We start from the raw sequence: 112,358 nt of genomic DNA on the forward strand, positions 1-112,358 counted from the left end.
TTGATCAAACGTCTGCAAGATGGACAATCATCCTTCCTGCAGGCGCCTTCACAAGATACCTGCGCATACTTTCAAAGATCCGGGGAAGTGGCCTCAGCGCCGTTCCCGTGTGCTGCGAAGTTTCCTTCGTAGCGAGCCGCCCATTATGCCAGACTTTTTCAGTCCGTCAACACCTTCGTTCGATCATCTCGTTCGGCGGTGGTGGGCGCCCTGTTGTCGCTGAAGCCCCTTGGTGGCGACCCCTGCGACGGGGGAGGAGAAGTATGTCCCCATTCGCATCATTTGTGAAGGGGGTGTGGCGATTTTTTTCACCGGATGTTGCATCCGTTCATCCGGCGCGCTGCGGTAGGTTCCCGCGAAGAGCAGCCAAGCGTGGGCTTGGCTCTACAAGAGCATAAGGAAGGGCCGGCTAGCGCCGGCCCTTTCTTTGTCTCAGGCAGCAACCAGGCGCACGCGGGCAAACGTACGCTTGCCGACCTGCAACAGGCCTTCGAAGCCCGGCTGCAGCACCTGCTGGCCATCTTCCACTACTTCGCCGTCCACCTTCACCGCGCGCTCCTTGAGCTTGCGGTTGGCTTCGGAGTTGCTCGGGGTCAGGCCGGCCGCGGTCAGCAGCGCAGCGATACGCAGGCCTTCGACCGGGATCGCCACGTCCTGCAGCGGCAGCTGGGTGATGTCGCCCTGCCCGGTCACCGCCGCTTCCCAGCCGGCGATCGCCTGCTCGGCCGCTGCGGCGTCGTGGAAGCGGGTCGCCAGTTCACGCGCCAGGCGCAGCTTGACCACGCGCGGGTTCAGGCCGCCATTGGCCACCTGCTCGCGCAGCTGCACGGCTTCGGCCTGGCTGATGTCGAAGGACAGCAGCTCGATCCAGCGCCACATCAGGGTGTCGTCCACCTTCATGGTCTTGGTGACGATGTCGATGGCCGGTTCGCTGATGCCAATGTAGTTGCCCAGCGACTTGGACATCTTGTTGACGCCGTCCAGGCCCTCCAGCAGCGGCATGGTCAGCACCACCTGCGGCTTCTGGCCGTGGTGCTCCTGCAGGCCACGGCCCATCAGCAGGTTGAACTTCTGGTCTGTACCACCCAGCTCCACGTCGGCCTCCAGGGCCACCGAGTCGTAGCCCTGCACCAGCGGGTACAGGAACTCATGGATGGCGATGGACTGCTGGGCGGCGTAGCGCTTGGCGAAGTCGTCGCGCTCGAGCATGCGTGCCACGGTGTGCTGGCCGGCCAGGCGGATCATGTCGGCCGCGCCCATCTTGCCGAACCACTCCGAGTTGAAGCGGACTTCGGTACGGCTGCGGTCCAGCACCTTGAACACCTGCTCCTCATAGGTACGGGCGTTGGCCAGCACGTCCTCGCGGCTGAGCGGCTTGCGGGTGAGGCTCTTGCCGGACGGGTCGCCGATCATGCCGGTGAAGTCGCCGATCAGGAAAATGACCTGGTGGCCGAGGTCCTGGAACTGGCGCATCTTGTTCAGCAGCACCGTGTGGCCCAGGTGCAGGTCGGGCGCGGTGGGGTCGAAGCCGGCCTTGATCCGCAGCGGGCGGCCCTCCTGCAGGCGCGCACGCAGATCCTCGAGCTTGAGGATCTCGTCGGCACCACGGCCGATCTGGGCAAGGGCTTCTTCAATCGAGGACACGTGACTACTCCCGGCAACGCCGATTCTTGTGTGGGGTGTTAAAGCAAAGTTAACCCGATTGGCTTCACAAAAGCCAATGGGCACAAGGGTTTGACGCGGTTTTCTCAGGTGTCTATGGTAACCGGCGATCAGGCCCCCGCTCCCGGGCCACCAGGAAAAAACCGCCGATGCACAATTCCGAACAAGGGCGCGCACGCAAGCAGCGCTTCCAGGAACGCCTCCACGTCCTGCACGACAACGCCCTGCATCGGAAGCTCAGGCAACATCTTCCCGCCGCCTTCAACGAGCGCTGGACCCGGCGCCATTGGATGCATGCCAGCCTGTTCGCGACCATCGGCGCCCTGGTGGCGACGATCGTGCCGGGCTTCTCGCACACCATCGACGCCCCCTTTGCCGACAGCCATACCAGCCTGGCACTGCCGTTGCCGCCGCTGGCCATGGCCCGCCAGCAGCAGGTGCCCGGTGACAGCTGGCAGGTGCTGCGCGTGGAACGCGGCCAGACCCTGAGCGATCTGTTCGACAAGGCCGGTATCCCGGCGACCACCCTGCACCGGGTACTGGACCACCCGGGGGCGCGCGAGGCGCTGACCAAGCTTCGCCCGGGCGCCGAGATCGCCTTCGACATGCCCCTGTCCGGCGACCTGCGCAGCATCCGCTTCGACCGCGATGCCGACAACCGGGTGGAGCTGAGCCTGGCCGGTGACGACATCAAGGAGAAGGTGACCAAGCGCGAGACCTCCACGCGCACGGTGGTCACCAGTGGCGAGATCACCAGCTCGCTGTATGCCGCGGCCCGCCGCGCCGGGCTGTCGCCGTCGGCGATCGCGACGATGACCGACGACATCTTCAAGTACGACATCGACTTCTCGAAGGACCTGCAGCCGGGCGACCGCTTCAGCGTGGTGATGGATGAAACCTGGCGCGAAGGCGAGAAGGTGGACACCAGCAAGATTCTGGCGGCGACTTTCACCACCGGTGGCAAGACCTATTCCGGCTTCCGCTTCGACCGCAACGGCAAGTCCGAGTACTACGACATCAACGGCCGTTCGCTGAAGAAGAGCTTCATCCGCATGCCGATCCCGTTCGCGCGGCTGAGCTCGACCTTCGGTGCGCGCAAGCACCCCGTGCTGGGCAAGATGCGCATGCACAAGGGCGTGGACTACGCCGCGCGCACCGGCACCCCGATCATGGCCGCCGGCGACGCCCGCGTGCAGTTCGCCGGCGTGCAGCGCGGTTACGGCAACGTGGTGATCCTCGACCACGGCCGTGGCCACACCACCCTGTATGGGCACATGTCGCGCTTTGCGAACATCAAGACCGGCCAGCGGGTGGCCCAGGGCACGGTGATCGGTTATGTCGGCTCGACCGGCCTGGCCACCGGCCCGCACCTGCACTACGAATTCCGCGTCAACGGCGAGCACCGCAACCCGCTGACCGTGACCATGCCGCCGCCGGAGCCGCTGAAGGGCGCCGAGCTGGTCGCCTTCCGCGCGCAGACCGCGCCGGCGATGGCCCGCATCCAGGGCATGGAGAAGCTGATCTACGCCGATGCCAGCCCGGCACCGACCAGCCGCGACGAGGCCGCCCCCGAGGTGGCCAGCGCCAAGGACAAGAGCAGCACCGGCCGCAAGCGCGGCTGAGCCCCTGCGTTGACGAAGAAGGACGCGGCAGCACAAGCTTGCCGCGTCCTTTTTTTATGCCCGCCATGAACACGACTGCCGACACTGACGCCCCCCTGTACCTTGGCCTGATGTCGGGCACCAGTGCCGACGGCATCGATGCCGCGCTGGTGCAGTTTCCTGCCGGCGGAGGCTGCCGCTTCGTGCACGGCCTGACCGCCCGCTGGGAGCCGGTGCTGCGTGCACGGCTGGTGGCGCTGGGCGAAGGTGGTCCACTGGATTCGCTGGAGGAGCTGGGCGAGCTGGACGCCCGGATCGCGATCAGCTTCGCCGAGGCCGCCAACCAGCTGCTGGCCGAGGCTGGCGTGGACCGCAGCCAGGTGCGTGCGATCGGCTCGCATGGGCAGACCGTGCGTCACCGGCCGCTGGCCGACCCCGCCTTCACCGTGCAGCTGGGCGACGGCAACCGCATCGCAGAGTTGACCGGGATCACCACGGTCTCCGACTTCCGCCGCCGCGACGTGGCGGCCGGGGGCCATGGTGCGCCACTGATGCCGGCCTTCCACCTGGCCATGCTGGGCACGACCGACGAAGACCGCGCCGTGCTCAATCTGGGCGGTATCGCCAACCTGACCCTGATTCCGCGCGAAGGGGCGGTACGTGGCTTCGATACCGGCCCGGCCAATGCGCTGATGGATGCCTGGTGCCAGCGCCACACCGGCCGCACCTTTGATGCCGACGGCGCGTACGCCGCCAGCGGCGCGGTGGACGAGGGCCTGCTGGCGGGCTGGCGCTCGGACCCGTGGTTCGCGCTGCCGCCGCCGAAGAGCACCGGCCGTGAGCAGTTCCACCTGGCCTGGGCCGAGGCGCACATGGCCGAGGGCCAGTACGCGGCGGCCGACGTGCAGGCGACCCTGCTGGAGCTGACTGTGGCAACGGTGGCCGACGCGCTGCTGGCGCAGCAGCCGCAGACCCGCCGCCTGCTGGTCTGTGGCGGCGGGGTACGCAACCGGCAGCTGATGAAGCGCCTGGCGGCGCGGCTGCCGGACGTGCAGGTGGAATCCAGCGCCGTGCACGGGCTGGACCCGGAGTACGTGGAGGCAATGGGCTTCGCATGGCTGGCGCAGCGGACGATGGACGGGCTGGCCGGCAACCTGCCAAGCGTGACCGGAGCTAAGGGCCCGCGGATCCTGGGTGCGATCCACCTGGCGTGAGGTGGCGCCGTCCACGCGTGGCGTGGATCTACCGGGCAGCCGGACGTGGGCTCGTCTCTACAGCATTGCGGCGCGGCCGCTAATCGAAGCCCTGCCCTGCGGGCAAGGCCTGCAGGGCGGCAATGGCATCGGACAGGGCATCCACTTCCGGATCGCCGAAGCCGGAGCGGACTTCCAGTTCACTGCTGAACAGGCCCTGCTCCAGCAAGGCGGCACAGGTCTGTTCGTGGGTCCAGCCGCGGGCGACCGCGACGCGTTTGATACGTTCCAGCAGCAGCGGGTCCAGGTCCCGCAGCACAACGTCGGCCATGCTCACTTCCCCGTTCGCAAGGCACCGCCCCCTCGGCGCGTCGGGGCGATGATCCCGCAGACCGGGCGGGCAGGGAATCAGGTCGAGCCGGCGGCCTGGCGACGGCGCTGCTGCAGGATCAGCAGGGCGCAAAGGATCACTACCGGGATCGCCACCAGCGCGGTACCGACGAAGAACAGCGCGTAGCCTTCCAGCAACGTCCGGCCCTGTGCGAGCGTCTGTACCGACCACCCCGAGAGCCCCTTGAGTGCCTTGCCGGGCATCGCGTAGAACGAACTCAGCAGTGCGTACTGGGTTGCGGTGTACCCGATGCTGGTCAGGCTCGACATGTAGGCGATCAGCGCCGTACCGGCGAAGCCGCTGGCGAAGTTGTCGATTGCCATGGCCACGGCGAAATGGGTTGTGTCCGGGCCGGAATAGGCCAGCCAGGCAAACGCCAGGTTGGAGGCCGGCCCCAGCACGGCGCCTACCATCAGCGCCGCCAGCACCCCCCAGCGGACCGAGACCAGGCCCGCTGCGGCAATACCGACGAAGGTCGCGACCAGCCCGACCGAGCCACGCACCGCGCCCACGGTGTCCTCGTCCAGGCCGAGATCGACGTAGAACGGGTTGGCCATCGGTCCCATGACGAAGTCGGCCATGCGATAGACGCTGATGGCCACCAGGATCAGGATCGCGCCGCTGCGATGCTCGCGGACGAAGGCGATGAACGGTCCCGCTACGGCGTCGAACAATCCGCGCGGTGTCCACAGCGAGGTCGCCTGTGCCTGCACGGCAGCCACTTCCCGCGCGGGTTCGCGGGCCATGACCACGGCCACCACGCCAAGCGCCATCAGCACGGCCATGATCTCGTAGGAAACCTGCCAGCCGACACGGGCCGCGATGATCAGGATCAGCGCATCGGTGACCAGCAACGCAGTGCGGTAGCCCAGTGCCGAGGATGAGGTCAGCAGTCCAAGCTGCTCGCTGTTGTCAGCACTTTCAATGCGCCAGGCATCGATGACGATGTCCTGGGTGGCCGAAGCAAACGCCACGATCACGGCCATCACGCCGAACACGACGATGTGCTGCCAGGCGATACCCAGGAGCTGGATCTGGCCCCCCTTGGGCTGGACCAGCGCCATGCCGACCAGGCCCACCACCACAACCAGCTGCGACAGCAGCATCCAGCCACGGCGGCGGCCAAAGCGGCCGAACAGAGGCACGTCGGTCTTGTCGACGATCGGTGCCCACAGGAACTTCATGGTGTAGGCCAGCCCGACCCATGACAGGAAGCCGATCGTACTCAGCTCGATGCCTTCCTTGCGCATCCAGAAGCCGAGCGTGTTGCCCACCAGGTAGATCGGCAGGCCGGAACTGAAGCCGAGCAGCAGCATCGCCAGCACCTTGCGCTGGCTCAGGTTGGACAACACCTGCTGCCACGGTCGGCGCGGCTTGGCAGCCTCGGTCACAGGTCGTAGTCCACGGTGAACGGGGCGTGGTCGGAGAAGCGCTCGTCGCGGTAGATCGAGCAGCTTCGCAGGCGGTCACGCAGGCCCGGGGTGATGAACTGGTAGTCGATGCGCCAACCGACATTGTTGGCACGGGCGGCGCCGCGGTTGCTCCACCAGGTGTAGTCCTCTCCGGTGGGGTTGAGCAGGCGGTAGGCATCGGCCCAGCCGCGACCGGCGGCGACATCGGTGGCCTGGCCGTGGTCGGCGCAGAGGGCGTTGAGCCAGTCGCGTTCCTCCGGCAGGCAGCCGGAATTCTTCTGGTTGGACTTCCAGTTCTTGATGTCCAGCGCCGAACGCACGATGTTCCAGTCGCCGCACAGCACGTAGTCGCGGCCGCTGCGCGCCCACTCCTCCAGGATCGGCCGCAGCCATTCCATCACTTCGAACTTGAAGCCCTGGCGCAGGTCGCCCGAGCTGCCGGACGGGATATAGAAGGAGACCACGCTGAGGTTGCCGTAGCGTGCCTCGATGTAGCGGCCTTCGTCGTCGAACGGGGCCCAGCCCAGCGACGTGATGACCTGGTCCGGCTCGCGCTTGCTGTAGATCGCCACACCGCTGTAGCCCTTCTTGGTAATGGCGTCGCGGTAGAAGCAGTGGTGGCCGTCCGGGCGGAACATCGGGTCGCTCAGCTGGTCTTCCTGGGCCTTGGTTTCCTGGATGCACAGGACATCGGCATCCTGGGCACGGAACCAGTCGAGGAAGCCCTTGGTCGCGGCGGAACGGATGCCATTGGCGTTGAAACTGATGATGCGCATGCGGAAGACCTACGGCGGGAAACCGGGCAAGCATACCGGTTGACTGCAGGGCTGCGCAGTCCGCCGGGTGGGCCCGCCAGCGCCTTCACACGGGGCCGGACGAGCGCGAAACGCCCAGCTGGATTAGGATTTGTGCTCCAAATGAAGATGAATCGAGTTTTGATGAGCGACCACCGCCACCGTTTCCTGCAGTTGGCCCTGACCGCCGACGCCCTTCGCTTCGGCCAGTTCACCCTCAAGTCCGGCCGGCTGAGCCCCTATTTCTTCAACGCCGGGCGCTTCGACTCCGGCTCGCTGCTGTCCCAGCTCGGCGCGTGCTATGCCGATGCCATCGATGCCAGCGGGATCAAGTACGACGTGGTGTTCGGCCCGGCCTACAAGGGCATCCCGCTGGCCACCGCGATGGCCTGTGAGCTGGCCCAGCGTGGCCGCGACCTGCCGCTGTCGTTCAACCGCAAGGAAGCCAAGGACCATGGCGAGGGTGGCCAGCTGATCGGCGCCGACATGCAGGGCAAGCGCGTGCTGATCGTCGACGACGTGATCACCGCGGGTACCGCGATCCGCGAAGCGCTGGGCATCATCCGCGCCGCCGGTGGCACCCCGGCCGGCATCGTGGTGGCGCTGGACCGCCAGGAGATCGCTTCGGAGACCGACCGCCGTTCTGCCGCGCAGTCGGTGGCCGAAGAAGCCGGTATCCCGGTGATCGCCGTGGCATCGCTGGCCGATCTGCTTGATTTCGCCTCCGGCAACCCGGAACTTGTGGGTTACCGGCAGCCGCTGGAAGCCTACCGGGCCCAGTACGGCGTTCGTTCGATCCGCTGACCGACCCAGGGGAAAGGTCATGTCCCGAGTTCCTGCTGTCCTCTTCGCCGGCCTGCTGCTGGTCGTGCCGTTCACCGTACCGGCGCAGTCGCGCGACAGCGGCAAGGCGGAAAAGAAGCTGTACTGCTGGAACGAGGGCAAGGAGCGGATCTGCAGTGATTCGCTGCCGGCCGACGCGGTCAACCATGCCCGCGAGGAATTCAATGCGAGCACGGGCCTGCGCAATGCGCAGGTCCAGCGCGCGTTGACCGACGAGGAGCGTGCCGCTGCCAGCACCGCTGCGCAGCAGCAACAGCTGGACCTGATGGCCGAGCAGACCCGCCAGCGCACCGAGCAGGCCATGTTGTCCACCTACGGCAGCGAGGCCGACCTGCGCCGGGTGTTTGCCGAGCGCCAGGAAGTGCTGGACAACAACCTGAAGACAGCCGAGTACAACGTCACCAGCCTGCGTGAGTCGCTGGTGGCGCTGCTGTCGGCGGCGGGAGACCGCGAGCTGGCCGGCGCCAAGGTGGCCGACAAGCAGGCCGAGGCGATCCGCAAGCGGCATGCGCAGCTGCAGGTGCAGCAGCGCCTGCAGGCCGGGCTGGTGCAGCAGCAGCAGGCGTTGAAGGCCGAGATCGACAGCACCCTGCAGCGCTATCGCGAGCTGAAGGGGCTGGTGCCGGCGGACGCTCCGGCGGGCTGACGGCGCTGCCTCCGCCGGGCATGGCCCGGCGCTACCCCGGGCCTGGTTACGGGTTGGCCCACGGAATTTATGCACTCTTTACGCGTCGGCCCGGTCCGGCGCGTAGTGCGTTTATGGGGGGTAGGACGACGATGGCGGCCTGAGGTGGAGGGGTTCCACCAGGACGCTATTGCAATGTCCCCCTGGCTGTCGTTGTTGTGTGGCGTGCTGGTGCTGGTTGCCGCCGCCTATCTCCTTTATGTCGTGCTGCGGCCCGAGTCGTTCTGAGCGGAGCCGGCCATGACTGAGATGCTTGTGATTATTGCCGCCAGCCTGCTGCTGGCGTGGCCGCTGGGCCTGTACCTGGCGCGCGTGATGCGCGGCACGCCGATGAAGGTCGACGTGCTGTTCCACTGGATCGAGAAGCCGCTGTACAAGGTGCTTGGCGTCGATCCATCGCGCGCCATGTCCTGGCGCGGCTATGTGCTGGCCTTCGTGCTGAGCAACGTGGTGGTCGCGGTGCTGACCCAGGCGGTGTTCATGACCCAGGCCTGGTTGCCGTTGAACCCGGACCAGATCCCGAACATGCGCTGGGACACCGCGCTGCACACGATGATCTCGTTCCTGACCAACACCAACCAGCAGCACTATTCGGGCCAGGCGCAGCTGTCCTACTTCTCGCAGATGACCGGCATCACCGGCCTGCAGGTGGTGACGCCGATGATGGGCCTGGCGCTGGCGGTGGCGACGCTGCGCGCGTTGTTCTCGCGTGCGCCGCAGGCTGCGGCGACCACCGGGGCCGGCGATGACCGCCAGGTGGCGGTGGGCAACTACTACGTGGACGTGGTGCGCCTGTGCGTGCGCTTCCTGCTGCCGCTGTGCCTGGTGTGGACGCTGGTGCTGACCAGCCAGGGCGTGCCGTCGACGATGGCCGGTGGCCCACAGGCCACGCCGATCGATGCCAGCGCCGGCATGGCCGAACAGAAGCTGCCGTTGGGCCCGGTAGCGGCAATGGTCGCGGCCAAGCAGCTGGGCGCCAACGGTGGCGGCTGGTACGGCCCGAACAGCAGTTTCCCGCTGGAGAACCCGACCCCGCTGTCGAACGCGCTGGAGATCGTCGGCATCCTGCTTGTGCCGATGGCGGTGATCTTCATGATCGGTGCGTTCACCGGCCGGCGCCGCTTCGGCGCGCTGGTGTTCAGCTGCATGCTGGGCATGTCGCTGCTGTCCACCGGCGCGATGATGTGGAGCGAAGGGCATAGCGCCAGCGCCGCCACCCCGCTGCTGATGGAAGGCAAGGAAGTGCGCTTCGGCGCCGACGGCACTGCGCTGTGGGCGGCGGTGACCACCCAGGTCTCCAACGGCTCGGTCAACGGCATGCACGATTCGCTGGCGCCGCTCAGTGGCGGCATCGCGATGGTCAACATGCTGGTCAGCGCGATCTGGGGCGGCATCGGCTGCGGCCTGCAGCAGTTCATCGTGTACCTCCTGCTGGGCGTGTTCCTGGCCGGTTTGATGACCGGGCGTACGCCGGAACTGTTCGGCCGCAAGCTGGAGACGCCACAGGTACGCCTGCTGGCCCTGCTGGTGCTGCTGCAGCCGATCACCCTGCTGGTGTTCACCGCGATCACCCTGGCCGTACCCGGCCTGGCGGGCACCTCCAATCCCGGCTTCCATGGCATCAGCCAGGTGTTCTACGAGTACGTCTCGGCCTATGCCAACAACGGTTCGGGCTTCGAAGGGCTGGGTGACGCGACGCTGTGGTGGAACCTGAGCTGCTCGCTGGTGCTGCTGCTGGGCCGCTTCCCGCTGCTGATCATCCCGCTGGTGGTGGCCGCACAGCTGGCTGCCAAGCGCCAGGCGCCGGAGTCTGCCGGCAGCCTGCAGATCGAAACGCCGACCTTCGCCCTGACCCTGGTCTCGGTGATCGTCATCCTGACCGTGCTGCAGTTCATGCCGGCGCTGGTACTCGGCCCGATCGCCGACCACCTGAGCCTGGGACTGCACTGAGGACACCGCAATGAGTACCCACGCAAGTTCAACCCGTAGTTCCCTTGCACCGCGCCCTGCCCTGCTGGATGGCGCAGGCCTGCGCCGCGCACTGGTCGAGGCAGTGCGCAAGCTGTCGCCGATGCATCTGGTGCGCAGCCCGGTGATGGCGGTGGTGATGGCCGGCACGATCGTGGCCGCGATCGTCACTCTGACCGGCAATGCGCCGCTGGGCTTTGGCCTGGCGGTGACCGCGATCCTGCTGGTGACCGTGCTGTTCGGCAATTTCGCCGAAGCCGTGGCCGAAGCACGTGGCCGTGGCCAGGCCGCATCGCTGCGCCGCGCCCGCCAGGACCTGGTGGCGCGCCGCCTGGCCGCACCGCAGCCGGATGCCGCGGAAACCCAGCTGCCAGCCGCCGAGCTGCGCCCGGGCGACCATGTGATCGTCAGTGCGGGTGAGCTGGTACCGGCCGATGGCGAGATCGTGCAGGGCCTGGCCACCATCAACGAAGCAGCGGTGACCGGCGAATCGGCACCGGTGCTGCGCGAGGCCGGTACCGACCGTTCCGGTGTGATCGGCGGGACCAAAGTGCTGTCCGACCAGATCATCGTGCGGGTGACCGCCGAGCCGGGCCACAGCTTCCTGGACCGGATGATCGCGCTGGTGGAAGGCGCCAACCGGCAGAAGACGCCGAACGAGATCGCACTGACCCTGCTGCTGGCGGCGATGACGCTGACCTTCCTGGTGGTGGTGGCGACGCTGCCGGCCATTGGCGCAGCGGTAGGCGTGCAGGTTGACCCGCTGCTGCTGATCGCGCTTCTGGTCTGCCTGATCCCGACCACCATCGGCGGCCTGCTGCCGGCCATCGGCATCGCCGGCATGAACCGCGCGTTGGCCGCCAACGTGCTGGCCAAGTCGGGCAAGGCGGTGGAAGTCGCGGGAGACGTGGACGTGCTGCTGCTGGACAAGACCGGCACCATCACCTACGGCGACCGCCAGGCCAGCCACTTCCATCCGCTGGCCGGCATCGACGCCAGCCAGCTGCGCGAGGCGGCACTGCTGTCCTCGCTGGCCGACCCGACCCCGGAAGGCAAGTCGATCGTGCGCCTGGCGCGCGAACAGGGCTGCGCCACCGCCGAGCCGGACCATGCCGACTACCTGGCCTTCAGTGCGCAGACCCGCATGTCCGGCGTCGATCTGGAACATGGGCGGCAGATCCGTAAGGGTGCCGCCGATGCGATCCGTGCCCACGTGCAGGCACTGGGTGGCAGTGTGCCGGCTGAACTGGCCGGGCGTGTCGAGCAGGTCGCACGCAACGGTGCCACCCCTCTGGTGGTGGCCGAGGGCCGCCACGTGCTGGGCGTGATCGAACTGTCGGACGTGGTCAAGCACGGCATGCGCGAGAAGTTCGCGCAGCTGCGGGCGATGGGCATCCGCACGGTGATGATCACCGGCGACAATCCGCTGACCGCCGCTGCGATCGCTGCCGAAGCCGGTGTCGACGACTACATCGCCGAGGCGCGACCGGAAGACAAGCTGGCGCGCATCCGCCAGGAGCAGGCCGGTGGCCGTCTGGTGGCGATGGTCGGTGACGGTACCAACGACGCCCCGGCACTGGCCCAGGCCGACATCGGCCTGGCGATGAACTCCGGTACGCAGGCGGCGAAAGAGGCCGGCAACATGGTCGACCTCGATTCGGACCCGGCCAAGCTGCTGGCGGTGGTGGAGGTGGGCAAGCAGCAGCTGATCACCCGCGGCGCGCTGACCACCTTCTCGCTGGCCAACGACGTCTCCAAGTACTTCGCGATCCTGCCGGCGCTGTTCGCCGCGGCCGTTCCGACCATGGCCGCCTTGAACGTGATGCAGCTGTCGAGCCCGCGCAATGCGGTGCTGGCGGCGCTGATCTTCAACGCCCTGGTGATTCCCGCCCTGATCCCGCTCGCCCTGCGTGGCGTGCGCTTCCGCCCGGCCACCGCAACGGCGCTGCTGCGCCGGAACATGCTGGTGTACGGCCTCGGCGGCGTGCTGCTGCCGTTCGCAGCGATCAAGGCGATCGACCTCCTTCTTGTCCTGGTATTCGGCGCATGAACCGTTCTGCTTCCACCTCCACTTCCCTGTCCCGCGAACCGAAGGCCGAGGCCCGGGTGGCCAGCCTGCAGGACGGCGCCAGCTGGCGCCCGGCGATCGGCCTGGGCCTGGCCACCCTGCTGCTGGCCGGTGCGGTCTACGCGGGTATCGCCACCGGTTTCGCCGGCCTGGCCTACCCGACCCAGGCCGAGGGCAGCCTGCTGCGCGATGGCAGCGGCCAAGTGCGCGGCTCGGCGTGGCTGTCGCAGCCGTTCGCCGGTGACGGCTACTTCCAGGCACGTCCGTCGGCGGCCAACTACGACCCGATGGCGGCAGCCGGTTCCAACATGGCGCGCAGCAACCCGGCGCTGGCCGAGCGTGTTGCCGCCAGCACCGCGGCGGTGGCCGCACGCGAAGGCGTCGCCCCGGCGCAGGTGCCGGCGGACCTGGTCACCCAGTCCGCCGGCGGCCTGGATCCGCAGCTGTCGCCGGCGGCGGCGCAGCTGCAGGTAGCCCGCGTGGCGCGTGCCCGTGGCCTGCCGGTGGAACGCGTGCAGGCACTGGTGCAGGCGCACACCGAAGGTCGCCAGTGGGGCCTGTTCGGCCAGCCGCGGGTGAACGTGGTGACGCTGAACTTCGCGCTGGACCACGCGGCCAAGGCGCCGTGATGCCGGCCGGCACCGGCTGCGCGCACAATGGCACCCATGACTGATGCGCGTACCCGCCAGGCCGATGCCCTGGTCGAAGGCCTGCAACGCGAAGCCGGCGGCAAGCTGACCGTGTTCCTCGGCGCGGCGCCGGGCGTGGGCAAGACCTACGCCATGCTGACCCGCGCGCAGGAACAGCTGCGTCGCGGCGTCGACCTGGTGGTCGGGCTGGTGGAAACCCATGGCCGTGCCGATACCCAGGCGCTGCTGGAGGGGCTGCCACAGCTGCCGCTGAAGGACGTGGCCTACCACGGCCATGCCCTGCAGGAGATGGACCTGGATGCCGTGCTCGCACGGCATCCGGCGCTGGTGCTGGTGGACGAACTGGCCCATCGCAATGCACCCGGCAGCCGCCACGAGCGGCGCTGGCAGGATGTGATGGAGCTGCTGGACGCCGGCATCGACGTCTGGACCACGGTCAACATCCAGCATCTGGAAAGCCTCAATGACGTGGTGATGCGCATCACCGGCGTACGCGTGAGCGAGACCGTGCCGGATGGCGTGCTCGACCGCCTGCATGACATCGTGCTGGTCGACCTGCCGCCGCGCGAGCTGATCGCGCGCCTGCAGCAGGGCAAGGTCTATGTGCCCGAACAGGCCGCGCAGGCGCTGCAGGCGTTCTTCTCGCCGGCCAACCTCACCGCACTGCGCGAGCTGGCCATGCAGGAGGCCGCCGACCGCGTCGACAGCAGCCTGCGTGAAGCGCGCGCCGCGCGCGGCGAGAGCAACCTGCCACTGCGTCGTGGCGTGCTGGTGGCCATTGATGGCGGCGGTCAGAGCGAGTACCTGGTGCGGGTGGCGCGGCGCATCGCCGAACGCCGCGATGCGCCGTGGACGGTGGTGACCGTGCAGGGCCGACGCCAGGACGAGGCGACCCGGCGCGAGATCGATGCGGCCTTCGCATTGGCACGGCGCCTCGGCGGCGACGCCGAACTGCTGCATGGATCGAGCATCGCCGATGCCCTGCTCGACCATGCCGCGCACAACGGCGTGTCGACCCTGGTGCTCGGCCGGACCCGCGAACGTCCACTGGCGCGGATGTTCAACCGCACCCTGACCCAGCAGCTGATCCAGCGCGGCGCGCATTACGAGATCACCATCATCAGCACCCCGCAGGCACGTGCGCGTTCGCGCCGCGAGGGCCTGCTGCCGCCGATGCGCGGCATCAGCTACGAACCGGTGCAGGCGCTGATCGCCACCGCGCTGGCCTGCGCGGTGGCATGGCTGGCCGAACGCTGGGTCGGCATGGCCGACCTGTCGATGGTGTTCATCGTGGCGGTGGTGCTGGTGGCCGCACGCACGCGCGCCAGCGTGGCGGTGATGGCGGCGATCCTGTGCTTCCTCGCCTACAACTTCCTGTTCATCGCGCCGCGCTTCACCTTCGCCATCGGCGCGCGCCAGGGCGTGATCACCGTGTTCCTGTTCCTGGCCGCCGCGCTGGTGGCCGGACGCCTGGCCTCGCGCCTGCGCATGCAGGTGATCGCGCTGCGTGCGGCGAATCGACATGCGCGTGCGCGCCAGCAGCTGGGACGGCAGCTGGCCAGCGCGGCCGGCAACGGCGAGGTGGCGCAGGCGGGTCGGCATGCACTGGAACAGGCCATGGACGTTCCAGCGTGGCTACGGATCGGCGCCGATACCGCAACCGGTGGCCGCAGCCAGCCGGGCGATACCGACTTGGCCGCCGCCGATTGGGCACTGCGCCACGGCCAGCCGAGCGGGCGCTTCACCGACACCCTGGCCGGTGCGCAATGGTGGTTCCTGCCGCTGCTGGATGGCGAAGACCGCGCCATCGGCGTGGCGGGCCTTTACCTGCCCGGCGCACAGGCGCGCCTGCTGCCCGAGCAGCGGCAGCTGGCCGAGGCGATGGTCGACGACATCGCCCAGGCCGCGCTGCGCACGCGGCTGGTGGCCGAACTGGAGCAGGCCCACGTCAGCAACGAGACCGAGCGGCTGCGCTCGGCCCTGCTCTCTTCGGTGTCACACGACCTGCGCTCGCCGCTGGCGGCGATGATCGGTTCGGCCGACAGCCTGGCCAGCTACGGTGCGGCGATGGATACGGCTGATCGCCGTGCCCTGCTGGACACCATCCTGGTCGAAGGCGAGCGGCTGGACCGCTACATCCAGAACCTGCTGGACATGACCCGGCTCGGCCACGAAGGGTTGAAGATCAACCGCGACTGGATCGGCGTGGACGAGCTGATCGGCTCGGCGGCGCGACGCCTGCAGCGCTACCAGCCCAAGGTGCGGCTGGAGCTGGATATTCCGGCCACGCTCGCGCCGATCTGGGTACACCCGGCGCTGGTTGAACAGGCGGTGTTCAACGTGATGGAAAACGCGGCCAAGTTCTCGCCACCCGATGCCGCCGTGCAGGTGCAGGCGCGCGAACTGGACGGACAGCTGCGCATCGATGTGATCGATGCCGGCCCCGGCATTCCCGATGACGAGCGCGCGCGCATCTTCGACATGTTCTACAGCGTCGAGCGCGGCGACCGTGGCCGCCACGGCACCGGCCTGGGCCTGACCATCTGCCAGGGCATGGTCGGTGCGCATGGCGGCAGCGTGCAGGCGCTGCCCGGACGCGACGGTCGCGGTACCCTGATCCGCATCACCCTGCCCCTGCTCAAGCCAGCCTCCCACGATGAGCCCGACTCCGATTGACGCCAGCGCGCCGGCCCCGCGCGTGCTGGTGATCGATGATGAAACCCAGATCCGCCGGTTCCTGGACATCAGCCTGCGCGCGCAGGGCTACCAGGTGCGGCAGGCGGCCACCGGCCAGGAAGGCCTGCAGCTGGCGGCCAGCGAGGACATGGACCTGGTGATCCTGGACATCGGCCTGCCGGACATGGAAGGCCATGAGGTGCTGGAGCAACTGCGGCAGTGGAGCCAGGTGCCGGTGATCATGCTGACCGTGCGTGCGGGTGAAGCCGAGAAGGTGCGCGCACTGGATACCGGCGCCAATGACTACGTGACCAAGCCGTTCGGCACCCAGGAGCTGATGGCGCGGGTGCGGGCGCTGCTGCGCACACGCAGCGTGCCCAGCGACGGCACGCCACCGGTGTTCGACGATGGCCATCTGCATGTGGATCTCGTACGCCGCGAAGTGGCACTGGATGGCGAGCCGGTGGCGCTGACCCGCAAGGAGTACGCGCTGCTGTCGCTGCTGCTGCGCAATGCCGGGCGGGTGGTGACCCAGCCGCAGATCCTGCAGGAAATCTGGGGCCCGACCCACCAGCACGACACCCATTACCTGCGCATCCTGGTCGGCAAGCTGCGGCACAAGCTGGGCGATTCAGCGCTGGATTCACGCTACCTGTTCACCGAGCCGGGCGTGGGCTTGCGTTTCAAGGGGTAGTGCCGGCCGCTGGCCGGCAACTGCAGGGTGTGTGAGGTTGATGGGCTTGCCGGCCAGCGGCCGGCACTACCCATTCTGCTGCAGCTTCCAAAGGGGTCAGAACCCCAGCGGGGTGTCGCCCAGCACCGGCTGCAGCTGGCTGCGGAACAACGCCTGGATGCGTTCCAGTGCCGCCTCGTCGTTGCCCTCGAAGCGCAGCACCAGCACCGGCGTGGTATTGGAAGCACGCACCAGCCCCCAGCCATCGGGGAAGTCCACGCGCAGGCCGTCGATGGTCGACAGGCGGCCGCCCACATAGGGGTTGTCCGGCGACTGTGCCGCCGCCACCAGCATCGCCACCAGCGCATGCGGCGTGCCTTCGGCCACCGGTACCTTCAGTTCCGGCGTGGCCACCATCTCCGGCAGCTCGGCCAGCACCTCGTCCGGGGCTTCCTCGCGCTGCGCCAGGATCTCCAGCAGTCGCGCGGCGGCATACAGGCCATCGTCGAAACCGAACCAGCGCTCCTTGAAGAAGAAGTGGCCGCTCATCTCGCCGGCCAGCTCGGCATCGGTCTCGCGCATCTTCGCCTTCATCAGCGAGTGCCCGGTCTTCCACATCAACGGGCTGCCACCATTGCGCAGCACGTGATCGGACAGCTTGCCGGTGCACTTCACGTCGTAGATCACCATCGCGCCGGGGTTGCGCATCAGCACGTCGGCGGCGAACAGCATCAGCAGGCGGTCGGCATAGATGATCCTGCCTTCGCCGGTGACCACGCCCAACCGGTCTCCGTCGCCATCGAAGGCGACGCCGAGGTCGGCGCCGAAGCGCTTGACCGTCTGCACCAGGTCTTCCAGGTTGGCCGGCTCGCTCGGGTCGGGATGATGGTTGGGGAAGGTACCGTCGACATCGCAGTACAGCGGGATGACTTCGGCGCCGATGGCTTCCAGCAGCTGTGGTGCAAGCGCACCGGCGACGCCGTTGCCGGCATCGGCCACGACCTTCAACGGGCGGTCCAGCTGCACGTCGTCGGCGATGCGCTGGATGTAGTCGGCACTGACATCGCGCTGCTGGTAATCGCCCGGCTCGGCCGCCTGCGCCAGGCGCCCCTCGACGATGCGCTGGTAGAGATCGGTGATGGCATCGCCTGACAGCGTCTCGCCGCCGATGACCACCTTGAAGCCGTTGTACTCGGGCGGGTTATGACTGCCGGTGACCGCCACGCAGGTGCCGGTACGCAGGTGGAAGGCGGCGTAATAGACGACCGGCGTCGGTGCCAGGCCGATGTCGATCACCGCGCAACCGGTGCGACGCAGGCCCTCGGCCAATCCCGCAGCCAGTTCCGGGCCGGACAGGCGGCCATCACGGCCGATCACCACCTCGCGCCGGCCCTGTTCCAGCGCCACGGTACCGATGGCCTGGCCGATCAGCGCGGCGGTCTTCGGCGTCAGTTCGCTGCCGACCACGCCACGGATGTCGTAGGCGCGGAAGATGCCGGCGGCCAGTTCCCCGGCAGGGACCGGTGGTGGCGGCGGCGCAGTGTCCACGGCGCTGGCGGCGGCCACCGGTGGCGGCGCCATCTGCAGGCTCTCGCTCAGGGTCGGGCCATGATCCGCTTCCGCCACGGCCGCACGGCGCGGCAAAGGCAGCGACTTCGGCAGCCGGCCGCGACCCACCACCAGCAGCACGGCGATGAACGCCAGCAGCAGCGCGACGATGGCACTGGCCAGCGAACCCAGGCCCAGTGGACCCGCTTCGACATTCGGTACGGCGGCCACCAGCCGCAACGGCGTGCCCGGAACCGGGCGCGCCAGCGCTTCGGCGCTCTCGGCCAGGCCGGCGTCGCCCTGGGCAACGAGGTCATGCGTGCCTTGGCGCAGGCCGAGGAAACCGGTGGACGGGGCGCTCACCTGGTCCAGCGGCGAGGTCAGCCGCAGCAATGGCTGGCGCACGTATAGCACTGCCGAGCCAAGGCTGCCCAGCTGCACCGGAGCCGCCAGACCCAGGCGATTGCCGCCTGCATCGCGCACCACGCGCAGGCCAGGCTTGCCCTCGGCCAGCGCTTGTTCCAGCAGGGCCAGGCGTGCGTAGCCGAAGGTGGCCGGGTCGGCATAGGCCGTGGCCAGATCGGCGGTCAGCACGTCAGCCTGCTCCACGCCGGTCCAGCTCTCGCGCACGGCCAGCGCCGCTGCCGCGGCGTCGCCGGCCTGCAGTGCCTGCTGCACGCGTTCGTTCTTCAACTGCTGCTGCAGCTGCTTCAGCTGGCCGGCTGCCGCCTCCTGCAAGCCCTGCACGGCCTGGTCACGCGCTTCTTCCAGCGCCTGGCCATTGGCCTCCTGCCGCCATTGCTGCACCGCGCTCCATCCGAACCAGCCGGCCAGCAGGACCAGCAGCACCCCCAGTAGTGGCGCACTGCGTCCCAACGACCGTTCCCGCTGCCCTTCCCCGATGCCGCTCATCGATGTCCCCCGTCAACGCACCCCGGTATGGCCGAATCCACCCGTTCCCCGCACGCTGTCGGTGAAAGTATCCACCACCTGCAGGCTGACGCGGGCAATCGGCACGACCACCAGCTGCGCGATGCGATCGCCCGGCTCGATGGTGAAGGCCTCGCGGCCACGGTTCCAGACGCTGATCAGCAACGGGCCCTGGTAATCGGCGTCGATCAGGCCGGTGCCGTTGCCGAGCACGATGCCGTGGCGGTGGCCCAGCCCGGAACGCGGCAGGATCACCGCGCACAGGTGCGGATCAGCGATATGGATGGCCAGGCCGCTGGGCACCAGCGCGGTGTCGCCCGGCTGCAGGGTCAGCGCGGTATCCAGCGCCGCGCGCAGGTCCATGCCGGCGCTGGCTTCGGTGGCGTAGGCGGGCAGCGGCCAGCTGTCGCCGAAACGCGGATCAAGCAGCTTGACCTGCAGCGGTTGGGAAGTGGAAGCCTGGGTCATGCCTGGAGTCTCCGCGCGATCAGCGCCAGCAGTTGTTCGGCCAGCTCGCGCTTGGAGGTGGCCGGGAATACCTGTTCACCGTCCTGCCAGAAGGCCGTGGCGGCATTGTTGTCGCTCTCGAAACCGCCGCCACTGATGCCGACCTGGTTGGCGATCACCAGGTCCAGGCGCTTGTCGACCAGCTTGCCACGCGCATATTTCTCCACGTCGTGGGTCTCGGCGGCGAAGCCGACCACCAGCTTCAGCGACTGCGTCTGTGCAGCGACTTCGGCGAGGATGTCCGGCGTGCGCACCAGCTCGATCACCAGCGACTGGCTGTCGGCGGTCTTCTTCAGCTTCTGCGGCGCGACCTGGCGTGGCGTGTAGTCGGACACTGCGGCAGCACCGATATAGATGTCGGCCGGCAACGACTTCAGCACGGCATCGCGCATCTGCGCGGCCGAGCGCACGTCCACGCGCTGCACGCCGGCTGGTGTCGGCAGCTGTACCGGGCCGCTGACCAGCACCACCTGGGCGCCCATCGTCGCGGCGGCCGCGGCCAGGGCAAAGCCCATCTTGCCGCTGCTGCGGTTGCCGACGTAGCGCACCGGATCGATGTCTTCATAGGTCGGGCCGGCGCTGATCAGCAGCCGAAGGCCCTGCAGCGCGCGGGTTTCCGGTGCGACAACCGCCGCTGCAGCACTGCCATTGGCAGCCAGCGCGGCAACGATGTCGCCCGGTTCGGCCAGACGGCCGGGACCGGATTCGCCTTCGGCCAGCGGACCGTCGACCGGGCCGACCACCTGAGCGCCGCGCTGGCGCAGCAGGGCGATGTTGGCCTGGGTGGCCGGATGCAGCCACATGCGGTGGTTCATCGCCGGGCAGATCGTCAGCGGCGCGGTACTGGCCAGGCACAGGGTGCTGACCAGATCATCGGCGTGGCCCTGGGCCAGCCGGGCCAGCAGATCGGCGGTACCCGGGGCGACCACGATGCGGTCGGCCCAGCGGGCCAGCTCGATGTGGCCCATGGCCTGTTCGGCGGCGCTGTCCCACAGCGTGGTGCGGGTGGGCTGCCCGGACAGGGCCTGGAAACTGAGCGGAGTGACGAACTGCTGTGCTCCGGCGGTCATCGCCACCTGCACCTGGGCACCGGCGTCGCGCAGGCGCCGCACCAGTTCCAGGGCCTTGTAGGCCGCGATCCCGCCTCCGACGCACAACAGCAGTTTCTGACCTTCCAGCGCGCGGGCCGGCGCTGGGGAAGCGTTGGGGGAGTCAGCCACCTGGAATTCCTGTGCAAACGAGGGCGCTAGCTTACCCGATGGTCGGTAATGTCCCGGTGCAGGGCGCACATAGCGGGCGGCTATCAGCAGATGGAGTCCGTCTCCGTTGACCCGGGATTCACCCGGTACCAGTTTCGGACCTTTCCTATACCTCTACGGGTCTGCGCTTTTGCAGAATCAGGCATTGGCTGCCGCCCGCCGTGGCCTGTTCGACCTTCGAGGAGCAGCGTGCATCCGCGCATCATCATCGCCGACGACCATCCCGTGGTCCTGCATGGCATCCGTATCGTGCTGCAGACCTACCTGATGGACATCGTCGGCAGTGCGCGCGACGGCGCCCAGCTGCTGGAGCTGGTGGATCACCACGACTGCGATGCGGTGCTGACCGACCTGTCGATGCCGGGTGCCGGTCCGGACGGTCCGGAGCTGATCGACGCGCTGCGCATGCGCCGCCCTGGCCTGCCGGTGGTGGTGCTGACCGGCGCCCGCCATCCCGGCCTGCTGGACGGCCTGCTGCGGGAGGGTATCAGTGGCCTGGTCGACAAGTGCGCCGATTTCGCCGAACTGCCCCACGCGCTGAACGCCGCGCTGGCCGGGCAGGTATTCGTCTCCCAACAGCTGCGCCACCACCTGCAGGCGCGCGACCTGCTGTTTCCGCGTCAGCCGGCGCCGTTGTCGGCACGCGAACAGCAAGTGCTGGAGCTGCTGGCAGCCGGCCTCAGCGTGAACGAAGTCGCCGAGCGCTGCGGGCGCAGCCCGAAGACCATCAGCCGGCAGAAGGCCGAAGCCAAGCGCAAGCTGGGCCTGCAGAACAACCAGGAACTGTTCGACTACCTGCAGACCCGGCGCGGCTGAGGCAACCTCCGACCCCAGTCCGCGGCATGCCCCGATGGGAGCCACCGCAAGGTCTGGCGATGATGGGCCATGCCCATCCATGACTGGCCCGAACAGGAACGCCCCCGCGAGAAGCTGATCGCGCGCGGGCCCACGGCACTTTCCGACGCCGAACTGCTGGCCCTGTTTCTCGGCTCCGGGTTCGGTGGCCGCGATGCCGTGCAGACCGCGCGCGACCTGCTGCAGGCGCACGGCCCGTTGAGGGTACTGCTCGACCGCCCCGCCGCCGAGCTCGCCCGCCTGCCCGGGCTCGGCCCGGCACGCAGTTGCACGCTTGCTGCCGGGCTGGAACTGGCCCATCGCTACCTGGCGGCCGAGCTGGAGCACGGCGAGGCGGTTGGCAACAATCCGGCGGCGGTCGGCCGCTACCTGCAGCACCGGCTGCGTGGCCAGGCCCGCGAGGTCTTCATGGCCCTGTTCCTGGACAACCGCCACCGCCTGATCGCCTGTGAAGAGCTGTTCCACGGCACCATCAACGCCGCACCGGTCTACCCCCGCGAAGTGGTGCGGCGCGCCCTGCTGCACAACGCGGCGGCGGTGATCCTCAGCCACAACCACCCTTCCGGCGACCCGGAACCCTCCAGCGCCGATACCCGCATCACCGACGAACTGCAGCAGGCGCTGGCGATGGTGGACGTGCGCCTGCTGGACCACTTCGTGGTCGGCGAGGGCCGTCCCGTTTCATTTGCTGAACGGGGCCTGCTATCCCCGCCCCAGCCGCGGCTGTTCGGCTGAGCGCGGCCCTTCAGGCGCCATCGGTCGCCCCCACAGGCATGTTCTGGTCAGCGTGGGCGCGGGTATCTGCGCTAAAATGGGCGATTCCGCCGCTCATTCTCACAGCAGGCCTCGTGAAAAATCTCCTCCGCGCCCTGATCAGCCAAGGCATCGAAGCCTTGCGCGCCAATGGCACCCTGCCCGCCGACTCCCTGCCGCCGGACTTCGTGGTCGAGCGCCCGAAGACCCGCGACCACGGCGACTTCGCCACCAACGCCGCGATGCTGCTGGCCAAGGCCGCGCGCAGCAATCCGCGCGCACTGGCGCAGGCGCTGGTCGAGGCGCTGCCGCGCAGCGAGGACGTGAGCAAGGTCGAGATCGCCGGCCCCGGCTTCATCAACTTCCACCTGGCCCCGGCCGCGTACCAGCGCGAAGCCGCGTCGGTCATCAAGGAAGCCCACGACTACGGCCGCAACCTGTCCGGCAATGGCCGCACGGTGGGCGTGGAGTACGTGTCGGCCAACCCGACCGGCCCGCTGCATGTCGGCCATGGCCGCGCGGCGGCGATCGGCGACTGCGTGGCGCGCGTGCTCGATGCCAACGGCTGGAACGCCAAGCGTGAGTTCTACTACAACGACGCCGGCGTGCAGATCGAGAACCTGGCGCTGTCCACCCAGGCACGGATCAAGGGCATCGCGCCGGACCAGGACGGCTGGCCGGAAGGTGGCTACCGCGGTGAGTACATCGCCGACGTCGCACGCGCCTACATGGCCGGCGCCAGCGTCGACCTGGAAGGCAGCACCGTGGTCGGCGCCAAGGACCCGGACGACATGCAGGCGATCCGCCGCTTCGCCGTGGCCTACCTGCGCAACGAGCAGAACCTGGACCTGGCCGCGTTCGGCGTCGACTTCGACATCTATTTCCTGGAAAGCTCGCTGTACGCCGACGGCAAGGTAGCCGAAGCGGTGGCCAAGCTGCAGGCGTCGGGTCATACCTATGAAGAAGGTGGCGCGCTCTGGCTGCGCAGCACCGACTTCGGTGACGACAAGGACCGCGTGATGCGCAAGTCCGACGGCACCTTCACCTACTTCGTGCCCGACGTGGCCTACCACCTGTCCAAGTGGCAGCGCGGCTACGAGCGCGCGATCACCGAGCTGGGCGCCGACCACCACGGCTCGCTGGCCCGCGTGCGCGCCGGCCTGCAGGCGATGGAAGTGGGCATCCCGCAGGGGTGGCCGGAATACGTGCTGCACCAGATGGTCACCGTCATGCGTGGCGGCGAGGAAGTGAAGCTGTCCAAGCGTGCCGGCAGCTACTTCACCCTGCGCGACCTGATCGAGGAAGCCGGCCGCGATGCCACCCGCTGGTTCCTGATCGCGCGCAAGCCCGATTCGCAGCTGACCTTCGACATCGACCTGGCCCGCCAGCAGAGCAACGACAACCCGGTGTTCTACGTGCAGTACGCGCATGCCCGCGTCTGCAGCCTGCTGCGCCAGGCGCAGGAGAAGGGCCTGGTGTACGACCAGGGCAACGGCCTGGCCAACCTCGGCCGCCTGGCCGACGACGCCTCGCTGCTGCTGATGAACGAGATCTCGCGCTATCCGGAAGTGGTGGAAGCGGCCGGCGTGGCGCTGGAACCGCATCTGGTGGCGCAGTACCTGCGTGAATTGGCGCATGCGTTCCACACGTGGTATCACGGGACGCCGGTGCTGGTGGAAGATGCCGCCGATCGCAACGCCAAACTGACCCTGGCCTGTGCGGCGCGCCAGGTACTGGCCAATGGCCTCGAACTCCTGGGCGTCAGCGCCCCGGAAAAAATGTAAGCATCAGGAGACGCAGTACACATGGCAGCACGACGCGGCAAAAGCCAGGCACGACGCAACAGCGGCAGCCAGGGCACCCCCGGATGGGTGTGGCTGGTGGCCGGTGTAGCGATCGCGGCCGTGGTGTTCCTGGCGGCGCCGAACCTGTTCAAGGGCGAGGGCGATGGCTTCCTGCGCGCCGGTCCGCAGCCGAACCCGAACGCGCAGCCGGCCCCGGTCGCCGATGCCGACAGCGATGTCGGTACCCAGCCGGCCGCGCAGCCGGCTTCGCCGAAGCAGGCCGAACCGGAAAAGCCGGCCGCCACCCAGTACGATTTCTACACCCTGCTGCCGGGCAAGGAAGTCGAGATGTCCGACGCCGAACTGGCCGCCAGCGCGCGTGCCGAAGACCAGCGCCGGGCCAAGGCCGAAGCGCAGCGCGCGCAGGCGGCACTGGAAGGCAAGCCGGTTCCGCCGGCGACCACGACCGCACAGGCACCGGCGGCCACCGCCAGCGTGTCCAGCACCGCGCAGGTGACCGCCACCAGCCGTCCGCTGCCGGCACCGCTGAGTGAACGTCCGGCTGCGGCAACGCCGCCGGCCAGCACGGCCTCGACCAGCACCGCCGCCGCCACGCCGGCAGCGCGCGCGGAAACCGCAACGGCAACGGCGGGTACCCCGGCCACTGCCGCACCGGCGGCCGCCGACAACGCCCGCTATATCCTGCAGGCAGGCGCCTTCGGCGCCTCCGGCGATGCCGAAGCAACCAAGGCCAAGCTGGCGATGATGGGACTTGCGGCGCGCGTGGAGTCAGCACAGATCAACGGCAAGACCGTGTACCGCGTGCGCATGGGGCCGTATGGCAGCGCCGGTGAACTGTCCGAAGCCAAGCAGAAGCTGGATGGCACCGGCCTGCAGGCGATGGCGATCAAGGCGCAGTGAACCATCGGGTCTGAATGGAAAAAAGCCGGGCAATGCCCGGCTTTTTTGTTTCTGTAGAGCCGAGCCATGCTCAGCTGAATCCAGACGAAGCCGAGCGTGGGCTCGGCTCTACAGGACGCACGGCACTGGTCAGCCTTCGCGGGCGACCTGGAAACCGGCGAAGGACTGGCTGACCGGCATCAGTTCCAGGCGATTGATGTTCAGGTGCGGCGGCAGGCTGGCCACCCAGAAGATCTGTTCGGCGATGTCTTCGGCGGTCATCGGGTTGGCGCCGTTGTAGAGCTTGTCCGACGCCGCCTGGTCGCCGTGGGTACGCACCACGGTGAACTCGGTTTCGGCCATGCCTGGCTCGATCGTGGTCACGCGCACGCCGGTGCCGTGCAGGTCCGAACGCAGGCCCAGCGAGAACTGGCTGACGAAAGCCTTGGTGCCACCGTAGGCGTTGCCACCCGGGTACGGGTAGACGCCGGCCACCGACGAGATGTTGATGATCGCGCCCTTGCGCTCCACCAGCTGCGGCAGCAGGCGGTGGGTCAGGGTCACCAGCGCGGTGATGTTGGTGTCGATCATCGTGGTCCAGTCCGACAACTTGGCGGTCTGTGCCGGCGCGGTGCCCTGCGCCAGACCGGCGTTGTTGACCAGCAGATCGATCTCGCCAAAGGCGGGCGGCAGTGCCAGCAGCGCCGCTTCCATCGCAACCGGATCGCGGATGTCGAAGGCGGCGGCATGCACCACGTCCTTGCCGTAGCGATCGACCAGCGGCTGCAGGCGTTCGCCGCGGCGGCCGGTGGCGATCACTTTCCAGCCGGCCTGGGCGAAGCGGTGGACGGCGGCGGCGCCGAAGCCGGACGTGGCGCCGGTAATCAGGACAGTGCGGGTCATCAGGCAACTCCAGGGGGAAAAACCGGACGCCCATTCTGGCACCGTCGGCCCGCCCTTGCGTTGTCGATGCCGGCTGACCACGCCCGAGGCGTGCGCGGCTCAGCGCACGCGGAATACCCGGGCCTTGGGCAGGTCTTCGTCGACCTGCAGGAACCAGCGCCCGGCAATTCCTGGAACAACGGCGATCTGCGGCGACTGCAGCACCTTGCGCAGCTTCATCTGCCCCTTCATCACCTGCCATTGCTGGCCGTTATCAAGGGTGAACAGCGTGCCGGGCTGCCAGCCTGCGACCTCTCCGACCACGCGTGCATTGACCGGTCCTTCTTCCAGGCCCAGATGCATTGCTGCCGGTGCCGGCACATTGGCAGGCAGCGGCGCAGCGGCGGGGGCCACCGCTGCCGTCGGCCCGGTGGCCGCGCGCTCTGCCTCGCGCAGTACCCGGTTCAGCGCCTGCAACTGCGCTGGACTGAGCCCGACCTCGGCCAGTTGGGATGCACTCAGGCGCCGCTCGACGGGTACGAAACGGTCCTGGGCGAAGGCAGCGAAGCTGCTGGCGAGCAGCAGTGCGGAAAACAGATACCGGCGCATGCAAGGGTCTCAGCGAACGAGTGCCCACGATGCTGCAGTTCGATGACACTCCGGTGACACACCAGGGGCCGGTACAATGGGCCATGATCAACAACGATGTCCTGCGCAGCGTGCGCTATTCCCTGGACCTGGGCGACCACCACGTGGTGACCCTGTGCCAGATGGCCGACCCGGCCTTCGCCGTGGATCCCGAACAGGTGAAGGCCTGGCTGCGCCGCGAGGACGAAGCCGGCTTCGAAGCGATGAGCGACAGCGCGCTGGCGCACTTCCTCGATGGCCTGATCGTGCACCTGCGCGGTCGCGACGAGAGCCAGCCGCAGCGCGCGGTGGAAACCCGCATCGACAACAACCTGGTGCTGAAGAAGCTGCGCGTGGCGTTCCAGCTGCGCGACGTCGATCTGATGGAGATCTTCGCCAGCGCCGGTTTCAACGTCTCCAAGTCGGAAGTCGGTGCGCTGTTCCGCCAGCCCGGGCACACCAACTACCGGCGTTGCCTGGACCAGATGCTGCGCAACTTCCTCAAGGGCCTGAGCCTGCGCCTGCGCGGCTGAGCACGGCCTCGACGAACGCCCGCGCCGCCGGTGTCGGCAGCCGCTGCCAGACCAGGTGCACGCGGCGGGTCGGGGTTGGCTGCAGCGGAATCCGCACCACGCCCTGGAAGCCTTCGGCGATCAGCGCCGGCACGATGCCAACCGCCAGACCATGGCGGACGAAGCGCTCCACCAGTTCCATCAGGTTGACCTCGAAACGCACCGTGTGCGGCAGGCCAGCGGCGACGAAAGCATCGTCGGTCTGACGCCGCGCACCGGTGCCGCGCGGGAAGTCGACCAGCGCCTCGTCCTGCAATTCGGTCAATGGCAGCCGCTTGCGCCTAGCCAGCCGATGCGAGGGGGCCAGCACCGCCACCAGGTCTTCTTCCTGCAGCATCTGGTGGCAGACCCCGTCCAGGCCGGCCGAGGGCGCCAACCCCACAAGTGCAACATCCAGGTCACGCGACTGCACCTGCGCGATCAGGTCCTCGCTCTTGTCCACCCGCAACTGGAATTCCACCTGCGGGTGCGCCTGCTGGAACGCGGCCAGCATCGCCACCACATCGATATCGGTCAGCGAGGAGATCTGCCCGATCGCCAGCAGCCCGCGCACCTCGCCACTGACCGCGGCCACGTCGGCGCGCAGGTGGCGCAGGCTGACCAGCACCTGGCGTGCGTGCACCAGCAGCGCCTCACCCGCTGCCGTCGCCCGCACCTGCCGCGGCAGGCGCTCGAACAGCGGCGTGCCCAGTTCCTGCTCCAGGTAGGCAATCTGGTGGCTCAACGCGGACTGCACCACATGGCAGCGTTCGGCTGCGCGGGTGAAATTGCCCTCCTCGGCCAGGGCAACGGCAAATTCGAGCTGCTTGAGATTCATCCGACTATCTCGTTTACAGATGGCAAGGATGATGATGATTCATTTCCATCATGGCCGCAGCAGGTGGACACTGTGCCCCCCGCTTCCTGGAACACCGCGTGAGCCCGTCCCTCCCCCCTTTGCACCGCTGGCAGGTGCTGCTGATGTCGGTGGCTACCGGCGTGGCCGTGGCCAGCAACTACTATGCGCAGCCACTGCTGCACACCATCGCCGACGCCTTCGGTGTGCCGTTCGGCCAGGTCGGCATGGTCGTTACCGCCGCGCAGCTGAGCTATGCCGCCGGCTTGATCCTGCTGGTGCCGCTGGGTGACCTGTTCGAACGCCGCCGCCTGATCGTGGTGATGAGCCTGCTGTCGGCCGGCGGACTGGTGATCAGTGCCTGCGCACCGTCACTGACCTGGTTGCTGGTGGGCACCGCCATCACCGGCCTGTTCTCGGTGGTCGCCCAGGTGCTGGTGCCGTTCGCCGCTACGCTGGCCGCGCCGGAACATCGCGGTCGCGTGGTCGGCACGCTGATGAGTGGCCTGCTGCTGGGCATCCTGCTGGCGCGCACCGTGGCCGGCCTGCTTTCCAGCCTGGGCGACTGGCGCCTGGTGTATGCGATCGCCGCTGCCACCCTGGTGCTGACCGCACTGGCATTGCAGCGCGGTCTGCCGCGATTCCACCACAGCGCCGGCTTGGGCTATTTCGCATTGCTGCGCTCGATCGGCGTGCTGTTCGTGCAGGAACCGGTGCTGCGCCAGCGCACGCTGCTGGGCGCCTGCAGCTTCGCCATGTTCGCGATCTTCTGGACCCCGCTCGCGTTCCTGCTGGCACAGCCGCCGTATGCCTACAGCGACGCCACCATCGGCCTGTTCGGGCTGGTCGGCGCAGCCGGCACGCTGGCGGCCGGCCTGGCTGGCCGCATGTCCGACCGTGGCCAGACCGGGCGTGCCACCGCCATTGCACTGCTGCTGTTGCTGCTGTCGTGGCTGCCGTTGGGGCTGTCGGCACACTCGCTGCTGGCGCTGCTGGTGGGCGTGGTGGTGCTGGACCTGGCCGCACAGCTGTTGCACGTCAGTAACCAGAACCTGATCTACGCACTGCAACCGGCGGCACGCAACCGCCTCAATGCCGGCTACATGACCGGCTATTTCATCGGCGGTTCGCTGGGTTCGCTGCTGTCTGCGCAGGTCTACCAGCGCTTCGGCTGGACGGGCGTCTGCGTGGCCGGCGCTGCCGTGGCTGCGCTGGCCCTGCTGCTGTGGCTGCCCGGCGCGCTGCGCGCGCGCCAGGCGTCGCTGGCCGACTAGAAGCTGCCCTGCAGCGCCAGCTCCCATCGCCCACCGGCGTTGCCGGGGAACAGGCGCTTGGCTGCGTTGTCCGTGTCATGCACGGTGGCGCGCAGTTCCCATGCCGGGGTCAGCGAGGCGATGGCACTGAGCTGCCCATGCAGGTAGTCCGGGCCCTGGGCGGTGGCCAGCCAGTACTGGCCCACCGCTGCTTCCAGGCGGAGGCGTTCGTGCAACGGCACACGCACACCCAGCTGGGCATAGGTACCGCGATGGCCACCGGCCAACGCATCGTTGGAATGGGCGACCTGCAGCCAGGCGCGCTGCTTCCAGGTCACCGTGGTGTTGAGCTCGGTCCAGTCCAGCGCGCGGCCGGTGCCCGGGTACACGTAACGGGTCAGGTTGGCATCCAGGCTCCAGTCCGGTGCCAGTGCGCCGGACCAGCCCGCCACCAGGTCGAACTCGCTGCGCGCGCCATTGTCCGGCTTGAACGAAACGTTGGACCCCCACACGCTGGCGTACCAGCCCGCTGGGATCGAGACCTTCGCGCCGGCCTGCACCGCCGGGTCGCCGTCGCTCTGCGAGCTGCCGCGCCATACGTAGTCACTGGTCAACGCCGCACTGCCACTGACCTGCACCTGTGCCTGCGCGCTGCCGATCCCGAGCAGCCCTGCCAGGGCGGCCACCAGCGCCGCCATCATCCCCTTGCTGTTCACTGCACTGTGTTCCTCGTCGAAGGCGGTCACGCCGCCGGGAACGCAGTGTCGAGGCGAGGGCCGTAACGGATCGAGGGTGCTGCCGGGCCCGTGGCGCAAATTCGGCGTAAATCCCGTGGACTGCGGCCAATGCCAGCAGCGCGGTATCATGGCGCCCTGTTTCCAGGAACCAACCGCGTGGACGCCATCCTGACTCCGGTATCGATCGGCGAGCTGATCGACAAGATCACCATTCTCGAGATCAAGGCCGAGCGCATCGACGATGCCGCCAAGCTGGCCAACGTCCGCACCGAGCTGGACGGCCTGCTGCCGTTGCTGCAGCAGCTGCTGCACGCACAACCGGCACTGGCCGCGCTGAAGCAGCAGCTGAAAGTGATCAACGAGCGCATGTGGGACATCCAGGACCAGCTGCGCGACAAGGAAGCGGCCCAGGTGTTCGACGATGCCTTCATCCAGCTGGCACGCGGTGTCTATGGCACCAATGGCGAGCGCGTGCAGGTGAAGAACGAGATCAACCGCGTGGCCGGTTCGGCCCTGGTCGAAGAAAAGCAGTACCAGGGCGAGTAAGCCCGCTCATCCGCATTCGAGCAGGTGCCGGATGCGGAACAGCTCACCATCGCTGTGGATGCCCAGCTTCTCGTAGGCGGTCCGCTTCTGCGTGCTGACCGTACTGGCCGTGCGCCCGAAGCGCCGCGCCACCTCCCCGGTGGTGCAGCCCTGCAGGACCAGCCGCAGCACCTCGCGCTCGCGTCGGCTCAAGGGCGTGAGCACCGGCGCCGGTGTGCGCCGCATGCGCGATCGGCTCAACTGCGTGCGCAACTCCGGGGGCACGAAGCGACCGCCACGCGCCAGTACGTCAACTGCGCGCCGCAGCATCTCCGGCGTGGTCCCCTTGGACAGAAAGCCGCGCGCGCCGGCCTGCATCGCCATGGTCACCGTGCTGGCATTGCAGTGCGCAGACAGCACCAGCACCGGCAGCAGCGGCCAGCGCCGCGACAACAGCCGCAACAGGGCCAGGCCCTGTTCGGGTCCGCACGGCGCCAACAGGTCGATCAGCAACAGGTCGATGCCATCCGGCTGGCGCTGCAGCAGATCGAGCAGATCATCTTCGCGGGTGAAGCTGCCACAGACCTGCACGCCACCGTGCTGGCAAAGCACCACCTCCACCCCCAGGCGCAGCACGGGATGCGGCGCCAGCATTGCCAGGCGGCGGGGCCGATCGAGGGGCAGAGCGGGAACGGCAGGCGGCATCACATGGATCCGACGATACGAAGTGCCCACCGTAGGGCCGCCCCGGGAGCAGCGGAATCCAATTTATTGCAACGCAGCAGCGGCCCCGGAACATGCTCAGCTGCGGTTTCGGGTCGTCACAACGCAACAGGCCCGGCATGAGCCGGGCCTGTCGAGGCATCTTCAGCGCGCAGGCGCGCCGAGGAAGCTATTACCAGCTGAAACGCGGGCCGACGGTGTATTCCTTGTCGCCGTGGCGGTTCATCTTCAGCTCGCCATTCAGGCCCCAGTTCTGGTTCAGCTTGACCTGACCACCCAGGCGGCCGTACCACTGGCCGTCGATGTCGACGCCGTGCTTCTTGGCGTAGTCTTCGTAGCCGACCATGCCGTAGACCTCGGCGTGGGCACCGAAGGCGGTGCGGATACCGGCTTCAGCGCTGTAGCCGTTGAAGTCCAGGCCGTGCTTGCGATCGAACTTCTGGTAGGCAACGCGGGCAACGAAGTCGGTCGACGGGGCGATTTCGACGTTGTAGCCGGCACCGACCTTCCACTGGTCAACCTTGATGTTGGTGTGGTCGACTTCCTGACGGCTGTATTCACCGAACGCGTGGAAGTTCGGCAGGAAGCCGTAGGAACCCTTGACGCCCCAGCCGTCAGCCTTGATGCCATCGACGTCGGTCTTGGCGTAGTCGGCTTCAGCGTAGTTGTACGACAGGTTCTCAGCAGCCGAAGCGGTGAACGGCAGGGCAGCGGCCAGGGCCAGAGCAATCAGCGAATTCTTCATGGGGGTACACCTTTACTTTCTTATGGTGTGCAGCAGCGCCAGGGCGCCATCGCATCGGGAATGTAAATTCTCCGTTATTCGCCACAACGCTCCCTGAAAACGATGGTCTTCGCATTGCTGAATTTTTGGGCTTGATTCAGGCTCCGTCTGGCATACGCGCGCGGCGCGCGTGCATCTGTAATCCTTCGACGATTGCAACAGGAGGTTGCCTTGCTCGTTTCCGATCCGCTGCGGACGTGTGTCCGCGCCGCTGTCTTTGCCTGCATTGCCCTCTTGTCGCCACACACCGCACATGCGCTGCAGGCGGCCGACTACCAGCGCGCCGAACGCGTGCATGACAGTCATCTGCGCGGCGCGCTGCGCAATGCTTCGGTCCTGCCCCACTGGCTGGCCGATGGACGATTCTGGTATGAGCGCGAAGACACTCAGGGCCGGCGCCAGGCGGTACTGGTCGATCCCGTCCAGGCGACACGCCAGACCCTGTTCGAACCCACTGCGCTGGACGCTGCGGTTGCACCGCTCGGTGCCAGCGGGCCACGCCTGCGCCTGGCCAGCGTGCAGCAGGCGGACGATGGCCTGCGCCTGCGGTTCAGCGGAGAAGTGCCCGTCGATTGCCAATGGCCACGCCTGCAGTGCACGGCCGCACAACAGGCGTTGCCGCCGGCTGATGCACTGCCGTCGCCCGGCGGTGATGCCTGGCTGCAGGTACGCGACCACAACCTGTGGCTGCAGCGCTCTGGAGCGGCGCCGCAGCGACTGACCCGGGGCGGTGAAGCTGGGCATGGCTATGGCGTACTGCCGGACTTCACCCTGCGCGGCATTCCACGCCGTCAGGGCCGGATGCCGGCACGACCGTTTGCGGTGAGCTGGTCACCCGATGGCCGTTACGCAGCCGGCATCCGCTACGACGAGCGCGCGCTGCAGGACTATCCCTATCTGGAAAGCAGCCCGACCCACAGCGCGCGGCCGCGCGTGCATACCGTGAAGCTGGGAGTACTGGGCGATGCACAGCAGGTATGCGACAGCCTGTATGTGATCGATATCCCCAGCGGCAGGCAGCATGACATCGCGCTGCCCGAGGGCTGGAACACGCTCAGTGAGGCCGGCATCCTGGCTTGGGACGGCGATCGGTTGTATGCCGTGATCGCGCACTTCGGCACACCGCGCAGGCTGCGCCTGGTGGAGATCGATGCCAACAGCGGTGCACTGCGCACGGTTCTGGAAGAAGCCAGCGACACTCGCCTGCAGCTCAACGTGTATTCCTACAACCGGCCAGCGGTGGCCATCCTGCCCGGGCAGGACACCGCCGTGTGGTTCTCGCAGCGCGATGGTTGGGGCCATCTGTACCGGGTGCGCCTGTCCGATGGCAAAGTGCTGCGCCAGCTCACCCGCGGCCACTGGGCGGTGCGCGACCTGCTGGGTGTGGACGCTGTCGGTGGCTGGGCGTACTTCAGCGCCGGTGGCGTCGACGATGGCGACCCCTACGTGCGCGGCCTGTACCGGGTATCGCTGCAGGGAGGGCCGATCCAACGCTTGGCCGCCGATGGCTACGACCACATGGCCGATGCCGGTACCGGCGCGCTGTTCGGCGGGCGCGCACCCCAGGCGCTGTCGCCCAGCGGTGGCTATCTGGTGGACACCATTTCCCGTCTCGACCAGCCACCACGCACCGTGCTGCGGGCCAGCGATGACGGTCGCGAGCTGCTGGTGCTGGAAGCGGCGGACAACCGGGCAGTGCTTGCTGCGGGGTGGCGCCCACCGCGGCGCGAACGTCTGCTGGCCGCCGACGGGCGCACGCCGATCTTCGCCACCGTCTACCTGCCCCGCGACTATCGCGATGACGGCAGCTTCCCGGTGATCGATGCGATGTACGGCGGCGCCTTCATCAGCAATGCCCCGGTGACCTACGCCGAGGCGGTGTCCGCGCTGAATCCGGTGTCACGCGCCAGCCTGGCCGAGCTTGGCTTCGTGGTGGTCAGCATCGATGCGCGCGGCACCGGCGGCCGCGACAAGGCCTTCCATGACAGCAGCTTCCTGCACGGCGCCGATGTGCAGCTGGATGACCATGTGGCCGCGCTGCGCCAGCTGGGCGAACGCTACCCGGGCATCGACCTGCAGCGGGTCGGCATCTACGGGCATTCGTTCGGCGGTTACAGCGCGGCGCGGGCATTGCTGCGCTACCCGGCGTTCTACAAGGTTGGCGTGGCCTCGGCCGGCAGTCACAATTTCCAGGGCATGTACGGCGGCGCCCTGCACGGCATGGACCGGCTGTTCGGTGGCGTGCTGCCAGCCACGGCCATGACCGATGGCGTGCCGGCGCCCTTTGCCGGGCTCGACAACGCAGCGCTGGCCGACAACCTGCGCGGGCATCTGATGCTGGTCTATGGCGAGCTGGACGAAAACGCACCGCCGGCGCTGACCCTGCAGCTGGCCGCCGCCCTGAACAAGGCCCAGCGCAGCTACGACCTGCTGTACCTGGCCCGGCAGGACCACGAGCTGTTCCGCAACGACGCCACCTACACGCACCGCATGTGGGACTACTTCGTGCGCCACCTGGCCGGCCAGCAGCCACCGGATACGGTGCTGGCACCGCTGCCCGGTGGCCCGGGCTGAACGGGCGCCCAGAGGATGTCGATCCCCGACGCCCTGGTTCGTCGTGTACTTGAAGGCCGTGCATGCGGCACGGTCCATCCGGAGGCAGGCAATGAGCTACATCGATGGTTTCGTCCTGGCGGTGCCCACCGCCAACAAAGAGAAGTTCCTCGCCCATGCACGCACAGGGGATCCCGTTTTCATCGAGTACGGCGCGCTGCGCGTGGTCGAGTGCTGGGGTGACGACGTACCGCACGGCAAGACCACCGACTTTTTCGGCGCGGTGAAAGCCACGCCGGACGAGACGGTGGTGTTTTCCTGGATCGAATGGCCGGACAAGCCGACCCGCGACGCCGGCATGAAGAAGATGATGGAAGACCCAAGGTTTGATCCGGCGACGAATCCGATGCCGTTCGACGGCGCGCGGATGATCTACGGTGGCTTCGTGCCGATCTACGAACTGACCCGCTGAACCGGGCGGACGTGCTCAGCGCGCGTCCGTTCCATCGCTGGCGGAGGCATGGCCGGCGCCCAGTGCGGCGCCGGCGCCGAGGCCCACACCGCCCATGCCGGCCCCCATTCCGCCACCGCCGCCACCGCCGCCTCCACCCGCACGGCCGCCCTTGGCGTCGCCGTCGTTGCGGCCCTTGCCACTGGCACTGCCCGGCCGGGTCGGCCCCTGCGGCGGTATCTGCAGGTCGGCCGGAATCGGCGCCAGGTCCAGCGCTTCGCGCACGAAGTCGCGCAGCGAGACCACCAGTTCGTGGGTATGCACCGGTCGCCCCTGTGCAAGATCGTTGGCAGCGCGCGCAGCCAACCGCACCTGTTCGTCGGTGCCCAGCAGCAGGATGTCCGACAGCGCCGCTTCAACGGCATCGCGGATGCGGCGCGCGCGATCCGAGCGGGGTTCGGCGATGCCTTCGGCATCTTCGCGCTGGCGCAGGTCGCGGCGATGGCTGGGATCCACGCCCAGTTCGCCGGTGAACGAACCGCCCAGGGTCTTGTAGGCCGCCATCAGCGTGCGCAGCCGTTCGTTGATCTGCCGGTTCTCGCGCTCGCGGCGCTGTTGCAGGGTCTGCATCACCAGCAGGCGGATGCCCACGCCCAGCAGGGTGATCAGGACCAGGCCGGCCAAGGTGGACAGCACGCCCTGCCAGGAACTGAAGTCGATACCGCGCATGCCCGGGGCTCCAGCGGAAAGAACCTGCATCTTGCCCCGGACAGTGTCCCGGAAACGCGAAAGGCCCCACCACCCGGTGGGTGGCAGGGCCTTTGGTCACGGCGCGATTACTTGCGCTTGGCGGCCTTGCGCACGGCCTTCTTGGCCGGAGCCTTCTTGGCGGCGACCTTCTTCAGCGGGGCAGCCTTCTTGGCAACCGTCTTGCGGGTAGCGGCAACCTTCTTGCCAACTGCCTTCTTGGCAACGGCGGTCTTCTTGCCGACAACCTTCCTGGCAGCAGCGGTCTTCTTGCCGACGGCCTTCTTGGCGACGGCAGCCTTCTTGCCGACAACCTTCTTGGCGGCGGCGGTCTTCTTGGTGGCGACCTTCCTGGTGGCGGCAACCTTCTTGCCGACAACCTTCTTCGCAGCCACGGCCTTCTTGCCAGCGACCTTCTTGGCGGCGACGGTCTTCTTGGCCACAGCCTTCTTGGCCGTGGCGACCTTCTTGCCGACCACCTTCTTGGTGGCTGCGGTCTTCTTGGCAACGGTCTTCTTGGCGACGGCGGCCTTCTTGGTGGCAGCCTTCTTCACGGTGGCGACCTTCTTGCCGGCAGCCTTGGTGGCGGCCTTGGTGGTCTTCTTGGCAGCGGCGGCCTTCTTGGTCACAGCCTTGCCTGCAGCGGCCTTCTTCTTGGCCACTTCCTTCTTCAGGGCAGCGGCTTCGGCCTTGGCGTTCTTCTTGGCCGCTTCCAGCTTCTTCTTGGCGTTGGCAACAGTCTTGCCGACCGACTTGGCAGCCTTTTCGGCCTTCTTGGCAACGGTCTTCTCGACCTTGGCCACGGCCTTCTTGGCCTTGGCAACGCGGGTACCGGCAGCCTTGGTGGCGCGCTTGACGGTCTTCTTGACCGACTTCACTGCGTCTTCGGCAGCGTGGGCGATGGTCTCGCCAACGTTGGTGGCGGTTTCTTTGACGTTCTCGACAGCGTCGGTCACGACCGACACACCATTACCGTTGCTCATGTTGCCCTCCTGGGGGCCTTAAGTATCAAAACGGGGCGATGCTATACCGACATTGACGATCGTGGAACGGGGCATGCGCCACCAATCGCATCTGCTGCGACGGCGATGGTGTAGTCGACCATCCCTGCAGGCACACCGTGTTTACAGGAAACCCCTTTTTTTCAGTGCTGCGCCGCATGATCCGCGTCGTGACAGGCATTGGTTGTGTGCACCCGCCCGGATGCCGCGGAAGGCATGCAATATGGCGCGTCGCGGCACCGGGATGCGCAGAACTGCGCAAGTATCGTCCTGTATCCGCACGACCTGCGGCTGACGTCCGTACACTGCCGCGCGCCGCCGCCGCTGTCGTCACCGGCCCAGCGCCGGTCGTCGCGATCCGCGTTCCCGGCGCGCGGTTTTCATGGCGCATTTATCCAGATCGCGACACACTCATTCAGCTTGTTTTACCGTAGAGCCGAACCGCCCCCATTCCCGCCAGCGAACCGACTCCCATGCGACCGCTACCTACCCTGCTCACGCTCGCAATCGCCGCCGCCTTCGGTGGCTTCGTTGCCACCGGCATCAACGCCCACCTGGACAACCGTGCCGATGCCGCTCCGCTTCCAGCGGTGGTGCCGACCATGGCGGCACTGCCAGCCGCAGTGGCCGGGCAGCAGGTTCCGTCACTGGCACCGATGCTGGAGAAGGCGATGCCGGCCGTGGTCAGCGTCAACACCAAGCAGGTGGTGCGCGTACGCAATCCCTTCTTCAACGACCCGTTCTTCCGCCGCCTGTTCCCGGACATCCCGCAGGAACGCATCAACGAATCGCTGGGCTCGGGCGTGATCATCGACGCCAGGGAGGGCCTGGTGCTGACCAACCACCATGTCATCGACAACGCCGATGACGTACAGGTGACACTGGCCGACGGGCGCACGGTCAAGGCCGAATTCCTCGGCTCGGACCGCGATACCGACATCGCGCTGATCCGCATTCCGGCGCAGAACCTGACCGACATCAAGCTCGGCAACAGCGACCAGCTGCGGGTGGGCGACTTCGTGGTAGCCATCGGCAATCCGTTCGGCTTCAGCCAGACGGTCACTTCGGGCATCGTCTCGGCGGTGGGCCGCAGCGGCATCCGCGGGCTGGGCTACCAGAACTTCATCCAGACCGACGCGTCGATCAACCCGGGCAACTCGGGTGGCGCGCTGGTCGACCTGCAGGGCCAGCTGGTCGGCATCAACACTGCCAGCTTCAACCCGCAGGGCAGCATGGCCGGCAACATCGGCCTGGGCCTGGCGATTCCCTCGAACCTGGCGCGCAGCGTGGTCGACCAGCTGGTCAAGCACGGCGTGGTGGTGCGCGGCACGCTGGGCGTGGAAAGCCAGAACCTGACCGCGCAGATCGCGCAGGGCCTGGGCCTGGGCGAAACCCGCGGTGCGCTGATCACCCGCGTGCTGGCCGGTTCGGCGGCCGCCGCCGCCGGCCTGAAGCCGGGCGACGTGGTGGTGTCGGCCAATGGCCAGCGCGTGGACAGCGCCGAAGCCCTGCACAACGTGGAAGGCCTGGCGGCGGTCGGCAGCCCGATGACGCTGGACGTACGCCGCGAAGGCAAGCCGCTGCAGATCAAGGCGACGCTGAAGGAACAGGCACGCGCGGTCACCGGCGACAGCCTGGACCCGCGCCTGGGCGGGGCCACCTTCGTCGACCTGCCCGAGTCGCTGCGCCAGTCGGGCGCCAGCGGCGTGCTGGTCAGCGAGGTCAAGCGCGGCAGCCGCGCCGCCAGCAACGGCCTGCAGCAGGGCGACATCATCACCGATGCCACCGTCGGTGAATTCGCCGACCTGGCCAGCTGGCGCGCCAACTTCCAGCAGCGCCCGCCGACGCTGGTGCTGCGCGTGCTGCGCAACAATGGCCAGCAGCAGGGCCAGCTCGTGATGCGCTGATCGCCCTGCCGTAACACCCCCTATACCCCGGCAATGCTATTGCTGTCAGTCCAGGTCGGCACCGCCGACTCCCGTTCCCCCATCGCAACAGGAGTGATTCGATGAGCCCCACCAATACCGAGAACCTGAAGGAACACCTGGGTGAAGCCGGTTCCCACCTGAAGCAGGCCGCTACGGCCGCCGGCGGTGCGATCAAGGGTGCAACCGGTGCAGCGACCGACGAGCTTCGCATCGGCAAGGCCAACGTCAAGGCTGAATTGTCCGACAGTGCACTGTCCGGCCTGGCCGCCGCCGAGTTCGGCGGTGCCGCCGCCAAGGAACAGGTCGATGCGCTGATGGACAAGGGCAAGGACCTGATCGACAGCGCCGCCGAACTGATCCGCGAACGTCCGCTGGCCTCGTTCGGCGTCGCCTTCGCAGCCGGCTGGATCATCGCCAAGCTGGCCCGCGGCAGCAGCGACAAGTAAGCCGCAGCGTGAGCGAAGACAACACGCAAGCGCCTGATCCGGCGGCCACCCCGCCGCTGGATGAGAGCATCCGCCAGGTCGGCGCGGCCGGTCGTGCCGCTGCCGATTCGGCCAAGCACACGCTGCGTTCACTGCGCCGGCTGGCCTCGGCCGACTTCGCGCTGGCGCGCAGCGCATTCGGTCGTGCACTGGCCTGGGCCGGCGTGGCGATCGTGTTTGGTGCATCGGCGTGGCTGCTGATGGCCGCCACCCTCATCGCGCTGCTGCAGAGCTGGGGCCTGAGTTGGCTGCAGGCCCTGCTGATCACCTCGCTGCTGAGCCTGGCCGTCACCGGCTATGCGATCTGGCGGGTGTCCTACTTCTTCCACCACACCGGCATGCACGCCACCCGGCGTCAGCTGTCACGCCTGGGCCTGTTTGACGAACCCAGCGAAGACGACCCTGATGCTGGCGTACAGCTGCCCGAGGGCAAGCCATGAAGTTCGGCGCGCTGCAGCGGCGGGTAAAGCGCTGCGAACAGGTGGTAACCGTGCGCCTGGGCGAGACCCAGGACCACTGGTCCACCCTCGGCCAGGTATGGCGACAGGGCTGGTCGCCGTTGCGCATCGTGGTGGTCGGCCTGGCCGGTGGCTTCATCGCCGGCAAGCTGGAGGTGCCGGGCAAGGTCAACGGTGCCCGCTGGCTGCAGATGGTCGGTTCGGTCTCGAACCTGTTCGCCAGTGCGCAGGCGGCGTTCGCCACGGCGATGGCGGCGCAGGCTGCGGCCACCGCCGACGATGCGGCCGAAGAAGCCGACGATGCCAGCGAGCAGGCACAGGCAGCGGCCTCCGCTGCGGGAGCACGGCCTGCACCGGCACCACGCTCCGTGCCGGAGCCAGAACCGGACCTGCGCGGACCGCGTCCGGCCGAAGCGGCCACCGAGCTGTCCGAACGTTGATCCATGGAATCCGCCGCGCCGATCGCGGCCGGCGGATAATGCGCTCCCCTTTCCGGTTGATGCGTCGATGAGCGAGTCCCTCCTGTCCCCGCCACCGGCCGGCCCCGACGAGCCAGAGGCCGCGCTGCCACCACCGTCGCGCCCGCGCGGGCCCATGTCGCTGGTGGTGCTGGCGACCCTGGCGGTGGGCTACACGCTGTGGGCCGCGCAGGACATCATCCTGCCGGTGCTGCTGGCGATGTTCTTCGCCCTGGTCGGCAACCCGATCCTGCGCCTGCTGCAGAAGCTGTGGATTCCGCGCGCGCTGGGCGCACTGTTGATCCTCGGTGCGGGCCTGGGCGTGACCGGTTCGCTGGCCGTGCAGCTGATCGGCCCGGCGATGGAATGGGCGCAGGAAGCCCCACAGCAGCTGCGCAAGGTCGCCCGCCAGGTGCAGGACCTGACCAAGCCGGTGCAGCAGGCCAACCAGGCGGCGGAAAACTTCGCCCGCGTGGCCGGTGGTGACAGCAACCACAAGGTGCAGGTGATCCGCACCCAGCTGGACGACCCCTACCGCATGCTGACCCGTGCGCCGCGGCTGGCTGCCTCGGTGTTGGCCGTGGTGCTGCTGACGCTGTTCTTCATGATCTACGGGCAGAGCCTGCAGCGCGCGGCGATCGCCCTGTTCCCCAACCGCCAGCAGCAGCGCTTCACCACGGACATCCTGCGTTCGATCGAACGCGAGGTCTCGCGTTACGTGCTGACCATCAGCGTCATCAACACTCTGGTCGGGCTGGTGTTCGCCGGCGTGCTGATGCTGCTCGGTATCGGCCTGCAGGAAGCGCTGCTGTGGGGCACGGTGGCCGCGCTGCTGAATTTTGCGCCGTATGTGGGTCCGTTGATCGGCGTGGCGCTGATGCTGTTGATGGGCTTCGTCGAGTTCCGCGAACCGCTGCAGGCCCTGCTGCCAGCGGCCGCCTACCTGGGCCTGCACACACTGGAAGGGCAGATGGTGACCCCGATCGTGCTGGGCCGTCGGATGAAGCTGTCGCCGCTGGTGCTGATCCTGGCGCTGATGGTGTTCGGCTGGGCCTGGGGCATGATCGGGCTGCTGCTGGCGGTGCCGCTGCTGGTGTGCATCAAGCTGGTGCTGGCACGCCTGGATGGCATGCAGGGCTGGGCACGCCTGCTGGAGTGACGGCATCAACAACGGATGGACGCAGGTGGTGGAACCAGAAACAGGGACGAAGTGGCAGACTATGACGCCCTACCCGGATGGATCCGCTCGGATGAACTCTCTCGCCACGCGTTGCCTTGCCTTGGCCTGCATTGCCGCTCCCGCGTTCGCCGCGACACCGCCGACTGCCGATCAGGCGCGCACCCAGCTTGCTGAGGCGGTTACCTGCAAGCGGCACCTCACGCCCATCCAGTTCGACGCCATGGCCCGGATGCTGACACCGGCCCCGGCAAGGGTGCAGGACGGCGAATCCAGCGGCGAGTTCCGGCTGACCACGCCCTTGATGGTGCTGGGCCAGCCCGTGAACCGGCTGCAGTCCTATGACGGCGACAGCGGCGAGGATGGCATCGACAGTTTCACCGCGTACTTCAGCTCGGCCAGTGTGGAACAGGTCGCGGCACTGGCGAAGATGTCCGACCCGGTAGCAGGCACCTACACGAAGGAAGTTGGGCGGCACAACCTGGACGTGCAGCAGTTCGACGGCCAGACCACCATCGCCTGCTCGTACAACCTGCGCTGACCCGGCCCAGCCACAGTGCCCACCCGCCCGCCGCGTCGCATGAAAGCCCGCGCGGGCAGGGGTAGAATGGCGGGGTGAATTTCCCCGTCCAAGCCATCACCCTCGACCTTGACGACACGCTGTGGCCGTTCGCTCCGATCGGCGCCCGCATCGAACAGGTCCTGCACGCCTGGATGTGCGAACACAGCCCCGCTACCGCCGCGATGTATCCGGTGGAGGCGATGCGCGAACTGCGCGAGCGGCTGTACCACGCCCATCCGCACCTCCACCACGACCTGAGTGCGCTGCGCCGGCTGACCCTGCACGAAGCACTGCACACCAGCGGTGCCAGCCTCGATCTGCTGGAGCCTGCGTATGAAGTGTTCTACGCCGCGCGCAACCAGGTGGAGTGCTATCCCGATGCGATCGACGCGCTGGCGCGCATTGCCGCACGGGTACCGGTGGCGGCGCTGAGCAACGGCAACGCCGACCTGGAGCGGATCGGCCTGGCCCATCATTTCGCCTTCCAGCTGGGTTCGCGCGAACACGGCGCGGCCAAGCCCGAAGCCAGCATTTTCCATGCCGCGTGCACCCGCCTGGGTGCGGCACCGGCACAGGTGCTACACGTCGGCGATCATGTCGACATGGACGTGGCCGGGGCGATTGCCGCCGGCCTGCGCGGCTGCTGGATCAACCGCGACGCAGCCACCTGGACCCATCCGCAGCTGCAGCCGGACCTGCAGTTCGACACCCTTACCGGCCTGGCCGACTGGTTGGATGCCAACCTCGACGCCGCCGCACCCCGGAGTACCTGACGCATGAGCGAGATCACTGGTTTCACCGCCGACACCGCTGCGGCGCTGCCGTTGTACGTGCTGGACCGCGAGCAGTTCGCCGCCTGGAAGGACAGCCAGCCGGCTGCCACGCAGGCGTGGCTGGCATCGCAGGGCTTCAACGCCGGCGCCCACAGCGTGGCACTGCTGCCGGGCGCCGACGGCCTGGCCGGTGCCGTGATGGGCGTGGGTGATCGTGCCGATGCCTACAGCTATGCGCATGCGCCGCACGCGCTGCCGGAAGGCAGCGTCTGGCAGCTGGCCAATGAACTGCCGGCCGCCGAACTGGCGCTGCTGCAGCTGGGCTGGGGCCTGGGCAGCTACCGCTTTGACCGCTATCGCAAGCGCAACCGCGCACCGGCGCAGCTGGTGGCCTCGCCGACCGGCGAAGTGGCCGACCTGATCGCCGCCAGCCTGCGCGTGCGCGACTGGGTCAACACCCCGACCGAAGACATGGGCCCGCAGCAGCTGGAAGACGCCGCGCGCGCGCTGGCCGATGCACATGGTGCGCAGGTCGAGGCGATTACCGGCGACGAACTGCTGAAGCAGAATTTCCCGGCCATCCACGCCGTGGGCCGCGCTTCGCATCGTGCGCCGCGCCTGGTCGTGCTGCGCTGGGGCAGGGAGACCGACCCGGCACTGGTGCTGGTGGGCAAGGGCGTGTGCTTCGATACCGGCGGGCTGGACATCAAGCCGGCCGACGGCATGCGCAACATGAAGAAGGACATGGGCGGCGCCGCGCACGCACTGGCCCTGGCCGGCCTGGTGATGGCGCGCGGGCTGCCGGTGCGCCTGACCCTGCTGGTGCCCGCTGTGGAAAACGCGATCGGCCCCGATGCGTTCCGTCCGGGCGAGGTCATCGCCACCCGCAAGGGCCTGAGCGTGGAGATCGACAACACCGACGCCGAGGGCCGCGTGATCCTGTGCGACGCATTGACCTTCGCCGGTGAGCAGAAACCGGACCTGGTGCTGGACTTCGCCACCCTCACCGGTGCCGCGCGCATCGCCCTGGGCCCGGACCTGCCGGCACTGTTCAGCAACGACGACACGGTGGCCCAGCAGTGGCTGCAGGCCGGTGACGCGACCCGCGACCCGGTCTGGCGTATGCCGCTGTGGCGCCCCTACCTGCGCTACCTGAGCAGCGGCATCGCCGACCTGGCCAACGCCGGTTCGCGCATGGCCGGCTCGGTTACCGCCGCGCTGTACCTGGAACGCTTCCTGGAAGACGGCCAGCGCTGGGCGCACCTGGACGTGTATGCCTGGAACGACGGCGAGCGCCCGGGCCGTCCGGCCGGTGGCGAAGCGCTGGCGCTGCGCTCGGCGTGGACGATGCTGAAGCAGCGCTACAGCTGATCGGTTGGGTGCCGACCGTTGGTCGGCACGCCGTCCCCGGAAATTCTGACGAAAAATTGAATTTCGGCCCCGGCCGGGTTCTGCGAGGATGTGTGGGTCGACCACCCACACGCTCCGTGAAGGCAGGACTCCGACCATGTCGCTCTTCCGCTACACCCGCGCTGGCCAGACGCCGGGCGCGCCACGCAAGCATTCCCCCCTGCTCTGGATCGCACTGATCGCACTCATTCTGGGTGCCGTCGCGCTGGCCTTCGCCTGGCTGGCCGGCTGGATTGGCGACCGCCTGACCGCGCAGCGCTTCACCGACACCATCGAAGCCACCGGCCCGGCACATCCCGGGTTCCGCCGGGCGCACAGCAAGGGCATCTGCGTGAGCGGCTGGTTCGAACCCAGTGCACAGGCCCCTACCCTGTCCAGTGCACGGGTTTTCTCGCAGCGCCGCGTGCCGGTGATGGGCCGCCTGTCGATCGGCGGCGGTGATCCCTACGGCGCCGACAACACCGCGCGCGTACGCAGCCTGGCGGTGCAGATGGTCGGCGATGACGGCCAGGAATGGCGGATGGCAATGAACAGCTTCCCGTTCTTCGCGGTGCCCGATGCCGAGGCGTTCTACGAGCAGACGCGCGCCTCCATTCCCGACCCGGCCACCGGCAAGCCCGACCCGCAGAAGATGGCCGCGGTGCTGGCGAAATACCCCAGTGCACAGGCGTTCCAGCAGTGGGCCAGGACGGCACCGTGGACCAGCAGCTGGGCCGACACCACCTTCAACAGCGTCAACAGCTTCTGGTTCACCAACGCGCAGGGCCAGAAGCGCGCGGTGCGCTGGCGCTGGCAGCCGCAGGCGCCGGTGGTGGAGATGGATGCGGAAACGCGCAAGCAGGCCAGCGTCGATTTCCTCAGCCAGGAACTGCAACAACGCCTGGCCAGCGGCCCGGTGCGCTGGAACCTGGTCGTGACCACCGCCGAGCCTCGCGATGCCATCGATGATCCGTCGGTACCGTGGCCCGAATCGCGTGATCAGGTGGTGGCCGGCGTACTCAGCCTGGACCGCATGCAGTCGCAGGAGGAAGGCGCCTGCGGCCAGATCAACTTCGATCCGCTGATCCTGCCCAGTGGCGTGCGCGGCAGTGATGATCCGATCCTGGCCGCACGCTCTGCGGTGTACTCGCAATCCTTCAACCGCCGCGAGCGCGAGCGCGCCAGCGGCAACGTCGAGCAACCGAAGGAGGCCGCACGATGAGCACCGGCAACGGCCACTTCAACCTGCTGGCGCGGGTGCTGCACTGGACCATGGCGCTGATGATCATCGCCATGCTGTTCATCGGCGTGACCATGGTCGCCTCGCTGCACCTGCGGCCGATGCTGATCGACCTGCACCGACCACTGGGCATCGCGATCCTGCTGCTGGTGCTGCTGCGCCTGTACAACCGCCTGCGCCACCGCCCGCCGCCGCTGCCGGCGGATCTTCCGGTATGGCAGGTGATGGCGGCCAAGGCCTCGCACTGGATGCTGTATGCGCTGATGCTGGCGATGCCGTTGATCGGCTGGGCGATGCTGTCGGCCGGCGGTTACCCGATCGTGCTGTGGGGTGGCCTGCACCTGCCGCCGATCGTGCCGCACACCCCGGCGTTGTATGCCGCGCTGCGCAATGCGCACAGCTTGTTGGCGTATGTGTTGTTCGCCACGGTGCTGATGCATGTGGGGGCGGCGCTGTTCCATTTGTGGGTGCGGCGGGATGGCGTGTTCCAGGCGATGGCGCGCGGGAAGGATTGATGGGGTTCGCCGGGTGTTCCCGGCGGATTGTTTTCCGCGACCGCGGGGGGGTGTCACTTTTCTTTTCGCGCGAAAAGAAAAGTAACCAAAAGAAACGCGCCGCCAGAGCGCGAGCCGGTGCTGCGCACCGGTACCCTGTGCTTCTCGGTGAATCAGGGGACGGCGCCGAACTCGCTACGCTCAAACACCGGCGCCTCTTCGCCCCTGATTCCCCTGCGATGCTCGGCTCGCTCAAGGCGGACCCAACATCAAGAGCGACAGCTGCGCCCAGTAGATCCACGCCATGCGTGGATGCTGTTGCCGTTGATCTTGACCTTCCAGTCCGCCTTGAGCGAGCCGAGCACCGCAGGTCCGGCGAGGGCGAAGAGGTGCGGGTGTCTGAGCGCAGCGAGTTCCCGCGCCGTCCCTCGACGGACCGAGGAGCGCAGGGCACCGGCGTGCGAAGCACGCCGGCTCGCGGCCGGCGGAGCGTTTCTTTGGTTACTTTCTTGATGGCGCACATCCATGTGCGCCACCCTACGGGCCGGCTACGCCGTTCCACGCTGCTCCTGCAGCGTGGTGCACGCGCAAAGAAAGTGACACCCCCTCCGCGGTCGCGGAAACAATCCGCCGGGCAGCGCCCGGCGCTACCAGTGCGTCGGCGCACGCCCCTACAACCATCCCTTCTGCCGCGCCAGCCGGTACGCCTCGATCCGGTTGGCCACCCCCAGCTTGCCGATGCACTCGGACAGGTAATTGCGCACCGTGCCATGCGACAACCCCAGCTGCTCGGCAATCTCGCTGGCGGTACGGCCCTCGCCCGCCAGCCGCAGCACGCGGCGCTCGCGATCGGTCAGCGGGTCGGCCTGCGACCACGCATCCAGTGCCAGCTGCGGGTCGATCGCGCGGATGCCCTGCTTCACCTTGCGCAGGGCATCGGCCAGGTTCTCGGCCGGTGCGTCCTTCAGCAGGTAGCCCAGCACGCCCGCTTCCAGCGCGCGGCGCAGGAAACCGGCACGGGCGAAGGTGGTCACGATCACGACCTTGATCGGCAACTCGTGGCGGGCGATGCGCTGGGCCAGTTCCAGCCCGGACAGGCCAGGCATTTCGATGTCAGTGACCAGAATGTCCGGCTGCAGCTGCTGCAGCATGCGCCACGCCGCCTCGCCGTCAGCAGCGCTGCCCAGCACCTCGATGTCCGGCTCCAGGCCCAGCAGCGCCGACAATGCACCGCGCACCATCGCCTGGTCTTCGGCAAGCAGGATGCGGATCATGCGGAACCATCCCGTGCCAATGATGCTGACGACAGCGGCGTGGTCGCGGCCACCAGTGGCACGCGCACGGTCACTAGGGTGCCTTCGCCGCGCGGCGACTGCAGTGACAACTGGCCGCCCAGCGCCATCGCCCGTTCGCGCATGCCACACAATCCGTTGCCCTCGGCCTGTACGCCACCGCGGCCGTCATCGCGTATCTGCATCACCAACTGTCGTTCCTCAAGCATGAAATCCACCTGCACCCGGGTCGCCTGTGCGTGGCGCACGATGTTGGTCGCAGCCTCGCGCAGCACCAGCGCCAGCCCACGTTCCACTTCGACCGGCATCGGCGGCGGCGGTGTGTACTGCAGGTGTACCTGCTGGCATTCCAGCAGCAGGCGCGCCGAGGCCAGCTCGCCAGCCAGGTCGCTGGCGCGGATGCCGGTCACCGCACTGCGCACCTGGGCCAGCGCCTCGCGGGCGATCGCCTCGGCTTCGCCGATCTCCTGCCGCGCGCGCGCGTCATCACGGTCGTACAGCTTGCGCGCCAGTTCCAGCTTCAGCGTGATCAGCGACAGCGTGTGGCCCAGCAGGTCATGCAGATCGCGGCCGATACGCTCGCGCTCGGCGGTGGTGGCCAGCCGCCGCACCTCGTCCTGGGACAGCTGCAGGGCAACGTCCCGTTGATGGCTCAAGGCCTCCACGTTCACCACCAGGCCGACGATGAACGACACGGCCGGCATCCACACCATGGCTTGCCACGGATAACCGACGTAGAGTGCAGCGCCGCAGAACAACAGGTTCAGGCCGGTGAGCTGCAACAGGTACACCCACCAGCCGCCACGGCTGCTCATGCGGATCATCACGCAACCGAACACGAAGTAGCTCAGTCCCGACGGATACCACGGCAGCAGCACCAGGGCCATCAGGATCATGCCCAGCGCATAGCGCCATGCGTGGTGCCGTGGCGCCAGCATCACCTTCGCATAGAGCAGCAGGAACAGCGGATAGCTGGCCACGGTCAGCAGCAGCCAGCGCACCGTGAAGCCATTGCCGAGCACCGGGGTGAGGAAGATCCAGACCGACCACAGCAGGTGGATCGCACCGCTCCAGGGCGACTTGCCACGCCGCAGCAGGTCGGCCACCGCCGAGTCCGGCGCGGGGCGCAGCAGGGACGCAAGCCAGCTCGACGACACGGAAGAATCCAGGCGGGAATGATCGCTGCCGATCATGCCAGTTCAGCCGATCCGGCGCAGGCGGCGGCGCGCCAGCAGCAGCGCCACCACCGTGACCGCCAGCAGCACCAGCAGGTGGCCAGCCATGCTGCCCACCGACGGCAGCCCGACCACCGGCAGCGCCAGCTGCGCCAGATGCCAGGTTGGCCACAGCGGTGCCATCATCGAGAACATCTTGGGCAGCGCCGACAACGGCAGCCACAGGCCCGACAGCAGGGCCAGCGGCAGGTAGACCAGGTTGACCATCGCCGGCGCCGCGCTGGCACTGACATGACTGCCGATCAGCAGGCCGATCGCCCCCAGCGGCAGCGCTGCCAGGCCCGCCACCGCCAGCAGCTGCAGCATCTGCACTGCCTGCAGCTGCACGCCACCCAGCGCGCGCGCCACCCCGATCAACAGGGCGGCTACCAGCAACGCGAACATCACGGCCATCGCCAGTCGCGCCAGCAACGGTGCCGCCGCCGGCATCGGCAGCGCTCGCTTGAGGGTCAGCAGGCCGCTTTCTCGGTCCAGCGCCAGCTGCACGCCGAAGCCGAACAGGGCCGGGGCCATCGCACCGAACACGCAGTAGGTGGCCAGCAGGTAGAGCGGTGCATGGCCGCGGCCCAACAGCACGCCGAACAACAGGTAGAACAGCACCGGGAACAGCAGCGAAGGCACCGCGAAGGCGGGTGTACGCCAGGCGCGGCGCAGCTCGGCCACCAGTTCAGCGCCGTACGGGCGCAAGGCCTGGCGCCACGCCGATACCGGCGCGGGTGTAGTGCCGGTACGGGTCATCGTGTTCATGCGGCCTCCCGGGTCATGTCGAGGAAAGCGTCGGCCAGTGCCGCGCCCTGTACTTCCAGCTCACGCAGCTGTGCATCGGCGGCCAGCAGGCGCGCCACCACCGGCTCGGCCGGGCTCGCCAGCAACTGCAGGTGCTCGCCATCACGCTGCACCTGCTGCACGCCCGGCCACTGCTGTACCTCTTCAACAGTCAACACGCTGCGGCAGCGGATGCGGCGCGGCCGATCGGCCAGGCGCAGCTCGCTCAACGGTGCATCGGCCAGCACCCTGCCCTGCTCCAGCACCAGCACCTGCTGCGCCAGCGCTTCGGCCTCTTCCAGATAGTGGGTGGTCAGCAGCACGCCGCAGCCTTCGGCCACCAGCTGCCGGATCGCCTGCCACATCGCCTGCCGCGCCTGGATGTCCAGACCGGTGGTGGGCTCGTCCAGGAACAGCACGCGCGGGCGACCACACAGCGCGATGGCGAACTGCACCGCGCGCTGCTGGCCACCGGACAGCTGACCGTAGCGACGGCCTGCCAGTGCCTGCAGGCCTGCGCGCTGCAGCACCTCCTGCAGCGGCATCGGGTCCGGATAGCAGGCGCTGGCCTGCGCCACCAGTTCGTCCACCTGCAGCATCGGCGGCAGGCTGGTGCTCTGCAGCATCACGCCCAGACCGAGGCGGCTGCTGCGCTGCTGCGGGTCGCCACCGAGCAGCTCGACCTGGCCGGCATCGGCGCGGCGCAGGCCCAACAGCACGCTGATCGCGGTACTCTTGCCGGCACCGTTGCGGCCCAGCAATGCCAGCACCTGGCCAGCGCGGACCTGCAGGTCGATGCCCTGCAGGGCGGTATGGTCGCGGTAGCGCACCTGCACCTGCTGCAGGCGGGACAGCGACGGGGCGATCGGATCCATGGGCGGTACCGGTAGCGGGGACGTTGCCATCCTGTGCCGCCGTGGTCACATTTCGCAGTTGCCGCCGTCAGTGTCATCGGATGACAGCTGTCACTGCCGTCATCGCTGTGCCTGCCTTCATGCTGTGCCGCACGCTCCACCGCCGGAACCGCCGCCGTCCGCGCTTCCGGCCATACCCGCCCGAACGCCTGTGATGGAACGAATGAACGCTTCTGCCGAGCTGTTGAAGGAACTCCGTATCGACCGCAAGTCGCCGCCGCCCGCCTCCGGTGGTGGCAGCAATGGCGGTAGCCGTCGTTGGCTGTGGATCGCGATCATCGTGGTCGTGCTGCTGATCGCCGCTGCCGTGGCCTTCCTGTTCGGCCGCGCGCCGGCCGTGGAAGTGGAAACCGCGCCCGCAGTGGCCATCCAGCAGGGCAGCGCCAGCAGTTCGGTGCTCGATGCCAGTGGCTACGTGGTCGCCCGGCGCATGGCCACGGTCTCGGCCAAGATCACCGGCAAGGTGCGCGAGGTGATGATCGAGGAAGGCATGCGGGTCGAAGCCGGCCAGGTGATGGCCACCCTGGATCCGATCGATGCCGATGCGCAGCGCAGCCTGTATGCCTCGCAGTTGCAGGCCGCGCGCAGCCAGGTGGCCGGGCTGGAGGCACAGCAGAAGCAGGCCGCCGCCGAAGCCAGCCGCCTGCAGGCGCTGGTCGGCCAGCAACTGGTGTCACGTTCGCAGTACGACCAGGCCGTGGCCCAGCGTGACAGCCTGCGTGCGCAGCTGGAAACGGCCCAGCGCAACGTCAAGGTCGCCAACGACCAGCTGGCCATTGCCGATCTGGGCGTGGACAACAACATCGTGCGCGCGCCGTTCTCCGGCGTGGTCACCGCCAAGGCCGCGCAGCCGGGCGAAATCGTTTCGCCGCTGTCGGCGGGCGGTGGTTTCACCCGTACCGGCATCGGCACCATCGTCGACATGGACTCGCTGGAGATCGAAGTCGAGGTCGGCGAGGCCTTCATCGGCCGCGTGCAACCGAAGATGCCGGTGGAAGCCACGCTCAACGCTTATCCGGAGTGGAAGATTCCGGGCGAGGTCATCGCCATCATCCCCACTGCCGACCGCGGCAAGGCCACGGTGAAGGTGCGCGTGGCGCTGAAGGTGAAGGACCCGCGCATCGTGCCGGAGATGGGCGTGCGGGTCAGCTTCCTGGAGCAGGCGCAGCCGCAGGCGGCCGCCAAACCGCAGGGCGTGCGCGTGCCGGCTGGCGCGGTGGTCCAGCGCGAGGGCGCCTCGGTGACCTTCGTACTGGGCGACCAGAGCCGCGTGCAGCAGCGCACGGTCGAGGCCGGCCAGGCGATGGGCAAGGACCGCCAGATCCTCAAGGGCGTCAGCGCGGGTGAGTCGGTGGTGGTGAACCCGCCGGACACCCTGCGCGATGGCGCCAAGGTGCAACAGAAACAAGCGCAGTAACGGCCTGGCGCCCATGGGCGCCGCCGGCAACACCGCTCGACGCACGCCTGCGGCCACCGCAGGTGCGCTTCCCCGCTTCCCGCCTTCCGTGGAGAACCACCCATGTCGACCCTGGTTTCACTGCGCAACATCACCAAGACCTACCAGCGTGGCCCCGAGAAAGTGCAGGTGCTGCACGGCATCGACCTGGACATCGCCAGCGGCGACTTCGTCGCGCTGATGGGCCCGTCCGGCTCGGGCAAGACCACCCTGCTCAACCTGATCGGCGGCCTGGACAACCCCAGCGGCGGCGAGATCAGCATCGAAGGCGAGCGCATCGACCAGATGAGCGGCGGCCAGCTGTCGACCTGGCGCAGCCACCACGTCGGCTTCGTGTTCCAGTTCTACAACCTGATGCCGATGTTGACCGCGCAGAAGAACGTGGAGCTGCCGCTGCTGCTGACCCATCTCAATGCCGCGCAGCGCCGCCGCAATGCCGAGATCGCGCTGACCCTGGTCGGCCTGGCCGACCGCCGCAGCCATCGCCCCAATGAACTGTCCGGCGGCCAGCAGCAGCGCGTGGCGATCGCGCGGGCGATCGTCTCCGACCCGACCTTCCTGATCTGCGACGAACCCACCGGCGACCTCGACCGCCAGTCCGCCGAGGAGATCCTCGGCCTGCTGCAGCAGCTCAACCGCGAACACGGCAAGACCATCATCATGGTCACCCATGACCCGAAGGCCGCCGAGTACGCCACGCACACGGTGCACCTGGACAAGGGCGAGCTGGCTGACGCGCCGCTGGCCCACTGACGGAGGCCACGGCGATGAAATACTTCTCGTTGGTGTGGGCGCAGCTGTTCCGCAGCCGCACGCGCACCCTGTTGACCCTGCTGTCGGTGGTGGCCGCGTTCCTGCTGTTCGGCATGCTCGACTCGGTGCGCGTGGCGTTCTCGTCCGGCGGCAGCGTGGAAGGCGCCAACCGCCTGGTGGTGGCCTCGCGGCTGTCGATCACCCAGTCGCTGCCGATCCGCCTGGAAACCCAGATCCGCCAGGTGGCCGGCGTGCGCGACGTGGCCTACGGCATGTGGTTCGGCGGCATCTACCAGGATCCAAAGAACTTCTTCCCGAACTTCTCGGTGTCGCCCAACTACTTCGATGTCTACCGCGAACTGCAGATCGATCCGGCCCAGCTGGAGGACTGGAAGCAGACCCGCACCGGCGCCATCGTCGGCGAATCGCTGGCCAAGCAGTTCGGCTGGAAGATCGGCGACACCATCCCGTTGCAGGCCACGATCTTCCCGCGCGGCGGCAGCAACGACTGGCCGCTGGAACTGAAGGGCATCTACCGTTCCAAGGACCGAGCGCTGGCGGCCAACGAAGAACGCCAGTTGATGATGAACTGGAAGTACTTCGATGAGTCCAACGACTACATCAAGAACCAGGTGAGCTGGTACACGGTGACGCTGGACAACCCGGATCACTCCTCGCGGGTAGCGCAGGCCATTGATGCAATCTCGGCCAACTCCGACCACGAGACCAAGACCCAGACCGAGTCGGCGTTCCAGCAGGCCTTCGTCAAGCAGTTCGCCGACATCGGCATGATCGTCACTTCAATCATGGGCGCGGTGTTCTTCACCCTGCTGCTGCTGACCGGCAACACCATGGCGCAGGCGGTGCGCGAGCGCGTGCCGGAGCTGGCCACGCTGAAGACGCTGGGCTTCAAGGACAGCACCGTGCTGACCCTGGTGATGGTGGAGTCGGTGCTGCTGATCGGCCTGGGCGGCCTGATCGGCATGGGCCTGGCCGCACTGATCCTGCCGGCGATCGGCCCGAAGAGCATGGGCATGCTGCCGCCGCACGTGCCGACGCCGACCTGGCTGATGGGGCTGGGCCTGATCGTGGTGATCGGCATCATCGTCGGCCTGTTGCCGGCGCTGCGTGCCAAGCGCCTGAAGATCGTCGACGCACTGGCCGGCCGCTGAGGAGGACACCGACATGTTCAAGAGCAAACTCAAGAAATGGCTGGGCAACGGCCTGACGGTGCTGCTGCTGGTGATCGGCCTGGTGCTGTGGATCAGCCTGCCGTGGTTTGGCGTGCTGGCCGTGGCCGTGCTGGTGGCACTTTGGCTGCTGCTGACCCGTGGCGGACGGTTGGCGCTGGCCGCCACCCGCATCGGCGTGGCCAGCCTGCCGCAGCGCTGGGGCGCGTCCTCGGTGATCGTGGTCGGCATCGCCGGCGTGGTCGGCGTGCTGGTGGCGATGCTGGCGATGGGCGAAGGCTTCCAGGCCACGCTCAACAACACCGGCGACGACACCACCGCCATCGTGCTGCGCGGCGGCTCGCAGGCCGAGACCAACTCGGTGATCACCCGCGAGCAGGTGCCGACGTTGTCCACCCTGCCCGGCATCAGCCGCGATGGCGAAGGCCGGCCGCTGCTGTCGCCGGAGCTGTCGCAGGTGGTCAACCTGGTGTCGAAGTCCGACGGCACCGACGTCAACGCGCAGTTCCGCGGCGTTGGTCCGCAGGCCTGGGCCGTGCATGACAAGGTCAAGATCATCGAAGGCCGCAAGTTCGCAGCCGGCCTGCGCGAGATCGTGGTCGGCCAGGGTGCCAAGGGCCAGTTCCGCGACATGGACGTGGGCAGGACGCTGACCCTGGGCAACCAGACCTGGACCGTGGTCGGCGTGTTCGCCACCGGCGATGCGCACGATTCGGAGCTGTGGACCGACGCTGATACGCTGGCCACCACCTACCAGCGCAGCGCCTGGCAGTCGATCAGCGTGCGTACCGATGGCAAGGCCGGCTTCGAACAGTTCAAGGCAGCGGTCGCCGCCGACCCGCGCCTGAAACTGGACGTGGAAACCACCCGCGTCTACTACAGCAAGCAGGGCGGCGGGCTGACCAAGCTGATCGACATCCTCGGCAAGGTGATCGGCACGATCATGGCGGTGGGTGCAGTGTTCGGCGCACTCAACACCATGTATGCGGCCGTGGCCACCCGTGCGCGCGAGATCGCCACCATGCGCGCGATCGGCTTCCGCGGCCTGCCGGTGGTGACGGCGGTGATGCTGGAGACCATGCTGCTGGCGTTGCTGGGTGGCCTTCTGGGGTGTGCGGTGGCGTGGCTGCTGTTCAATGGCTACAGCGTGTCCACCATAGGCAGCAACTTCAGCGCGGTGGTGTTCAAGTTCCATGTGTCGCCGGAACTGCTGTGGACCGGACTGAAATGGGCGCTGGGCATCGGCCTGGTCGGCGGCCTGTTCCCGGCGCTGCGCGCGGCCCGTTTGCCGATCACCACGGCGTTGCGCGAAACCTGAGCATCACGCAGCGGTGGACTGCGCATCACGCAGGGGACGGAGCGAAGGCTCCGTCCCTTTTATTTTGCGCGTCATCCACGCTTGGTGGTGAGCCAGGACGTCCAGTAGATCCACGCCATGCGTGGATGGATGCCGGCGCACGCGCACGGCTACAGATTGCGGGAAATACGCCGCTATCGATGCCTCTGCCCATCGAAAGCGCAACGCGCGTGACGTTGCGCACATCCCATCTGTGGATTGTTGGTTGCGATTCATTTTCGCGCACATCCGCGGCGCAGAGGCAAACAGTTACGAATGGAAACATTCTAGAATCGCCCCCCCACGTTGGTTTGCAGCACCCCACGCGTCCATAGAACGGGCGCTTGTTTTTCCTGAAACACGAGATTTCACGGATGTCCCTGAAAACCAATCCGCTGCGCAACGCGATCGTCATCGCGCTGGCCGCCAGCTGCACCACCCCCGCCTTCGCACAGAGCGCCGGCGATACCCCGACCAACCTCGATCGCATCGAAATCACCGGCTCGCGCATCCGCCAGGCCAGTGTCGAGACCGCACAGCCGGTCGTCGCGCTCAGCCGCGCCGAGATCGAGAAGAAGGGTTACATCAACGTCGCCGACATCCTGCAGGACGTCACCGCCGCCGGCGCACCGAGCCTGAGCCGCTCGTCGTCGCTGAGTTCTTCGCGCGACTTCGGCGGCACGTACGTCAGCCTGCGCAACCTCGGCCCGGAGCGCAGCCTGGTGCTGATCGACGGCCGCCGCATGGGCGTCAGCGCCGGTGGCTACTCCGACCTGGCTTCGATTCCCTCGGCGATTGTCGAGCGCGTGGAAGTGCTCACCGATGGCGCGTCCGCGCTGTACGGCTCGGACGCCATCGCCGGTGTGGTCAACATCATCACCCGCAAGAACTTCGACGGTGGCGAAGCCAGCGTCTACGTCGGCCAGTACGGTGAAGGTGACGGCCAGAAGCGCTCCTACAGCGCCACCTTCGGCAAGACCTTCGACCGCGGCTGGTTCAGCGTCGGCGCCGAGCGCACCAAGGAAGACGAGATCCTCGGCAGCGAGCGCGAGTTCAGCCGTTACCCGGGTGGCCCGCGCCATCCCGACGACGTCAAGGCACTGAACCAGACCACGCAGTGGGGCAGCGTCACCGTCGACGGCAAGTCGCTGACCGTGGGCCCGGGCGGCGACCCGAGCCAGAAGGGCAATTTCCACACGCCCAATCCGGCCGATGGTGCCAACACCAAGACCAACATGAGCCTGCTGAGCGGCCTGGAGCGCACTTCGGTGTTCGCCAACGGTGGCTTCTCGATCACCGATGACCTGCGCATCGTGGCCGACGCGCTGTACAGCAAGCGCGAGTCGACCAAGCACCTGGCCGGCTACCCCTACTCGGTGTCCACCGCACAGGCGCGCAACGGTTCCCGTGCTGCCCTGTCCAAGGACAGTGCGTTCAACCACTGGGGCCAGGACGTGCTGTTCTCGCACCGCACCGAAGAAATGCCGCGTGCGACCGAGAACAACCTGGACACCAAGCGCGCCAGCATCGGCCTGGAAGGCAGCTTCGAAACCGGTTCGCGTTACTGGGACTGGAACGTCAGCTACATGTACAACCGCAATGAAGGCGAGCGCATCGGTACCGGCAGCATGTACCAGCCGCACGTCGACCTGGCGGTCGGCCCATCCTTCATGGATGGCACCGTGGCACGCTGCGGCAGCCCGGGCGCCGTGATCGCCGGCTGCGTGCCGTGGAACCCGGCCGCGCCGATGGGCTATGCGGGCCCGGGCTCGCTGAGCAACCAGGACGTGCAGGACTACCTGTTCACCCGCTTCGTCGACAAGATGAAGAGCACCACGAAGGTTGCCAGCGCCAACATCTCCGGTTCGGTGTTCACCCTGCCGGCCGGCGACGTGATGGCCGCGATGGGCTTTGAGCACCGCAACGAAGAAGCCAGCTACACCCCGGACCTGATGGTGCAGAAGGGCCAGATTGCCGGCACCACCGGCCAGCCGACCCGTGGCGACTACTCGCTCAACGAGGTCTACCTGGAGCTGCAGGTACCGCTGCTGGCCGACATGCCGTTCGCGCGTGAACTGTCGCTGGACCTGGCCGGCCGCTACACCGACTACAACACCTTCGGTTCGACCACCAACAGCAAGTTCGGCCTGAAGTGGAAGCCGATCGACAGCCTGCTGGTGCGCGCGACCTACGGCACCGGCTTCCGTGCGCCGACCGTGGACGACCTGTACGGCGGTGCGGTGAAGAGCCGTGATTCGTTCACCGATCCGTGCGATACCTCGTTCGGCATCGCTGCCAGCAGCGCGACCGTGGCCGCACGCTGCCAGGCGCTGAAGGTGCCGGCGGACTTCCGCCAGCAGACCGCGTCGGAAGGCAACGTCGCCAACCGTCCGGGCCAGCAGGGCATCGCCGATTTCGACTCCGGTTCCAATGCGAACCTGAAGCCGGAAACCGCCAAGACCTGGACCGTGGGCCTGGTGTACAGCCCCGAGTTCGTGCCGGGCCTGGACGTCAGCCTGGACTGGTGGAAGATCCGCATCGACAACGCGATCGTGGGTGAGTCGGCCACCGACATCCTCAACCAGTGCTACGTGCAGGGCGTGGATTCGGCGTGCGGCCGCTTCACCCGTTCCACCAGCGCCAAGACGCTGGGTCAGGTGACGTCGCTGGACCGCTCGCTGGTCAATGCGGGCTACCGCGAAACCGCCGGCTACGACTTCAGCCTGCGTTACCGCCTGCCGGAAACCGCGTTCGGCCGCTTTGCCGCAACCTGGAACACCACCTACACCGACTACCTGGAGCAGCGCAACGACAGCGCCGCCACCACGCCGGTGGAGCAGAAGACCGGCTGGCAGGGCAACTTCCGCGTGCGTTCGACCTTCAACCTGGATTGGCAGTACGGCGACCTGGGCATCGGCTGGACCGCCCGCTACTACTCGGGCATGAAGGAAGCCTGCTCGTATGACCTGGCCGGTGGCCCGGACTGCAACATGGCCGGCTTCGTCTCGCCGTACACCGATGCGCAGCCGAGCCGCAAGGTGGGCTCCAACACCTTCCACGACCTGCAGGTGCGTTACAGCCTGCCGTGGGACGGCACCGTGTCGCTGGGCGTGAACAACGTCTTCGACCACCAGGGTCCGATCATGTACAGCCAGCCGAACAGCAGCTTCACCTACTACGGTGGCTTCGACATCGGTCGTTTCATGTACATGAAGTACCAGCAGCGCTTCTAAGCCTGCAACCGCGTTCCCGCCACCGCCATCTCTCTCTCCTGGCGGTGGATGGAAGCAGAACGGCGCCCTTCGGGGCGCCGTTCTTTTTTTCGGGAAGCGGGGTCGGATCCCTTCGCCCTGCGAAGGGCTCTGACCCCACGCGACGGATAGAACAGGGTCAGAGCCCTCCGCGTTGCGGAGGGATCCGACCCCGCAGCCCCGCCGGCGCTAGCGCTTGGCGCGCATCGTGCGGATGTTGTCACCGACGAACAGGATCAGGCCGGCCCAGATCGCGGCGAAGCCGATCGCCTTGGCAGTATCGAACGCTTCGTGGAAGAAGAACACGCCCAGCAGCAGCTGCAGGCTCGGCGCGATGTACTGCAGGATGCCGACCAGCGACAGCGGGATGCGCTTCACGCCGTAGGCGAAACCGATCAGCGGCACTGCGGTCACTGCGCCACCGAAGATCAGCAGCAGGTCATTGCGCCAGCCCCAGCCGTGGAAGAACGCGCCGCCATGGCCGTTTTCCGCCCAGATCGCGAAGGCCAGCGCCGGCAGGAACAGGTACATGCTCTCCACGCCCAGGCCGGCCACCGGATCGACCGAGACCAGCTTGCGCAGCAGGCCATACAGGCCGAACGAACAGGCCAGGCCCAGCGCGATCCACGGCGGCGTACCCGCGTCGATGGTCAGCCAAGCCACGCCCACCGCCGCCATCGCCACCGCCACCCACTGCAGGCGCCGCAGCCGCTCCTTCAGCACCAGCACGCCCAGCAGCACGTTCACCAGCGGGTTGATGAAGTAGCCCAGGCTGGTCTCGATCACATGGCCGGCGTTGACCGCCCAGATGTACAGGCCCCAGTTGAACGCGATGGTCAGGCTCGACACCAGCAGGATCGGCAGCGCGCGCGGCTGCGCGGCGATCTTCTGCCACCAGCCCAGGCGCGAGCTGATCAAGAGCCAGCCCAGCACCATCACGGTGCTCCAGATGATGCGGTGGGCGATGATCTGGAACGAGGGTACCTCGTTGAGCAGGTGCCAATAGACCGGCACCAGGCCCCAGATCACGAAGGTGGATGCGGTGACCAGCAGGCCCCGGCGTTGTTCTTTCTCGTCCATGCTCACTTCTTTCTCGTCCTTGCCATTGTCAGCACCACCACACCCAGGAGAATCACCGCCATCGCCAGCAGGTCGCGCCAGCCGAAGCGCTCGCCGTTGAGCAGCGCGCCCAGCAGCACCGCGATCACCGGATTGACGTACGCATAGCTGCCGGCCAGCGCCGGCCGCACGTTCTGCAGCAGCCAGACGTAGGCGGTGAAGGCAACGATGGAACCGAACACGCACAGGTAGGCCATCGCCAGCAGGCCACCGGTATCGGGCAGCGTGGTCGGGCGCTCGCCGACCGCCAGGCCGATCAGCACCAGCAGCACGCCACCGCAGATCATCTGCCCGGCGGCGGTCATGAACGGGCCCGGCAGGTCCAGGCCGCGCGCCCACACCGAACCGAAGGCCCAGCCGATCGGCGCGATCAGCAGCAGCACCAGCCCGGTCGGCGAGGCCGTCAGGCTGCTGCCGGCGTTGAGCCAGACTACGCCGAGGAAGCCGATGGCGATGCCCAGCCACTCACCGCGGCTGGCATGCTGCCCGCGCAGCGCCGAGAACAGCGCCATCCACAGCGGCACCGAGGCCACTGCTGTCGCGGCCAGGCCCGAGGACACCTCACGCTCGGCCAGCACCACCATGCCGTTGCCCAGCACCAGCATGGTCACGCCCATCACCACCAGGTTGCGCCACTGCCGCAGGGTCGGGTTCGGCATCTTCCAGAACAGACGCAAGGCCAGGAACATCAGGCCACCGGCAATGATGAACCGGCTGCCGGAAACCATCGTCAGCGGCAGCGCGCCGCCGTGCAGGGCCTTGGCGATGCCCAGGTAGGTCGAGCCCCAGACCACGTAGACCAGCAGCAATGCCAGCGCGACAAGGCCACCCCGGGGGGCAGCCGCAGACGAAGAGGGGGGAACCGACATGACACACCAGGGAGCCGGGGGAAGGCGGATTCTAGGACGTTTTGAGTATGGTCCGGCACCCCGGACGGTGGCACGCTGTCATCCATCCATGCACCCTGCTCTGGTCTGCTACCCCGTGTTGACGGCCGATGCAGTACCAAGAGGGCTGCCCGGCCGCGCCGCCCCAAGGCCGGGCGCCGTTTTCCCTGCGCACGGACGCGCCGCATCGAGGATTCCCACCCAGATGAGCACCACGTCCCAACCTGCCGTACCCGCGAACGACCGCGCTGCCCTGCGCCGGTCGATCTCCAATACCCTCAAAGGCTCCGCCGGCAACCTGGTGGAGTGGTATGACGTCTACGTGTACTCGGTGTTCGCCGTGTACTTCGAATCGCAGTTCTTCTCGCCGGACGACAAGAACTCCACGATGTACGTGTGGGCGATCTTCGCCGCCACGTTCCTGATGCGCCCGATCGGTGCCTGGTTCTTCGGCCGCTTCGCCGACCGCCACGGCCGTCGGTTGGCGCTGACTGTCTCGGTCACGCTGATGGCGCTGTGCTCGTTCCTGATCGCCATCACCCCCACCGCCGCCAGCATCGGCATCTGGGCCGCAGTCATCCTGTTGTTCGCGCGCCTGCTGCAGGGCTTCGCCACCGGCGGCGAGTACGGCGCCAGCGCCACCTACATGTCAGAGGCCGCCATTCCCGGCCGTCGCGGCTTCCTGTCCTCCTTCCACTACGTCACCCTGGTCGGCGGCCATGTGCTGGCCCAGCTGACCCTGCTGCTGATGCTGACCTTCTGGGGCAAGCCGGAGATCTCGGAGTGGGGCTGGCGCATCGCCTTCGGCATCGGTGGCATCGCCGCGGTGGTGGTGTTCTGGCTGCGCCGCGGCATGGACGAATCGCTGTCGGAGTCGTCGATCGAAGCTGCGCGCGAGGGCAAGGCGCAGAAATCCGGCTCGATGTACGAGCTGTTCGTGCACCAGTGGCGGCCGCTGCTGCTGTGCTTCCTGATCACCGCCGGTGGCACCGTGGCCTTCTACACCTACTCGGTGAACGGCCCGAAAATGATCCAGAGCGCATTCGCGGGCAACGACCCGATGACCGGCACCCTGATCAACCTGGGCGTGCTGGCGTTCCTGATGGTGCTGCAGCCGGTCGGCGGCTGGCTGTCGGACATCATCGGCCGCAAGACCCTGCTGGTGTTCTTCGGTGTCGGCGGCGTGCTGTACAGCTGGTACCTGATCACCCAGCTGCCGCACCAGCACGACGCCACGCTGGCGTTCCTGACCCTGGCACTGGCCTTCGTCATCCTCACCGGCTACACCTCGATCAATGCCGTGGTAAAGGCCGAGCTGTTCCCCACCCACGTGCGTGCACTGGGCGTAGGCCTGGGTTACGCGCTGGCCAACTCGCTGTTCGGCGGCACCGCCCCGCTGCTGTACCAGGGCGCGCTGAAGACAGGCCACGTCGACTGGTTCGCCATCTACGTGACCGCAACGATCGCGGTATCGTTGGTGGTCTATGTGTTCTTCCTCACCAACAAGGGCCCCAACTGGCTCGACGGCACCCGCAAGTAAGCGCGTTGCCGTGATCGCGGCCACCGGTGCACTGCCGGTGGCCGCTGCATCTCCCGCCACGCCACTGATGTGGATCGCGGCGGCGCTGGCCGCAGCCACGGCACTGGCCTGGCTGCTGCGCCGCCCCAACGCACAGGCCGCGTGGCCACGCACCGGGTTCGGGGTCGCCCTGCTGGTGTTCTGCTCCGCGCTGGCGCTGCAGCTGGCGGTGGACCTGGGCAGCGGCCACAGCTCGCTGCAACTGCGCCTGCATCGCGGCATCAATGCAGGGTCGCCGGTTGGCCTGCGCACGATGGTGGCGTGCTATCTGGCAGCGCTCGCTGCCGCCGGCTGGGGCGCATGGACGCTGCTGCGCCGGCGCAGGTAGTGCCGGCCGCTGGCCGGCAATCGGCAATCGGCAATCGGCAATCGGCAATCGGTAGAGTCGACTGTTGGTCGACTGCTCTCTCTGTCGGCACCGAAAAACCCGCGCTGCGCGCGATAGTCGACTGGCAGTCGACTCTACCCCCGGCGAAATGACATGACACCCCGCCGGTCCCGAGCCTCAGCGGCGGGCCGCTTCGCTCTTGTCGCGCGCGCCGCGGAACTCCGATTCCTTCTCCCACGTCGGCCAGCGGCGGCTGTTGGCCAGCTCGGCGCCCAGGTCGTAGACCAGCAGAGTGTCAGCCGCGTGGCCGCTCGGATCCCAGCTCGGGGTCCAGGCATCGCAGGCCTGGTGGTAGCAGTCGGCGAAATACTTCTCGCGCAGCGCGCGGCCGGCTTCAACGCCGCCGTCCAGCTTGTCCAGGCCCGGGCCGATGGTGATCGCCGGCACGCCCAGGCGGGCAAAGGCGAAGTGGTCGGCGCGGTAGAAGAAGCCGGCCTCCAGGTTCGGGTCCGGGCTGTAGCTGCGACCGCGGGCCTTGGCCACGCGTTCCAGGTCGCCTTCCAGCGACACCCGGCCCTTGCCCCACGAAGCGATGTCGCGGGTCGCGCCATCCGGGCTGAACATCTCGATGTTCAGCACTGCAGCGGTCTTGTCCAGCGGCGCCAGCGGATGCGCGGCGTAGTAGCTGGCGCCCAGCAGGCCCTTCTCTTCGGCGGTGAGGGCCACGAAGTACAGCGTGCGCTGCGGCTGCGGGCCGGCGGCGAACACGCGGCCCAGTTCCAGCACCGTGGCCACGCCGGTGGCGTTGTCGATCGCACCACGGCGGATGCGGTCGCCCTTGGCGTCGGCCTGGCCGATACCGAAGGCATCCCAGTGCGCGGAGAAGATCACGGCCTCGTCGGCGTGTTCACCACCGGGCAGCTTGGCCACCACGTTGCGGGTCACCACCTGCTCGCGCTTGAGCGCGAAATCCACGCTCAGCTTCGCGTTGTCCAGTGCCACCGGGCGGAAGTCTGCACGCATCGCGTTGCGCTTCTCGGCATCGAAGTCGAGGCCGGCGTCGGCGAAGATCGCCTCGGCGAGCTCGCGCTGCATCCAGCCCCGCAGCGGCGTGTGCTGCGCCATCGCCTCGGCTTGGCCGCGCTCGATGTCGAACAGCGGCGAGGTGCCCGAGCTCTTCACCGTGGCCCAGCCATAGGCGGCCGGCGCGGTCTCGTGCACGATCAGCACGCCTTCGGCGCCACGGCGTGCGGCTTCCTCGAACTTGTAGGTCCAGCGACCGTAGTAGGTCACCGCCTTGCCGTCGAACGCGCCCGGTGCATCAGCCTCGAAATCGGCGTCGTTGATCAGCACCACGGCGATCTTGCCGTGCAGGTCCACGTCCTTGTAGTCGTTCCAGTGGCGTTCCGGTGCGTCGATGCCGTAGCCGACGAACACCAACGGTGCATCCTTGATCTGCACGCGCTTGCGCGGCTGCAGGCTCTGCAGGGTCACGTCCACGCCATTGGCCAGCGCACGCTTGCCCTGCTTCAGCGACAGGCTGGCCTTGGCCTCACCCTCCAGCTGCGCGCGCACCAGCGGCACCGGCTGCACCCAGCTGCCGTCCACGCCGCCCGGCTGCAGGCCGTAGCTGCGGAACTGCTCGATCAGGTACTGCACGGTGCGCTCTTCGCCTTCGGTGGCCGGCGCGCGGCCCTCGAACTCGTCCGACGCCAGCACCCGCACGTGACGCGACAGCGCCTGCGGATCGATGCCGCCACCCGGCAGGTCGTTGGCCGCATGGGCCAGGCCCCCGACAAACAGGCAGGACGACAGCAGCAACACGCGCATCGGATTCACGGCAGTACCACGGCTAGCTTGGAAGTCACCAGAGTGTAACGTGGTCGTGACATCACGGCTCGGCTTGGGGCGGCGTCACCCGCGCATGGCGTGGATCTACCTGCTGATGCGATCCAGCCAGCAGGCCAGGCCCTGCGCGTTGAGTTCGATGTCCATCGCCAGAACAGCAGTCACCGCCGCATCGTCCAGCGCACAGCCATGCAGCTGTGCACGTTCCAGGTACAGCGCCTGCAGTGCAGCCAGCAGGCAGCGGTGACGGTCCGGCCGGCCATCGCACTGGCGGCCGATGGCGGCCATCGCATCGATCTGCTCGAACAGGTCGTCGGCCAGTTTCTCCACCTGTTCCACACGACCGTAGTGGGTCAGGTACATCGCCTGCGGGCCGTAGCCCAGCATGCGCCGGATCGAGGCCTTCATCGCTTCCGGGTCGAACTGTACCGGCGACGACGTCGGAAAGATGAAGGCACCTTGCGCGCTGTCCAGCTCGCGGTAGGAGATGCCGAAGGTATCGCCGGTGAACCAGCTGCGGCTGCGCGCATCCCACACGCAGTAGTGGTGCAGCGCGTGGCCCGGCGTGTGCAGCAGCGCCAGCTCGCGACCGGCCAGGTCGATACGGTGGCCGTCCTCGACCACCACCACACGATGTTCGGGAATGGCCTCGATACGACCATAGCTGCGCGCGATTTCCTCGGCACCGTACACCGCCGTGGCACCGGCAATCAGCCGGGTCGGGTCGATCATGTGCGGCGCACCGCGCGGGTGCAGCACTGCCTTTGCGTTGGGCAGCTGCTGCATCAGCAGGCCGGCGCCGCCGGCGTGGTCCAGGTGCACGTGCGTGAGCAGCAGCCAGTCCACCGCGTCAACGGCCAGACCCGCGTTGGCCAGCGCCTGCAGCATCGCCGGCACCGACAGGCCGGTGCCGCAGTCGACGAACGCGGCGCGGTCGTTTTCAACGATCAGATAGGCCGCGTCGAAGTCGGGACGCTGGAAGCCGGTATCGATGGTGTGGATGCTGGGGTCGGCGATCATCGGCACGCACCTGGCAGGATCGGGAACAGACGCCCATGGTAGGCGCGCGGGCGGTCCGGGTTCGATGCGGCTTTGGTCGGGTGGTGCCGGGTTGTGGCCGGGTAGAGTCGACTGTCAGTCGACTGTCAGTCGACTGTCGCGCGCAGCGCGGGCTTCCAGAAGAGCGGTCGACTCACAGTCGACTCTACCAAGGGCAAGCGCAGGCAAGGGCAAGCGCAGGCCAACCAACCGCAGGTCCATCGGGTGCGCAAGGGCCAGGTTCAGCGCAATGCGAACCGCGGCCGCAGCAGCAGGGCCAGCACCAGCACCGCCAGGAATGCGCCGTAGGCGTACAGCACCGCCAGTACCTGCGGCCAGATCGGGCCGGCGCCGGGCTGTGCCATGCCAAGTCGATACCCCCACAGCATCGAGGCGATGCTCAGGGCGAAGGCCAGCAGCAGGGTGGTGCCATCGAACAGGCGCCGCCGCGGCGTGCGCGGCTGGCGCGGGAACAGCCAGTACAGGCTGCCCAGCAGCAGGAACCAGGGCAGGAACAGCAGCAGCGACAACCAGGCCATCGCAGACTCCATGTCATCGCGCCGGAGGCGCGCGGACATCATGCCATGACCTTCGTTCGCGGGTAGGGCCGGCCGCTGGCCGGCGTTTTCCTATGCGGTTGCCGTGGTAGTGCCGGCCGCTGGCCGGCATTTCCTATGCAGTTGCCGGCCAGCGCCCGGCACTACCCTTACGCTTCGCGCAGCATGGCCAGGGCCGCCAGCACGGCGTCCACTTCGGCTTCCAGCTTGAACAGTTCGCTCTGCAGCTGGTCACCCTGCTCCGCCTGCTTGATCACGGCAATCAACTGCCCCGCATCGCGCGGCGAATCGAAGCCTTCGCTCTGGATCAGCAGCGTGCCGTCACCGGCGGTCAGCTTGAAGTAGAAGCGGCCGTCCTTCTCGCGGTACTGCTTGAACAGTGGCGGTGCCACGCGGGCCACGCCGGCGTCCTCGCTGGCGATATCGCCTGCGGTGGACAGGTCACGCAGGCCCACGGCGTGGCGCAGCTCGTCCAGCAGCGGTGCCGCCAGCTGCTCGCGCAGCTGCTGGCCACGGCGCTTGAGCAGCGCCTCGATCTTCTCCGGCTCGGCCATCAGCGCGTTGTAGCGTTCGCGCAACGGCGACAGCTCGCTGTCGATGCGCTCGAACAGCTGCTGCTTGGCGTCACCCCAGCTGATGCCGGCGGCGAACGCCCTGGCGAATTCGGCGGTCTGTTCCGGGGTGGCGAAGGCCTGGTACATCTGGAACAGCGCAGAGCCCTCGGTGTCCTTCGGCTCGCCAGGTGCGCGCGAGTCGGTCAGGATCGAGAACACCAGCTTCTTCAGCTCCTCGCGCGGCACGAACAGCGGAATGGTGTTGTGGTAGCTCTTGCTCATCTTGCGGCCATCCAGGCCCGCCAGCGTCGCCACCTGCTCGTCGATCACCACGTCCGGCAGCGGGAAGTACTCCTTGCCATACACGTGGTTGAAGCGCTGGGCGAAGTCGCGCGCCATCTCGATGTGCTGGATCTGGTCACGGCCCACCGGTACCTGGTTGGCCTTGAAGATCAGAATGTCGGCGGCCATCAGCACCGGGTACATGAACAGGCCGGCGCTGACGCCTGCGTCCTCGTCCACGCCTTCCTCGCGGTTCTTGTCCACCGCCGCCTTGTAGGCGTGCGCGCGGTTGAGGATGCCCTTGCTGGCGATCGCGGTCAGGAACCACATCAGCTCGGTGGTCTCGCGGATGTCGCTCTGGCGGTAGAACCACACGTGTTCCGGGTCCAGGCCACAGGCCAGCCAGCTGGCCGCGATCTCCAGGGTCGCGCGCTGGGTGCGCTGCGGGTCCTGGGACTTGATCAGGCTGTGCAGGTCGGCCAGGAAGAAGAAGCTCTCGATCCCCGGCGCGCGGCTGGCCGCGATGGCCGGACGGATGGCGCCAACGTAGTTGCCCAGGTGGGGCGTGCCGGAGGGGGTGATGCCGGTAAGGACTCGGGTGGTCATGACTGCGTGGGGTAACCTTCGATGAACGGGGCCAGTTTACCTTGCACGCCACCAACCCCGTCAGGGCCTGCGGCGCGTTCATTCACGCAACCCCGCTGGAGACGCCCGATGAAACGCCTGCTGCCCCTGCTGTTGATCCTGCCCCTGGCCGGCTTCCGCCCCGCCCCGGTGCCGCCGCCGGCCTACGAGGGCGGCCCCGTGCGCATGTCTCTGGTCGACCGCGACCGCGGCACCGAATTGCGCAGCTACCCCGCCGAGGGCCAGCGCTGGGTGGCCGGCGAGCGCGGCCACCGCTACGCCGTGCGCCTGTACAACGACAGCCCGCGCCGGGTGCTGGTGGTGCTGTCGGTAGACGGCGTCAACGCCATCTCCGGCGAGGATGCCGATCCGTCGCAGACCGGCTACGTGCTCAACCCCGGCCAGCGCGCCGACATCACCGGCTGGCGCAAGAGCCAGGATGAAGTGGCGCAGTTCGTGTTCAGCAGCCCCAGCGGCAGCTATGCCAGCCGCACCGGTCGCCCGGACAACGTCGGCGTGGTCGGCGTGGCGGTGTTCGAGGAAGCGCGCCGCTGGCGTCCGGATCCGATCCTGCGCCGCAGCCTGCCGCTGCCGGCACCGGCCCCGACGGCCGAAGCGGCGGCCGATGCCAGCGCCAGCAACAGCCGCATCAAGGGCTATGCCAGCAAGTCACAGGCCCCTGGGCTGGGCACCGGCCACGGCGCACGCGAGCAGTCGTCGGTACGCGATACCGACTTCGAACGCGCCAGCCGCAGCCCGGCGCAGGTTCTGCAGCTGCGCTACGACAGCGCCCGCAATCTGCGCGCGCGCGGCATCCTGGTCGATACACCGCCGTCGCGCCTGCCGCGCGAACCGCAGGCGTTCCCCAACCGCTATGTGCCGGACCCGCCGGCGCGTTGATCGGCCGCCCAGACAGCACAACGCCCGCAACCTCTCGGTGCGGGCGTTGTGCCGTGGGGGAAAACCGTAGCGCTTACTTGTAGTCCGGGTAGTCCTTGCTCACGGCATCCTGGAACTCACGGACTTCCTTCTCAGCGCGATCCTTGGCCCAGCCATAACGTTCCTGCAGACGGCCGGCCAGATACTCGGCATTGCCTTCAGCCACATCGAAGTCGTCGTTGGTCAGATCGCCCCACTTGGCCTGGGCCTTGCCCTTCAGCTGCGACCACTTGCCGGAAATGATGTCTTTGTTCATTGCTGGGAGTCCTTGGTTGCAACGGCGTTCTTACCGTGGCTACAGCTTCGCGCAGCGGCTGTTGAGTGCCGGTCAACCGACCATGAAAGCACTGCTCACCTGCTTGAATGGTTCACTACGCTTCGACACGTACGCAGCAGAGAAAACGCGCAAGAAAAAAGGCCGGGGAGGTCCCCCCGGCCTTTTCTGCTTTCCGTTCCACTTCAGGCTCAACGGCCCTTGGCGGCATCCTCAACCTTTTCGCCAGCCTTCTGCACGTCCTTGCCGGCACCGGCAACGGTGTTGCAACCGGCCAGCAGGGCCACCGAGAACATCGACAACAGCATCAGGGCAACTACGCGCTTCATGGGCTTCTCCTTGGGTTCGCCGCTATACCGCTTCATTCGCGGATGGGGTTCGGTCGCTCGGCGGAAGGAGCCAATGCCACTGCCGCCGCGTGATGTGCAATCTGGCGGCAGGGGCGTGGAGCGCGTGTGAACGGATCATCGATCCGTTCAGGCGGAGAGCTCAGTCGCGCATCAGGGTGGACTTGCCGAACAGGCTTTCGACCAGGTCCACGGCCAGTTCGGCGGTGGCATTCTGCTTGTCCAGCAAGGGGTTGAGCTCGACGATGTCCAGCGAACCCATGCGCCCGGTGTCGGCAATCATCTCCATCACCAGCTGCGCCTCGCGGTAGTTCACCCCACCCGGCACCGTGGTGCCCACGCCCGGCGCGATGCTCGGGTCGAGGAAGTCGACGTCGAAGCTGACATGCAGGTGGGTGTTCTCGTCGATGCCCGCCAGTGCTGCTTCGACCGTGCGCTTCATGCCGTTCTCGTCGATGTAGCGCATGTCGTAGACATCCACCTTGTGGGTCTTGATCAGGCGCTTCTCTTCCGGGTCCACCGAACGGATGCCGATCTGGTGCACCTGGGTGGGAGTGATCGCCGGTGCGCTGCCGCCGAGGTGGGTCAGCGCCTCCGGGCCGAGGCCGCACAGGCAGGCCACCGGCATGCCGTGGATGTTGCCCGAGGGGGTGACATCGCTGGTATTGAAATCGGAATGTGCATCCAGCCACAGCACGCGCAGGGTCTTGCCCTGCTCGCGGCACCAGCGTGCCACGGCAGTGATCGAACCGATTCCCAGGCAGTGGTCGCCGCCGAGCATGATCGGCATGCGGCCGGCCTGCAGTTCGGCATAGCTGGCTTCCATCAGTGCATGGTTCCACGCCACCACTTCCTCCAGATGGCGGTAGCCCTGCACCGGCGCGGTCCACGGGTTGCGCGGGCCATCCAGGTTGCCCAGGTCGCGCACGTCCACGCCGCGCGCTTCCAGCGCCTCCGGCAGGCCCGCCACGCGCAGCGCTTCCGGCCCCAGCCGTGCACCGCGATGGCCCGCACCGACATCGGTGGGAACGCCGATCAGGGATACGGAAATGGGATGGGCCATGGGTGCCTCCTGCGGGGGAAAAAGAAGCACAGTCTAGCCAGAGCTGTGTGACACCACTCGCGGCGGTGCAGCAGGGCGGGGTTCGTGTCCAGGCTCCTTTCACACTAGAGGATGGCTGCCGCCCAGGTCTCGATTTGGAACACACGCTTCTTCCGCAGGTCGATCCGCCACCGCCCACCCACACGCTTGAGTACGAACAGATGTTCGTAACGAAGGGAACGCGCCTTCTGAGGGTCGTCGCGTACCAGCACCTCGGCCCTCGAGACCGTCGGCATCGCAACTGACACCAAGAGATCCTCCGGTACGTACCGCGGGGGGTTCCCGACCGAAACGCCGGTCGAATAGACCCGTTTGCGGTCGGTACACCAGGCCGCCAGGATGTCCGCTTTCTCCTGTTGGAAGCCCGAGCTGAGCAGAAGTCCGCCACCGGCACGGGAATCCTTGTAGCCACGCGTTTCCCACTCGTGATATGCCAACAAGTATCCACGCACCACCGACGCGGGCTCACCTCCGGCGTCGGGCTGGGGCCACTCCAGCGGCGGTGCTTCCATCAACGCAGGCGGCGGCGTCGCACCGGCGGCGTGCAACAGCGCCACCACCTCCGCGTAACCGCGTTCATCGGCCATCGCCAACGCGTTGCACCCTTCGAAATCCAGCGGTGCCACGGACGCGCCGCTGTCCAGCAAGCGTTCGACCATCGCCAGGTGCCCACGGGCGCATGCCAGCATCAGCGGCGTACGCCGTTGTTCCGGCGAAGCAGGGTCGAGCATGGCGCCGCGTGCGATCAGCAGGTCGCCGATGTCAGTATCGCCATGCGCGGCGGCCCAACCCAGCGCGGTGTAGCCCAGTGCCCTGCAGGCATGCTCGATGTTGGCACCGCGATCCAGCAATCGCGCTGCGGCATCGCATTTTCCGGCAATGACGGCCGAGAGCAGCGGAGTGCGCCCCGTGCCCTTGTGCTGCCACTCGATATCGGCGCCTGCATCCAGCAAGGCATCGATCCGGTCGAGATCCGCCTTTTCAGCAGCCTTGGCCAGAAGATGGGACATGGTGATGCCACCCGACGTCAATAAGGGGGGGCCACCATAGGGCGGCGGGCGCGACGAACTCAACCCCCGCGGCGGCGCAGCGGGGTCACGCTCTGCACTTCGCCGTTGTTGCGCATCATGCACAGGTAGCGGCCATCGGGGTAATCAATGATCAGCTCCTGGTAGTCGCTGCCCACCGGCACCTGGGTCACCACCGCGCCCTGCGCGCCCTTGCGCAGGTTGCAGGCGCCCAGCGCGCTGTCACCGGTTGGGGCTGAATACGACATTCGCGAGGTATTGCGGAACACCGCCCGGCACCCGCCATTGACCCACACCGAATGCCGCGACAGGCCCCAGTTCTTGCCTTCCTCGCAACGGGTACGGCTGAGCTGGCGCACGATTTCCACGTTGCCACGGGTGTTCAGATCGCACGAGACCTGCTGCTGGTCGGTGGATTCGCAGGTGACTTCGCGCGGTAGTGCGGCATCTCCGGCGGCAGCGTCGCGAGGGCGTGCACTGTTTGCGGTGAGCGCGGACGTGCCGCTGGCGCTGACCTGGCAGATGCCATTGGCGCCGCCACGGCCGGTGTAGCTGACCTGCGGCGCGCCGTCATCGTTGCGGCTGATCGACAGGGTGATGCCGCTGTTGGCATCGCGTGCTTCGAAATAGCGGTCGTTGAAACGTTTCAGTGTGGCCTCGCGGCCCTGCACGTAGACGGGTCCGCCATCGTCGGCGTGAACATCGATGCCGCCCGGGCAGCTGGCGTTGAAGAACGGCACGGCGGCCATGGCCGGGGCTGCGAATGCGGCGGACAACAATGCGACGGTGAGCGGCAGGGCGTGGCGACGCATGTGCGGATCCCGAAGAGCCCAGGTGGGCGTGTAGCGGCAGTATGCGGTGGGCGCTGCGGGCGGTCCGTGAGGAATATCAAGATCGGGGCGCGCGTTGGCACTTTTGGGTCTGGTATCGTTGCCTTGGTGCCTTGCCGAGGCTGTTAAGCCGGCTTTACGTCGCACGCTACTGTAAGCCGTGCGGCAACAGTGGCGCAGCCCGGATGACCGATGATGACGGCGCTGCGCGATATGTCGCTTCTGGCATTGCGATGCTCGAAACGGGCCAAACGCGATAATTCATTTTTCCTTTCAGATCACCCGATGCCATCGAAACAAACGACTGGCAGGCGGTGATTTCACGTGCGCATGATGAATCGCCACCTGCAAAGGTGGCCGGGACTTCCAAGCCCGTTTAATCGAAGCTGTATACGCTTGCCAGCCGGCGCCGTCTTCCCAAGAGCGGCGCCGGCTGGCAATCCGTTCGCCGATCGACGGCGGGCGGTGCGTGGGGGCCCTGTGCCCACCGGCTCATCGATTTCCGGTCTTGGAAGCCACGCATCGCCCGCCACCCTCTTCGGGTGGCACCTCTGTTGCCGACGAGGACGCCCGCATGCCCAAGACCCATCACCCGTACCTGACCGCCACCCTGGGCGAGGCTGCGCTGCGCCTGCCACCCGAACTGGCGCAGCCGTTGGAAGCCGCTTTCGCCGCCGCCAACGAGGCGCCCGCGCCGATCAACCTGCCCGGCTGCCTGCAGCGCATCCAGGCCGGTGACGCCGCCGATGGACAGCCGTGGACGGGGCCGGCAGGCACACCTGGTGAAGCGGTGGCTGCCGCTCGCAGGGATCGCGCCGCAGTGGGCCTGGTGTCGTTGCTGGAGCTGTACCACGCCGCCGAGCGCGTGCGCGTGGATGGGGAAGAGAAAGACGATATCGGCGACGGTGCGCGCGAAGGGCTGATGCTGGCCTGCCGGGGGCTGGCCGAGTATGTGGCGTTGCAGGTGCGTGGGGCTCGGTAGTGCGGAACATTGGGGCCATCAGCGCGAAGCTTCACGACGTCGCAAGCCCCGCTCTCAGCCGGAACTACCGTGCACAGTAGTAGGGATAAACGGGAAACGAGAGCGAGCGAACCGGGTCAACTGCGATGACCTCGGCATCACCGAATGCGGCGTAGGCAACGCTTGCCCGCAAGGTCTGGCCTGGCTCCAAGCGAACTTCACCACATCCTCCAGGGCAGTAGGTGGTCATAGCTGCCTTCGGATGTAGAGGTCCCGTGGTTGTGGTCAAGACAGCGCCTTCGTACCCCATCGGAAATGTACCGTCTTCGGCAGGCCAGCCTTCTTTCGAAAGGCACAAGGGCGCGCCAACGGCAGACGCCAAGGCTACGTCGTATCGTTTCTTCGCCGGGTTATCCACCACCGAAACCCTGAAATCCTGAGGTTCCGCGCGTCGAAATGGGCTGGCGCAGGCAGCTATCGCCACGCATAGCAAGGTGACTGCCAGAATCCTGCTCATCGAGCGTGGTCCATGATGTGGTCAGGATTGATAAGGCGCTGCTGGCTGGGCAGCGTCTTGAAGATTTTCTGTTGCAGGGGGGATCCGAACTTGTAGGCCACGTCGCCATTGAAGAACTGGTCCTTGTACCCCAGCACGGCATGCCCGACTTCGTGACCCGCGCCCCAAGCCAACCTCGACGGATCATTGAAACTGGCGTGCGTGGTGTTGACGATGACCATTTTCGGCCCGGTGGAAGGCACGCCCCCCAACGTATCTGCACCAACCCCATAAGCCGCATTGATTTGCGCACCCGTCATGCCATTGGCTGGAATGGCGCCCGCACTGGTATCCCGCAATGCCGCAGCCATTGAGCTCATATCTGAGGCAGCTTTCGCCATGTTCTCTGGAGTGGCTGAGCCAGCACCGAAGTTGCGTTGGAAAGACTTCTCCGCACGCTGGAGTGCTTTGCCCCCTTCGGCCAGTGCACCGTTGATCTTGCCCGCCGCTTTCTCCAAGCTGCCAGCGGCGCTCTGCTGGGCGCGGTCGAACTGATTCCATTGCCTGTCCGTCCAGCCGGTACCACGCGACAGGCGCCCGTCCGGGTCGGTAAAGCTATAGGGATTGTTGTTCCCATACCAGTAGCGGTTGTAGTTGGCGCCCGTATTTGGATCGGCTTGTACGGGATCGGCTGAAACGAACCGGGCCGACGCACTGGAAGCGATGGCGCACAGCGCCACGGTCAACAGCCCTGGAATGGCAATGCGCATCACAGTCCTCTTCTCGCGCGTTCGCGCTGGATGGATTGTAGGTAGCTAGCTTCCTGCTCCGGCGTTTTCTGCGTCCAACCAAGTGATTCGGCCTTGGCAAGCCATGCCAGATTCTCGCGAGTCAAACGGTGAAATTCCCCGTGCAACTCAGGTGGCAGATCTTCCGCATTCGAATACCTGGAGCGGATGCGTTGCTGGGTCTGGATGTAGTAGGCATTCGCCTTCCATATCATCGCTACCGGGTCCTTCGGATTGGCGGCCAGCGCCAGATCGGCCACGGCCATGAGCGCATCGGCGTCCTTCTTCGCCCCGTAGTGCTCCATCAGTGTGCTGGCGATGGCGCCTATCCCTTCGTGCGGCAGCAGCGGGCGCAAGTAAAGTCCATTGTCCAATGACGCCTCGGTGATCCCCGTTTCATGCTGGTAGCTGCTGTCGTATTTGAAGCCGCCCGCAGTGGCTTCAACGTTCAACCACATCTGCTGCGTCGTCGGCGAACTTCACCAGCAGGTGATTGGGCGCCGTAGCAAGCGCGACAGTCAGCCCCAGCCGCTGGCCCAGGATGACAAAGAGAATGGGCATTGAGACGCAGTTGCCCTTGCGCGTGGCCAAGTAGGTAGCTAGCTGCTTGTTCTTCGGATTCTTACCCAGTGGGTCCGACAGGTCGTAGGTAAAAGGCTTCCCCTGGTTCCACTCGCCCGGCATGTAAAGCGTCTTGAGCAAAGCGTCGAGGACCTGTCGCGCCGTCGGGTTGCCAGGCACATTGCCGCGTACAGCGTGCTCCCACTGATCGACTTGCCGACGCACTGCCACAGTGTCAGTGGACGGATCAATGATGCTATCCACTACCAGCTTGGCGGCGACATAGTCGACACGATCGTCAGGCAGTTGAAACTGGGCATGCAAGGGCGAAGGGTCATCAGCGGCCAAGGCAAGCGGGGCCAGAGCAAACAAACACGCGCCCCAAGCCCGTTCGATCCATCGGCGGCTTGCCTGTCTCCCCATGGCATTCCCTTCCCTTGCCCTCTAATGATCCTATGCGCTGTCAACGGCCACTGTCCAATTGCCACCCTCGACCTGCAGGCAGACGCCCGACTCTTCAACGGCGAAGTGATCCCCCAAAGGATGACGCTCTTGTCGCCCGACATAAAGCCCAGGGGGCCGATGTACCCGCCACACTCATTCTTGGCGTTGGCCCGGCCACAGGCGACGATGCCGAACTCCTCAGTGAAGTTGGCGCACACGTCCCGGACCTGCACGGCGTCCGGGTCCCAAGGGGGCCCGTGAACGGGCCGGCGTGTCGCAGGTCGATCTGGCCGAACGGCTGGGCAACACGCAGACGCTCGTGTCGAAATGCGAGCGCGGGGACGTCGGATAGAGGCCGGGAGCGGATCAAGTTCTCCGAGGCGCTCGGCCTGCTGGGCGAGTACCTCGAGCAGCGCGCTGCCAGACTCCAGCTGAAGTCCAGAAAGAGCAAAGCAAAGGGGCGCTGACTGTACGATGGTGCCGCTTATCCGAATCGAACGGATGACCTACTGTTTACAAGACAGTTGCTCTACCAACTGAGCTAAAGCGGCATGGGGGATGCACCGGCGGCAGCGCCGCGGTCAGGGGATTCTAGCGCAACCTTGCGCATTCCAGCGACCGGCTCTGTGCCGCCCCGCTGCGCTGCTGGGCCTGGGCCGGCTGCGTGCCTGCCGCCAGCTGCCCTTCCAGCCACCACTGGCCGGCGTCGCCGCTGGCGACAAGGCGCGGCTGGAAGCCGGCGGCCTGCACCGCCGCCATGCGCCGCTCGGCGCCTTCGCGGTTGCGGTACTGGCCCAGCGCCACGGCGTTGGCCTCCTCGCCTTGGCTGATGATGTAGTAGTCGCTCAGGCCAGCGGCGACGATGCGTTTCACGGTGGCCTGGGCTTCTTCGCGGTTGGCGGCGGCCGGCAGCATCACCCGGTAACGGGCACTGCCGCTGGCAGCGGGCTGTTCGCGTAGGCGCACCTGGCTGAGCAGCGTGCTGGCCTTGCCCTGCGCACTGGTAGCGGCGGCGCGGTCGGCGAACGGGCCCAGCGCAACGCAGCGCGGCGGCTCGGCGGCCGCGGGCGGGGTTGCGGGCTTTTCCGGCGCCGGGGTCGGGGTCGGTGCAGGCGGTGTTGCCGGTTTGGCAGCGGCCGCAACCGGCGTAGCCTCAGCTACCTGCGGCTTGGGAATTTCCGGCTTGGCCGGCACAGCCGGCGCCGGCGTCGCAGCCACTGCGGTCTTCTCCGCCGGTTCGCGCTCCATCAACGGCGCGGTCGGCGCGGCGGCCGTGGCTTCGGCGGCCGCAGCGGCATCCACGCCACCGGGCACCCAGCGCAGCTCGGCCACGCCGGCCGGTTGCGGCGGCGGCGCAGGCTTCTGCGGCGCATCGCGCAGCAGCCACCAGCAGGCGACGCCAAGATTGAGGATGGCCAGTACGACGATCAGGGCACGGGTCAGCATGCGCGGATACTAGCCTGCGGGCTGGTGCACCGCCCAGCGGGCGAGGCCATCCAGCACCAGCGAGGGGTGGTAATCCGCGCCGGGCAGCAACGGCATCAGCGCCGGTGCGCCGCCACCATGCACCAGCAGCGACGGTGCGACGCCCAGCAGCGTGTGCGCCTGCTGTGCGCTGCGTTCGATCAGTGCCACGGCCGCACCATCGCAGCCGGAGGCGAGCGCGTCGGCGGTGTCGTTGGCGAACTCACTGTAGTCACCACCCGTGGCCGGCAGCTGCACGGCACGGGCGTGCAACGCTTCGCGCATGGTGGTGGGCGATGCTGAAATGCGGCCACCGTGGTGCTGGCCGTCGGCGTCGAGCAGATCGATCGTCAATGCGGTGCCCACCCCGACCACCAGCACCGGGCGCTGCGCCTTGGCCGCGGCCAGCAGGGCCAGGAAGCGGTCCACACCGAATTTTTCGGGCTTGGCATAGGCAATGCGCACACCGGCGCATTCGGCGCTGGTACGCACCACGTGCACGTGCTCGAAGCGACGCTGCAGCTGGTCCAGCATCGCGCTGGTCAGCGACGGTGCGGCCACGCTGGCCACGAACGCGGTGGTGCCGCTGGGCAGGCTGTGCGGCGGCTGTCCGGCCATGCCTTCGGCGCCATGCGCCCAGGCCTGCACGTCACCGGCACGGTCACCCTGCAACGGCGCGAACTTGAAGCGCGAGTTGCCGAGGTCGAACAACCAATCGCTCATGCCGCCCTCACGCTGACTTCGCCGGCGTGCAGCAGGCGCTCACGGCCATCGATGCGCACGCGCAAGGCGCCGTCATCAGCCAGGCCGAGTGCGGTGCCATGCTGCCACTGCCCTTCCAGTTCCACCCGTACTTCTCGACCGGCCAGCATGTCGAACGCGGCGTAGCGCGGCAGGAAGGGAGCGAGGCCTTCGCGATCGAATTCTTCCAGTGCCGGCAGCAGGCGCGCCAGCACGGCAGCAACCACCACATTGCGGTCCACCGGCTTGCCGGCCAGCGTGTCCAGGTCCACCCACGGCTGGGTGATCTGCTCGGCGAAGGACGGCGGCATGTGCGTGTTGATGCCGATGCCGATCACCGCGCGCGCCGGGCCGGCGTATTCGCCACCGCCTTCTGCGAGCAGGCCGACCAGCTTGCGCTTGCCATCGACAATCAGGTCGTTCGGCCACTTCAGCTGCGCCTGGGTGTAGCCCAGGTCGTGCAGCGCTTCGGCCACGGCGATGCCGGCCACCAGGCTCAGCCCGGCCAGGCGACCGAGGCCACCGGAGAACAGCCGCAGCACCGACAGGTAGATATGCGCGGCCAGCGGCGACGCCCACGTACGGCCGCGACGGCCGCGGCCGCCGGTCTGGCGCTCGGCCAGCAGGACGCTCACCCCGCGCTGGGGCGCGCTGCAACGCAGCAATTCGGCGTTGGTCGAGTCCACTGTCCAAGCGACCTGCAGGTCGTGCAGCAGGGCTTGGACGCCGGCAGGCAAGCCGGCACGGATCGCATCAGGGTCCAGCAGGTCGACCGGGCGGGTCAGGCCATAGCCCTCCCCTGCACGGCCCTCGATGTCCACACCGGCGGCTCTAAGTCCTTGAATACGCTTCCAAATGGCCGCCCGGGTCTGGCCCAGCTCACGGGCCAGGGCGTCGCCGGAGAGGCGACCGGCAGCGAGTTTGGCCAGCAGTTGGCGGTCGTCCACGGCAGCTTCCACGAAGTCAGGAAGGAATTATGCGGGAAAGCCGCCAGCGGCGCCCGCCACGCTGGGTTCCGCGGGGGCTTCCAACGGGGCGCCGGGTTCGGGCTAGAATCGGGAACTCACCTTCCCTTAACGTGGATGTCGTCAATGCGCCGTTATGCCCATTGCCTGATCCTGCTGACGATGCCCTTCGCGGCGTCTGCGACGGCAGCGCTGGACGACAGCCGCGGCGCCTGCGTGTCCTCCAACGGCGATGCCGCTTCGCAGCGTGCACCGACCGCGACCGCTTCGGCCGCCACCACCAAGCCGGCACCGGTCCGCCCGGCAGCCAGCACCAGCACGGGCGGCGGTGGCAGCGATGACGACGTGCTGCAGCGCATCCGCGCACCGAAGTGGCACAGCTACCTGCCGGGAATGTTCCGCTGATCAAGTCGTTGCTGCAGTGGCTGCGGCCTGCGCCGCGGCCGATCGACGATGTACTGTGGAATGAGGCCTGCCGCCGCGCCGCCTGGCTGCACGGTCTGGACGACGGACGCCGCGCGCGATTGCGCCTGCTGGCCACGCGCTTCCTGCACGAGAAGACCATTACCCCGATCGGCGAGCTGCAGCTGCATGCCGGCGATGGCGTGCTGCTGGCGGCACTGTGCTGCCTGCCGCTGCTGGAGTTCGGCAAGGTGGGTCTGGAAGGCTGGTCGCAGCTGATCGTCTACCCCGATGCATTCCGCGTACATCGCCGCCACATGGATGCGGCCGGCGTACTGCATGAGTGGGATGACGAACTGATTGGCGAGTCGTGGGACAGCGGTCCGTTGATCCTGTCGTGGGCCGATGTGCAGGCCGACCTGGCGACGCCGCACGAGGGCTACTGCGTGGCGGTGCACGAGATGGTGCACAAGCTGGATGCGCTGGATGGCGCGATGGACGGCACGCCGCCACTGCCGCGCGAGTGGCAGCGCGAGTGGGCCGCCACCTTCCAGCGTTCCTACGACGCCTTCCGCGCGCAGGTGGATGCCGGCGAGGAGACGTTGATCGACCCGTACGCGGCCGAGGCGCCGGAAGAGTTCTTCGCGGTGGCCAGCGAGTATCACTTCTCGGCACCGGATCTGCTGCAGCAGGCGTTGCCGGAGGTGGCCGCGCAGCTGCGGCGGTTCTACGGCGAGCCGCCGAAGATCGAAACACGGTAGTGCCGGCCGCTGGCCGGCAACCTCATGATCTTCGATGGCATTGCTTGGTTGCCGGCCAGCGCCCGGCACTACCGATCAACGAGGTTTACGGCCCTGGCGGCAAACGCACTTCGAAACGGGCGCCGCCCAGTTCGCTGGAACGGCCGACGGCCAGTTCGCCGCGGTAATCCTTGATCAGGTCCTGCACGATCGACAGGCCGATGCCGTGGCCCTGCACGCGCTCGTCGCCACGCACGCCACGCTGCAGCACCTTGCCGATGTCGTCCGGGGCAATGCCCGGGCCATCGTCGTCCACCGCCAGCAGCAGGCCAGCGCGGCGCGCGTTCGGTGCCGGCAGCGGCTGCGCGGTCAGCAGCACGCGGCGGTTGGCCCACTTGAAGGCGTTTTCCAGCAGGTTGCCAAGCAGTTCCTGCAGGTCGCCCGGTTCGCCGTGGAAGCGCGCGGCCGGATCGATGTCGAACTCGCACAGCACGCCCTTGGAGGCGTAGACCTTCTCCAGGCCACGTACGATTTCCTCGGCGTTGGACTCGATCGGCAGCGGCGCGGAGAACAGCTTGTGGCCCGACGACGCAGCACGTGCCAGCTGGTACGAAACCAGATTGTTCATGCGCTGCAGCTGCACGTCCAGCTCTTCGCGCAGCGCGCCATCGCCCGCGCCGCTGTCCATCTGCGTGCGCAGCACCGCAATGGGCGTCTTCAGGCTGTGTGCCAGGTCGGCCAGGGTGTTGCGCTGGCGCTCGAGGTTCTCGCGCTCGCTTTCAATGAAGGCGTTGATGCTGTCGGTCAGCGGTTCCAGCTCGCGCGGGTGGCGCTCGCTCATGCGCTCGGTCTCGCCGCGCTGCACCTTGGTCAGCTCGGTGATCACCCGACGCAGTGGACGCAGGCTCCACTGCAGGATGACGGTCTGCAGCAGCAGCAGGATCAGGCCGATGCCGCCCAGGTAGAACCAGACACGGCCACGGAACACGCGCAGCTGCGCGCCCAGCGCACGCGAGTCTTCCATCACATAGATGGTGTACGGGAATTCGGTGGCCGGGTCGGCGTCGGCGTCCCACACCAGGCCCAGGCCATAGCGGTACACCGAGCCCTGGCTGCCGTCGATCTGGATCATCGGCAGCGGGCCTTCGAACACTTCCTGGCGTGGCGCCAGCAGGCCGCCGCCGACGGTGGGCAGCATCGGGCCTTCGGCGGACATCGAATTGCCCTTGCCGTGCGGCATCACCACCTGCAGGTACAGGCCACTGCCCGGCACGTCGAAGCGCGAATCCGGCGGCTGCTCGCGGATGTACAGCGAGCGGTCGCGGGTGAAGTCGATGCCGGCCGCGTACGCGGTGGCGTAGTTCTTCAGGCGCTCACGCAGGTTCGCCTTCGCCGTATCGGCGAAGGCGGCGTCGAGTGCGTAACCGGCCAGGGCCAGGAACGCGACCAGGCCTACGGACGCGGCAAGCATCTGGCGCGCCTGCAGGGAGCGCGGCCGCCAGCGTCGGAAGAACCACAGACGGCCGGACATCATGGTCTCGCCAGGCTGAGCCGGCTCAGCCCTCGTTGCGCGGAATCGCGAAACGGTAGCCGCGGCCGCGCACGGTCTCGATCGGCTTCAGTTCGCCATCCGGGTCCAGCTTCTTGCGCAGGCGGCCGATGAACACTTCCAGCACGTTCGAGTCGCGGTCGAAGTCCTGCTGGTAGATGTGCTCGGTGAGGTCGGCCTTGGAGACCAGTTCACCGGCGTGCATCATCAGGTACTCCAGCACCTTGTATTCGTAGCTGGTCAGGTCGACATTGCTGCCGGCCACGCTGACGGTCTGCGCAGCCAGGTCCAGGGCGACCGGGCCGCATTCCAGCGTCGGCTTGCTCCAGCCGGCGGCGCGGCGCAGCAGCGCGTTGACGCGGGCCAGCAGCTCTTCGACGTGGAACGGCTTGACCAGGTAGTCGTCGGCGCCCTGCTTCAGGCCTTCGACCTTGTCCTGCCAGCTCGAACGCGCGGTCAGGATCAGCACCGGGAACTTCTTGCCTTCGTCACGCAGGGCCTTGATCAGCTCCATGCCCGACATCTTGGGCAGGCCGAGGTCGATGATGCCGACATCGAACGGAACTTCGCGCCCCATGTAGAGGCCTTCCTCGCCGTCCTGCGCAGCATCGACGGCAAAGCCTTCGCGCTTGAGCCGGGCTGCCAGGGTCTCACGCAGCGGGGCTTCGTCTTCGACCAGAAGGATACGCATGAACTCTCCCTAGTGTCCTGGGTGTGGCCCGGAGGCCTGTGGGGTACGGGTTGATAGCGACAACTATCCCTGTTCAGGGGTTATCGCCGCGTAGTGATGACATATCCGACCGCGGCGTGCGCGGCTGTGAACGCGACGGTGCGGGGTCGTCCATGTAGCGGACCCGGCCCCGATCGTCCATGTACTTCACCCGGTTGATGTCACGCCCATCGAACGGCACGCGCTCGGCGCCGAGGATGTGGCCGCCGGTGGTGCGCTGCACGCGGCGCACGGCATCGGACAGCGAGCGCTCGTCGCCACGGCCACCGCGCTCACCCCGCTCCATCATCTCCGCGCGCCCCTGATCGCCACGCGGCGGCTGTTGCGCCAGCGCCGAAGACAGCGGCGCAGCCGCCAGCACCACGCAGGTGGCCAGGGCAATGCGGCGATGGAAGGGAGCGGAAGACATCGATGCGATCCTAGCCGAGCACGGCGATTCGTTCAAAAGTCGTAAATCCGGGAGCCGGGTTCGGGACCCGGCGCTTTACAAATCCTTTGCAAATTCTTGGTTTGGGGCAGTGAATCCGGTCTGAACTTTTCCGGCCCTGCGCTCGCGTCGTTCATCTAGGTGAACATTCGGGACGAATCGCCGCCCCTTGTCAAGTCAGGACCGTGACCGACGTCACGCCGCGGCGCGATCAGCTTCGCGTTCGGTGACCGCCAGGGCCTGTTCGATCAGGCTCCAGCCGGCGCCGGGGCGGTGTGCGCCCTCGCTCAGCACCTGGCGGAAGGCGCGACCACCGGGCTGGCCATGGAACAGGCCGAGCAGGTGGCGGGTGATGTGCTTCAGCGCCAGGCCTTCGCCCAGCCGCGCATCGATGTAGGGGCGCATCGCGCGCAGCAGGTCACCACGTGCCTGTAGCGGGGCGCCGGTGTGCAGCGCCTCCAGCTGATGCAGCAGATAGGGGTCGTGATAGGCCGCCCGGCCCAGCATCACGCCATCGACGTGCGCGGCCTGCGCCTGTACCGCCTCGATGCTGGCCAGGCCACCGTTGATAACCACCGGCAGCGCCGGGCGCTCCTGCTTCAGGCGGTAGGCCCAGTCGTACTTCAGCGGCGGAACCTCGCGGTTCTCCTTCGGCGACAGGCCCTTCAGCCACGCGTTGCGCGCATGCACCACCACCATCGCCGCACCAGCGGCGACCTGGCGGTCGACGAAGCTGGCAAACACGTCGTAGTCGTTGTCCTCGTCCACGCCCAGGCGGCACTTCACCGTTACCGGGATGTCGACCGCATCGACCATGGCCGCCACGCACTCGGCCACCAGTACCGGCTCGCGCATCAGGCAGGCGCCGAAACGCCCGGCCTGCACGCGGTCGGACGGGCAGCCGCAGTTGAGGTTGACCTCGTCGTATCCCCACTCGGCGGCAATGCGCGCAGCCTGCGCCAGCAGGGCCGGATCGCTGCCGCCCAGCTGCAGCGCCAGCGGCTGTTCGCTGCGGTCGAAGCCGAGCAGGCGCTCGCGGTCGCCGTGGATGACCGCGTTGGCGTGCACCATCTCCGTGTACAGGCGTGCACCCGGCGCCAGCACGCGATGGAACACGCGGCAATGGCGGTCGGTCCAGTCCATCATCGGGGCAACGGACAGGCGCAGGGAATCAGCGTAACGGGCGGTGGCGGACGTCATCGGGGTGTTGATCGTGGAGACTGGCATTGCCAGTGAGATCAATAGTTTACACCGCTCGGCTGAATGGCGGCGGCTGGCGCCCGGATAGCGCTGGGGCGTCCGGGCCCGAGGGCCGTCCGCAGGCCGGGCGGCGCCAACCCACAATGACGGGCAACCGGTCACAGTTGTCGCGATTCGTTGACGACGACGAAATATTGACGCCGTTATAGTCCGTCGCTCGCAATGGATTGGACGTGTGGAGCAGATGATGCAGCACAAGCGTTTGAGCAGGACCCTCGCCACCGCGCTGGCGGTCGCCGTACTGGCCATCGGCACGGCAACCGCAGCACCGGCTGCCACCGGGCTGAGCCCGACCTTCACCACCTGCCGTGACAAGGCACAGGGTGCGATCGAGCAGGCCGCCTGCCTGACCTCGGAAAGCGCACGCCAGGACCAGCGCCTGAACCAGGCCTACCGCCAGCTGCAGGCAAAGCTGAGTGGCGCAAAAAGGACCAAGCTGGTGAATGCCCAGCGCGCGTGGCTGCAGTCGCGCAGCCGCGATGGCGAACTGGATACCGCGCTGTACGACGATTCGCAGCCCGGCAACCTGCAGGGCGAGCTGAACGATGTGATGCGCCTGAGCGCGCGTGCCGACCAGCTGCAGAAGTATCTGCAGCTGCTGGACTGACCCTTGAGGGGCAAACCCTCTGACTGCACAAGGATGTAAGACATGCCAACCAACATCGATACCCATGATCTCGATGCCACCTCCGGCGCCGTGTATTTCGCCGTCGGCCGTGGTACCGAAGGGGGTCCCGCCTCCTACCATCTGGCCATCGCCGGCATCACCCAGGGCGTGACCGAACCGCACTGGGGCACGGTGAACAAAGTCGCGCAGAACAGCGGTTACAGCCTGGGCGCGATCCAGGTCGACTTCGGCCAGCGCGGCGAGTGGGCGCTGGGCGCCATCGACGGCCACGCACTGAAGGCGGGCGAGACGACCTATGTCGACGCCGTGATCGATCAGGCCAGCACCTATGCCAAGGCGCACAACCTGCCCTTCACCCAGGACCACGCCGGCCTGCGCCGCGACCTGCTCAGCCACGGCAATGGCCTGAGCGGGCGCAGCTCGATCCAGTTCATCGATACCAACACGCGCGACAGCATCAACGCCTGGGCCGGTTCGGCCGAGGGCAAGCAGTGGATCCACGCGAACATCGACTACCCGCAGGTGCGCAACGCCACCCGGATCGGCATGGCGATGGTGGACGCACACGGCAGCGGCATCGCCGAGGAAAACCGCTTCGAAGCGATCAGCCTGATCGCCAAGACCGCCAACCAGTTGCCCAGCCAGCTGCCCAAGCTGCAGAAGGTGCTTGAAGAAGGCGGTGACTACGAGGCGCTGCGCGCGAAGGCCGGGCAGATCCGCGAGACCTACCAGTACTTCGACGCGCCCAAGGCCGGCGACATCGCCGTGCGCTACGAAGATGCCTACGCCAACAACAAGGACGCAATGGACCGCGCCCATGCCAAGGTCAGCAGCCGCGACTACTCGCCCGCCGGTGAACACAACGATGCGGACATCAAGGTGGCGCTGGACCAGATCGGCGCACCGCGCCAGCAGGCCGGTTCGCAGACGTTGAAGGAAGGGTCCAGCGGCCGTGACGTGCTGAAGCTGGAGAGCAATCTGGTCACGCTGGGCTATGCCAGTGCTGGCGGCCAGCAGACGCTGAATCCGGACCGGCGCTTCGATGCCACCACCCGCAAGGCGGTGGAAGACTTCCAGCGCGCACACAATCTGGACCCGGTGGACGGCAAGGCCGGGCCAGCCACGCTGGCCGCGATCGACCGCGACGCGCGCGAACTCCAGGGCAACCTGGCCGCGCTCGGGCTGACCGACGCCAAGGGCCAGGCCATCGGCAGCGATGGCTATCTGGGCGGTGGCAGCCGCCATGCGATCAACGCTTTCCAGCAGCAGCATGGCCTGCCCACGACCGGCATTGCCGATGCGGAAACCCGCCAGGCGCTGGCCAATGAAGTGCAGCAGCGTGCGCAGGCACGGGGCAGCACCCCGGAACAGCAGGCCGCGGCCGAGCCTGCGCGCGAGACGGTGTACCCGATGTCCGACCCGCGCAGCCCGCAGAACTGGCTGTACACCGAGACCCTGGTGCAGGTGAAGTTCGCCGAGGAAACGCGTGGCCTGCCCTCCGGCGAGCACAGCGAGAAGCTGGCCGCTGCGCTTACCGTGGAAGCTGCACGTGCCGGCCTGTACCGGGTTGATCGCGTTGAGCTGAACCAGGATGGCTCGATGGCGCGCGCGGTGCAGGCCAATGCACTGCACGACGAAAGCGCGTTGAACCGCAATACCGCGCCGGTATCGACGGCGGACGCGATGCGCCAGAGCGTGCAGGAAAACAGCGAGCGGGCATTGCAGGTGAGCGATCAGCAGCGCGAGCAGCAGAAGATCGACCAGCAGACCCAGCAGCACGGCCCGCGGGCCATGATGGCGTAAGAGAGCGGGCCCACGGGCCTGCGAGTGCCATTGCCTTGCTCACCCCTCGTCGGTTTGAGGCCGACGGGGGCGTTGGTTGAGGTGCGTCGAGGATTGTCGCAAATGTGAGGTCTTGCGCCCGGGCGCGTGCTCACGCTTCGAGGTAGTCGGCCTCGCGGTGTAGTCGATCCGGTTTGATCGCGTCGACGCTTTGACGACAGATAAGTCCGTCCGGAGCTTTCCCCAAGTGATCAGTACCCGCCATCCATAGGCGGTCTGCTTCTTGAAACACTGCCGCCTCAGGCGGTCAGGTCTCACAGGTGGGCGTCGCGCAGATCAATCTGCACCTTCGGCGTCACGTGCTGATAATCGAACACCGCACCCAGAGGGCCGGCCGAGGCAAAGAACACCTGCCCACGCACGCGGTAGACCTGCGTGTCATCGGCATCGTAGCGCTGCATATCCCGCATGCGGCCGAGGAATTCGATGACCATGTTGGCCATGCCCTGGGCGGCGCATTCGCGATCACGCTCGCTGGGCCTCTCGTCGATGTCCTCAACGTTCTGCGACGCTGCCAGACAGCGGAAGGCAGCGAGGCATGCCGCCGCTCTACAATCGGGCCATGGCCACCCACCGCCCGCAGTTCTTCGACCCCGCCACCGAACAGGGCGTGCTGCGCCTGTCGATCGCCGCCTCGCTGCTGCTGGCCGCCGCAGCAGTGGTATTCGGCCTGCTGGCCAATTCCTCGCTGATCATCTTCGATGGCATCTACGGCCTGATCGACGTGGTGATGACCTGGCTGTCGCTGCTGGTGGCACGCCTGATCGCGCTGTCCACCCAGACCGATGCGTTGCAGTCGAGGCTCAACCAGCGCTTCACCATGGGTTTCTGGCACCTTGAGCCGATCGTGTTGGGGGTCAGCGGCACGCTGATGATCGGTGCGGCACTGTATGCCCTGGTCAATGCGGTGGATGCACTGATGTCCGGGGGCCGCCACATTGCGCTGGGCCCGGCCATCGCCTTCGCCGGGCTGTCCATCGTCGGCGAAGGCGCACTGGCCTGGTTCATCCTGCGCGCCAACCGCCGCATCGGCTCGGAGTTCATCGCACTGGATGCGAAGAACTGGGTGATCGCGGCCAGCATGTCGGCCTGCTACCTGCTGGCCTTCCTCGGCGGCGTGCTGGTGCAGGGCACGTCCTGGGCCTGGGTCGGGCCGTACATCGACCCGGCCATCCTTGCCTTCGTCTGCGTGCTGGTGATGATCGCCCCGCTCGGCACCGTGCGCCGGGCGCTGGCCGGCATCCTGCTGGTCACCCCGCCGGAGCTGCAGGCGCACGTGGATGCCGTGGCACGCGCGATCGTGGCCAAGCATGGCTTCGTCGAGCACCGCAGCTACGTGGCGCAGGTGGGGCGAGGTGAGCAGATCGAGCTGTTCTTCGTGGTGCCGGAAAACGACCCACCGCGGCCGCTGGTGGAATGGGACCAGCTGCGCGACGAGATCGGCGACGCGCTGGGCGAGGCCTCGCCGGACCGCTGGCTGACCATCATGTTCACCACCGACCGCGAGTGGACGATCTAGGCCAACAGGACGATCGATCAAGTTTTTCGTACGCCCTGCAACCCAACGTACGCGGAAAGCGGGCAAAGTAGGCTCCAACGCAGTACCCACCCACTGACCAGGAGCATCCCGATGTCCATCGAAAAGGTTCTGTACACCGCCCAGGCCACCTCCACCGGCGGCCGTGAAGGCCGTTCCGTCTCCTCCGACAACGTGCTGGACATCCAGCTGTCGACCCCGCGCGAGCTGGGCGGCGCCGGTGGCCCGGGCACCAACCCCGAACAGCTGTTCGCCGCCGGCTATTCGGCCTGCTTCCTGGGCGCGCTGAAGTTCGTGGCCGGCCAGGCCAAGGTCGCGCTGCCGGCCGACACCACCGTGACCGGCAAAGTGGGCATCGGCCAGATCCCGACCGGCTTCGGCATCGAAGCCGAGCTGACCATCAACGTGCCGGGCGTGCCGCGCGAGCAGGTCGAAGAGCTTGTGCAGAAGGCGCACATCGTGTGCCCGTACTCGAATGCCACCCGCGGCAACATCGACGTGACGCTGATCGTTGCCTGATGGGGTGCTGCCGGCCAGCGGCCGGCACTACCAACGTAAAGAGCAAAAAAATGGGCGGATGCCGGTCGAAACCGAACATCCGCCCATCCCACCTTCGTTGTCCCACAGGGGGCATGAGGTTGCCGGCCAGCGGCCGGCACTACCAGGTCACTTCTCGCTGGTGATGAGCTGCACGACGCTGGAGAAATCCAGCTTGCCGCGGCCGGCCTGGTGGTTCATCGAGTACAGGTTGCGGGCCACTTCGCCCAGCGGAATCGAGGCACCGACACTCATCGCCGCTTCCACCGCCAGGCCCATGTCCTTCAGCATCAGATCGCTGCCGAAACCGCCGCTGTAACCGCGCGACGCAGGCGCGTTTTCCAGCACGCCCGGCCACGGGTTGCACACTTCGGTGGCCCAGCTGCGGCCGGTGCTGACCGCCATCATCTGCGACAGCACCTTCGGGTCCAGGCCGTGCGCCACGCCCAGCGCGATGGCTTCACCGGTCACCGCCATGATCACGCCCAGCGCCATGTTGTTGCACAGCTTGGCGACCTGGCCGGCGCCGCTGGCGCCAACGTGGAAGATATTCTTGCCCATCGCCTGCAGCACCGGGCGCGCGCGTTCCAGCGCGTCCTCTTCGCCACCGACGATGAAGGTAAGGGTGCCGGCCTGGGCACCGGCGGTACCGCCGGATACCGGCGCGTCGATCATCTGCAGGCCACGTGCGGCAGCGGCTTCGGAGACCTTGCGGGCGCTGGCCGGTGCGATCGTGCTGCAGTCGATGACCAGTGCGCCGGCCGGAATCGCGGCAAGAATGCCGTCGTCGCCCAGATACACGCCTTCGACGTGGCGGCTGGCCGGCAGCATCGAGATCACCACCTCGGCATCGGTCAGGGTGTCGCGCGCCGACGACGCAGCACTGGCACCGGCGTCAACGGCGGCCTGCACCGCGGCCGGGACCAGATCGAACACGCGCACGCTGTGGCCGTTCTTGACCAGATTGGCGGCCATCGGGCCACCCATGTTGCCCAACCCGATGAATGCAATGCGGCTCATGCAAGGCTCCTTTCAACAAGGGGAGTGCCCAGGTCGGCCAGCGGATGCGCGGCATCGGCCCAGGGGGAAGCGAAGAAGGTGTCGGCCCACGCGCCGGTGGCCTCGGCCAGGGTGGCCGGGTTCCACTGCGGATTGCGGTCCTTGTCGACCAGCAACGCGCGGATGCCTTCGGCGAAATCACCGTGGGCGGCGCAATGCAGCGCGACGATGTACTCCAGGCGATAGATCGCGGCCAGATCCTGGCCGGCACTGCGGCGCTGCAGTTCGTACGCCAACCGTGCCGAACCGGGTGCACCGGCGGCGAGAGTCTTCTGTGCGGCCTGCAACCAGGCGTCGTCGGTCTGCAGGCCGGCAATGCGCGCCACGATGGCCTGCAGGTCATCGCCTTTGCACAGCGCCTCGACCTGCGCCGCATTGGCCAGCAACGGGCCGGTGGCGGCGTCGCTGGCGTGCGACTGCAGCAGATGGGTCAGGCGTTCGTGGTTGTGTGCGGCATCGCCCGACCAGGCCACCTGCAGCAGCGCATCGAACACCGCGCTGCGGCGTTCTTCGGCCACGTGCACGTCGGCCAGGCCGGCGTAGATGGCATCGCCCGGGTTGAGCAGTGCGCCGGTCAGGGCCAGGAACAGGCCACCCTTGCCCGGCACGCGCGGCAGCAGCCAGCTGCCACCGACATCCGGGAACAGGCCAACGGTGATTTCCGGGAAGGCCAGCTTGGAGCGCTCGCTGACCACGCGGTGGCTGGCGCCGGACATCAGGCCGATGCCGCCGCCCATCACGATGCCATGGCCCCAGCACAGGATCGGCTTGGCGTAGGTGTGGATGAGATGATCGACGCGGTATTCAACGTCGAAGAACTCGGCGGCGTAGTCGTTCTCGCGGATGTCGCTGCGGCCAGCCTCGCGGAAGGCGACCATGCTCTTGTACAGGCTGTGCAGGTCGCCGCCGGCGCAGAACGCCTTCTCACCGGCACCCTGCAGCACCACCATGGCGATGCCGTCGTCATCGGCCCAGGCATTCAGCTGCTTCAGCAGCAGGTGCGCCATCGGCAGCGAGAAACCATTGAGCGTGCGCGGCGCGTTGAGCGTGGCGATGCCGATGCGCGTGCCGTTGCCGGCCACGCGCTCCTCAAACAGCACCGGTGCGTCGTCGGCAGCGGTGTCGATGCTCATGCGTTCTTCCACTGCGCGGTGCGCTTTTCCAGGAAGGCGGTCACGCCCTCGACCTGGTCGGCGGTGTCGAACAGGTCGACGAAGGCTTCACGCTCGGCCACCAGCGCCGAGGCGTGGGTGCCGGTGCGGGTGGACTGCACCAGGGTCTTGCAGGCGGCGATGCTGGTCGGGCTCTGCTTGCCGGCCTTCTTCGCCCATTCCAGGGCCAGTGCCTTGGCTTCGCCCTTGCCGACCTTTTCTTCGGCCAGGCCAATGCGCAGTGCGGTCTCGGCATTGATGCGCTCGCCCAGCAGGATCATGCGCTTGGCCCAGCCCTCGCCGACCAGGCGCGGCAGGTTCTGGGTGCCACCGGCACACGGCAACAGGCCGACGGTGGCCTCCGGCAGCGCCACCTGGGCGTGGTCTTCGATGATGCGCAGGTCGCAGGCCAGTGCGCATTCCAGGCCACCGCCCATGGCGTAGCCGTTGATCGCGGCGATCGACACGCCACGGAAACCGGACAGCGCTTCGAAGGCTTCACCGAAGCGGCGCGCGGCCTCGCGTGCAGCGGCCTTGTCGCCGGAGGCGAACTGGTTGAGGTCGGCACCGGCGGAGAAGAACTTCTCGCCGTCACCGGTGATCACCAGCGCGTAGATGTCGCGGTCTGCGTTGAGCGCACCCACCAGGTCGCGCAGCGCCGACAGGCTGTGCACGGTCCAGGTGTGCGCCGGCGGGTTGTTCAGGGTGACCACGGCGGTGTGACCATCCACCTCCACCTTCAGGCCCACGTGCTCCTGGGTACGCCAATCCTTCATCGCAGTTCCTCTTCGGTGTTGAGCAGGTGACGGGCAACGATCACCCGCATGATCTCGTTGGTGCCTTCCAGGATCTGGTGCACGCGGCAGTCACGCAGCAGGCGCTCGATCGGGTATTCGCGGATGTAGCCGTAGCCGCCGTGGATCTGCAGCGCTTCGTTGCAGACGTTGAAGCCGGCATCGGTGGCGAAGCGCTTGGCCATCGCGCACCACACGTTGGCGTCGCTGGCACCGGCATCGAGCTTGCGCGCGGCGGTGTGCACCATCTGCCGGGCGGCGACCAGCTGGGTGACCATGTCGGCCAGCTTGAACTGCAGCGCCTGGAACTCGGCCAGCGCCTTGCCGAACTGGCGGCGCTCGCCCATGTAGCGGCGTGCGGCATCCAGCGCACCCTGCGCGGCACCCAGCGAGCAGGCGGCGATGTTGATGCGGCCGCCGTCCAGACCCTTCATCGCCAGCTTGAAGCCGCCGCCTTCCTCTCCCAGAAGGTGGCTGACCGGCACGCGGACGTTTTCGAAGGTGATGCCACGGGTGGGCTGGCTGTTCCAGCCCATCTTCTCTTCCTTGCGGCCGAAGCTGATGCCCGGCAGGTCCGACGGCACCGCAATGGCGCTGACACCGCCGGCACCGGCACCACCGGTGCGCGCCATCACCACCAGCAGCTCGGTGGCACCGGCGCCGGAAATGAAGGCCTTGGAGCCATTCAGCACATAGAAGTCGCCATCGCGCACGGCGGTGGTCTTCAGCGAGGCCGCATCGGAACCCGCACCCGGTTCGGTCAGGCAGTACGAGGCCAGCTTGAGGCCCGAGGACAGATCGGTGCCCCACGCATCGCGCAGGGCCGGCTGGCCCCACCTGGACACCATCCACGAGGCCATGTTGTGGATGCTGATGTAAGCCGCGGTCGACGGATCGACGTTGGCGAGCTCCTCGATGACGACGGCGGCGTCCAGTCGGCTCAGGCCGCTGCCGCCCACTTCCGGGTCCATGTACAGGCCGCAGAAGCCCAGTTCACCGGCCTTGGCGATCGCCTCGCGCGGAAAGATGCCCTCCGCATCCCATTGCGCGGCGTGCGGCGCCAGTTCGGCCTGTGCGAAGTCGCGCGCCGCCTCGCGGTACGCCTGCTGCGCTTCTTCCAGTTCCGTCGTCATCGAGTGGCTCATGGCTGCTCCTGCCGTTACTTCAGGCTGATCGTGGTGTTGACGCCGTGGCTCAGCGTCTCGTCATCGAACCAGCGCGCGGTGACCGTCTTGGTCTGGGTGTAGAACAGCACCACCTGCTTGCCATACGGGCCCAGGTCACCCAGCTTGGAGGCGCGCGAACCGGTGAACGAGAACAGCGGCACCGGCACCGGGATCGGCACGTTGATGCCGACCTGGCCGACGTCGATGTCTTCCTGGAACTTGCGCGCGGCCGCGCCGGACTGGGTGAACAGTGCGGTGCCGTTGCCATTCGGGTTGCTGTTGACCATCGCGATGGCGTCTTCCAGCGTTTCTGCTTCGAGGATGACCAGCACCGGCCCGAAGATTTCTTCCTGGTAGATGCGCATGTCGGTGGTGACACCGGCAAAGATGGTCGGGCCAACGAAGTTGCCCTTCTCGAAGCCATCGACCTGCGGCTTGCGGCCATCGAGCACCAGCTTGGCGCCCTGCTCCACGCCCGAGGCGATCAGGCCTTCCACGCGCTCGCGGGCGCTGCAGGAAATGACCGGGCCGACGTCGGTGCCGGACACGGTGCCGGCGCTGACCTTCAACGTCTTGGCCTTTTCGACCAGGTCCTGCACCCAGTTGCGCGCCTCACCGACCAGCACCAGGGTGGAGGCGGCCATGCAGCGCTGGCCCGCGGCACCGAAGGCGGCACCGACCATTGCGTTGAGGGTCTGTTCCTTGTTGGCGTCCGGCAGCACCACGGCGTGGTTCTTGGCGCCCATCATGCACTGCACGCGCTTGCCGGCCAGCGAGGCACGGTTGTAGACGTGGGTACCGACGCGGGTGGAGCCGACGAACGACACGGCCTTGATGTCCGGGTGGTCGCAGATCGCGTTGACCACTTCTTCGCCGCCGTGGACGACGTTCAGCACGCCCTTCGGAATGCCGGCTTCCAGGGCAAGCTCGACCAGGCGCATGGTGACCATCGGGTCCTGCTCGGACGGCTTGAGGATGAAGGTGTTGCCCGTTGCAATCGCCATCGGGAACATCCACAGCGGGATCATCGCCGGGAAGTTGAACGGGGTGATGCCAGCGCACACGCCCAGCGGCTGCATGATCGTGTAGGTGTCCACGCCATTGGCCACGTTGTTGGCCAGCTCGCCCAGCTGCAGGTTGCCGATGGCGGCGGCGTGCTCGACCACTTCCAGGCCACGGAACACATCACCTTCGGCGTCCGGCAGGGTCTTGCCCTGTTCGGCGGTGAGGATGTGGGCCAGCTCGCTCATGTTCTCGCGGATCAGCTGCTGGTACTTCAGGAAGATGCGCGCGCGGGTGCCGATCGGGGTCTTGCGCCAGGTCTTGAAGGCTTCCTTGGCGGCGGCGACGGCGGCGTCCACTTCGCCGGTGGTGGCGAACGGCACCTTGGCCAGCACGTCCTGGGTGGCCGGATTGATCACGTCCTGCCAGTGGGAGGTGGCCGATTCAACGAACTGGCCATCGATCAGCATGCGGATACGGGGCGCTGCAACAGTCATGACGACAATCCCACGGGGTGCGAAAGATGCTTGGCATTATTCACAGCAACCGACTCGATTTCCGGGCTGAATCCGCTTAATCTGGCCAACACGCCAGACGATTCATGTTAATTCTGTGAATAATTCAGCCACCCAGCGGCAGCTTGGCCTGCGCTTGCTACGGCTGCGCGAGCAGCGCGGCTACAGCCAGGTGGACCTGGCCCGCGCCTTGGGCCTGTCGGCCAGTTACCTGAACCAGATCGAGCGCAACAAACGCCCACTCACCCCGGCCGTGCAGAAGAAGCTGGGCGAGGTACTGGGCGATGTTTCCTCACTGTTCGACGAAGATGAACCCGCTGCCCTGCAGGAAGCACTGGGCGAGACCCTGCGCGACCTCGGCTTGGCCGACGTCAGCGCGACCGAGCTGCGCGCCCTGGCCGGCAACCTGCCGCAGGTCAGCCGCGCACTGCTGGACCTGCACCGCCGCCACCTGGCGCTGCGCGAGCATGCCGCCGCGCTGGAGTTCCAGCTGGGCGAGCCCGGTGCCGGCAGCACACTGCCGGCCGGCGACCAGGTACGCGAGTTCTTCAACCGCATGCACAACCACATTCCCGAGCTGGACGAGCTGGCCGAGCGCCTGTTCGCCGAGTGGGGGCTGTCACCCGGGCATGTGGCACCGCGGCTGCGCCAGCTGCTGGCCGACCGCCATGGCGTGCTGGTGGAAGTGGCCGCCCTGCAGGCCGGGCGCGAGAAACGACAATACGATGCCGGTGCGCGGCGGCTGTGGCTGCCCGATTACCTGGAGCCCGGCCAGCAGGCGTTCCAGATGGCGGCCGAGCTGGCCCTTCACGGCTACCTGCCGCAGATCGATGCGGTAGTGGCGCGCGCTGGCTTTACCGATAAGGCACGCATCGCGCAGGCGCGGATTGGCTTGTCGAATTACTTCGCCGGTGCGTTGGTGATGCCGTACATGCGTTTCCTGCGTGCGGCCGAGGCCAGCAGTTACGACATCGAGCTGCTGGCGCACCAGTTCGGCGTGGGCTTTGAAGCGGTCTGTCATCGGCTGAGCACGTTGGCGCGGCGCAGCGCGCCCGGGCTGCCGTTCTTCTTCATCCGCGTGGATCGCGCCGGCAACGTCTCCAAGCGCCATTCGGCCACCGACTTCCACTTCTCGCAGGTGGGAGGGTCGTGCCCGCTGTGGATCGTCTACGAGGCGTTCAACCAGCCCGGCCGCATCCTCACCCAGACCGCGCGCATGCCCGATGGGCGGCGCCACTTCTGGCTGGCGCGGCAGGTCAGCAGCGGGCCGGTGGGCCATGGCCAGCCACGCAAGACCTTCGCGGTGGCGCTGGGCTGCGACCTGCAGCACGCCGAACGACTGGTGTATTCGCTGGGGCTGGATGTACAGAGCCCGGGGAACTCGGTGTCGATCGGGCCGGGTTGCCGGGTGTGCCCGCGCGAGGACTGCATGCAGCGCGCGTTCGCGCAGTTGCCGGGGCGGTAGGGTTGGTTCGGCAGGGCTGCGCCCTGCACCTGCGGTAGTGCCGGCCGCTGGCCGGCAACCTCAAAAGCAACAGCGGGCTTTCCGTGGGATGGCGGGGCGGTGTCGGATTGCGGGGACGCCGTGAACCCGTCCCTGAAGTGCCCCCCCGGCATCCATGCCGCGGACACCCCGCAATCCGACACCACCCCGCCTTCGACAGTTTCCTCCTGCTGCTGGAACCTGATGCTGATGCTGATGCTGATGGTGGGTGCCGACCGTTGGTCGGCACGCTCTGGCCCTGCGCGAAATGCATCCACGCATGGCGTGGATCTACTGCCGGCTCAGTAGATCGGCGTGACCTTCATCTGCGGCAGCGGACGCGGTGCTCCGTCGGTAAGGTCCGGGCCGAGGTCTTCCCAGGTACGTCCCTGCTCGACCATCAACCCCCACAGCTGCTGCGAGGCCAGCCGCTTGTCTTCCGAGCCCAGCTTGTACGACGGCGGTGCCGGTTCCCCGCGGGCAACCATCGCGTACGCCGCGCGGTAAGCCAGTACCTGCTGCGCCGGATCATCGGTGCGTGCCACTTCCAGCGTGTAGCGCTGGTAGGCCGAGGCCAGGTTGCGCCAGCGGATCCAGTAGTGATTCTCGAACGAGAACGAACAGAAGCGCGCACCGGCGAGGCTGCCCTTGTCGGCGATGCGGGTCAGCACCTCCTGCGGCATGTCCAGGTTCATGCCGCCCTCGTCGCCCTGCAGGCTGACGTGCACGATGCGGTCGCGGTAACCCGGCGCGCGCGCCTGCAGCAGATCGCGCCAGTTCTGCATGGTCGCCACCACCGCGAACATGAAGCGGCCCAGCTCGGCGGCCGCCAGCGGTGTGGCGATCGACTGGTAGGTGCGCTGCCAGCCGTGTCGGTTCTCGGTGGGCAGGAACACCGCGTGCTCCAGCGACTGGCGGCCACTGCTGCCGTGGTTCACCTCTTCGGCGTGCTGCGGGTAGACCAGATTGATGGCGAAGGTCGGCCAGCGCGGCAACGCGGCATCGAACAGATGGATCGGGAAATTGCTGCTGATGCCACCATCGGAGAACCAGCAGATGCGGAAGGCGGTGATCACCGGGCCGCAAGCCTGCCCGGCGCTGGTCAGCCCTTCCATGCTGTCGGCCACGTTGTGCTCGGGGTCGGCCGCCGGCGCGGTCGGCTCGCAGCGTCGTTCGCGGCGTGAGGGTTCATGCAGCGGCACCGCGCTGATCAGCAGCGGGAAGCTCAGGCTCATGCGCGTGGCCACCAGCACCGGCAGCTTCGGGCCCGGCGGCAGGTGGTAGTACTGCCGCCCTTCCACCTCCAGCGGCGGGCCGGCCTGCGTCACCAGCCACTGCACCACGCTGGCCGGGAACAGCTGCTCGAATTCCTCGCGCAGGAACCAGAACTGCGCGCCGCCCAGCGGCAGCGTGCGCGGCTCGTTGTGCGACACGCAGGTGGTGATCATCTGCAGGCTGATCGCATGCGGGCTGTCCGGCTCGCCGGCATAGCGCGGCGCATCGTGCAGGTCGGCGAAGGTGAGCGGTGCATCCAACGGCTTGCCGGACAACTGCTGCAGGCATTCGTGCAGCCACTCGGTCAGTGCCGGCGTGCGAGCATCGCGGCCGAGGCCGCTGCACAGGCCCAGCAGATTGCGTCGCGCCACGCGTGCCACACGAAGCGCGGCACCGGCCACACCCGCACCGTACGCACACAGCAGCGACGGCAGCAGCGTGGCCGCCACCCCGCTCCAACCACCGCCCCACCAGCCCAGGCCGAGCAGCAGCGCCAGCGACACCAGCACTTCCAGCGGCGCGATCTCGAACACGGCAACGGCCAGGCACAGCAGCTTGTGCGGCAGGCTGGCATTGCCGGTCAGCACCACCAGCAGGCGATAGGCCGCGCGTGCGCCGCGTGCGGGCTGGAACAGGCTGTAGATGAAGCCGCGCCGCGACAGCTGCGCCGACACCGCCGACAACCCGCCATAGCCTGCATCGCCGGGCAGGTGCTCGCCGGCCTGCTGGCGACGATCACCGCAGGCCGCCGCAGCCGCCACGGCGGCGGCGATGGCGCCGGCCGAAGTGCCGCCGATGCTCTTGAAGCGATACTCGCGCGCCAGCGCCAGTACCGCATTGGGGTACACGATGCCGCTGGTGATGCCGCCTTTCATGACCAGATCGCAGTACTTGTCCGCCACTGTCTTGCCCCCGAGCATGCCGTCCGCCGCGTGGGTGCCAGTATGGCGCAGGGGCTTCTCAGGGCCTGAGAACAACGGCGCAGTCCGCGCACGCAATGCGCCGTTCAGCAGAAAGCACGGCTGCAGGCTTGACCCGCCCCGCCATCGGCGTAGCATCTGCAGCAAGCCAAGGGACAGACCCGCGGCTGCCACAACGACATGAGGGATTCTCATGGAATTCGACTATCTCGTCTTCATCGGGCGATTCGAGCCCTTCCACAACGGCCACGCCGCCGTTGCCCGCCTGGCCCTGAGCCGGGCCCGCAAGCTGATCTTCCTGGTCGGCTCTGCCGATACCCCCCGCAGCCTGCGCAATCCCTGGACCGTGGCCGAACGCGCCGTGATGATCCAGGCCGCCCTCGATGGCCACACCGACCGTCTGCTGATCCGCCCGCTGCGTGACCACCTGTACAACGAAGCGCAGTGGATCGCCAACGTGCAGCGCCAGGTGGCTGAAGCCCTGCGCAACGACGGCGCCGCCGCCGATGCGAAGGTGGGCCTGATCGGCATGGACAAGGACGCGTCCAGCTACTACCTGCGCGAGTTCCCGCAGTGGCCGCTGGTGGACGTGCAGCACACCGCCACCCTGTCGGCCACCGAGCTGCGGCGCTACCTGTTCGAAGCCGGCGACGTCGACTTCCACGGTGCGCTGCTGATGCTGCGTGGCAATGTGCCGGGGCCGGTGTACGACATGCTTGAAGCGTTCCGCAAAAGCGCGCCTGCCTATGGCCAGCTGGTGGCCGAGTACCGCTTCATCGAACAGTACAAGGCCGCCTGGAAGGATGCGCCCTACGCGCCCACCTTCGTCACCACCGATGCGGTGGTGGTGCATTCAGGCCACGTGCTGCTGGTGCGTCGCCGCTCGGAACCCGGCAAGGGGCTGTGGGCGCTGCCCGGCGGCTTCGTCGGCCAGGAACAGAGCCTGCTCGACAGCTGCCTGCGCGAACTGCGCGAGGAAACCCGGCTGAAGATTCCACTGCCGGTGCTGAAGGGTTCGCTGAAGGGCCAGCAGGTCTTCGACCACCCCGACCGCAGCCAGCGCGGCCGCACCATCACCCACGGCTTCCACTTCGAGTTTCCGGCCGGTGACCTGCCGCCGGTGCGCGGCGGCGATGACGCTGACAAGGCGCGCTGGATCCCGGTGAGCGAAGCCCTGGACATGGGCCCGCAGCTGTTCGAAGACCACCTGCACATCCTGGAGTATTTCCTCGGCCGCGGCTGACAGGCCCGGCCTCCCCACTGGCGGATAGACCGCTGGTGTCACTCGACGCGAAGGAGCTTCCGTCATGCACTACCTCGATAATCTTCTCCTCAACACCGACAGCTACAAGGCCAGCCATTGGCTGCAGTACCCGCCGGGTACCGATGCCACGTTCTTCTACGTCGAATCACGTGGCGGCCTGCACGATCGCACGGTGTTCTTCGGCCTGCAGGCGATCCTCAAGGACGCGCTGGCACGACCGGTCACCCACGCCGACATCGACGACGCTGCTGCGGTATTCGCCGCGCACGGCGAACCGTTCAACGAGGCCGGCTGGCGCGATATCGTCGACCGGCTTGGCGGCCACCTGCCGGTGCGCATCCGCGCCGTTCCCGAGGGCAGCGTGGTGCCCACCCACCAGGCACTGATGACCATCGAGTCGACCGATCCGGCTGCGTTCTGGGTGCCGTCGTACCTGGAAACGCTGCTGCTGCGCGTGTGGTATCCGGTCACCGTGGCCACCATCAGCTGGCACGCACGGCAGACCATCGCCGCGTTCCTGCAGCAGACCAGCGACGACCCGCAGGGGCAGCTGCCGTTCAAGCTGCACGACTTCGGCGCGCGCGGTGTATCGAGCCTGGAATCGGCCGCGTTGGGCGGTGCCGCGCACCTGGTCAACTTCCTCGGCACCGATACCGTGTCGGCGCTGTGCCTGGCACGCGCGCACTACCACGCGCCGATGGCCGGCTATTCGATTCCGGCCGCCGAGCACAGCACCATCACCAGTTGGGGCCGCGAACGCGAGGTGGACGCCTATCGCAACATGCTGCGCCAGTTCGGCAAGCCCGGTTCGATCGTGGCGGTGGTGTCGGACAGCTATGACATCTACCGCGCGATCAGCGAACACTGGGGCACCACCCTGCGCGATGACGTGATCGCGTCGGGCGCCACCCTGGTCATCCGTCCCGACTCGGGTGACCCGGTGGAGGTGGTGGCCGAAAGCCTGCGCCGGCTGGATGAAGCCTTCGGCCACGCGATCAACGGCAAGGGCTATCGCGTGCTCAACCACGTGCGGGTGATCCAGGGCGATGGCATCAATCCGGACACCATCCGCGCGATCCTGCAGCGCATCACCGACAACGGCTACGCCGCCGACAACGTGGCCTTCGGCATGGGCGGTGCGCTGCTGCAGCGGCTGGACCGCGATACGCAGAAGTTCGCGCTGAAGTGCTCGGCCGCACGGGTCGAGGGCGAGTGGATCGACGTCTACAAGGATCCGGTCACCGACGCCGGCAAGGCCAGCAAGCGTGGCCGCATGCGCCTGCTGCGCCGCCTGGACGATGGCAGCCTGCATACGGTGCCACTGCCGGCCAATGGCGACGACACCCTGCCGGACGGCTTCGAGGACGCAATGGTGACCGTGTGGGAGAACGGCCGCCTGCTGCACGACCAGCGGCTGGACGACATCCGCACGCGGGCGGCCGTGGGGCATTGAAGGTGCATCCCGACCGGGGTCGGATCCCGTTGCAGCGCAGCGGGCTCTGCCCCCTGCGCTCTTGACCGGCGCCACCAACAGGTCCACCTTGCACACGCCGAAGGTATCCCTCCCATCGCTGCGGCGCGGGGAGGGATTTAAACGGGAATCCGGTGAAGGCGCCTCGCGCGTCCATTCCGGAGCTGCCCCGCAGCGGTGAATGGAAACGAATCCTGCCAACAGCACTGGGCTCGCGCCTGGGAAGCGGCGGGTAGTAGGTGGGCTGCGGCCCGTGTCCATCAGCCCGAATACCGGCCCCGGCCGGGGGACACGACCGTCCCCTGACTCGACCTGGAATCTCCGCGGGGAGGTTGCCGGGGCCGTCGTCGTCCTGCGCGTGCAGGCGGTGTGGCCGCGCGCGTCCTGTTCACGGTATCCGGCCAGACCCGTTCACCCACGCGCTGATGCATGGGCCACCGCCGTTGCCGGCGGTCCATGCGGTACCTGACGATGACCGAGCTCCAACGCCCCACCCTGACCCTGCCCGCCGACGGCAAGCGCCTGCTGCTGCATTCGTGCTGCGCGCCCTGTTCCGGCGAAGTGATGGAGGCGATCACCGCCTCCGGGATCGACTACGCGATCTTCTTCTACAACCCCAACATCCACCCGGTGAAGGAGTACGAGCTGCGCAAGCAGGAGAACATCCGCTTCGCCGAGCAGCACGGCATTCCCTTCATCGACTGCGACTACGACACCGACAACTGGTTCAGCCGTGCACGCGGCATGGAAAACGAGCCCGAGCGCGGCATCCGCTGCACGATGTGCTTCGACATGCGCTTCGAGCGCACTGCGCTGTACGCGCACGAGCACGGTTACGACACCATCAGTTCTTCGCTGGGCATCTCGCGCTGGAAGAACATGGCGCAGATCAACGACTGCGGCATCCGCGCCGCCTCGCGCTATGAAGGCCTGCAGTACTGGGACTACAACTGGCGCAAGGGCGGCGGTGCCAGCCGCATGATCGAGATCAGCAAGCGCGAGCAGTTCTACCAGCAGGAATACTGCGGCTGCGTGTACTCGCTGCGCGATGCCAACCACCATCGCCGCGAGAATGGCCGCGAGCGGATCAAGATCGGCCTGTTGTACTACGGGCAGGACGCTGGGACGCCGCAGGACGATTGACGTGCAGGCATGGGGCGGCCACGCTGGTCGCCCCTTCTGTTGTACCGGAACTGCCATGACCGCCCTGCCCGCCGATGTCGCCCTGCTGGTGATCGACCTGCAGCCGGACTTCATGCCCGGTGGCGCCCTGGCCTGCGACCAGGGCGATGCGCTGGTGGCACCCATTGCCGATCTGCTGGCGCAGCGCCGCTACCGCACCGTGGTGGCAACACAGGACTGGCACCCGGCCGACCATGCCTCGTTCGCCAGCCAGCACCCCGGCCAGCGTCCGTTCGAGACCATCCTGCTGCATGCGCAGCCGCAGACCCTGTGGCCCGACCACTGCGTGCAGGGCAGCGCCGGTGCCGCCCTGCATCCGGGCGTGGACTGGACCGTGGCCGACCTGATCCTGCGCAAGGGCATGCGCCAACAGGTGGATTCGTACAGCGCCTTCCGCGAGAACCACGGCCCCGATGGCGAGCGCCCGGCCACCGGCCTGGCCGGCTGGCTGCATGAACGCCGCATCCGCGAAGTGCACGTATGCGGCCTGGCCCGTGACTACTGCGTGCTGTGGAGCGCGCAGGACGCGGTGAAGTCCGGCTTCCGGGTGAAGTTCCTGTGGGAGCTGACCCGGCCGGTGACCGAAGCCAATGACGCGATGGTGCGCGAGGCGCTGGGCAAGGCGGGGATCGCGATCGTCTGAGGCGTGACCGCCGGGCATGGCCCGGCGCTACCGCGCACGTCGCTTATGCCGCTTGCGCGCTCCTGCCCACAACAACACAATCGATTCATCCAGCCCCCTAACTACGCCCCCCTACAGATCGCGGGACGGCCGAACCGGGGGCTTTTCATTGGATGAAATCAGGATTCGGTAGTGCCGGCCGCTGGCCGGCAACCTCGGGATCTCTGCAGTTGCCGGCCAGCGGCCGGCACTACCGGATAGCAACCGTGGTAGCGCCGCGCCATGCCCGGCGGACGCGGGATGGGCGATTACCGGAATACCACCGTGCGATGCCCATTGAGCAGGATGCGGTGCTCCACATGGCGGCGAACCGCGCGTGCCAGCACCAGCGATTCGGTATCACTTCCCAGCCGCACCAGTTCACGCGGTGCCATCGCATGGTCCACGCGGGCCACGTCCTGTTCGATGATCGGGCCTTCGTCCAGGTCCTCGGTGACATAGTGCGCGGTGGCGCCGATGATCTTGACCCCACGCGCGTGTGCCTGGTGGTACGGCTGCGCGCCCTTGAAGCTGGGCAGGAAGCTGTGGTGGATGTTGATCGCACGGCCAGCCAGCGCGCGGCACAGCGTGGGTGACAGGATCTGCATGTAGCGCGCCAGCACCACCAGGTCGATGCGCTCGCGCTCGACCAGGTCGATGATCTGCTGCTCCTGCACCGCGCGTGTATCGGCGGTCACCGGCAGGTGGTGGAACGGCACCTGGTAGGACGCCGCCAGCGGCGCGAAGTCGGCGTGGTTGGACGCCACTGCTGCGATGTCCACCTTCAGCTGGCCGCTGTGGGCGCGGAACAGCAGGTCGTTGAGGCAATGCCCCTGTTTGCTGACCAGCACCAGCAGCCGCGCGCGGCGTCGGCCATCGTGCAGCTGCCAGTCCATGCCGAAGCCCTCGGCAAGCGTGGCCATGGCCGCGTGCACGGTTTCCAGCGGCAGGCCGGCATCGCGGTCGAAGTGCACGCGCAGGAAGAAGCGGCCACTCTCCTCATCGCCGAACTGCTGGGCGTCGAGGATGTTGCAGCCGTGGTCGAACAGCAGGCCGGACACGCGGTAGACGATGCCGGTGCGGTCGGGGCAGGACAGGGTAAGAATGGAATCGGGGCGCATCGCTACAGTGTAGGGCAGCGCCCTGCCCAGCGGCCGGATGATCACGGGTGCAACCGGCCTGCTTGGTTCAGTACCAAGCGATACTTGGACCTTCCCGTGGCAAGCTGGTCGGTCATGAACCTGTTGCAACTGATCCGCAGCTTCACCCGCACCGCAGAGACCGGCAGCATTGCCGCCGCGGCCCGCATCCTTGGCATCAGCGCCACCGCGGTCGGCCAGAACATCAACCGGCTGGAGGCCCATCTGGGCGTACGGTTGCTGAACCGGAGTACGCGGCAGCTGGCGCTCAGCGAGGCCGGCGCGCTGTACCTGGCGCAGGTGCGCCACATCGAAGCCGACCTGGCGCGCGCGCAGGCGATGGTCACCGCCGGTGACATCGAACCGGCCGGGCCGCTGCGCATCGCCAGCAGCAGCGCCTTCGGTCGCCACGTGCTTGCCCCCTTGTTGCCTTCACTGCAGCAGCTCTACCCACAACTGCAGCTGGAGCTGCGCCTGACCGACCGCGCCGTGCAGCATGGGCCGGAAGCGGTGGATGCCAGCATCCGCATCGGGGCGCAGCTGGAGGATGGGGTGGTCGCGCGGCAGCTGGCGCGTGTTCCGTTCGTGTTCTGTGCCTCGCCGGCCTACCTGAAGGCGCACGGCACCCCGCAACAGCCTTCCGATCTGGGCGGTCATCGCGGGTTGCTGCACCGCTTCCCCACCGATGGCCGGCCATTGCGCTGGGGCCTGCTGAAGGACGGCCAGCGCGTGGACGCCGCGCTGCCACCGAGCATGGTCTGCGATGACATCGATGCGCTGGCGACGCTGGCGGCGGCCGGTGCCGGCATCACCCGGCTGGCCGCATTCGTGGCCGAGCCGTACCTGCGCGAGGGCCGCCTGCAGGCGGTGTTCGACGCCGACACCGCGTGGCGCCCGGAACCGATGGAGGTCTACTTCTGCGTCAGCGACCGCCGCGATTTCACCGCCAAGATCCGCGCGCTGTTCGAACACCTTCAGGCCGGCATCGCGCCGGCCTGGCGGGTGTGAGCCTCAGCGCGTCTTGAACACGCCGCGCGCATCGCGCGGCTCGCAGCGCAGGTACTGTGGCGCCGGTTCCACGCTGTCGCGCAATGCGGCAGCGGCATGCCACGGCCAGCGCGGGTCGTAGAGGATGCCGCGCGCCAGGGCCACGGCATCGGCGTGGCGATGGCGCAGGATCGATTCGGCCTGCTCGGGCTCGGTGATCATGCCCACGGCGATGACCGGCATGCGCACCTTGGCCTTGATCGCTGCCGCGAACGGCACCTGGTAGCCCGGACCGACGGTGATCTTCTGGCGTTCGTCCAGGCCACCGCTGGAGACATGCAGGAAATTGCAGCCGCGCGCGTCCAGCACCTGGGCCAGCGCTTCGCTCTGCACCAGATCCCAGCCGCCATCGACCCAGTCGCTGGCGGAGATGCGCACGCCCACGGCGACCTTGTCCGAAACCGCCGCACGCACGGCGTCGAACACTTCCACCAGCAGGCGCAGGCGGTTCGGCAATGAGCCACCGTAGCCATCAGTGCGACGGTTGCTCAGCGGCGACAGGAACTGGTGCAGCAGGTAGCCGTGGGCGGCATGCAGCTCGATCAGCTCGAAGCCGAGGCGCTCGGCACGCACCGCACTGGCGGCGAAGGCGGCGATGACCTCGGCGATGCCGGCCTCGTCCAGTTCCTGCGGTGCCGGATCGGCGGCGTGGAACGGCAGCGGCGACGGCGCCACGGTGGCCCAGCCACGCGCATCGTCGGCCGGCAGCTGGCCACCGCCGTCCCAAGGGCGGTTCACCGAGGCCTTGCGACCGGCATGGCCGAGCTGGATGCCCAGCGGCATCGGCGACCAGCGGCGAACGCTGGCCAGTACCTGTGCCAACGCGGCCTCGGTGCCGTCATCCCAAAGGCCCAGGTCGGCCCAGCTGATGCGGCCACGCGGCTCGACCGCGGTGGCTTCCAGGATCAGCAGGCCGGCGCCGGATTGCGCGAGGTTGCCCAGGTGCATGGCATGCCAGTCGCTGGCGCGGCCGTCTTCGGCGGAGTACTGGCACATCGGCGCGACGACGATGCGGTTGGACAGGGTCAGGGGGCCGAACGAGATCGGCGAAAACAGCTGGCTCAAGACAGTGATGGACGACGTAGGGGATGCGTATTGCACCGCCGCACGGCTCCGGGATCAACCATCTGGATGGATCGCTGTTTCGCGGCGGCGGGTGGCCTGTAGAGTCGACTGACAGTCGACTCTACCCAGCCGATGGTTCGATAACCGACGCCAGCGCCTCAGCACAATCGCGTTCATCCTTGAACTGCAGCAGGTCGTCTGCACGGGTGCGGCCACGGTTCAACGCCGCCACCGGCAGTCCTGCTTTGGCCGCCGCCTGCACGAAGCGGAAGCCGGAATAGACCATCAGCGACGAGCCCACCACCAGCACGGCGTCGGCCTGCTGCAGGTGCTCGTGCACCGCCTCCACCCGCTCGCGGGGCACGTTTTCGCCGAAAAACACTACGTCCGGCTTCAACACCCCGCCGCAGTGCGGGCACCCGGGTACCACGAAGCTGGAGAAATCGGTCTCCAGGTCGGCGTCGCCATCAGGCGCGACGCCGGCCTCCAGCGCATCCCAGCCGGGGTTGGCGTCCAGCAGGCGCTGCTGGAAGTCCTCGCGGCCACTGCGGCGCTCGCAGCCCATGCAGCGCACCAGGTCCAGGCGGCCATGCAGGTCGATCACGTTACGGCTGCCGGCGCGCTGGTGCAGGCCGTCCACGTTCTGGGTCAGGAGCACCTGCAGCTTGCCACGGCTTTCCAGTGCGGCCAGGGCCTGGTGGGTACCATTGGGCCGGGCCAGGCCGAAGCGCGGCCAGCCCAGCAGGCTGCGCGCCCAGTAGCGCTGGCGGGTAGCCGTCTCGCCCATGAAGGCCTGGTAGGTCACCGGTGGCGTGCGTTTCCACTGGCCGTCGCTATCGCGGTAATCGGGAATGCCCGAGGCGGTGCTGCAGCCGGCGCCGGTCAGCACGAACAGGCGCTGGGCGCGGTCGATGAAGTCGGTCAGTGGCAGGCTCATGGCTGCCAGATGGGGGCGCTGCGGCGCCCCTGCAAGCGCCGGTCGGTTGGCCGGGTCAGGCCGCCGGCAGCGGCGGCACCGCGATCGGGTGGCCTTCCTCGTCCAGCGCGATCATCACGAAGTGGCCGCGGGTGCACAGCTTGCGCTCGCCGCTGTGCAGGTCTTCGGCGACCAGTTCCACCTCCACCTTCATCGAGCTGCGGCCGACTTCGACGATGCGGCCGATGGTTTCCACCATCTGGCCGATGCGGATCGGCAGTTTGAAGTCGACCTGGTCGCTGCGCGCGGTCACCACGGTACGGCGCGAGTAGCGGGCGGCGGCCAGGAACGCGGCCTTGTCCATCCACGCCAGTGCCTGGCCACCGAACAGGGTGCCGAGGTGATTGGTGTGGTTGGGGAAGACGATTTCGGCCATGCGCACTTCGATGGGCGGCACGGTCTCGGGGATCGGGGTCATGGGGGAGCTTCGGTGTGGGGTGCTGCGGATTCTAAGCGACCGGCGTGACGGCCATCGGAATGCACGTGCAACGGTCACCCGGCAGCGGTGCCTGCGCAGGCCGCGCCTGCAGCAGGCGTTACACTGCTTCACGCCCACTGCCAGGACCTCCCATGCCCGCCACTTCCGACCTGCTGGCCTTTGCGCTGGTTTCGCTGGCCATGGTGCTCACGCCCGGGCCGAACATGATCTACGTCATCTCGCGCTCAATCTGCCAGGGGCCGATGGCGGGACTGATCTCGCTGGGCGGGGTGGCGCTGGGCTTCGTGTTCTACATGCTGTGCGCGGCACTGGGCATCACCGCCCTGCTGATGACCGTGCCGTTCGCCTACGACGCGCTGCGCATCGGTGGCGCGCTGTACCTGCTGTACCTGGCCTGGCAGGCGCTCAAGCCCGGTGGCCGTTCGCCGTTCGCGGTGCGCGAACTGCCGCAGGACAGCCCGCGCAAGCTGTTCACGATGGGATTCCTGACCAATCTGCTGAACCCGAAAGTGGCGGTGATGTACCTGTCGCTGCTGCCGCAGTTCCTGCACCCGGACAGCGAAGGCAGCGTGCTGATGCAGTCGATCGTGCTGGGCTCCACCCAGATCCTGGTCAGCGTCAGCGTGAACGGCATGATCGCGCTGACCGCCGGCAGCATCGCCGGCTTCCTGGCCGCACGCCCCACCTGGCAGATGGTGCAGCGCTGGCTGATGGGCACGGTGTTGGCCGGACTGGCGGTGCGCATGGCGGTGGAAGGGCGGCGCTGATCGCGGCGTGCCCTCCAGGCGATACGCCCGGCCCCGTAATCAGAACAGTTCAGCGTGGTAGAAGCTCGGTTGTGCCGACCAGGCCTTGATATCGCCACATTGCGGCACGCTGGTGTAGTACAGGCGGATGGGTATGGCGGAGACCTTCGCACTCATCAGCATGGCGTAGGTTGCCTTGCAGACCTCGGGCGGCATGCTGAAGTCGCCTTTGCTGACGATGTTGCAGACCGCGTGGATGGGCGAGACGGTGGTCGCCACGAACACCTTGCCGCTGGCATCGATGGAAACGTTGGTCACCTTGGAATCGCAGTTCGTGCCATGGGCGAGGGGCGGACAGGCGACCAGGACGGCGAACAATCCTCCCGTCCACCCACGAAACACGGTCCTGCGGGTTGCTGTTCCAGGCACTGCAGTCTCCATTGCGACCTCCAGGGTCCATTCAGTTGCGCCACCATGGCAGGACCACGCGCACGGGAACCCGGCGCTGGGATTGTCCACGCGTCATTCCTGCAGTGGCATCCCCTCTTCCTCCCCAGGCCCGGCATGGATGCGAAGCACCGCCACCACTGGCGTCCAGCGAGAATAGCTCATCCTTCTGATGCGCAACGAAAAACCCCGGCATTGGCCGGGGTTCTTCGTTGCGACAGGCCGGGCCGGTTCGATCAGAAGTTCATGTCGAAGGCGACTTCGCCCTGCACGCCGACCTGGTAGGCCGAGACGCGGCGTTCGAAGAAGTTGGTCAGCTCCTGCACGTCCTGCAGTTCCATGAACGGCAGCGGGTTGCGCACGTTGTACTTCTTTTCCATGCCCAGCTTGGCGAAGTGCTGGTCGGCACAGTGCTGCAGGTACTGGCGCATGTCGCGGGTGGAGATGCCGGCCACGCCGCCGGACAGCACGTCCTCGGCGAACTGCACTTCGCATTCGATGGCTTCGGCCAGCATGTCGTAGACCTGCTGCTTCATCTCTTCGTCGAACAGGTCCGGTTCTTCCTCACGCACCACGCGCACCGACTCGAACGCGAACTCCATATGTGCGCTCTCGTCGCGGAACACCCAGTTGGTGCCCGAGGCCAGGCCCGGCAGCAGGCCGCGCGAACGGAAGTAGTACACGTAGGCGAAGGCCGCGAAGAAGAACAGGCCTTCGATGCAGGCGGCGAAGCAGATCTGGTTGAGCAGGAACTGGCGGCGCTGTTCGCGGGTCTCGATGCGGGTCAGGTTCTGGATCGAGTCGATCCACTTGAAGCAGAAATCGGCCTTCTTCTTGATCGAGTCGATGTTCTCCACCGCCGAGAACGCCTTGGCGCGCTCTTCCGGATCCGGCAGGTAGTTGTCGAGCAGGGTCAGGTAGAACTGCACGTGCAGCGCTTCTTCATACAGCTGGCGCGACAGGTACATGCGCGCTTCCGGCGCATTGAGATGCTGGTACAGGTTCAGCACCAGGTTGTTGGAGACGATCGAGTCGCCGGTGGCGAAGAACGCGACCAGGCGGTGGATCAGGTGGCGCTCGCCCGGCGACATCTTGCTGTGCAGGTCGGTGATGTCGATCTGGAAGTTGATCTCTTCCACCGTCCAGGTGTTCTTGATCGCGTTCCGGTACATGTCATAGAACTGCGGGTAGCGCATCGGGCGCAGGGTCAGTTCAAAACCGGGATCGAGCAGCATCTGCTTGGGCTTGTCGGCCATGGGTGTTTCCTTGAATTCCTGGGTGAGCCGCCGGGCGTGGCCCGGCGCTACCGTGGGTGTTTTTCCGCAGCCGAGCATCGCTCGGCTCTACAGGTGCGAGGTGTTCGAGTGCCGACCAACGGTCGGCACCCACCGCGCGGTGTGTTACTGGCAGGCCTCGCAGGCTTCCGGGTTTTCCAGCGAGCAGGCGATGGCTTCGTCCGGGCTGAATACCTTGGCCGGGGCCGCAGCGCTCACCGTGGTCTTGGCGATCTTGGTGGCCGGGCGCGAACGCAGGTAGTAGGTGGTCTTGATGCCCTGCTTCCAGGCGTACATGTACATGGAGGACATCGCGCCGATGTTCGGGCTTTCCATGAACAGGTTGAGCGAGGCCGACTGGTCGATGAAGGCGCCACGCTCGGCGGCCATGTCGATCAGCGAACGCATCGGCAGTTCCCACGCGGTGCGGTAGACCTCGCGCAGCGTTTCCGGAATCTGCGCCACGCCGGCGATGGAACCTTCGGCCAGCTTGATGGCATCGCGCATTTCCGGCGTCCACAGGCCCAGCTTCTTCAGCTCATTCACCAGGTAACGGTTGACCTGCAGGAAGTCACCGGACAGGGTTTCGCGCTTGAACAGGTTGGATACCTGCGGCTCGACGCACTCGTAGCAGCCGGCGATCGAGGCGATGGTCGCGGTCGGCGCAATCGCGATCATCAGCGAATTGCGCAGGCCGTGTTCCTTGATGCGGGCGCGCAGGGCGTCCCAGCGTGCGGTGTCTTCCGGCACCACGTTCCAGGCGTCGAACTGCAGTTCGCCACTGGCGGCGCGGGTGTCGTTGAACGACGGGTGCTTGCCACGTTCCTGGGCCAGCTCGCAGGAGGTTTCCAGCGCGTGGAAGTAGATCGCTTCGGCAATCTTCTTCGACAGGGCGCGGGCTTCGGCGCTGTCGAACGGCAGGCGCTTGCGGAAGAACACGTCCTGCAGGCCCATGCAGCCCAGGCCGACCGGACGCCAGCGCAGGTTCGCGCGGCGGGCGGTTTCGATCGGGTAGAAGTTCAGGTCGATGACGCGGTCGAGCTGGCGCACGGCCAGGCGCACGGTCTCGGCCAGCTTCTCGAAATCGAACTCGTTGTGCTCGTCGAAGTGGTTGCCCAGGTTGATCGAACCCAGGTTGCACACCGCGGTTTCATCGTTGGAGGTGACTTCCAGGATTTCCGTGCACAGGTTGGACAGGTGGATCACGTTGCCCGGACGCAGGGTCTGGTTGCTGGCGCGGTTGCACTTGTCCTTGAAGGTCATCCAGCCGTTGCCGGTCTCGGCCAGCGTACGCATCATGCGGGCGTACAGCTTGCGGGCAGAGATGGTGCGGTTGGCCTTGCCCTGGGCTTCGGCCTGCAGGTAGGCGGCCTCGAAGGCTTCGCCGAACAGGTCGGTGAACTCCGGCACGACGCGCGGATCGAACAGCGACCATTCCTGGTCGGCTTCGACGCGCTTCATGAACAGGTCCGGCACCCAGTTGGCCAGGTTCAGGTTGTGCGCGCGGCGGGCTTCGTCACCGGTGTTGTCACGCAGCTCGAGGAAGTCCTCGATGTCGGCGTGCCAGGTTTCCAGGTACACGCAGGCCGCGCCCTTGCGCTTGCCACCCTGGTTCACTGCGGCCACGGACGAATCCATGGTCTTCAGCCACGGCACGATGCCGTTGGAGTGGCCGTTGGTCGACTTGATGAGCGAACCACGCGAACGCACGCGGGTGTAGCTGACGCCGATGCCGCCGGAGAACTTCGACAGCTGGGCGATGTCGCCGTACTTGGAGTAGATCGACTCCAGCGAGTCCTGCGGCGAGTCCAGCAGGAAGCACGAGGACAGCTGCTCGTGGGTGGTGCCGGAATTGAACAGGGTCGGGCTGGACGGCAGGTAGTCCAGGTTGCCCATGCGCTTGTACAGCGCCAGGGTCTCGGACACGTCCTCGCTCAGCGCGCTGGCGATGCGCAGGAAGAACTGTTGCGGGGTCTCGATCACCTTGCGGGTGTGCGGGTGGCGCAGCAGGTAACGGTCGTACAGGGTACGCAGGCCGAAGTAATCGAAGTTCAGGTCCAGCGAGATGTCGATGGCGTCGTTGAGCTTGCGCGCGTTGGTCTGCACGAAGTTCAGCAGGCGGTCGTTGATCAGGCCGACTTCATGGCCACGGCTGACCGACTGCGAGAAGGCGTAGATTTCCTGGCCCGAGACTTCCTTGGCGATGTAGTTGGCCAGCAGGCGCGCAGCCAGGCGGCCGTACTCGGGCTCTTCACCGATCAGCAGGGCGGCGGTGCGGATGGACAGTTCGTCCAGCTCGCGGGTGGTGGCGCCGTTGTACAGGCCGGAAATGGTGCGGGTGGCCACGCGCATCGGATCGACGGCGTGCAGGCCTTCGGAGGAACGCTGCACCGCGCGCACGATCTTGTTCAGGTCCACCAGTTCGGTCGTGCCATTGCGCTTGGTCACACTCATCGCGTTGGCCGTCGGCGGCGACGTCAACAGGAATTCGCTTTCCTTCTCGATGGTGGCGCTGGATTCGGTGGTCACGGCGTGTGTCCTCTTGGCGTGATTGGTGGGTGCTCGATGCATCGGGTGACGCAGCCCGGGACATGACAGCCCAGGATGGCAGGACGGCGTCGCAGCGGATGAGACCCTGCGCCTGCCACTGCCGTTGACGATCGCGGATGGGTACCCGGGCATCCCTGGAATTGGGGTTGCTGCGACCGACGGCCACAAGATAGTGGGGGTGATGGGGCCCGTCAACGCCAAATGTAGTGAAATTCGGCAATCCCTTGCGCCGCAAGGATCGTGCCGCCGGCGTCCGGATCAGACGCTTCACACCTGCCGGAACGGGCTGCGCAGTCAAGCCCGAAAGGCGTCATTGCGGTGGTACAACGCACCGCGAAAACGGAACAATGACAGCTTCACATGACAGTGATGAAACTGGCTAGGGACAACCCTGTGGATAGGTGGTGGGCAGCCGGTGGGAATCCGGTGGATGCCGGGACCGCCCGCCGGGCAGCGACCCGAGGCTGCATGTGTCGGCCAGGCCGGAGCGGCGGCCGCAGGGAAACGCCGTTGCGCCCTTCTCCCGATCATTGCCGGCCAGCGGCCGGCACTACCGGAATCCCAGGGGGTCGTGCCGGCCGCTGGCCGGCAACGCACGCCCGCAGGCCCCTCACGCCCGGTGCGGGGTGCCCAGGTACTCGGCGCTCTGCATCTCGATCAGGCGCGAGGCGGTACGCTCGAACGCGCCCTGCAGGCGCTGGCCGGTGTACAGCTCCACCGGCGAGGTGCTGGCGGTGCAGACCAGGTTGACGTGGCGGTCGTACAGCTCGTCGATCAGGTTGACGAAGCGGCGCGCGGCATCTTCGTTGAGGCGATCGAACGCCGGAATGCCGCCCAGCAGCACCGTGTTGAACTCGTGCGCGATCTCGATGTAATCCGAGGGGCCGCGCGGGCCCTCGCACAACGCGGCGAAATCGAACCAGGCGATGCTCTTGCCACGGCCGCGGACCGGGATCTTGCGGCCCTCGATCTCGATGTTGCCGGTCTTGGCCGGCTGGCCGCCGCTCAGCTCGTTCCAGCGCGTGGCCAGCCATTCATCGCTGTCGGCCGCCAGCGGTGCGCGGTATACCGGCGAGCGGGTCAGCGCGCGCATGCGGTAATCCTCGGTACCTTCGGCGTACAGCTCGACGCAGAAGCGCTGCAGCAGGCCGATGGCCGGCAGGAAACTCTCGCGCTGCAGGCCGTTGAGATACAGATTCTCGACCGCGGTATTGGAGGTGGTGACCAGGGTCACGCCCTCGGCGAACAGGCGCTCCAGCAGCCGCGCCAGCAGCATCGCATCGCCGATGTCGGTGACGAAGAACTCGTCCAGCACCAGCACGCGCA

The 112,358-nt window shown here is 67.4% G+C and carries 107 protein-coding genes, 1 tRNA gene and 1 riboswitch (1 of these 109 running past the window's edge); of the genes, 52 read left to right on the forward strand and 56 right to left on the reverse strand.

The window, feature by feature from the left end:
- Positions 1–432: 432 nt before the first annotated feature.
- The gene (tyrS, locus tag AC5P6X_RS12540) at positions 433–1,644 is read right to left on the reverse strand and encodes a tyrosine--tRNA ligase (protein WP_005407778.1); all 1,212 of its coding nucleotides are present in this window, start codon (positions 1,642–1,644) and stop codon (positions 433–435) included.
- A gap of 167 nt (positions 1,645–1,811) precedes the next feature.
- On the opposite strand from tyrS, the gene AC5P6X_RS12545 reads away from it, so the two are divergent.
- Both AC5P6X_RS12545 and AC5P6X_RS12550 read left to right on the forward strand, forming a co-directional pair.
- Positions 1,812–3,284 (forward strand): M23 family metallopeptidase, encoded by a 1,473-nt coding sequence (locus AC5P6X_RS12545; protein WP_005407777.1) that lies wholly within the window; start codon positions 1,812–1,814, stop codon positions 3,282–3,284.
- A gap of 65 nt (positions 3,285–3,349) precedes the next feature.
- Complete coding sequence (locus AC5P6X_RS12550) at positions 3,350–4,477, forward strand: anhydro-N-acetylmuramic acid kinase (RefSeq protein WP_080353076.1); 1,128 nt, start codon at positions 3,350–3,352, stop codon at positions 4,475–4,477.
- A gap of 79 nt (positions 4,478–4,556) precedes the next feature.
- Here AC5P6X_RS12550 and AC5P6X_RS12555 read toward each other — a convergent pair whose 3' ends face one another.
- The 3 genes from AC5P6X_RS12555 to AC5P6X_RS12565 all read right to left on the reverse strand — a co-directional run bounded on the left by AC5P6X_RS12555 (position 4,557) and on the right by AC5P6X_RS12565 (position 7,035).
- Positions 4,557–4,787 (reverse strand): hypothetical protein, encoded by a 231-nt coding sequence (locus AC5P6X_RS12555; RefSeq protein WP_005407775.1) that lies wholly within the window; start codon positions 4,785–4,787, stop codon positions 4,557–4,559.
- A 77-nt stretch (positions 4,788–4,864) separates the two neighbouring features.
- Positions 4,865–6,238: a muropeptide MFS transporter gene (locus AC5P6X_RS12560; protein WP_049449546.1), complete on the reverse strand. Its 1,374-nt coding sequence runs from the start codon at positions 6,236–6,238 to the stop codon at positions 4,865–4,867.
- A complete protein-coding gene (locus AC5P6X_RS12565; protein ID WP_024956358.1) occupies positions 6,235–7,035 on the reverse strand; it encodes an exodeoxyribonuclease III in 801 nt (266 codons plus the stop codon). Before AC5P6X_RS12565 ends, AC5P6X_RS12560 begins: the two co-directional genes overlap by 4 nt.
- A gap of 162 nt (positions 7,036–7,197) precedes the next feature.
- Between AC5P6X_RS12565 and pyrE the strand changes: the two genes are divergently transcribed.
- The 8 genes from pyrE to AC5P6X_RS12605 all read left to right on the forward strand — a co-directional run bounded on the left by pyrE (position 7,198) and on the right by AC5P6X_RS12605 (position 16,637).
- Entirely contained in the window at positions 7,198–7,857 is a 660-nt protein-coding gene (pyrE, locus tag AC5P6X_RS12570; RefSeq protein ID WP_005407772.1) for an orotate phosphoribosyltransferase, read from the forward strand.
- 19 nt (positions 7,858–7,876) lie between these two features.
- A complete protein-coding gene (locus AC5P6X_RS12575) occupies positions 7,877–8,542 on the forward strand; it encodes a hypothetical protein (protein WP_329757317.1) in 666 nt (221 codons plus the stop codon).
- A 174-nt stretch (positions 8,543–8,716) separates the two neighbouring features.
- The gene (locus AC5P6X_RS12580; protein ID WP_005407770.1) at positions 8,717–8,809 is read left to right on the forward strand and encodes a potassium-transporting ATPase subunit F; all 93 of its coding nucleotides are present in this window, start codon (positions 8,717–8,719) and stop codon (positions 8,807–8,809) included.
- A gap of 12 nt (positions 8,810–8,821) precedes the next feature.
- Positions 8,822–10,531, forward strand: coding sequence for a potassium-transporting ATPase subunit KdpA (gene kdpA / locus AC5P6X_RS12585; RefSeq protein ID WP_033835003.1), 1,710 nt, complete (start codon positions 8,822–8,824; stop codon positions 10,529–10,531).
- Between the two features lie 10 nt (positions 10,532–10,541).
- Positions 10,542–12,599 (forward strand): potassium-transporting ATPase subunit KdpB, encoded by a 2,058-nt coding sequence (kdpB, locus tag AC5P6X_RS12590; RefSeq protein WP_049449545.1) that lies wholly within the window; start codon positions 10,542–10,544, stop codon positions 12,597–12,599.
- The gene (gene kdpC / locus AC5P6X_RS12595) at positions 12,596–13,246 is read left to right on the forward strand and encodes a potassium-transporting ATPase subunit KdpC (protein ID WP_088436382.1); all 651 of its coding nucleotides are present in this window, start codon (positions 12,596–12,598) and stop codon (positions 13,244–13,246) included. The genes kdpB and kdpC overlap by 4 nt, the downstream gene beginning before the upstream one ends.
- Before the next feature lie 36 nt (positions 13,247–13,282).
- Positions 13,283–15,943 carry an ATP-binding protein gene (locus AC5P6X_RS12600; RefSeq protein WP_012478919.1) on the forward strand — a complete coding sequence of 887 codons (2,661 nt, stop codon included), beginning with the start codon at positions 13,283–13,285 and terminating at the stop codon, positions 15,941–15,943.
- A complete protein-coding gene (locus AC5P6X_RS12605; RefSeq protein ID WP_005412001.1) occupies positions 15,924–16,637 on the forward strand; it encodes a response regulator transcription factor in 714 nt (237 codons plus the stop codon). The genes AC5P6X_RS12600 and AC5P6X_RS12605 overlap by 20 nt, the downstream gene beginning before the upstream one ends.
- A gap of 96 nt (positions 16,638–16,733) precedes the next feature.
- On the opposite strand, the gene AC5P6X_RS12610 is transcribed toward AC5P6X_RS12605, so the two are convergent.
- The 3 genes from AC5P6X_RS12610 to coaBC are packed head-to-tail and all read right to left on the reverse strand — an operon-like array spanning position 16,734 to position 20,821.
- On the reverse strand, positions 16,734–19,076 hold the full coding sequence (locus tag AC5P6X_RS12610; RefSeq protein WP_329756643.1) for a phosphomannomutase/phosphoglucomutase: 2,343 nt from the start codon (positions 19,074–19,076) through the stop codon (positions 16,734–16,736).
- 12 nt (positions 19,077–19,088) lie between these two features.
- Positions 19,089–19,562, reverse strand: coding sequence for a dUTP diphosphatase (dut, locus tag AC5P6X_RS12615; RefSeq protein ID WP_005407763.1), 474 nt, complete (start codon positions 19,560–19,562; stop codon positions 19,089–19,091).
- Positions 19,559–20,821 (reverse strand): bifunctional phosphopantothenoylcysteine decarboxylase/phosphopantothenate--cysteine ligase CoaBC, encoded by a 1,263-nt coding sequence (gene coaBC, locus AC5P6X_RS12620; RefSeq protein WP_049449536.1) that lies wholly within the window; start codon positions 20,819–20,821, stop codon positions 19,559–19,561. The genes dut and coaBC overlap by 4 nt, the downstream gene beginning before the upstream one ends.
- A gap of 228 nt (positions 20,822–21,049) precedes the next feature.
- Here coaBC and AC5P6X_RS12625 point away from each other — a divergent pair, with 228 nt between their 5' ends.
- From AC5P6X_RS12625 to AC5P6X_RS12640, 4 genes are all read left to right on the forward strand, one after another.
- Positions 21,050–21,676 carry a response regulator gene (locus AC5P6X_RS12625; RefSeq protein WP_495215497.1) on the forward strand — a complete coding sequence of 209 codons (627 nt, stop codon included), beginning with the start codon at positions 21,050–21,052 and terminating at the stop codon, positions 21,674–21,676.
- A 69-nt stretch (positions 21,677–21,745) separates the two neighbouring features.
- On the forward strand, positions 21,746–22,450 hold the full coding sequence (gene radC, locus AC5P6X_RS12630; protein WP_005407759.1) for a RadC family protein: 705 nt from the start codon (positions 21,746–21,748) through the stop codon (positions 22,448–22,450).
- Between the two features lie 113 nt (positions 22,451–22,563).
- Entirely contained in the window at positions 22,564–24,252 is a 1,689-nt protein-coding gene (argS, locus tag AC5P6X_RS12635; protein ID WP_088436380.1) for an arginine--tRNA ligase, read from the forward strand.
- A 21-nt stretch (positions 24,253–24,273) separates the two neighbouring features.
- Positions 24,274–25,173, forward strand: coding sequence for an SPOR domain-containing protein (locus tag AC5P6X_RS12640; RefSeq protein ID WP_329756641.1), 900 nt, complete (start codon positions 24,274–24,276; stop codon positions 25,171–25,173).
- Positions 25,174–25,302: 129 nt separating this feature from the next.
- Here the strand turns inward: AC5P6X_RS12640 and AC5P6X_RS12645 are convergent, their stop codons facing one another.
- Positions 25,303–26,055, reverse strand: a complete 753-nt coding sequence (locus AC5P6X_RS12645; RefSeq protein WP_049449531.1) for an SDR family NAD(P)-dependent oxidoreductase — start codon at positions 26,053–26,055, stop codon at positions 25,303–25,305.
- 99 nt (positions 26,056–26,154) lie between these two features.
- Entirely contained in the window at positions 26,155–26,643 is a 489-nt protein-coding gene (locus AC5P6X_RS12650) for a hypothetical protein (protein WP_005407755.1), read from the reverse strand.
- An 83-nt stretch (positions 26,644–26,726) separates the two neighbouring features.
- Between AC5P6X_RS12650 and AC5P6X_RS12655 the strand changes: the two genes are divergently transcribed.
- Complete coding sequence (locus AC5P6X_RS12655; protein ID WP_005411992.1) at positions 26,727–27,194, forward strand: YehS family protein; 468 nt, start codon at positions 26,727–26,729, stop codon at positions 27,192–27,194.
- Here the strand turns inward: AC5P6X_RS12655 and AC5P6X_RS12660 are convergent.
- Positions 27,163–28,050 carry a LysR family transcriptional regulator gene (locus AC5P6X_RS12660; protein WP_005407753.1) on the reverse strand — a complete coding sequence of 296 codons (888 nt, stop codon included), beginning with the start codon at positions 28,048–28,050 and terminating at the stop codon, positions 27,163–27,165. The genes AC5P6X_RS12655 and AC5P6X_RS12660 overlap by 32 nt on opposite strands.
- 143 nt (positions 28,051–28,193) lie before the next feature.
- Between AC5P6X_RS12660 and AC5P6X_RS12665 the strand changes: the two genes are divergently transcribed.
- Positions 28,194–29,342, forward strand: a complete 1,149-nt coding sequence (locus AC5P6X_RS12665) for an MFS transporter (protein WP_219625406.1) — start codon at positions 28,194–28,196, stop codon at positions 29,340–29,342.
- Here the strand turns inward: AC5P6X_RS12665 and AC5P6X_RS12670 are convergent.
- Positions 29,339–30,037: a TorF family putative porin gene (locus AC5P6X_RS12670; RefSeq protein ID WP_032967099.1), complete on the reverse strand. Its 699-nt coding sequence runs from the start codon at positions 30,035–30,037 to the stop codon at positions 29,339–29,341. The genes AC5P6X_RS12665 and AC5P6X_RS12670 overlap by 4 nt on opposite strands.
- Positions 30,038–30,166: 129 nt before the next feature.
- On the opposite strand from AC5P6X_RS12670, the gene AC5P6X_RS12675 reads away from it, so the two are divergent.
- Positions 30,167–30,604, forward strand: a complete 438-nt coding sequence (locus AC5P6X_RS12675; protein WP_043035177.1) for a DUF6165 family protein — start codon at positions 30,167–30,169, stop codon at positions 30,602–30,604.
- A 6-nt stretch (positions 30,605–30,610) separates the two neighbouring features.
- On the opposite strand, the gene AC5P6X_RS12680 is transcribed toward AC5P6X_RS12675, so the two are convergent.
- Entirely contained in the window at positions 30,611–31,288 is a 678-nt protein-coding gene (locus tag AC5P6X_RS12680) for a response regulator transcription factor (RefSeq protein ID WP_049449526.1), read from the reverse strand.
- A gap of 190 nt (positions 31,289–31,478) precedes the next feature.
- A complete protein-coding gene (locus tag AC5P6X_RS12685; RefSeq protein WP_005407747.1) occupies positions 31,479–32,051 on the reverse strand; it encodes an OmpO family porin in 573 nt (190 codons plus the stop codon).
- Positions 32,052–32,261: 210 nt separating this feature from the next.
- On the opposite strand from AC5P6X_RS12685, the gene AC5P6X_RS12690 reads away from it, so the two are divergent.
- Complete coding sequence (locus tag AC5P6X_RS12690) at positions 32,262–34,664, forward strand: S9 family peptidase (RefSeq protein ID WP_088436376.1); 2,403 nt, start codon at positions 32,262–32,264, stop codon at positions 34,662–34,664.
- Positions 34,665–34,755: 91 nt separating this feature from the next.
- On the forward strand, positions 34,756–35,115 hold the full coding sequence (locus tag AC5P6X_RS12695; RefSeq protein ID WP_005407745.1) for a DUF1428 domain-containing protein: 360 nt from the start codon (positions 34,756–34,758) through the stop codon (positions 35,113–35,115).
- Positions 35,116–35,130: 15 nt separating this feature from the next.
- Here the strand turns inward: AC5P6X_RS12695 and AC5P6X_RS12700 are convergent, their stop codons facing one another.
- Both AC5P6X_RS12700 and AC5P6X_RS12705 read right to left on the reverse strand, forming a co-directional pair.
- Positions 35,131–35,823 (reverse strand): hypothetical protein, encoded by a 693-nt coding sequence (locus AC5P6X_RS12700; RefSeq protein ID WP_044569416.1) that lies wholly within the window; start codon positions 35,821–35,823, stop codon positions 35,131–35,133.
- 107 nt (positions 35,824–35,930) lie between these two features.
- On the reverse strand, positions 35,931–36,824 hold the full coding sequence (locus tag AC5P6X_RS12705) for a hypothetical protein (protein WP_049449522.1): 894 nt from the start codon (positions 36,822–36,824) through the stop codon (positions 35,931–35,933).
- A 491-nt stretch (positions 36,825–37,315) separates the two neighbouring features.
- On the opposite strand from AC5P6X_RS12705, the gene AC5P6X_RS12710 reads away from it, so the two are divergent.
- The 10 genes from AC5P6X_RS12710 (at position 37,316) to AC5P6X_RS12755 (ending at position 45,827) form a co-directional block, all read left to right on the forward strand.
- Positions 37,316–38,749, forward strand: a complete 1,434-nt coding sequence (locus tag AC5P6X_RS12710) for a Do family serine endopeptidase (RefSeq protein WP_012478904.1) — start codon at positions 37,316–37,318, stop codon at positions 38,747–38,749.
- Between the two features lie 101 nt (positions 38,750–38,850).
- Positions 38,851–39,216 carry a hypothetical protein gene (locus AC5P6X_RS12715; RefSeq protein ID WP_004153835.1) on the forward strand — a complete coding sequence of 122 codons (366 nt, stop codon included), beginning with the start codon at positions 38,851–38,853 and terminating at the stop codon, positions 39,214–39,216.
- 8 nt (positions 39,217–39,224) lie between these two features.
- On the forward strand, positions 39,225–39,695 hold the full coding sequence (locus AC5P6X_RS12720) for a phage holin family protein (RefSeq protein ID WP_005407741.1): 471 nt from the start codon (positions 39,225–39,227) through the stop codon (positions 39,693–39,695).
- Complete coding sequence (locus AC5P6X_RS12725) at positions 39,692–40,153, forward strand: hypothetical protein (RefSeq protein ID WP_005411983.1); 462 nt, start codon at positions 39,692–39,694, stop codon at positions 40,151–40,153. The genes AC5P6X_RS12720 and AC5P6X_RS12725 overlap by 4 nt, the downstream gene beginning before the upstream one ends.
- 67 nt (positions 40,154–40,220) lie before the next feature.
- Positions 40,221–41,330, forward strand: a complete 1,110-nt coding sequence (locus AC5P6X_RS12730; RefSeq protein ID WP_038646216.1) for an AI-2E family transporter — start codon at positions 40,221–40,223, stop codon at positions 41,328–41,330.
- 91 nt (positions 41,331–41,421) lie between these two features.
- Positions 41,422–41,889: a hypothetical protein gene (locus tag AC5P6X_RS12735; protein ID WP_005407738.1), complete on the forward strand. Its 468-nt coding sequence runs from the start codon at positions 41,422–41,424 to the stop codon at positions 41,887–41,889.
- Between the two features lie 74 nt (positions 41,890–41,963).
- Positions 41,964–42,683 carry an HAD family hydrolase gene (locus AC5P6X_RS12740; protein WP_024956412.1) on the forward strand — a complete coding sequence of 240 codons (720 nt, stop codon included), beginning with the start codon at positions 41,964–41,966 and terminating at the stop codon, positions 42,681–42,683.
- 3 nt (positions 42,684–42,686) lie between these two features.
- Entirely contained in the window at positions 42,687–44,054 is a 1,368-nt protein-coding gene (locus tag AC5P6X_RS12745; protein WP_088436373.1) for a leucyl aminopeptidase family protein, read from the forward strand.
- A 136-nt stretch (positions 44,055–44,190) separates the two neighbouring features.
- Positions 44,191–45,294, forward strand: coding sequence for a catalase family peroxidase (locus AC5P6X_RS12750; RefSeq protein ID WP_088436372.1), 1,104 nt, complete (start codon positions 44,191–44,193; stop codon positions 45,292–45,294).
- The gene (locus tag AC5P6X_RS12755) at positions 45,291–45,827 is read left to right on the forward strand and encodes a cytochrome b (protein WP_088436371.1); all 537 of its coding nucleotides are present in this window, start codon (positions 45,291–45,293) and stop codon (positions 45,825–45,827) included. The genes AC5P6X_RS12750 and AC5P6X_RS12755 overlap by 4 nt, the downstream gene beginning before the upstream one ends.
- 650 nt (positions 45,828–46,477) lie before the next feature.
- On the opposite strand, the gene AC5P6X_RS12760 is transcribed toward AC5P6X_RS12755, so the two are convergent.
- Genes AC5P6X_RS12760 through AC5P6X_RS12775 form a run of 4 tightly spaced genes read right to left on the reverse strand, consistent with a single transcriptional unit; the run spans position 46,478 to position 49,973 of the window.
- Entirely contained in the window at positions 46,478–47,080 is a 603-nt protein-coding gene (locus tag AC5P6X_RS12760; protein ID WP_005407733.1) for a response regulator transcription factor, read from the reverse strand.
- The gene (locus AC5P6X_RS12765) at positions 47,077–48,291 is read right to left on the reverse strand and encodes a sensor histidine kinase (protein ID WP_099605702.1); all 1,215 of its coding nucleotides are present in this window, start codon (positions 48,289–48,291) and stop codon (positions 47,077–47,079) included. Before AC5P6X_RS12765 ends, AC5P6X_RS12760 begins: the two co-directional genes overlap by 4 nt.
- Before the next feature lie 6 nt (positions 48,292–48,297).
- Positions 48,298–49,080, reverse strand: coding sequence for an ABC transporter permease (locus tag AC5P6X_RS12770; RefSeq protein WP_108269905.1), 783 nt, complete (start codon positions 49,078–49,080; stop codon positions 48,298–48,300).
- On the reverse strand, positions 49,077–49,973 hold the full coding sequence (locus AC5P6X_RS12775) for an ABC transporter ATP-binding protein (protein ID WP_329756633.1): 897 nt from the start codon (positions 49,971–49,973) through the stop codon (positions 49,077–49,079). Before AC5P6X_RS12775 ends, AC5P6X_RS12770 begins: the two co-directional genes overlap by 4 nt.
- 202 nt (positions 49,974–50,175) lie before the next feature.
- On the opposite strand from AC5P6X_RS12775, the gene AC5P6X_RS12780 reads away from it, so the two are divergent.
- The 5 genes from AC5P6X_RS12780 to AC5P6X_RS12800 all read left to right on the forward strand — a co-directional run bounded on the left by AC5P6X_RS12780 (position 50,176) and on the right by AC5P6X_RS12800 (position 57,980).
- On the forward strand, positions 50,176–51,429 hold the full coding sequence (locus AC5P6X_RS12780; RefSeq protein WP_164089565.1) for an efflux RND transporter periplasmic adaptor subunit: 1,254 nt from the start codon (positions 50,176–50,178) through the stop codon (positions 51,427–51,429).
- A 102-nt stretch (positions 51,430–51,531) separates the two neighbouring features.
- Positions 51,532–52,221 (forward strand): ABC transporter ATP-binding protein, encoded by a 690-nt coding sequence (locus AC5P6X_RS12785; protein WP_004137569.1) that lies wholly within the window; start codon positions 51,532–51,534, stop codon positions 52,219–52,221.
- 14 nt (positions 52,222–52,235) lie between these two features.
- Positions 52,236–53,393 carry an ABC transporter permease gene (locus AC5P6X_RS12790; protein ID WP_005407727.1) on the forward strand — a complete coding sequence of 386 codons (1,158 nt, stop codon included), beginning with the start codon at positions 52,236–52,238 and terminating at the stop codon, positions 53,391–53,393.
- A gap of 13 nt (positions 53,394–53,406) precedes the next feature.
- A complete protein-coding gene (locus tag AC5P6X_RS12795) occupies positions 53,407–54,729 on the forward strand; it encodes an ABC transporter permease (RefSeq protein ID WP_005407726.1) in 1,323 nt (440 codons plus the stop codon).
- A gap of 392 nt (positions 54,730–55,121) precedes the next feature.
- A complete protein-coding gene (locus tag AC5P6X_RS12800) occupies positions 55,122–57,980 on the forward strand; it encodes a TonB-dependent receptor plug domain-containing protein (protein ID WP_005407725.1) in 2,859 nt (952 codons plus the stop codon).
- A gap of 207 nt (positions 57,981–58,187) precedes the next feature.
- Here AC5P6X_RS12800 and rarD read toward each other — a convergent pair whose 3' ends face one another.
- Positions 58,188–59,084 (reverse strand): EamA family transporter RarD, encoded by an 897-nt coding sequence (rarD, locus tag AC5P6X_RS12805; RefSeq protein ID WP_032965507.1) that lies wholly within the window; start codon positions 59,082–59,084, stop codon positions 58,188–58,190.
- Positions 59,081–59,986 (reverse strand): drug/metabolite exporter YedA, encoded by a 906-nt coding sequence (yedA, locus tag AC5P6X_RS12810; protein ID WP_043035189.1) that lies wholly within the window; start codon positions 59,984–59,986, stop codon positions 59,081–59,083. Before yedA ends, rarD begins: the two co-directional genes overlap by 4 nt.
- A gap of 223 nt (positions 59,987–60,209) precedes the next feature.
- Here yedA and AC5P6X_RS12815 point away from each other — a divergent pair, with 223 nt between their 5' ends.
- Positions 60,210–61,544, forward strand: a complete 1,335-nt coding sequence (locus tag AC5P6X_RS12815) for an MFS transporter (protein WP_043035190.1) — start codon at positions 60,210–60,212, stop codon at positions 61,542–61,544.
- A 67-nt stretch (positions 61,545–61,611) separates the two neighbouring features.
- Positions 61,612–61,911, forward strand: coding sequence for a hypothetical protein (locus AC5P6X_RS12820; protein ID WP_005407716.1), 300 nt, complete (start codon positions 61,612–61,614; stop codon positions 61,909–61,911).
- A gap of 177 nt (positions 61,912–62,088) precedes the next feature.
- On the opposite strand, the gene AC5P6X_RS12825 is transcribed toward AC5P6X_RS12820, so the two are convergent.
- The 4 genes from AC5P6X_RS12825 to AC5P6X_RS12840 all read right to left on the reverse strand — a co-directional run bounded on the left by AC5P6X_RS12825 (position 62,089) and on the right by AC5P6X_RS12840 (position 66,796).
- A complete protein-coding gene (locus AC5P6X_RS12825; RefSeq protein ID WP_329756712.1) occupies positions 62,089–63,741 on the reverse strand; it encodes a M28 family metallopeptidase in 1,653 nt (550 codons plus the stop codon).
- A 105-nt stretch (positions 63,742–63,846) separates the two neighbouring features.
- Positions 63,847–64,779: an MBL fold metallo-hydrolase gene (locus tag AC5P6X_RS12830; RefSeq protein WP_088436366.1), complete on the reverse strand. Its 933-nt coding sequence runs from the start codon at positions 64,777–64,779 to the stop codon at positions 63,847–63,849.
- Positions 64,780–65,039: 260 nt separating this feature from the next.
- Positions 65,040–65,336 carry a hypothetical protein gene (locus tag AC5P6X_RS12835; RefSeq protein WP_043035191.1) on the reverse strand — a complete coding sequence of 99 codons (297 nt, stop codon included), beginning with the start codon at positions 65,334–65,336 and terminating at the stop codon, positions 65,040–65,042.
- A gap of 167 nt (positions 65,337–65,503) precedes the next feature.
- A complete protein-coding gene (locus AC5P6X_RS12840; protein ID WP_012478877.1) occupies positions 65,504–66,796 on the reverse strand; it encodes a tryptophan--tRNA ligase in 1,293 nt (430 codons plus the stop codon).
- A gap of 108 nt (positions 66,797–66,904) precedes the next feature.
- Here AC5P6X_RS12840 and AC5P6X_RS12845 point away from each other — a divergent pair, with 108 nt between their 5' ends.
- Positions 66,905–67,714 carry a hypothetical protein gene (locus AC5P6X_RS12845; RefSeq protein WP_088436812.1) on the forward strand — a complete coding sequence of 270 codons (810 nt, stop codon included), beginning with the start codon at positions 66,905–66,907 and terminating at the stop codon, positions 67,712–67,714.
- A 73-nt stretch (positions 67,715–67,787) separates the two neighbouring features.
- Here the strand turns inward: AC5P6X_RS12845 and AC5P6X_RS12850 are convergent, their stop codons facing one another.
- The 5 genes from AC5P6X_RS12850 to AC5P6X_RS12870 form a co-directional block, all read right to left on the reverse strand.
- Positions 67,788–68,009: a CsbD family protein gene (locus AC5P6X_RS12850; protein ID WP_004153772.1), complete on the reverse strand. Its 222-nt coding sequence runs from the start codon at positions 68,007–68,009 to the stop codon at positions 67,788–67,790.
- Positions 68,010–68,218: 209 nt separating this feature from the next.
- Positions 68,219–68,356 (reverse strand): entericidin A/B family lipoprotein, encoded by a 138-nt coding sequence (locus tag AC5P6X_RS12855; RefSeq protein ID WP_005407710.1) that lies wholly within the window; start codon positions 68,354–68,356, stop codon positions 68,219–68,221.
- Positions 68,357–68,516: 160 nt separating this feature from the next.
- Positions 68,517–69,437, reverse strand: coding sequence for an arginase (gene rocF, locus AC5P6X_RS12860; protein WP_099604909.1), 921 nt, complete (start codon positions 69,435–69,437; stop codon positions 68,517–68,519).
- Positions 69,438–69,541: 104 nt separating this feature from the next.
- Positions 69,542–70,486 (reverse strand): ankyrin repeat domain-containing protein, encoded by a 945-nt coding sequence (locus AC5P6X_RS12865; protein ID WP_329756628.1) that lies wholly within the window; start codon positions 70,484–70,486, stop codon positions 69,542–69,544.
- Positions 70,487–70,545: 59 nt separating this feature from the next.
- Positions 70,546–71,316, reverse strand: coding sequence for a DUF3011 domain-containing protein (locus tag AC5P6X_RS12870; RefSeq protein WP_012478874.1), 771 nt, complete (start codon positions 71,314–71,316; stop codon positions 70,546–70,548).
- Positions 71,317–71,908: 592 nt separating this feature from the next.
- Here AC5P6X_RS12870 and AC5P6X_RS12875 point away from each other — a divergent pair.
- Positions 71,909–72,316 (forward strand): hypothetical protein, encoded by a 408-nt coding sequence (locus AC5P6X_RS12875; protein WP_088436816.1) that lies wholly within the window; start codon positions 71,909–71,911, stop codon positions 72,314–72,316.
- 492 nt (positions 72,317–72,808) lie between these two features.
- On the opposite strand, the gene AC5P6X_RS12880 is transcribed toward AC5P6X_RS12875, so the two are convergent.
- Genes AC5P6X_RS12880 through AC5P6X_RS12890 form a run of 3 tightly spaced genes read right to left on the reverse strand, consistent with a single transcriptional unit; the run spans position 72,809 to position 74,488 of the window.
- Entirely contained in the window at positions 72,809–73,561 is a 753-nt protein-coding gene (locus tag AC5P6X_RS12880; protein ID WP_049449487.1) for an RHS repeat-associated core domain-containing protein, read from the reverse strand.
- A complete protein-coding gene (locus AC5P6X_RS12885) occupies positions 73,561–74,031 on the reverse strand; it encodes a hypothetical protein (RefSeq protein ID WP_138464206.1) in 471 nt (156 codons plus the stop codon). Before AC5P6X_RS12885 ends, AC5P6X_RS12880 begins: the two co-directional genes overlap by 1 nt.
- A complete protein-coding gene (locus AC5P6X_RS12890; protein ID WP_159082281.1) occupies positions 74,021–74,488 on the reverse strand; it encodes a transglutaminase family protein in 468 nt (155 codons plus the stop codon). Before AC5P6X_RS12890 ends, AC5P6X_RS12885 begins: the two co-directional genes overlap by 11 nt.
- A gap of 367 nt (positions 74,489–74,855) precedes the next feature.
- Here AC5P6X_RS12890 and AC5P6X_RS12895 point away from each other — a divergent pair, with 367 nt between their 5' ends.
- A complete protein-coding gene (locus AC5P6X_RS12895) occupies positions 74,856–74,936 on the forward strand; it encodes a helix-turn-helix domain-containing protein (RefSeq protein WP_197592592.1) in 81 nt (26 codons plus the stop codon).
- A 123-nt stretch (positions 74,937–75,059) separates the two neighbouring features.
- Here the strand turns inward: AC5P6X_RS12895 and AC5P6X_RS12900 are convergent.
- The 4 genes from AC5P6X_RS12900 to birA form a co-directional block, all read right to left on the reverse strand.
- A tRNA-Thr gene (locus AC5P6X_RS12900) sits at positions 75,060–75,135 on the reverse strand.
- 40 nt (positions 75,136–75,175) lie between these two features.
- Positions 75,176–76,030 carry an SPOR domain-containing protein gene (locus AC5P6X_RS12905; RefSeq protein ID WP_049449482.1) on the reverse strand — a complete coding sequence of 285 codons (855 nt, stop codon included), beginning with the start codon at positions 76,028–76,030 and terminating at the stop codon, positions 75,176–75,178.
- Between the two features lie 9 nt (positions 76,031–76,039).
- Positions 76,040–76,771 (reverse strand): type III pantothenate kinase, encoded by a 732-nt coding sequence (locus AC5P6X_RS12910; RefSeq protein WP_005407698.1) that lies wholly within the window; start codon positions 76,769–76,771, stop codon positions 76,040–76,042.
- Complete coding sequence (gene birA, locus AC5P6X_RS12915; RefSeq protein ID WP_049460450.1) at positions 76,768–77,736, reverse strand: bifunctional biotin--[acetyl-CoA-carboxylase] ligase/biotin operon repressor BirA; 969 nt, start codon at positions 77,734–77,736, stop codon at positions 76,768–76,770. Before birA ends, AC5P6X_RS12910 begins: the two co-directional genes overlap by 4 nt.
- A gap of 144 nt (positions 77,737–77,880) precedes the next feature.
- Between birA and AC5P6X_RS12920 the strand changes: the two genes are divergently transcribed.
- Together AC5P6X_RS12920 and AC5P6X_RS12925 are read left to right on the forward strand one after the other, a co-directional pair.
- On the forward strand, positions 77,881–78,159 hold the full coding sequence (locus tag AC5P6X_RS12920) for a hypothetical protein (protein WP_005407696.1): 279 nt from the start codon (positions 77,881–77,883) through the stop codon (positions 78,157–78,159).
- Positions 78,126–78,917, forward strand: coding sequence for a M90 family metallopeptidase (locus AC5P6X_RS12925; RefSeq protein WP_239667406.1), 792 nt, complete (start codon positions 78,126–78,128; stop codon positions 78,915–78,917). The genes AC5P6X_RS12920 and AC5P6X_RS12925 overlap by 34 nt, the downstream gene beginning before the upstream one ends.
- Positions 78,918–79,002: 85 nt before the next feature.
- Here the strand turns inward: AC5P6X_RS12925 and AC5P6X_RS12930 are convergent, their stop codons facing one another.
- The 4 genes from AC5P6X_RS12930 to dusA all read right to left on the reverse strand — a co-directional run bounded on the left by AC5P6X_RS12930 (position 79,003) and on the right by dusA (position 82,829).
- On the reverse strand, positions 79,003–80,427 hold the full coding sequence (locus AC5P6X_RS12930; protein WP_032953760.1) for an ATP-binding protein: 1,425 nt from the start codon (positions 80,425–80,427) through the stop codon (positions 79,003–79,005).
- Between the two features lie 25 nt (positions 80,428–80,452).
- Positions 80,453–81,136: a response regulator transcription factor gene (locus AC5P6X_RS12935; protein WP_004136763.1), complete on the reverse strand. Its 684-nt coding sequence runs from the start codon at positions 81,134–81,136 to the stop codon at positions 80,453–80,455.
- A 73-nt stretch (positions 81,137–81,209) separates the two neighbouring features.
- Entirely contained in the window at positions 81,210–81,584 is a 375-nt protein-coding gene (locus tag AC5P6X_RS12940) for a hypothetical protein (RefSeq protein ID WP_005407693.1), read from the reverse strand.
- A gap of 213 nt (positions 81,585–81,797) precedes the next feature.
- Positions 81,798–82,829, reverse strand: coding sequence for a tRNA dihydrouridine(20/20a) synthase DusA (gene dusA, locus AC5P6X_RS12945; protein WP_099604903.1), 1,032 nt, complete (start codon positions 82,827–82,829; stop codon positions 81,798–81,800).
- 220 nt (positions 82,830–83,049) lie between these two features.
- Here dusA and AC5P6X_RS12950 point away from each other — a divergent pair, with 220 nt between their 5' ends.
- Both AC5P6X_RS12950 and AC5P6X_RS12955 read left to right on the forward strand, forming a co-directional pair.
- Entirely contained in the window at positions 83,050–83,469 is a 420-nt protein-coding gene (locus tag AC5P6X_RS12950; RefSeq protein WP_223017033.1) for a lysozyme inhibitor LprI family protein, read from the forward strand.
- Between the two features lie 42 nt (positions 83,470–83,511).
- The gene (locus AC5P6X_RS12955; protein WP_149500630.1) at positions 83,512–85,293 is read left to right on the forward strand and encodes a peptidoglycan-binding domain-containing protein; all 1,782 of its coding nucleotides are present in this window, start codon (positions 83,512–83,514) and stop codon (positions 85,291–85,293) included.
- 293 nt (positions 85,294–85,586) lie between these two features.
- On the opposite strand, the gene AC5P6X_RS12960 is transcribed toward AC5P6X_RS12955, so the two are convergent.
- Complete coding sequence (locus AC5P6X_RS12960; RefSeq protein WP_239667405.1) at positions 85,587–85,775, reverse strand: sulfate transporter; 189 nt, start codon at positions 85,773–85,775, stop codon at positions 85,587–85,589.
- 95 nt (positions 85,776–85,870) lie between these two features.
- Between AC5P6X_RS12960 and AC5P6X_RS12965 the strand changes: the two genes are divergently transcribed.
- Positions 85,871–86,851: a cation diffusion facilitator family transporter gene (locus tag AC5P6X_RS12965; RefSeq protein WP_005407688.1), complete on the forward strand. Its 981-nt coding sequence runs from the start codon at positions 85,871–85,873 to the stop codon at positions 86,849–86,851.
- 111 nt (positions 86,852–86,962) lie between these two features.
- Complete coding sequence (locus tag AC5P6X_RS12970) at positions 86,963–87,388, forward strand: organic hydroperoxide resistance protein (RefSeq protein ID WP_004153735.1); 426 nt, start codon at positions 86,963–86,965, stop codon at positions 87,386–87,388.
- A gap of 147 nt (positions 87,389–87,535) precedes the next feature.
- Here AC5P6X_RS12970 and mmsB read toward each other — a convergent pair whose 3' ends face one another.
- From mmsB to AC5P6X_RS12995, 5 genes are read right to left on the reverse strand one after another with little or no spacing between them, the layout of a single operon-like run.
- Positions 87,536–88,426: a 3-hydroxyisobutyrate dehydrogenase gene (mmsB, locus tag AC5P6X_RS12975; protein WP_043035424.1), complete on the reverse strand. Its 891-nt coding sequence runs from the start codon at positions 88,424–88,426 to the stop codon at positions 87,536–87,538.
- Positions 88,423–89,598: an enoyl-CoA hydratase/isomerase family protein gene (locus AC5P6X_RS12980; RefSeq protein ID WP_187757506.1), complete on the reverse strand. Its 1,176-nt coding sequence runs from the start codon at positions 89,596–89,598 to the stop codon at positions 88,423–88,425. Before AC5P6X_RS12980 ends, mmsB begins: the two co-directional genes overlap by 4 nt.
- Entirely contained in the window at positions 89,595–90,392 is a 798-nt protein-coding gene (locus AC5P6X_RS12985) for an enoyl-CoA hydratase (protein WP_005411946.1), read from the reverse strand. Before AC5P6X_RS12985 ends, AC5P6X_RS12980 begins: the two co-directional genes overlap by 4 nt.
- A complete protein-coding gene (locus AC5P6X_RS12990) occupies positions 90,389–91,555 on the reverse strand; it encodes an acyl-CoA dehydrogenase family protein (RefSeq protein WP_329757198.1) in 1,167 nt (388 codons plus the stop codon). The genes AC5P6X_RS12985 and AC5P6X_RS12990 overlap by 4 nt, the downstream gene beginning before the upstream one ends.
- 14 nt (positions 91,556–91,569) lie before the next feature.
- Entirely contained in the window at positions 91,570–93,075 is a 1,506-nt protein-coding gene (locus AC5P6X_RS12995) for a CoA-acylating methylmalonate-semialdehyde dehydrogenase (protein WP_012478809.1), read from the reverse strand.
- Positions 93,076–93,190: 115 nt separating this feature from the next.
- On the opposite strand from AC5P6X_RS12995, the gene AC5P6X_RS13000 reads away from it, so the two are divergent.
- A complete protein-coding gene (locus tag AC5P6X_RS13000; protein ID WP_262091040.1) occupies positions 93,191–94,558 on the forward strand; it encodes a helix-turn-helix domain-containing protein in 1,368 nt (455 codons plus the stop codon).
- A gap of 320 nt (positions 94,559–94,878) precedes the next feature.
- On the opposite strand, the gene AC5P6X_RS13005 is transcribed toward AC5P6X_RS13000, so the two are convergent.
- Positions 94,879–96,771 carry a patatin-like phospholipase family protein gene (locus AC5P6X_RS13005; RefSeq protein WP_329757197.1) on the reverse strand — a complete coding sequence of 631 codons (1,893 nt, stop codon included), beginning with the start codon at positions 96,769–96,771 and terminating at the stop codon, positions 94,879–94,881.
- A 193-nt stretch (positions 96,772–96,964) separates the two neighbouring features.
- On the opposite strand from AC5P6X_RS13005, the gene AC5P6X_RS13010 reads away from it, so the two are divergent.
- The 4 genes from AC5P6X_RS13010 to pncA all read left to right on the forward strand — a co-directional run bounded on the left by AC5P6X_RS13010 (position 96,965) and on the right by pncA (position 101,331).
- A complete protein-coding gene (locus tag AC5P6X_RS13010) occupies positions 96,965–98,014 on the forward strand; it encodes a bifunctional nicotinamide-nucleotide adenylyltransferase/Nudix hydroxylase (RefSeq protein WP_049449375.1) in 1,050 nt (349 codons plus the stop codon).
- A 64-nt stretch (positions 98,015–98,078) separates the two neighbouring features.
- A complete protein-coding gene (locus tag AC5P6X_RS13015; protein WP_088436827.1) occupies positions 98,079–99,488 on the forward strand; it encodes a nicotinate phosphoribosyltransferase in 1,410 nt (469 codons plus the stop codon).
- An 83-nt stretch (positions 99,489–99,571) separates the two neighbouring features.
- Positions 99,572–99,801: riboswitch (cobalamin riboswitch) on the forward strand.
- Between the two features lie 161 nt (positions 99,802–99,962).
- The gene (locus tag AC5P6X_RS13020) at positions 99,963–100,649 is read left to right on the forward strand and encodes an epoxyqueuosine reductase QueH (protein ID WP_425523930.1); all 687 of its coding nucleotides are present in this window, start codon (positions 99,963–99,965) and stop codon (positions 100,647–100,649) included.
- 55 nt (positions 100,650–100,704) lie between these two features.
- Positions 100,705–101,331 carry a bifunctional nicotinamidase/pyrazinamidase gene (gene pncA, locus AC5P6X_RS13025; RefSeq protein WP_108269914.1) on the forward strand — a complete coding sequence of 209 codons (627 nt, stop codon included), beginning with the start codon at positions 100,705–100,707 and terminating at the stop codon, positions 101,329–101,331.
- Positions 101,332–101,618: 287 nt separating this feature from the next.
- Here pncA and purU read toward each other — a convergent pair whose 3' ends face one another.
- A complete protein-coding gene (purU, locus tag AC5P6X_RS13030; protein WP_005411937.1) occupies positions 101,619–102,470 on the reverse strand; it encodes a formyltetrahydrofolate deformylase in 852 nt (283 codons plus the stop codon).
- 114 nt (positions 102,471–102,584) lie between these two features.
- Here purU and AC5P6X_RS13035 point away from each other — a divergent pair, with 114 nt between their 5' ends.
- The gene (locus tag AC5P6X_RS13035; RefSeq protein ID WP_049449369.1) at positions 102,585–103,496 is read left to right on the forward strand and encodes a LysR family transcriptional regulator; all 912 of its coding nucleotides are present in this window, start codon (positions 102,585–102,587) and stop codon (positions 103,494–103,496) included.
- A 3-nt stretch (positions 103,497–103,499) separates the two neighbouring features.
- Here the strand turns inward: AC5P6X_RS13035 and AC5P6X_RS13040 are convergent, their stop codons facing one another.
- From AC5P6X_RS13040 to AC5P6X_RS13050, 3 genes are all read right to left on the reverse strand, one after another.
- The gene (locus tag AC5P6X_RS13040) at positions 103,500–104,600 is read right to left on the reverse strand and encodes an NADH:flavin oxidoreductase/NADH oxidase (RefSeq protein ID WP_005411935.1); all 1,101 of its coding nucleotides are present in this window, start codon (positions 104,598–104,600) and stop codon (positions 103,500–103,502) included.
- Positions 104,601–104,721: 121 nt separating this feature from the next.
- Positions 104,722–105,537: an NAD-dependent protein deacetylase gene (locus tag AC5P6X_RS13045; RefSeq protein WP_049449367.1), complete on the reverse strand. Its 816-nt coding sequence runs from the start codon at positions 105,535–105,537 to the stop codon at positions 104,722–104,724.
- Between the two features lie 55 nt (positions 105,538–105,592).
- Positions 105,593–105,994 carry an acyl-CoA thioesterase gene (locus AC5P6X_RS13050; RefSeq protein WP_005407672.1) on the reverse strand — a complete coding sequence of 134 codons (402 nt, stop codon included), beginning with the start codon at positions 105,992–105,994 and terminating at the stop codon, positions 105,593–105,595.
- 152 nt (positions 105,995–106,146) lie between these two features.
- Between AC5P6X_RS13050 and AC5P6X_RS13055 the strand changes: the two genes are divergently transcribed.
- A complete protein-coding gene (locus AC5P6X_RS13055) occupies positions 106,147–106,782 on the forward strand; it encodes a LysE family translocator (protein ID WP_005407671.1) in 636 nt (211 codons plus the stop codon).
- A 39-nt stretch (positions 106,783–106,821) separates the two neighbouring features.
- On the opposite strand, the gene AC5P6X_RS13060 is transcribed toward AC5P6X_RS13055, so the two are convergent.
- The 4 genes from AC5P6X_RS13060 to zapE form a co-directional block, all read right to left on the reverse strand.
- Positions 106,822–107,079: a hypothetical protein gene (locus AC5P6X_RS13060; protein WP_005411932.1), complete on the reverse strand. Its 258-nt coding sequence runs from the start codon at positions 107,077–107,079 to the stop codon at positions 106,822–106,824.
- A 365-nt stretch (positions 107,080–107,444) separates the two neighbouring features.
- A complete protein-coding gene (locus tag AC5P6X_RS13065) occupies positions 107,445–108,464 on the reverse strand; it encodes a ribonucleotide-diphosphate reductase subunit beta (RefSeq protein ID WP_049449365.1) in 1,020 nt (339 codons plus the stop codon).
- 144 nt (positions 108,465–108,608) lie between these two features.
- Positions 108,609–111,011 carry a ribonucleoside-diphosphate reductase subunit alpha gene (locus AC5P6X_RS13070; RefSeq protein ID WP_005407668.1) on the reverse strand — a complete coding sequence of 801 codons (2,403 nt, stop codon included), beginning with the start codon at positions 111,009–111,011 and terminating at the stop codon, positions 108,609–108,611.
- 631 nt (positions 111,012–111,642) lie between these two features.
- On the reverse strand, positions 111,643–112,358 hold the 3' portion of the coding sequence (gene zapE, locus AC5P6X_RS13075) for a cell division protein ZapE (RefSeq protein ID WP_329755847.1). The gene runs 385 nt beyond the window's last position; only the last 716 of its 1,101 coding nucleotides appear in the window; its start codon lies beyond the right edge, outside the window — the gene reads right to left on this strand; the stop codon is at positions 111,643–111,645.

The sequence above is a fragment of the Stenotrophomonas sp. YJH_SMC_40 genome (genome assembly GCF_059368615.1).

Coding starts and splice junctions, on each gene's coding strand:
- AC5P6X_RS12950 (WP_223017033.1), top strand. CDS start 83,050: ATGCAGCACAAGCGTTTGAGCAGGACCCTCGCCACCGCGCTGGCGGTC.
- AC5P6X_RS12840 (WP_012478877.1), bottom strand. CDS start 66,796: ATGACCACCCGAGTCCTTACCGGCATCACCCCCTCCGGCACGCCCCAC.
- AC5P6X_RS12675 (WP_043035177.1), top strand. CDS start 30,167: ATGCCAGCAGCGCGGTATCATGGCGCCCTGTTTCCAGGAACCAACCGC.
- AC5P6X_RS12765 (WP_099605702.1), bottom strand. CDS start 48,291: ATGATCGGCAGCGATCATTCCCGCCTGGATTCTTCCGTGTCGTCGAGC.
- AC5P6X_RS12800 (WP_005407725.1), top strand. CDS start 55,122: ATGTCCCTGAAAACCAATCCGCTGCGCAACGCGATCGTCATCGCGCTG.
- AC5P6X_RS12850 (WP_004153772.1), bottom strand. CDS start 68,009: ATGAACAAAGACATCATTTCCGGCAAGTGGTCGCAGCTGAAGGGCAAG.
- AC5P6X_RS12880 (WP_049449487.1), bottom strand. CDS start 73,561: ATGCGCATTGCCATTCCAGGGCTGTTGACCGTGGCGCTGTGCGCCATC.
- AC5P6X_RS12715 (WP_004153835.1), top strand. CDS start 38,851: ATGAGCCCCACCAATACCGAGAACCTGAAGGAACACCTGGGTGAAGCC.
- yedA (WP_043035189.1), bottom strand. CDS start 59,986: ATGTCGGTTCCCCCCTCTTCGTCTGCGGCTGCCCCCCGGGGTGGCCTT.
- AC5P6X_RS12835 (WP_043035191.1), bottom strand. CDS start 65,336: ATGGCCTGGTTGTCGCTGCTGCTGTTCCTGCCCTGGTTCCTGCTGCTG.
- AC5P6X_RS12750 (WP_088436372.1), top strand. CDS start 44,191: ATGTCGCTCTTCCGCTACACCCGCGCTGGCCAGACGCCGGGCGCGCCA.
- AC5P6X_RS12565 (WP_024956358.1), bottom strand. CDS start 7,035: ATGCGCATCATCAGTTTCAACGCCAATGGCATCCGTTCCGCCGCGACC.
- AC5P6X_RS12780 (WP_164089565.1), top strand. CDS start 50,176: ATGAACGCTTCTGCCGAGCTGTTGAAGGAACTCCGTATCGACCGCAAG.
- AC5P6X_RS12960 (WP_239667405.1), bottom strand. CDS start 85,775: ATGGCCAACATGGTCATCGAATTCCTCGGCCGCATGCGGGATATGCAG.
- AC5P6X_RS12980 (WP_187757506.1), bottom strand. CDS start 89,598: ATGAGCATCGACACCGCTGCCGACGACGCACCGGTGCTGTTTGAGGAG.
- AC5P6X_RS12555 (WP_005407775.1), bottom strand. CDS start 4,787: ATGGCCGACGTTGTGCTGCGGGACCTGGACCCGCTGCTGCTGGAACGT.
- AC5P6X_RS13005 (WP_329757197.1), bottom strand. CDS start 96,771: ATGCTCGGGGGCAAGACAGTGGCGGACAAGTACTGCGATCTGGTCATG.
- purU (WP_005411937.1), bottom strand. CDS start 102,470: ATGCGCCCCGATTCCATTCTTACCCTGTCCTGCCCCGACCGCACCGGC.
- AC5P6X_RS12695 (WP_005407745.1), top strand. CDS start 34,756: ATGAGCTACATCGATGGTTTCGTCCTGGCGGTGCCCACCGCCAACAAA.
- AC5P6X_RS13010 (WP_049449375.1), top strand. CDS start 96,965: ATGGAATTCGACTATCTCGTCTTCATCGGGCGATTCGAGCCCTTCCAC.
- AC5P6X_RS12610 (WP_329756643.1), bottom strand. CDS start 19,076: ATGAGCGGCATCGGGGAAGGGCAGCGGGAACGGTCGTTGGGACGCAGT.
- AC5P6X_RS12645 (WP_049449531.1), bottom strand. CDS start 26,055: ATGACCCGCACTGTCCTGATTACCGGCGCCACGTCCGGCTTCGGCGCC.
- radC (WP_005407759.1), top strand. CDS start 21,746: ATGCCCATCCATGACTGGCCCGAACAGGAACGCCCCCGCGAGAAGCTG.
- AC5P6X_RS12640 (WP_329756641.1), top strand. CDS start 24,274: ATGGCAGCACGACGCGGCAAAAGCCAGGCACGACGCAACAGCGGCAGC.
- AC5P6X_RS12865 (WP_329756628.1), bottom strand. CDS start 70,486: ATGTCCCATCTTCTGGCCAAGGCTGCTGAAAAGGCGGATCTCGACCGG.
- AC5P6X_RS13015 (WP_088436827.1), top strand. CDS start 98,079: ATGCACTACCTCGATAATCTTCTCCTCAACACCGACAGCTACAAGGCC.
- AC5P6X_RS12935 (WP_004136763.1), bottom strand. CDS start 81,136: ATGCGTATCCTTCTGGTCGAAGACGAAGCCCCGCTGCGTGAGACCCTG.
- AC5P6X_RS12920 (WP_005407696.1), top strand. CDS start 77,881: ATGCGCCGTTATGCCCATTGCCTGATCCTGCTGACGATGCCCTTCGCG.
- AC5P6X_RS12755 (WP_088436371.1), top strand. CDS start 45,291: ATGAGCACCGGCAACGGCCACTTCAACCTGCTGGCGCGGGTGCTGCAC.
- AC5P6X_RS12955 (WP_149500630.1), top strand. CDS start 83,512: ATGCCAACCAACATCGATACCCATGATCTCGATGCCACCTCCGGCGCC.
- AC5P6X_RS12545 (WP_005407777.1), top strand. CDS start 1,812: ATGCACAATTCCGAACAAGGGCGCGCACGCAAGCAGCGCTTCCAGGAA.
- AC5P6X_RS13045 (WP_049449367.1), bottom strand. CDS start 105,537: ATGAGCCTGCCACTGACCGACTTCATCGACCGCGCCCAGCGCCTGTTC.
- dusA (WP_099604903.1), bottom strand. CDS start 82,829: ATGCCAGTCTCCACGATCAACACCCCGATGACGTCCGCCACCGCCCGT.
- AC5P6X_RS12985 (WP_005411946.1), bottom strand. CDS start 90,392: ATGAAGGATTGGCGTACCCAGGAGCACGTGGGCCTGAAGGTGGAGGTG.
- AC5P6X_RS13020 (WP_425523930.1), top strand. CDS start 99,963: ATGCGGTACCTGACGATGACCGAGCTCCAACGCCCCACCCTGACCCTG.
- AC5P6X_RS12760 (WP_005407733.1), bottom strand. CDS start 47,080: ATGATCCGCATCCTGCTTGCCGAAGACCAGGCGATGGTGCGCGGTGCA.
- AC5P6X_RS12830 (WP_088436366.1), bottom strand. CDS start 64,779: ATGATCGCCGACCCCAGCATCCACACCATCGATACCGGCTTCCAGCGT.
- AC5P6X_RS12970 (WP_004153735.1), top strand. CDS start 86,963: ATGTCCATCGAAAAGGTTCTGTACACCGCCCAGGCCACCTCCACCGGC.
- AC5P6X_RS12655 (WP_005411992.1), top strand. CDS start 26,727: ATGATCAACAACGATGTCCTGCGCAGCGTGCGCTATTCCCTGGACCTG.
- AC5P6X_RS12790 (WP_005407727.1), top strand. CDS start 52,236: ATGAAATACTTCTCGTTGGTGTGGGCGCAGCTGTTCCGCAGCCGCACG.
- pncA (WP_108269914.1), top strand. CDS start 100,705: ATGACCGCCCTGCCCGCCGATGTCGCCCTGCTGGTGATCGACCTGCAG.
- AC5P6X_RS12745 (WP_088436373.1), top strand. CDS start 42,687: ATGAGCGAGATCACTGGTTTCACCGCCGACACCGCTGCGGCGCTGCCG.
- AC5P6X_RS12875 (WP_088436816.1), top strand. CDS start 71,909: ATGCCCAAGACCCATCACCCGTACCTGACCGCCACCCTGGGCGAGGCT.
- AC5P6X_RS12725 (WP_005411983.1), top strand. CDS start 39,692: ATGAAGTTCGGCGCGCTGCAGCGGCGGGTAAAGCGCTGCGAACAGGTG.
- AC5P6X_RS12730 (WP_038646216.1), top strand. CDS start 40,221: ATGAGCGAGTCCCTCCTGTCCCCGCCACCGGCCGGCCCCGACGAGCCA.
- AC5P6X_RS12825 (WP_329756712.1), bottom strand. CDS start 63,741: ATGCGCGTGTTGCTGCTGTCGTCCTGCCTGTTTGTCGGGGGCCTGGCC.
- AC5P6X_RS12855 (WP_005407710.1), bottom strand. CDS start 68,356: ATGAAGCGCGTAGTTGCCCTGATGCTGTTGTCGATGTTCTCGGTGGCC.
- mmsB (WP_043035424.1), bottom strand. CDS start 88,426: ATGAGCCGCATTGCATTCATCGGGTTGGGCAACATGGGTGGCCCGATG.
- AC5P6X_RS12685 (WP_005407747.1), bottom strand. CDS start 32,051: ATGAAGAATTCGCTGATTGCTCTGGCCCTGGCCGCTGCCCTGCCGTTC.
- AC5P6X_RS13065 (WP_049449365.1), bottom strand. CDS start 108,464: ATGGCCGACAAGCCCAAGCAGATGCTGCTCGATCCCGGTTTTGAACTG.
- AC5P6X_RS12930 (WP_032953760.1), bottom strand. CDS start 80,427: ATGTCCGGCCGTCTGTGGTTCTTCCGACGCTGGCGGCCGCGCTCCCTG.
- AC5P6X_RS12820 (WP_005407716.1), top strand. CDS start 61,612: ATGTGGATCGCGGCGGCGCTGGCCGCAGCCACGGCACTGGCCTGGCTG.
- AC5P6X_RS12680 (WP_049449526.1), bottom strand. CDS start 31,288: ATGCCGCCTGCCGTTCCCGCTCTGCCCCTCGATCGGCCCCGCCGCCTG.
- AC5P6X_RS12815 (WP_043035190.1), top strand. CDS start 60,210: ATGAGCACCACGTCCCAACCTGCCGTACCCGCGAACGACCGCGCTGCC.
- AC5P6X_RS12580 (WP_005407770.1), top strand. CDS start 8,717: ATGTCCCCCTGGCTGTCGTTGTTGTGTGGCGTGCTGGTGCTGGTTGCC.
- AC5P6X_RS12965 (WP_005407688.1), top strand. CDS start 85,871: ATGCCGCCGCTCTACAATCGGGCCATGGCCACCCACCGCCCGCAGTTC.
- AC5P6X_RS12940 (WP_005407693.1), bottom strand. CDS start 81,584: ATGTCTTCCGCTCCCTTCCATCGCCGCATTGCCCTGGCCACCTGCGTG.
- AC5P6X_RS12605 (WP_005412001.1), top strand. CDS start 15,924: ATGAGCCCGACTCCGATTGACGCCAGCGCGCCGGCCCCGCGCGTGCTG.
- AC5P6X_RS12700 (WP_044569416.1), bottom strand. CDS start 35,823: ATGCGCGGTATCGACTTCAGTTCCTGGCAGGGCGTGCTGTCCACCTTG.
- AC5P6X_RS12665 (WP_219625406.1), top strand. CDS start 28,194: ATGTCGGTGGCTACCGGCGTGGCCGTGGCCAGCAACTACTATGCGCAG.
- AC5P6X_RS13055 (WP_005407671.1), top strand. CDS start 106,147: ATGCCCGCCACTTCCGACCTGCTGGCCTTTGCGCTGGTTTCGCTGGCC.
- kdpA (WP_033835003.1), top strand. CDS start 8,822: ATGACTGAGATGCTTGTGATTATTGCCGCCAGCCTGCTGCTGGCGTGG.
- AC5P6X_RS12650 (WP_005407755.1), bottom strand. CDS start 26,643: ATGCGCCGGTATCTGTTTTCCGCACTGCTGCTCGCCAGCAGCTTCGCT.
- AC5P6X_RS12990 (WP_329757198.1), bottom strand. CDS start 91,555: ATGAGCCACTCGATGACGACGGAACTGGAAGAAGCGCAGCAGGCGTAC.
- AC5P6X_RS12995 (WP_012478809.1), bottom strand. CDS start 93,075: ATGACTGTTGCAGCGCCCCGTATCCGCATGCTGATCGATGGCCAGTTC.
- pyrE (WP_005407772.1), top strand. CDS start 7,198: ATGAGCGACCACCGCCACCGTTTCCTGCAGTTGGCCCTGACCGCCGAC.
- AC5P6X_RS12710 (WP_012478904.1), top strand. CDS start 37,316: ATGCGACCGCTACCTACCCTGCTCACGCTCGCAATCGCCGCCGCCTTC.
- AC5P6X_RS13035 (WP_049449369.1), top strand. CDS start 102,585: ATGAACCTGTTGCAACTGATCCGCAGCTTCACCCGCACCGCAGAGACC.
- AC5P6X_RS12705 (WP_049449522.1), bottom strand. CDS start 36,824: ATGAGCAACGGTAATGGTGTGTCGGTCGTGACCGACGCTGTCGAGAAC.
- AC5P6X_RS12775 (WP_329756633.1), bottom strand. CDS start 49,973: ATGGATCCGATCGCCCCGTCGCTGTCCCGCCTGCAGCAGGTGCAGGTG.
- kdpC (WP_088436382.1), top strand. CDS start 12,596: ATGAACCGTTCTGCTTCCACCTCCACTTCCCTGTCCCGCGAACCGAAG.
- AC5P6X_RS12735 (WP_005407738.1), top strand. CDS start 41,422: ATGAACTCTCTCGCCACGCGTTGCCTTGCCTTGGCCTGCATTGCCGCT.
- AC5P6X_RS12795 (WP_005407726.1), top strand. CDS start 53,407: ATGTTCAAGAGCAAACTCAAGAAATGGCTGGGCAACGGCCTGACGGTG.
- AC5P6X_RS12870 (WP_012478874.1), bottom strand. CDS start 71,316: ATGCGTCGCCACGCCCTGCCGCTCACCGTCGCATTGTTGTCCGCCGCA.
- AC5P6X_RS13050 (WP_005407672.1), bottom strand. CDS start 105,994: ATGACCCCGATCCCCGAGACCGTGCCGCCCATCGAAGTGCGCATGGCC.
- AC5P6X_RS12575 (WP_329757317.1), top strand. CDS start 7,877: ATGTCCCGAGTTCCTGCTGTCCTCTTCGCCGGCCTGCTGCTGGTCGTG.
- rocF (WP_099604909.1), bottom strand. CDS start 69,437: ATGGCCCATCCCATTTCCGTATCCCTGATCGGCGTTCCCACCGATGTC.
- AC5P6X_RS12600 (WP_012478919.1), top strand. CDS start 13,283: ATGACTGATGCGCGTACCCGCCAGGCCGATGCCCTGGTCGAAGGCCTG.
- AC5P6X_RS12550 (WP_080353076.1), top strand. CDS start 3,350: ATGAACACGACTGCCGACACTGACGCCCCCCTGTACCTTGGCCTGATG.
- AC5P6X_RS12905 (WP_049449482.1), bottom strand. CDS start 76,030: ATGCTGACCCGTGCCCTGATCGTCGTACTGGCCATCCTCAATCTTGGC.
- AC5P6X_RS12910 (WP_005407698.1), bottom strand. CDS start 76,771: ATGAGCGATTGGTTGTTCGACCTCGGCAACTCGCGCTTCAAGTTCGCG.
- dut (WP_005407763.1), bottom strand. CDS start 19,562: ATGACCCAGGCTTCCACTTCCCAACCGCTGCAGGTCAAGCTGCTTGAT.
- AC5P6X_RS12845 (WP_088436812.1), top strand. CDS start 66,905: ATGAAACGCCTGCTGCCCCTGCTGTTGATCCTGCCCCTGGCCGGCTTC.
- AC5P6X_RS12785 (WP_004137569.1), top strand. CDS start 51,532: ATGTCGACCCTGGTTTCACTGCGCAACATCACCAAGACCTACCAGCGT.
- AC5P6X_RS12770 (WP_108269905.1), bottom strand. CDS start 49,080: ATGAACACGATGACCCGTACCGGCACTACACCCGCGCCGGTATCGGCG.
- kdpB (WP_049449545.1), top strand. CDS start 10,542: ATGAGTACCCACGCAAGTTCAACCCGTAGTTCCCTTGCACCGCGCCCT.
- AC5P6X_RS12660 (WP_005407753.1), bottom strand. CDS start 28,050: ATGAATCTCAAGCAGCTCGAATTTGCCGTTGCCCTGGCCGAGGAGGGC.